Source organism: Flavobacterium rhamnosi (assembly GCF_048286515.1).
Taxonomy (GTDB): Bacteria; Bacteroidota; Bacteroidia; order Flavobacteriales; family Flavobacteriaceae; genus Flavobacterium.
This window is the reverse complement of sequence record NZ_JBLVPS010000003.1, coordinates 1-115,343: the sequence shown is the minus strand read 5'-3', so window position 1 is coordinate 115,343 and position 115,343 is coordinate 1. Positions and strand designations below refer to the sequence as shown.

The following is a 115,343-nucleotide window of genomic DNA, read 5'->3' as shown; positions in this document are numbered from 1 at the left end:
AAAAAATCAATCACTTAATGGAATTTGAAGGGATTGCTTATGTTTCCTGTGATTTTGGAATCGTTCAGTTTAATTTGACTACAATGCAATTTGGCGACACCTATTTTATTGGTGCAAATGGTGCGGAGATAATTGTTAATCAAACGGAAATTTTGGATGGGTTTATTTATGCAGCTACAAATAATGGTGTAAAAAGAGCCGCTATTTCTAATAAAAACTTAGTTGATTTTAGTCAGTGGGAGACAATTGCTAACGGAAACTGGTCTGGCATAGCAGCATTAGGTGTAGATTTGTTTGCGGTTAATGCTGCAGGCTACATTCATAAATATAATGTGGGTGCAAATTCATTTACAGGGTATTTGGCTCTTTCGTCGCCAGCTTTGGATATGAGGGCAACTGCCGATTATATGGTAGTAGCAACTTTAAATAGTATTTATATTTACAACAGTCAGATGGCATTGGTCCGCCAAATAAACACTAATCAAATTACCGAAAGTACTCCTAGTTTTAATTGTGCAACAGTAATAGGGGATACAGTGTTTATTGGAACAAAGGAAGATGGATTGATTACCACTTCCCTTTCTTCAGCTACAGCTTTTGAGAATACGACTCCAATCGGGCCTTCACGGAATAATATTTTTGCACTTCAAGCGGCATCAAATTCACTTTGGACTGTTTACGGCGATTATACAGTAGATTATAATCCGTATGACTTAGATAGTTATGGCGTAAGCAAATTCAGTGAAGCAGGATGGCTGAATATTTCATATGAGAAAGTTTTGGGAGCTAAATCAATGACCAGAATCACTGTTAATCCAAGTAATGAAAATGAAGTGTATGCTAGTTCTTTTTTTTCAGGATTACTAAAAATTGAAAATGACGAACCTACGATTTTGTACAATCAATTGAATAGTGGACTGGAATCATTAACCTTTGCGGGGCCAAATTATATTGATGTTAGAATAAATGGAGCAGCATTTGATAAATCAGGGAATCTTTGGGTTACAAATAGCAGGGTAAAAAATGGATTGAAATTGTTGAAATCTTCTGGACAATGGCAAAGTTATGCTATGGATGCTATTCTAGACTCGCCAATTGATAATAATTTTGGAACAATTGCGATCGATAAATATGGGACTAAATGGCTTTCAACAAGTGGAGATGGCGTGATTGGTTTTAACGAGACCAGCAATAAATTCAAAAAAATAACGACTGGCCCTGATACCGGGAATTTGCCTGTCTCTGATGTGAGGGTAGTTGCAGTCGATAACAGGAGCCAACTTTGGATAGGAACTACAAAGGGATTACGGGTTTTGTCTAGTGTGGGAAGTTTTCAAACGGAAGACCAGTTGAGGGCTAATCCTATAATTATTTTAGAAGATGACTTGGCGCAAGAATTATTATACGAGCAATTCATCACTGATATTGTTGTTGACGGAGCAAATAATAAGTGGATTGGTACTGCAGATTCAGGTGTTTTTTTAGTCTCGCCAAACGGTCAGGAAACCAAGTATCATTTTACGGCCAGCAATTCTCCTTTGCCCAGTAATGTTATAAATGATATTGACATAAACAGTACAACTGGCGAAGTTTTCATAGCTACTGCCAAAGGTTTAGTTTCTTTCAAAGGAGTCTCAACTGCTGCAAATGATGATTTAAGCAATGCGTATGTATATCCAAATCCAGTGCGACCGGAATATCAGGGAACGGTTAAAATTGCCGGATTACTGGATAAAGCCAATATTAAGATCACTGATATCGAAGGGAATCTGGTTCATGAAACCACTTCCGAAGGTGGGACAATAGAATGGGATACGACTGCTTTTGGCAAACACAAAGTCGCTTCGGGAGTGTATATGATTTTTATTTCGGCGCAAGATGGAGTGGAAACTAAAGTTAAAAAAGTAATGATAATCAGATAGATTACGAATTTCAAATCGTAATATCGTAATTAATATGTTAGTAAAAACCAAAGCCATTGTCATTTCGTCGTTAAAATTTCAGGAAAAAAGCCTGATTGTGAAATGCTTTACACTTTCTCATGGTTTGAAATCTTATTTTGTTCGGGATGCTTTTTCGTCCAGAAAGTCAAATCAGAAAATCGCCTATTTTCAGCCGTTGACCATTCTCGAAATTGAGGCTGTTCACAAAAACAAAGGCACCTTAGAAAATTTCAAGGAAATAAAAATTGCTTCACCTTTTCATTCCATTCATTCGGATATTTATAAAAGCACGATCGTAATGTTTGTTTCGGAAATTCTGCATCATTCGATTCACGAAGAAGAAAAAAATGAGCACCTGTTTACTTTTTTAGAAACAGCCCTGCATTGGTTGGATAACCACGATGAAATTGCTAATTTCCATTTGATTTTGCTATTGGAAACTACGAAATATTTGGGCTTTTACCCCGATATTTCTGATATGGATATGCCTTTTTTCGAAATGAACGAAGGTGTTTTTACCCCATTTCATGCCATTAGTTCGCTTACCGAACAGGAAAGTAATTTGTTTAAAAAACTCATTGATTTAAAATTTGATAACAATCAAAAAATATTCCATGTCATTGAAAGACAAATAGTTTTAAGGATTCTAATTGATTACTACAGTTTTCATTTGGAAGGCTTTAAAAAACCAAAATCTTTAGACGTTTTGAAAGAAGTTTTCTCCTAGAAGGCAATAAAAGGATATTTTGATTCAGTTTTCTCGAATTATTACTCCAATTTCGTCTATTTTCCCTCTTCTTTTCTTTGTTTTATTCAAAATTCCTTACTTTCGCACCTCGATTTAGAAAAGGATAAAATGAGCACAAAATTTACTGAATACAAAGGACTTGACTTACCTACTGTAGCGTCAGAAGTACTTGATTTTTGGAAGAAAGAAAATATATTTGAGAAAAGCGTAACCACTCGTGAAGGAAATCCACCATTCGTGTTTTTTGAAGGTCCGCCTTCGGCAAATGGATTGCCTGGAATTCACCACGTAATGGCGCGTGCTATTAAAGATATTTTTTGCAGATATAAAACTCAAAAAGGTTTCCAAGTAAAGCGTAAAGCGGGCTGGGATACTCATGGTTTGCCTGTGGAATTAGGTACCGAAAAAGAATTAGGGATTACCAAAGAGGATATTGGAAAGACGATTTCCATCGAAGAATATAACGAAGCGTGTAAAAAAACCGTCATGCGTTATACCGATGTGTGGAATGATCTGACTGAAAAAATGGGATATTGGGTTGACATGGAAGATCCATATGTGACCTATAAATCTAAATATATGGAAACGGTTTGGTGGATTTTGAAAGAAATCTATAAGAAAGATCTGATGTACAAAGGGTACACGATTCAACCTTATTCTCCAAAAGCAGGAACAGGTCTAAGTTCACATGAAGTAAACCAACCAGGAAGTTATAGAGATGTAACGGATACGACTGTTGTGGCGCAATTCAAAGTGATTGAAGCAGACAGAGAATTGTTGTTCTCTAAGTTTTATGATTATATCACTTCAAAAAATTTACAGCATTACAAGTTAGAGGCTTTGGATTTAGATGAAATCTATTTTCTGGCGTGGACGACAACGCCTTGGACATTGCCGAGTAATACGGCTTTGACTTTAGGTCCAAGAATCGAATATGCTTTGGTAAAGACATTTAATCAATACACTTTCCGTCCGGCAACATTGATTTTGGCTAAGAATTTAGTTGGTAAACAATTCGGAAAAGGTTTCTTCGAAAGTTCTGAACCAGCTGATTTTGAAAATTTCAAAGAAGGCGATAAGAAAATTCCTTATCAAATTCTTGCTGAATGTAAAGGAGCTGATTTGGTTAATATACGTTACGAGCAGTTACTGCCATTTGTTTTACCATACCAAAATGCAGAAAATGCTTTTAGAATAATTTCAGGCGATTTTGTTACGATAGAAGATGGGACAGGAATTGTACATACAGCGCCAACGTTTGGTGCGGATGATGCAAAAGTAGCTAAAGAGGCAAGTCCGGAAGTACCGCCAATGTTGGTTCTTGACGAAAATGGCACTCCGGTTCCATTAGTAGATTTACAAGGAAAATTTACATCGCATGTGGGTGAATATGCCGGTAAGTACGTCAAAAATGAATATTATAATGATGGTGAAGCACCGGAACGTTCTATAGACGTTGAAATCGCTATTCGATTAAAAGAAGAAAATAGAGCCTTCAAGGTTGAGAAATACGTGCACAGTTACCCACATTGTTGGAGAACAGACAAGCCTATTTTATATTATCCTTTAGATTCTTGGTTTATAAAAATCTCTGAAGTTAAAGACAGAATGTTCGACTTGAACGAAACGATCAACTGGAAGCCGAAAGCTACTGGAGAAGGACGTTTTGGGAATTGGTTAAAAAATGCCAATGACTGGAATTTGTCGCGTTCAAGATTCTGGGGAATTCCATTGCCAATTTGGAGAACTGAAGACAAACAAGAAGAAATATTAGTCGGCTCTGTCGAAGAATTATACAACGAAATAGAAAAGTCGATTGCAGCCGGTTTTCAAAAAGAAAATCCTTTCAAAGGTTTTGAAATAGGGAATATGGCGGAGGAAAACTATGACTTAGTTGATTTGCATAAAAATGTAGTCGATGAAATTATTCTGGTTTCTGCTTCAGGAAAAGCAATGACACGTGAAGCGGATTTGATTGACGTTTGGTTTGATTCGGGTTCAATGCCTTACGCACAATGGCATTATCCTTTTGAGAACAAAGATAAGATAGACGAGAATAAAGATTTTCCTGCTGATTTTATTGCGGAAGGGGTGGATCAAACACGAGGCTGGTTTTATACATTACACGCTATTGGAACTTTGGTTTTTGATAAAGTAGCGTATAAAAATGTAGTTTCTAATGGACTGGTTTTAGACAAAAACGGGCAAAAAATGTCTAAACGTTTAGGGAATGCTGCGGATCCTTTTGAAACATTGAAAGAATATGGTCCGGATGCTACCCGTTGGTATATGATTTCGAATGCAAATCCTTGGGACAACCTAAAATTTGACCTGGAAGGAATTGCTGAGGTTCGAAGAAAATTCTTTGGAACATTATACAACACGTATTCCTTCTTCAGTCTCTATGCTAATATTGATGGTTTCAAATTCGAAGAAGCGGAGATTCCATTAAATGAAAGGCCTGAGATTGACCAATGGATCATTTCGGAATTGAACACATTAATAAAAGATGTTGATGGTTTTTATGCCGATTACGAACCAACGAAAGCAGCCCGTGCAATCTCTGAATTTGTACAGGAAAACCTGAGTAACTGGTACGTTCGTTTGTGTAGAAGACGCTTCTGGAAAGGAGATTATGCACAAGATAAAATTGCAGCTTATCAAACACTATATACCTGTTTGTTAACCATAAGTAAACTAGGTGCGCCTATTGCTCCATTCTTTATGGACAAACTTTACAGAGACTTAACTTTAGCAACACAGTCGGAAAAGTACGACAGTGTACATTTGGCGGAGTTTCCAAAACACGTTGAAAACTTTGTTAATAAAATGTTAGAGAGCAAAATGGAGAAGGCGCAGACCATTTCATCATTGGTTTTGTCGCTCCGAAAAAAGGAAATGATAAAGGTGCGTCAACCCTTGCAAAAGGTAATGATACCAGTACTTGACGAGAATCAAAGAGCTGAAATTGAAGCCATTTCTGACCTTATAAAAGCAGAGGTAAACGTAAAAGAAATCGTACTTTTGGATGATGCTTCGGGTGTTTTGGTAAAACAAATTAAACCTAATTTTAAGGCACTTGGACCGCGCTTTGGAAAGGATATGGGTTTGATTTCTAAGGAAATACAAGGGTTTTCTAAAGATCAGATCAGTCAGTTGGACAAGGAAGGGAGTCTGAATATTGTTATTGCAGGAAATAACGTAACTTTAACATTAGAAGATGTAGAAATAACATCACAAGATATTGAAGGTTGGCTGGTAGCCAATTCAAACGGAATAACGGTTGCGCTTGACATTACAATTTCTGAAGAATTAAAACAAGAGGGAATTGCCAGAGAATTGGTAAACAGAATTCAGAATATCCGTAAAGATTCGGGATTTGAAGTTACTGATAAAATTAAAGTTCAATTGAAAAGAAACGGACTTTTAGAAAAGGCAATCCTTACAAATGAAGCGTATATAAAATCAGAAACATTAACCAGTGATTTGGTTTTTGCAGATGAAATAGAAAACGGTACAGAAATAGAGTTTGACGAAATAAAAACAATGATATTAATTACAAAATAATATAAAGATGGTAGACGAAATAGCAAGATACTCTGACGCTGATTTAGCAGAGTTCAAAGAGATAATCCTTAACAAAATTCAAAAAGCACAAGCAGATTTAGATTTGATAAAAAGTGCTTACATGAATGATTTGAACAATGGGACTGACGATACTTCGCCTACATTTAAAGCCTTTGAAGAGGGAAGCGAAACGATGTCAAAAGAGGCAAACTCACAACTGGCGATTCGTCAGGAAAAGTTTATTCGTGATTTGAAAAATGCACTTTTCCGTGTAGAAAATAAAACATACGGAATTTGCAAAGTAACGGGCAAATTAATAGGAAAGGAAAGATTGAAAATCGTTCCTCATGCAACAATGAGTATTGAAGCAAAAAACTTGCAACGATAAACTTCTTGTTAAGCAATATTTAACGCTCCATTGGGAGCGTTTTTTTTGATTAAATTGTTACTTTTGCGCCATTAAAATTTATAAAATGTCATTACGAAAAGCGTATCTCCTTATTTTTATCATATTACTTGTCGATCAAGTTTCAAAAATATACATTAAAACTAATTTTATTTTAGGCGAAGAAGTTGAAGTGTTTAAATGGTTCAAAATTCTTTTTATCGAGAATGAAGGAATGGCATGGGGGACCAAAATCCCGGGTGCGTATGGAAAATTATTCCTGACACTTTTTAGATTGGTTGCCGTTGGAGGAATTGGATATTGGTTGTGGGATTCTGTTGAAAGAAAACACAGTTCTAATTATTTAATAGTTGCAATTGCGTTAATTCTTGCAGGTGCTTTTGGGAACATAATAGATTCTGTTTTCTACGGAGTTATTTTTGATGACAGTCACCAGCAACTGGCTACTTTGTTTGCGGACAAACCCTATGGAACTTGGTTTCATGGTCAAGTGGTAGATATGTTTTATTTTCCTTTTTGGCATGGAATTTTACCAGGTTGGGTGCCAATTTGGGGCGGAAAAGAATTTACCTTTTTCAATGCTATTTTCAATATTGCCGATATGGCTATTTCTACAGGAGTGGGAATCTTGATTTTTTTCAATAAAAAAGCATTTCATCACAAACATGACTGATTTTTAAAGCATTAGTTCACAAAATAAAAAAGACCTATTTTCAATAATTTGAATAGGTCTTTTTTTTGTTTATTTATTGTGTCCTGGGGCATAACGTTTAGCACTTTTTCCTCCATATATTTTTTTGGCTTGTCCTGGTGGTAGCCTTTTGGTCTTGTAAGTGGCTCTATTCGAGTTTGTTCCCACTCTAACAGCACAGTTAGATAGTGAAATAGTGAATACAGCAATTAAAATAATTGTTGCAAATTTTGAGTATTGAAATTTTTTCATAGCTTTAATTAGGCTTTATATATTGCGAAAGTACGGATTAAAAATTAAAAGGAGTGAATTGAGTTTGGAGTCACACAATAATCCAGTTTGACATCGCCTTCGAAAATATCTGAAATCAATTCTTCGGGCTCGAAGAAAGAAAGACCAATTTTGATTACATCAGGTTTGCAATCAGATAAAAATTTATCGTAAAATCCTTTACCATAGCCCACTCGGTTTCCTTTTTTGTCGAAAGACAGAAGCGGCACAAAAACTACATCAATTTTAGTAGAAGGAACTTCAATTCCAGCAACAGGTTCGGGAATATTATATTGATTTTTCTTAATTTTAGTATTGTCAGTCAATAGAAAATGAGTCATGTTTCTCGTTTCAAAATCGGCTTTCGAAACAATGATTTCCTTGTCTTTCCCTGATAGCAAGTGCAGAATAAATTCGGTGTTAACTTCCTTGTGTTCCGTAATTGGAAGAAAAATATGGAAATAGGTTTTCCCCCAAATAGGAAGCGCCAATACTTTATTGGCAATAGCTAAACTCATTTCTTCTAATTCATTTTCCGAAAGTGAATTTCGCAACGCTTTGTGTTTAAGTCTTAATTCTTTTTTATTCTTCATCTTCTTCGATAGTGTTGGACATGTGATAAATGGCATCGCCTTCATAAACTATAGGCGAATGATTGGCATTGATTACGTAACCGTCATTTGGTGCTTTTACTTTTCGTTCAAACTTTCCATAAGGGTCCGTTATCGTAGCAAGGATAGTTCCTTTTTTAATAAATTTCCCAATTGTATTATAGTCGTGCAACAATCCGGAGCATTTAGCTCTTATCCAGCCGGATTTTTCAATATAAATGGTGTGCGATTTTTGTTTGACTACTGTATGCTTTGGGTCCAGCATATCAAGATGAGCTAATAAACGCTTTGCACCATTTACACCCTCATCGGCTATATCATTGTTGATATCTAGTGATTTTCCGCCCTCAAAGAGCAACATTTTGACATTCATTCTTTCGCTAGAACTTCTAAAAGAGCCCATAATGTTTCTGGAGTATAAGGTAAAAGGGGCGTTAAAAACATCGGCTAGTACTTTTAATTCTTCATTATTGTGAGCCACACGAATTTGTGGTGCGTTGAAACGGCTCGCTCCACCAGCATGAAAATCTACAGCATACTCTACAAGTGGCATGATTTCAGCTAAAATATGAAATGCAAAACGGCTTGCTAAAGAACCGGTTTTGCTTCCGGGAAAGACTCGGTTTAAATCACGACCATCAGGGAATTCTCTGGATTTGTTGACAAAGCCATACACGTTAATTATTGGAATACAAATGACTGTACCTCTTTTGGGTTTGTTTATTTTTTTATGGATAAGCTGTCGTACGATTTCCACGCCATTAATTTCATCACCATGAATTCCTGCTGAGAAAAGCACTACGGGTCCATCAAATTTGGATCTTCTTACGATTATAGGAATGTTAAGTTTTGTGGTGGTATGTAATCTGGCAATTTCCACATTGATGGTTTTACTTTCGCCGGGAATAATGCTTTCGCCAAAAAGGACTATAGGTGTGGTATTGATTTTTATCATAAGGTATTGAAAAGATAAAAATAAGGATAATAACGATTTAGAAAGTAAAATTCTGATAAAACTTTTAGAGGAAAGAATTCGAGAGTATTGATTTGTATTTTGTGTTTTTTGAGATTAACTTTGTTAGATGAATCTAACAACTTTAGCCTTACAAATTCAGACCTTGCCTGATAATCCCGGAGTATATCAATATTACGATAAAGAAGGGAAAATATTGTATGTAGGCAAAGCCAAAAATTTAAAAAAGAGGGTTTCTTCTTATTTTAATAAAATTCATGATACGGCCAAAACTAATGTGCTTGTTAAGAAAATTGTGACCATAAAACACATTGTGGTTCCTACGGAAACGGATGCGCTTTTATTGGAAAACAACCTTATAAAAACCTTGCAGCCACGCTATAATGTATTGTTACGGGATGATAAAAGTTACCCCTGGTTATGTATTAAAAAAGAACCTTTTTCACGCATTTTTGCCACTCGAAGAATGGTCAAAGACGGTTCGGAATATTTTGGGCCCTATACGAGTTTCAAAACGGTGAATACCATTTTAGAACTAATTAAAGAATTGTACCCACTGCGAACTTGTAACTATGATTTGAGTAAAAGCAATATTGATAGCGGGAAATTCAAGGTTTGTCTCGAATATCATATTGGAAATTGCATGGGGCCTTGTGAAGGTCACGAAACTTTAGAAAATTACCAAGCTCAGGTTGACGCGATTCGCGAAATCTTAAAAGGGAATTTCAAGGAAAGCATGAAAGATTTCAAACGGGTGATGACGAATCTGGCTGCTGAAATGCATTTTGAAGAGGCGCAAAAAATAAAAGAGAAAATAGAGATTCTTGAAAATTACCAATCTCGTTCTACAATTGTGAATCCAAAAATCACCAATATCGATGTGTTTTCGATAGTTTCGGATGAAAGTGCAGCCTATGTGAATTTCTTGCAAATTTCTCACGGTTCGATTATTCGTTCGCATACGATGGAAATCAAAAAGAAACTAGACGAAACGGATGAAGAATTATTAGAATTAGCGATTGTTGAATTGAGAGAGCGTTTTCAATTATTGTCTCGAGAGGTAATCGTTCCATTTCCTGTTGATCTAGGTGAAAATATAAAAATCACTATTCCACAATTGGGAGATAAAAAGCAAATTCTGGATTTGTCCATTCGTAACGCTAAGTTTTACCGAATCGAACAACTCAAACAATTGCAAATTGTAGATCCGGATCGTCACACGAAAAGAATTATGGCGCAAATGCAAAAAGATTTGCGATTGCCAGTGGAGCCAAGGCACATCGAATGTTTTGATAACTCGAATATTCAAGGAACAAATCCCGTTGCGGCTTGTGTGGTTTTTAAAGATGGAAAACCGAGTAAAAAAGAGTACCGTCATTTTAATATAAAAACAGTAGAAGGGCCGGATGATTTTGCGTCTATGACCGAAGTTGTTTACAGAAGATACAAACGACTATTAGAGGAGGAACAGCCTTTGCCGCAATTAATAATTATTGATGGAGGGAAAGGACAATTGTCAGCAGCACTGAAAAGTATTGATGAACTGGGTTTGCGAGGAAAAATAGCTATAATTGGAATTGCCAAAAGGCTGGAAGAGTTGTTTTATCCGGGAGATTCTATTCCGTTATATTTAGATAAAAAATCAGAAACCCTTAAGATAATCCAGCAGTTGCGAAACGAAGCGCATCGTTTTGGAATTACACATCACAGAGATCAAAGAAGCAAGGCCGCACTAAATTCTTCGATAGAATCTATTCCTGGCATTGGAGAAAAAACGATGTTGACTTTGATTCAGCACTTTAAAAGTGTTAAAAGATTGAAGTTGGCGTCAGAAAAAGAAATTTCTGACGTTATAGGTATATCGAAAGCCAAAAAAATTACCGAATTTTACAAGGCAACAAATCAATAATTAATACCACCGAATTTTACCAAATTGCTGTTTATGAAGAAAATTGCGCTGTTGTTCATTGTTTTTAGTTTTAGTTCGACTTTATTTTCGCAAGAGCAGAACAGACCAAAAGTAGGTTTGGTTTTAAGTGGAGGTGGAGCAAAGGGCTTTGCGCATATTGGTGTTTTAAAAGTACTTGAAGAAGCAGGAATCAAAATTGATTATATTGGTGGGACAAGTATGGGAGCAGTTGTTGGAGGTCTATATGCCTCGGGATATAATGCAAGCCAGATTGATTCCATTTTTCAGGCAACTAATTTTGATGAATTATTAAATGACTTCATTCCCCGATCTTCCAAAAATTTTTATGAAAGAAGAAACGACGAGTTATATGCTTTGGTGTTGCCGTTTAATAAACTAAAAATAGGAATCCCTGAGGCATTATCAAAGGGGATGTATAATTATAATTTATTGAGTAGAATTACTAGAAACGTTAGACATATAAAAGACTTCAACCAGCTTCCAATACCTTTTTTATGTATCGGTACCAATATAGAAACTGGTGAACAGGTTTTATTGAATAAAGGGAATTTAGCTCAGGCTATGATTGCCAGTTCTGCATTTCCATCTTTGTTTTCTCCTGTGGAAATTGATGGGAAGCTACTTGTAGATGGCGGCGTAGCCAATAATTATCCGATTGAAGAGGTTAGGAAACTCGGAGCGGATATTATTATTGGTGTGGATGTTCAGAATGATTTATTGGACAGAACCCAACTTAAAGATGCTACACGGATTTTGGTGCAAATTACCAATCTTCAATCCATAGAGAGAATGAAGAGAAATGTAAAAGACACTGATATCTATATAAAACCGGATATCAAAAATTACGGTGTCATATCATTTGATAAAGGAAAAGAAATTATTAGAAAGGGAGAAGAAGCGACATTTTCTGTTTTTGAAAAATTAAAACTGTTGGTTGATGAGACAAACCCTTACAAGAAGCCGGCCCTGAAAATAGTAACCGATAGTTTACAAATTAAAAATATAAACTGTAATGAATTGGAAAATTATACAGAGGATTATGTTATTGGAAAACTACGATTTAAACCAGGAGTAAAAACTACATACAATGATTTACTCAAGGGGATAAATAATATTAATGCGACTCAAAATTTTAGTGCTATATCGTATTCGTTAGATGCTAATAATCAAGACGAGGATTTGAATATCGTCTTAAAAGAAAATCCCACAAAGACGTATTTGAAATTTGGTTTGCATTATGATAATTTGTTTAAAAGCGCTGTTTTGGTTAATTTGACACGTAAGAGAACACTTTTTAAAAATGATATAGCCTCAGTTGACATTGTTTTAGGGGACAACATCAGATTCAATTTAGATTATTATGTGGAGAATGGATTTAAAATGAGTTATGGTTTTAAATCTCAGTTCAATCAATTTAATAGAAATGTAGCTAAAGGAATAACTAATTTGAATTTAAGTGAAGTAAATTCAATCAATATTGATTTTACAGATCTGACTAATCAAGCTTATTTTCAATCTTTATTTGTGCAAAAGTTTTTGATAGGAGGCGGGGTAGAACTAAAATTTTTAAAAATAAAATCGGAAACACTGGCTAATGTAATTGACAATAGCAATTATTTAAGTGCTTTTGGGTATATGAAATTCGATTCCTTTGACAATAAATATTTTCCTAAAAAAGGGTGGTATTTCTCAGGAGATATTCAATCGTATTTATTCTCGTCAAATTATACTGGAGATTTTAAACCGTTCTCTATTGCAAAAGGCGATTTTGGAATAGCTGCGACACTTTTTAAAAATGCCACAGTAAAATTTCAAACCGATGCGGGATTTTCATTTGGTAATGAAAGTGTAGCTTTTTTTAATTTTATTTTGGGGGGCTATGGCTACAACCCTGTAAATAACTTTAAATATTTATATGGTTATGATTATTTAAGCGTCGCTGCTAATAGCTATATAAAATCAACCGGAACTATTGATTTTGAGTTTTATAAGAACAATCATGTCAACTTCTCAGCAAATTTTGCTAATATTGGAGATAGAATTTTTGAAACAGTTGATTGGATTTCAATGCCAAAATATTCAGGATATGCAGTAGGATATGGTCTTGAAACAGTGATTGGACCTATAGAAATAAAACATTCCTGGTCTCCTGAAACTGCAAAAGGATACACTTGGTTCAGTATTGGGTTTTTGTTTTAATTGTAAAATATATCAATAATAATTCCGACATTTGTTACAATGAAAACAAAATGGCCAGGTTTATTAGATTATCTTCAATTCCTCATCAAGAGAAATCCTGAGTAAGTGACCTTTTTTTGATTTAGCATAGCACATTATAAAGTAATCTCAACTTTAATCTGTTACACTTTTAAACAAAAAAATCATGCCTATATATCATAAATTGGGAAATTTCCCCCAAAAGAGACACACGCAATTCGAAAAGCCAAACGGTGGGTTGTATTATGAACAACTTTTTGGAACAGAAGGATTTCATGGTCATTCGTCATTGTTATACCATGTTCACAGGCCAACACAAGTAAAGGAAATTCTTAATTCCTATTCCGTTGAGCCAAAAATTGCAATTGGAAAAAATATAAAATCTATATTATTAAAAGGTTTTGAGTTAAAGCCCGAAGACGATTTCCTGGACAGCCGCAAAGCCATGCTGGTCAATAAGGATTGTGCCATTGGATTGGCTGCGCCAAAACAATCCTTACGTACGTATTTCTATAAAAATGCCGATGCGGATGAGATGATTTTTATTCATAAAGGGAAAGGGAAATTGCGTACCATGATGGGTAATATTTCATTTAAATACGGTGATTATCTTATCATTCCGCGTGGAATTATTTATCAAATCGATTTCGAAACTTTAGAAAACAGATTGTTTTACGTAGAATCATTTGCACCATTTTATACCCCAAAACGCTATAAAAACGAATCGGGTCAGCATCTTGAACATTCTCCGTTTTGCGAACGTGATTTTATTTTGCCAAATGAGTTAGAAACGCACGATGAAAAAGGTGATTTTCTTATTAAAATAAAAAAAGAAGGTATGATGCATGAGGTTGTTTACGCTTCACATCCTTTTGACGTGGTCGGTTGGGACGGCTATAATTTTCCTTATGGATTTAGCATTCATAATTTCGAACCTATAACAGGTCGCGTACATCAGCCACCACCAGTGCATCAGACATTTGAAACGGCGACTTTTGTAGTTTGCTCTTTTGTTCCAAGACTGTATGATTACCACCCAAAAGCAATTCCGGCACCTTACAATCATAGCAATATCGACAGTGATGAAGTGTTGTATTATGTAGATGGTGACTTCATGAGCCGCAATAACATTGAGCATGGCCATATTACTTTGCATCCAAAAGGAATTCCTCACGGTCCGGCACCTGGGGCAATGGAACGAAGCATTGGTCAAACCATAACTCATGAATTAGCGGTAATGGTGGATACATTTCGTCCTTTAATGGTTACCGAAGAAGCAATGGGAATTGATGATGGGCAATACTATAAATCTTGGGTAGAGTAACAAGGAGTTGTTTTTTGCTGTCAGCTATAACTTGTGTTTTAAAGGAAAAACACAAAGAACGCTGCTTCCATCAGGGGTTAGGTCTTATAACCAGAAATATCTTTTTAAATTAATAAAAACTTTGCAAATCCGTTTATCCGCGCTGCAAAATCGGATTTGCCAAATCAAAAAATAAATATCATGTCAAAAGAAGTAAAATCAGTAGAATACGGACTGGAAAAAATATTTGAAGGAGCACAAGATTTTCTTCCATTATTAGGAACCGATTATGTAGAATTCTACGTAGGAAATGCAAAGCAATCAGCACATTATTATAAAACCGCTTTCGGATACCAGTCTTTGGCGTACGCAGGATTAGAGACTGGAATTAGAGACAGAACATCTTATGTGTTAAAACAAGATAAAATTCGTATTGTCTTAACGACACCATTAACGCAAGATTCTCCTATACATGAGCATTTGCGAAAACACGGTGATGGGGTGAAAGTAGCTGCGCTTTGGGTTGAAGATGCAACCAGCGCTTACCAGGAAACGATGAAGCGTGGTGCGCGCTCTTTTATGGAGCCGACAGTTGAGAAAGACGAATTTGGAGAAGTAGTACGTTCCGGGATTTATACTTACGGAGAAACCGTGCATATTTTTGTAGAGCGCAAAAACTATAATGGAGTTTTTCTTCCTGGATATAAGGAATGGAAATCCGATTACAATCCCGAGCCGACAGGATTGAAATATATTGACCACATGGTGGGTAATGTAGGCTGGAACGAAATGGACACTTGGGTTAAGTTTTACGAAGAAGTTATGGGATTTGTGAATTTCCTTTCTTTTGATGACAAACAGATCAATACCGAATATTCAGCCTTGATGAGCAAGGTAATGTCGAACGGAAACGGAAGAATTAAATTTCCAATTAACGAACCTGCCGAAGGAAAGAAAAAATCACAAATCGAGGAGTATCTGGATTTTTATGGCGGTCCGGGAATTCAGCATATCGCTATAGCAACGGATGATATTATCAAAACGGTAACACAATTGAAAGCAAGAGGGATCGAATTTTTATCAGCACCTCCGCATACTTATTACGAGGCAATTCCGGAACGCTTAGGAGAACATATGAAGATGATGAAAGAGGATTTAAATGAGATTGAGAAATTAGCGATTATGGTAGATGCAGATGAGGAAGGGTATTTATTACAAATTTTCACAAAGCCAGTACAAGACCGACCGACATTATTTTTTGAAATTATACAAAGAATGGGCGCCAAAGGTTTTGGAGCAGGTAATTTTAAGGCGCTTTTTGAATCAATAGAGAGAGAACAGCAATTGCGAGGAACGTTATAAAAGTGTGTTATTTTTATGTTATGTTAAAAAATAATCAGTGAATGGCCTGTTTTTATGCAAATGTTGTGTTAAACTTTATTTAGAAGCTTTTAAAACTAGTTTTATTAATTAGCTTTGCACTCGCAAAACAGGAAGGGGTGGTTTCCTTCCTATATTGATATAAATTTCATAATTTATAGTTTTTTGGTTAGTTAATAGCATAAAAACTCAGTCATTATTTGACTGAGTTTTTTTGTTTTAATATATTTGGAACAAAATTTGCTAATACAGTGACTATACTGATAAAAAAGTAATGATGAAAAAAATAATCCTCCTTTTTATATTTATAGTAACCGTAAGCTTTGATTCTGAAAAAGAAGAAGCGTACGATGTGGGCGAATATTTTAAATTTCGAATCCATTACGGTATAGTGAATGCAGGATATGCAACACTTGAAGTCAAAGACGCTATGATAAACAACAAAAAGACGTTTCATGTCGTTGGGAAAGGATATACAACAGGAATGTCTCGGTTCTTCTTTAAAGTGGATGATTTGTACGAGAGCTACATTGATAAAGAAACCCAAAATCCATATCGATTTGTAAGAAAAATTAATGAAGGAGGCTATACTAAAAATCAGGAAGGTTTCTTCAATCAAGTTACAAATAGAATTCTTGTAAAAGATTATAAACATAAAAAGGAAAAGACAATTGTCATCCCAAAAAATACACAAGACATTTTGTCTACTTTTTATTATTTGAGAAATTTTCCAAATATTGATAAAATCAAAACCGGAGAATCAGTGTCGATTGATATGTTCTTCGATGATGAGACTACAAAGTTTAGGATGAAATTTATAGGACGTGAAGATATTACAACTAAATTTGGTGTTGTTTCAACAATGGTTTTCAGACCTTTGGTGCAATCAGGACGCGTTTTTAAAGAACAGGAAAGTCTAACTGTTTGGATTTCGGACGATGATAATAAAATACCCTTGCGAATTAAAGCAAGTCTAGCAGTAGGATCAATCAAAGCGGATTTAGATCAATACAAAGGATTGAAAAATCAGTTTAAAACAAAATATAATGGACAATAATGAGAATTCTGAAGCAATTTTGAAAGAAATTGATCTTAAATACCAGGAAATAAACCAAAAAACAGAAACACATTTAGAAGGACTGCTTTGGTCTAAGCCGATAACTTATTGGGATTATATTCATACAGATGCATTATTAAGTCTTCAGATTCAAAGGACTACCCTTCCGGATGAAATGGTTTTTATCATGTATCATCAGGTTAATGAATTAATATTCAAGATGATACTTTGGGAAATGAATCAGATTTCTTATTCCGAAAACATTAAGACTGATTTTTTTACTGAAAGGTTAATGAGAATCAGTCGTTATTTTGATATGTTAACAACTTCTTTTGGTATTATGGAAGATGGAATGGAAGTCGACCAATATATGAAATTTAGGAATACCCTTACTCCTGCAAGCGGTTTTCAAAGTGCTCAGTATAGATTAATAGAGTTTTCTTCCACGGACCTAATAAATCTTATAGATTACCGTTATAGAGATTCAATTGACAGGAATACTCCTTTCGAATTTGCTTTTGAGCACTTGTATTGGCAAGCAGCCGGAAAAGATTATCATACCGGTAAAAAATCATTTTTACTGGAGGAATTTGAAAGAAAATACAAAGGAATGTTTTTGAAACATATGGAGGAAAATAACACCATAAACATTTGGCAAAAATTCAAGCAACTTCCTGATTCAGATCAAAAAAATGCAGCATTAATTAAAGCGATGCGTCATTATGATCACACCGTAAATATTACTTGGGTTATGCAACATTTGAATGTAGCCATAAAATATATAGATCAAAGCGGGAAAGGAAATGGAGAAGCTACTGGTGGAAGTGACTGGAAAAAATACATGCATCCAAAATACCAACGCAGAATATTTTTTCCGGAATTATGGTCGGCTGATGAGTTAGCACATTGGGGGGAATAAAATAATTTAGAATAAAAAAAAATATAGTTTGAAACAAGTATTAATAACAATTATAGTGTTGTTTTCGTTAGTTTCTTGTACTAAATCAGAGGATGTATTAGATAAAGAAATTATCAAACCAGCAGTTAAGAAAATTGAGTTTGGGTTTAAATATTCTGATTTTAATGTAGTTCAGGATACGGTTAAAAAAGGGGATACTTTTGGTACTATTGTCGAAAATCAAAATATCGGCGATAAGAAAGTATATGATATTATTAAAAAAGTAAAGGATACATTTGATGTTAGAATAATTAGAATAAATAAACCATATACACTCCTTAGATCAAAAAACAAAACAAATAAGTTACAGGTTTTTATTTATCAACCGGATGCGATGAATTATTATGTTGTCGATTTGCGAGATACAGCAGTAGTTGTTTATAAAAAAACAAAACCGATAACTATTAAGACTCGTACAATTGGGGGTTTATTAAAGGGTTCTTTGTCTGAGACTTTAGAAGGGGCTAATGTAGAAGGTGCGTTGGCTAGCAAAATATCTAAAATTTATGCTTGGTCAATCGATTTTTTTAAACTTAAAAAAGGAGATCGTTTTGCGATTACTTTTACAGAAAGATATATAAATGATACTGTCTATGATGGAGTAGATAGCCTTAAAGCTGCCTTTTTTGAGTACAAAGGAAAAATAATCTATGCATTTCCATATGCTCAAAATCCTTCCTCCAATAGAATAGAATATTATGATGAAGAAGGGAAAACATTGAAAAATTTCTTTCTTAAAACACCAATAAAATTTAGTAGAATATCTTCTAGGTTTTCTACTAATCGATTTCATCCGGTGCAACAAAGATGGAAAGCGCATAAAGGGACCGACTACGCTGCGCCCTACGGAACACCGATTACAACTACTGCGGCAGGAACTATAGAACAAACAGGTTTTACTGCAGGGAATGGAAATTTCGTAAAAGTAAAGCACAATGGGACGTACTCCACTCAATATTTACACATGTCAAGAATTTTGGTACGACGTGGTCAACATGTAAATCAAGGTCAGATTATAGGTCGGGTAGGAAGTACCGGTTTAGCAACAGGCCCTCATGTTTGTTATCGATTTTGGAAAAATGGCGTTCAGGTAGATGCCTTACGGCTTAAATTACCCAACGGAGAACCAATGAGCGGTAGAAATAAAGAGCAATTTTTAAAGGTTATTACTCCTTTAAAATGGCAGTTAGACAGTGTTTCTAATCTGTAAAGGGATTGCTCTGTCAAGTAGTAACTGCGGTTTGAATCCGATAGCATAGGTTCGAATTTTGTAATACCACTTTTACATCCCGCTTTAAGGATTACTATTATGGGAAAATTTCCTTAAATTGTTATATAATTGTAAAGACATTTAGGATTAAAACTAATTTCAGTATTTTTGCCAAAAATTAAACAAAACTACAATCCAAATATAAATGGCCTTAAATACAATAAACCCAACAGGAACAGTAGCTTGGAAGAAACTTCAGTTGCATTACAATGAAATGCAAAAAGCTTCAATGCAAGAAATGTTTCAATCAGATGATTCAAGAACAGAAAAATTCAACTTGAAATGGAATGATTTCTTAATTGATTATTCAAAAAACATCATCAATCAGAAAACACTTGAGTTGTTACTTGAGTTGGCGGAAGAAGCAGGACTTAAAAGTGCTATCTCAGATTATTTTGACGGAGGAATTATCAATCAGACGGAAAACAGAGCAGTGCTTCATACTGCTTTAAGAGCCAAAGAATCAGCTGTTATAAATGTAAAAGGACAAAATGTTGTTCCTGAGATTTATGAGGTAAAAAATAAAATAAAAACATTTACAAACGAACTAACTTCAGGAATAAGAACAGGCTTTACAGGAAAGCCCTTTACTGATATAGTTAATATCGGTATTGGTGGTTCAGATTTGGGGCCAGCAATGGCTGTGGAAGCATTGCAATTTTACAAAAATCATTTAAAAGTTCATTTTGTATCGAATGTTGATGGGGATCATGTAAATGAAATTATAAAAAAACTAAATCCGGAAACTACCCTTTTTGTTATTGTTTCTAAAACATTTACAACGCAGGAGACATTAACTAATTCTGAAACAATCAGAAAATGGTTTTTGCAAGCAGCAAAACAAGAAGATGTTGCTAAACATTTTGTTGCAGTTTCTACCAATATAGCAAAAGTAACAGAGTTTGGAATTAACCCTAACAATGTATTCCCTATGTGGGACTGGGTTGGAGGTCGTTTTTCTTTGTGGAGTGCGGTAGGACTTTCAATAAGTTTAGCGGTAGGTTTTGAGAATTTTGATGAATTATTAAGTGGTGCAAACGAAATGGATGACCATTTCAAAACTGCTGATTTTGACAAGAACGTACCAGTAGTTTTAGCTTTATTAAGTGTTTGGTACAATAATTTCTTTGGAGCCGAAAGTGAAGCTTTAATTCCTTACACTCAATATTTACAAAAATTAGCGCCTTACTTGCAACAAGGAACGATGGAAAGTAATGGGAAAAGTGTTGGTCGTGACGGGAAACCGGTAAACTATCAGACAGGAACTATTATTTGGGGTGAGCCGGGAACTAATTCGCAGCACGCTTTTTTTCAGCTAATTCATCAGGGAACTAAATTGATTCCTACTGATTTTATTGGATTTATAAAGCCGTTATATGGCGATGAAGACCATCATGATAAATTGATGTCTAACTTCTTTGCGCAAACGGAAGCCTTATTGCACGGGAAAACGACGGAACAAGTTCAGGCAGAGTTCGACAAGCAAGGGCTTACTGAGGATAAAGCAGCATTCCTTTTGCCGTTTAAAGTTTTTGCCGGCAATAAACCTACCAATACCATTCTAATACAAAAATTGACGCCAAGGACTTTAGGCTCTTTGATAGCTATGTACGAGCACAAGATTTTTGTTCAGGGAATTATCTGGAATATTTTCAGTTATGATCAATGGGGAGTTGAACTTGGGAAACAATTGGCTAATTCAATTTTAGAGGAGATTAATACTAAAAAAGTGAAAAATCACGATTCTTCAACCGCTTATCTATTGAATCATTTCCTGTCGAATAAATAAAATTTGACTGAAGGAAATCAAGTTGTATGATTTTAGAATAATTTTTTAAATTACAGTTGCCAAAAAGCCCCGATTTTTATAAAAATCGGGGCTTTTTTATGCAAGTACTTCTCTAGCAGTGCTCTTTTATCTGAAAGTTTGTTTTTTGTATGTGTTTGGTTTGTAGTATTTTTATTAAATAAATAATTATAATCACATTTAAGTAATAATCGCGTTAATTTTTAACAAAAAGACCTAAAAGATCATTTTAAATCAAAAAACCATCACTTTAGAGGAGTTTTCTTAACGTTTTCATAACAGTATACGGTTAAAATGTTATAATTTTGCCAAATATTAATAAACTAAACAACAATGAAGACAATGAAAAATTGGTTACTCACTGGATTAATGTTTTTGGTAGTTTCTACAGTATTTTCTCAAGGGAAAATTACAGGAACTATTTCTGATGGTCGAGGTTCTTTACCTGGAGCAAATGTTGCTGTAAAAGGCACGAAAATTGGCGCGTCAACAGATTTTGATGGTAAATTTTCCATTAATACATCAATAAATTCCGGACAGTTGGTTATTTCCTTTGTAGGTTTTGAAGAAAAAACAATTAAATTTTCAGTTTCAAATGGAGGTACTGCCAATTTAGGCACTATTGTTTTGACTGAAAATTCTAATGAATTAAGCGAAATTGTTGTTAAAAGCACTGTTATAGATATTGCAAAAGACAGAAAAACGCCAGTTGCAGTTTCGACTATCAAGGCTGCTGAAATTCAGGAAAAATTAGGTTCTCAGGAATTCCCTGAAATTTTAGCTAATACACCTTCTGTTTATGCGACTAAGAGTGGAGGAGGTTTTGGAGATTCAAGAATCAATATTCGTGGTTTCAATCAAAATAATATTGCGGTAATGATTAATGGGATGCCTGTCAATGATATGGAGAACAGTGCGGTTTACTGGAGTAACTGGGCGGGTTTGTCGGATGTTACTTCTGCAATGCAGGTTCAAAGAGGTTTAGGTTCTTCTAAATTGGCTATTTCTTCTGTAGGAGGAACTATCAATATTGTTACAAAAGCTTCTGATATGAAAGAAGGTGGTACGATAGGTACAACATTTGGAAATGCTAATTATCTAAAAACACAAGCGTCCTATTCTACAGGGAAAATGGAAAATGGATTATCGGCTTCTGTTTTATTGAGTCAGACACGTGGGGATGGTTATATAGATGGAACCAAATTTCAAGGCTATAACTATTTTCTTGCTCTTGGTTATGAAATCAATGAAAAACATGATATTCAATTTACCTTTACGGGTGCTCCTCAATGGCATAATCAAAGATCTGCTGCTCCAACAATTGCAACTTTTCTTCAATACGGGTCAAATGGTGAGCCTAACACTAAATACAACTCTGACTGGGGTTATTTAAATGGACAAGAATATAGTTTCAGGACTAATTATTACCATAAACCAGTAGGTTCATTTAATTGGGATTGGAAAATAAACGAATCAACCAAATTGTCAACAGTAGTTTACGGATCTTGGGGTCGTGGAGGAGGTTCTAATGGAGCTGGTGCGATAAGAGGAAATAGATTTTTTGCAGATGCTTTGAAAACAGCGGATGGGCTAATTAATGTTAACCTGATACAAGCTTATAATTCTGGTCAACCGGTTGTTATAGGTGGTAATACAGTAACAAGAGCTCAAATTGGAGGTGCGTATCAAAATAGCGCTTCTACTTCTAATAACAATACGAATGGTATTTCTCAAATCGCCTCAGTAAATTCTCATAACTGGTATGGTGGGGTTATTAACTTGAATAAAAGATTAAATGAAAAATTAGTTTTAGATTTTGGAGTTGATGCAAGAACCTACAGAGGTATTCATTATCAGGTATTAAATGATTTGTTGGGAGCTGATCGATATTCCGATAATACAAATGTCAATATTGTTAATTCAGCAGGTGTACTTGAACCAAGACTTTTAACTACTACGTATGAAGCAAGACCAAACGCGAATCCTTTCTATAACGGTAATGATCAGGAAAAGATTAATTATAACAATGATGGTCTCGTTAGATGGTATGGTGCTTTTTCTCAATTAGAATACAGCACTGAAAATCTTACTGCATTTATTCAAGGTGCGGTTTCTCAGCAAGGTTTTAGAAGAGATGATTTCTTTAAATATAAAACAACCGATCCTTTGTATTCTACCGATTTTGAAAACATTCTTGGAGGGAACGTAAAAGGAGGAGCAAATTATAATATCAACGAAAATCACAATGTTTTTGTTAATGCAGGATATTACTCGAAACAACCATTCTTTAATGCGGTTTATCCAAACAATGCTTCTGTTTTAGCTGCAAATTTAACGAATGAGAAAATAACAGGATTAGAGGCTGGGTACGGTTTTCGTTCTGCAGTTTTCAATGCTAATTTAAACGTTTACCATACTACTTGGAAAGATAGATACCAAAGATCTAATGACAATTCAACTGATAATCCTGGTGGTTATTATGATTTCTCAGGTATTACCGAAATTCATTCTGGTGTGGAGCTTGAAGCTAATGCAAAGGTTGGTGATAAATTTAAGATAAACGCGATGTTTTCAGCAGGGAAATGGGTTTATGATGGGAATAGTATCAGCAACAGATATGACAATACGAATAACCCAATTGATGGTGGAACTGCAACAACTTTATATTTAGATAAAGTTAAAGTTGGCGATGCTGCACAAGTTACTGCTTCTTTGGGAGCTTCTTATGAAGTTGTTAAAAGAGTTATTGTAGATGCAAATTATAGGCATTCAGATAAATTGTACGCTTCTATCTCTCCAGGAAACTTTACTTCAGAGACTAATAAAGGGTCTTTAGAATTGCCTTCTTATGGGTTAATGGATGCAGGTGTTTCTTATAAAATGCTTGTAGGCAAAAACAAAGATAATTCAGTAAACTTTAGACTGAATGTGAACAATGTTTTAGATGAAGTTTACATTGCAGAATCAAGAACTAATATTTTTGCTGATGACAATGTGAGTTCAAATGCTGCATTAGGAACTTATGCATCAAACAATAGACTTTATAATGGTGTAGCGACAGGTAATCAGGTTTTCTTCGGTTTTGGAAGAACTTGGAACTTTAGCTTACGTTACAACTTCTAGTAAAAATTTAAATAATATGGAAAACGGCATTCACTTTTGGTGTAATGTCGTTTTTTTTATGCCTTTTTTTCATTATATTTGAAATTCAAAAAACTTAATTTATGTACGAATTTATTCAAAAATTTCATTCCGGTTGGGCTTATTTAGCACTTTTAGTATTAGTGGTTGCAGTTATTAATTCCTTTATTGGAATGTTTTCTAAAAAAGAATTTATCTCAAAAGACAGAAAGATTGCATTGTTCGCATTAATAGGAACACACACACAATTATTGATTGGTTTAATTTTATATTTTGTTTCACCATTAGGGTTAGCTTCATTAGGACAAATGTCGGATAAAGCTTTGCGTTTGACATCATTAGAGCATCCGTTAATAAATATTATTGCAATTGCTTTGATTACAATAGGATGGTCAAAACATAAAAAGCTCACTACAAGTGAGTCAAAATTCAAAACATTTTCTATTTTTTATGGTCTGGGACTGTTACTTATTTTAAGTAGAATTCCATGGTCAATGTGGTTTTAAAAACCGTTTAAAGCTCTAGAAATAGAGCTTTTTTTATCTAGGTATGGTTTTTGTAAAATAGATTTAACTAAAAAGATATACATGAAAAAATCAATAACATTATTTTTTTTGTTGGCAATTATTTGCGTTGTTAGCAGTCAAAGTTCCTTAGATAGACAAAAAGCTACAATACAAAAAGACAGTCTAAAAAAGAGCAAAATAGCAATAGAACAACAAGAAAATAAATTAGATTCATTAGTTTCTTTATTAGGGAAATTCAAAATCTATAAAAAAGAGGCACATGCCTCTTATTATGCCGATAAGTTCAATGGAAGAAGAACCACAAGCGGCAGAAAATTTGATAACAATAAATATACTGCAGCACACAAAAAACTCCCGTTTGGAACAAAAGTAAAAGTGACCAATGAAAAGAATGGGAAGTCCGTAATTGTAGAAATTACAGATAGAGGACCGTTTGTTAAGTCTAGAGAGATTGATCTTTCAAAACGCGCCTTTATGGATATTGCTTCCAATAAAAATAGTGGTGGTTTACAAGTTACAATAGCGATATTGAGTAATTAAACGTGCCAGTTTTTATAAGGATTGTTGCTTAAATAAGAATTGTAATAGCGCTCCTCATTAGTTACTTCAACTCCTAGCCAGGCTGGTTTTGCAAAAGGTTCCATTTCAGATTCGAGTTCAATTTCTGCAATAATCAATCCTTCATTTTCGCCATAAAACTCATCAACTTCGAAGACATGATTTCCCTGTTTTATCTCAAAGCGGGTTTTGTCTATAACGCCCTTCTCACATAAAAGTAATAATTCTTTAGCTTCGGCAACGGGGATTTCTTTTTCCCACTCAAATCGAGACATTCCAGTATCATTTGACACTCCTTTTATCGTCAGATACCCTTTGTCGCCTTTTATGCGTACGCGTACGGTGCGTTCTGCAGCGGAGCTTAAATACCCTTGTGCAATGTGGTTTTGTGCGAAAGCCTCTTTCTTAAATGAATCGTCTTTAACTAAAAATTTTCTTTCTATTTCAATCATTTTTATGTTAGGTTTGTCTTTGTACTTGGATTTCCAGCCTGTTCATTTCATTTGTCAGTCCTAAAACTTTTTCTGTTTTAAAAAAGGAGTCTCTGATTACCCTTTTTTATGAGAAAAATGGTTTTTTCAATCGGATATTAGTACTGTATCGGGGCTAATCCTATTAACTCAAAGATATCAAATATTTTTACTTTTGTTGGTTTTTATATCTTTTAGCGTTCATTTATAATCATATGTATCGAATTGTTTTTTGGAGCACAATGCTGTCTTTGAATGTACAGTCTGAATTTTTTCGTGCAACTTCACTTTAAGTAAATACTTTAAAAATAAGTTATTTTATGAATAAGTTAATGGAAGTTCTTGCGTCGATTTGTATTTTTACAAAAATAGAACAAATTAAATTATGCCATTTTTCAAAGTAAAATCTAAGCCAACACTCGCAGGACTATTAACAGAATTTTTTGGAGAAAGTGAATCTTGGCGCGAAACAGATGATAGTTTAGAGCCTTTAATCCAGCTAATTCGGTTGATTCGACCTTTGAAAACTAAAGACGTGGAAATGGTAGATTTACAGGAAATAATTTCTTTTTTAAAAGAAAATTATTCCTGTCGAAAACAGCTTTCGATTTATCTCGAGGAAATTCTAAAAGATAAAAAATTCAATAAAATCCTTTCTGACGCAGCTATCTTGCAGGATGTAGATTTTATTTTTGAAGTCAAAAAAAGAATCTTTGCTAAATTTTTACCATATCAGCCGCAAAAAGACACCTTAGAATACATTCTCAATCAAGTCTTCTATCAGGACGTTGATACGATCTGGATCAACAAAATTCCATCCAGTCAATTGGAAGAACTGGAAGGTCTTTTAAAATTTAAATCCATATATAAAAGTACGGAACCCAATTCAGTTTTGTCGGAAATATTGGTTGCAATGCATTTGATTACGCAACGTATCAGTGGTCGTGCTATGGAAACGGATGTTATCAAAATGGTTCCGGAATTTGATGATTATGAGAGCCCTTTCTCTGCTTTTGAAAAGGAACTGTTTCAAATGGAGGACAAAATTAGAAATTCTGAAAAGCATTTTATAAAGTCGGATGATTTGTCTTATGCGCAACTATTAGTATTGCATAAGCAATGTGAGGAATTTGTTGAAAAAGCATTTCATAACAGTTCTAAGTATGGAATATCACTTCGGGTAAACCAAAATCTATTAAAGATCAGGCAACAATTAGAACGACTGAAATTTTTATTCCCATTATTGATTGTTGATAAAGAGAGTCAGAAAAAGAACAACGGAATTGCCTTGGCTTTGCAATTGATTAAATACAACTGCTATAAGAATAACGTTCGGAAGTTTATAGGTGAAAGTACACAACTCATTTCTTATGAAATAACGCAGCATACGGCTAAAACGGGTGAACATTATATCACGGAAAGCCGAAAGGAGTATTTTAAAATGTTTAGGACTGCTTTGGGTGGAGGATTTATTGTGGGAATATTGTGTGTTATTAAAGTCTTGCTTTCTAAGGCAGACACAAGCTTTTTTGGGCATGCTTTTCTGTATAGCATGAACTACGCTTTTGGTTTTATTGCTATTTATCTTTTAGGTTTTACTTTGGCAACAAAACAACCTGCTATGACGGCTTCTTCCTTGGTAAAAGCACTGGAAGAAGGAGTTGTAAAACAAGGTAAAGATGCCGAAAAATATAAGGCTTTTGCAATTCTTTTTGCACGTGTTTTTCGCTCTCAGTTTATTGCATTTGTAGGGAATGTAGTTATGGCTTTTCCTGTTTCGCTACTAGGAATCTGGTTGATTGATTATTTTTTGCAGTATAATATTGCCGCGACAAAATGGGAATCCTTACTTATTGATTTAAGTCCTATTCATTCCTTAGCTATTGTTCATGCAGCTATTGCAGGAGTGTTTTTATTTTTATCAGGAATCATTACCGGAAGTATTGCTAATAGAGACAAACACAACCAGGTGTTCTTTCGCATTACGGAACATCCGGTATTGAAAAGAAGTTTAGGGAAAGTGAAAACGCTGAAATTAGCGAAACTATATGAAAAAAGATGGGCTGGTATTGTTTCAAATTTTTGGTTTGGTATCTTTATGGGAAGTACGGCATCAATTGGTTTATTTTTAGGGCTGAATCTTGATGTTCGGCATATTACTTTTGGTAGTGGAAATTTGGCTTTAGCTTTATACGGAGCAAATTATCTTGTAAGTGACGCTATGTTATTCTGGGGTATATTTGGAATCGGTGTAATTGGTTTGGTTAACTTTATGGTGAGTTTTAGTCTTTCATTAGGGTTGGCATTCCGTTCCAGGGCTATCTCGTTATTTGAATTGCGATTTGTTACGGTTTCTATTTGGAATCATTTCAAATCAAGACCGGTGAGTTTCTTTTTTCCTACGGAAAATAAATATAAATCTGTAGTTGTCGAAAATTATTTAAGTGTAGAGGAACAAAAATAATTTTCAGGTATAATCACTCGAAAAGTGGATTGGAGATGCAATTAGTTAAATATGCAGGAATTAATTCCAAATAGAAAAATCATACACGTCGACATGGATGCTTTTTATGCTTCTGTGGAGCAGATGGATAATCCATTGTTGCGAGGGAAGCCTATTGCGGTTGGAGGTTCTGAAAATCGTGGTGTCGTCGCAGCTGCAAGCTATGAGGCTAGAAAATTTGGCGTTCGGAGTGCTATAAGTGGTGTTATGGCTAAGAAAAACTGCCCGGAACTCATTTTTGTACGACCGCGATTTGATAGGTATAAAGAGATTTCAGTTAAGATTCACAAAATTTTCCATGACTATACGGATTTGGTAGAGCCTTTATCGCTTGATGAAGCCTATTTAGATGTAACCAATAACAAGAAAGGGAATCCCAGCGCTACTTTATTGGCAGAGGAAATAAGACTGCGTATTTTCAATGAAGTAGGCTTAACGGCTTCGGCTGGAATATCAGTTAATAAATTTGTGGCTAAAATTGCCAGTGATTATAATAAACCCAATGGACAAAAAACGGTCAATCCAGATGAAGTCATTTCTTTTCTTGAAGAATTGCCTATTCGGAAATTTCATGGTGTTGGAAAAGTCACTACTGAAAAGATGTATCAACTGGGCATTTTTACGGGAGTAGAATTAAAAAATAAATCATTGGAGTTTTTGGAGAAGCATTTTGGTAAGTCAGGAGGCTTCTATTATAATGTGGTGAGGGGTATTCACAATAGTGAAGTGAAGTCAAATCGAATTACAAAATCAGTTGCAGCAGAACATACTTTTGATGTCAATCTGTCTTCTGAAATTTACATGTTAGAGCAGCTTGAAACTATTGCAAATGCATTAGAAAGAAGATTAAAAAAATCTAATGTTGCGGGGAAAACTATCACATTAAAAATTAAATACAGTGATTTTAGCCAACAAACCCGAAGCAAGACATTACCCTATTTTATTTCTGATAAAGCTTTGATTTTAGAAGTAGTAAAAGAACTGTTGTATCAGGAGCGCATGAAAGATTCTGTTCGATTGCTGGGAATCTCTCTCGGGAATCTCAATACGGAAGAGAAGAAGTTTGTCGTGGTGCAGTTAAAATTTGATTTTTAATTAATAATGATTGCGTTCAACAATGGTTAAAGTCTAACATTTGTTGTTTTATTTTTATAAATAAAATTACATTTGACTTCTTAAGACAAAATAGCATGAATAATTTTAGACAATATGAAGACGCTATTGCTAAGTATCACAAATGCTTAAGCATAAAAACCCTTCCAGTTTTTTCTTGGGATTTTCATCATGAATTTTTAGAGGAAATAAAAAATTCCTTTTTAGATATAAGTAAACTGAATTCTATTGCTTCCCAAAATAAATGGATTCAGAACAGTTGGGATTTAAAGGCAAGACTCAAAGAGGAAGTAATAGTTGTGACGGATCCTAAATTGAGAATCGTTTTTGCTTCTTATAATATGGTGAAAATGAATGGCTATACAGCATCGGAAGTTATAGGCAAAAGCCCTAAAATGTTTCAGGGTCAAGAGACTGACTTAGTTGTTTCAGATGAAATTCGAAATGCTGTACTGCTTCGAGAACCTTTTGAAAAAACAATACTGAATTACAAAAAAAATGGAGATGTTTATGCTTGTTTGATAAAGGGATTTCCTGTATTTAACTTGAAAGGAGCGCTAAGTCATTACATAGCTTTTGAGAAAGCATCATAAAGAGCAAAACCCTTCCGAAGTGAAAGGGTTTTTAATATTGAATAGTCTTACGATTGACTTAGTTTTTACTGTTTAATTTAGATAGTAATCTTAAAAATTCGATATACAACCAAACTAGTGTAATCATTAGTCCCATTGCACCGTACCATTCCATATATTTTGGCATTTTTTGTTCGGCTCCTTTTTCTATTCGATCAAAATCCAAGAAGAGATTCAAAGCGGCTATAATAATTACAAAAACACTGATGCCTATACTCATCATCGAGTTACCATGATGTACCGGTACAAAGCTGGTGAACATAGAAAAAAGCCACGAAATCAAGTAATAAGTTGCAATAGCAAGTGTTGCTGCTACAACAACGGATTTAAATTGCTCTGTTACTTTTACAATTTTATATTTATACAGTCCTAGGCAAACCAGGAACGTTACAAAAGTTGCTCCAACGGCCTGAATCACAATTCCAGGATACATTGCTTCAAATATTGCTGAAATTCCACCGATGAATAGTCCCTCGAATAAGGCATAGCCAGGAGCTAAATAGGGAGAATACTGTGGTTTGAAAGCAGAGATTATTACCAAAACAAGTCCAACTATTGCGCCGCCAATTGCTGGAACCATTGGGTTGATGCCATTAAAAGTGAGCCACCAAATTACCGTTGCTGAAGCTGTAAGAAGTAAAAATAGAATTAAACTTTTATTGATAGTTCCTGATAGAGTCATTTCTTGATCGTAATCAATAATGGTAGCTTGATGTACTTCCTCTTTTTTTGAAACTGCTGACGAGAAAGTTTTAGTATTTAAAAATGGATTTTTAGAATTGAAATTCATAATTGTCTGATTTTTTTAGTGGTCAAATATAAATTTTATTTTGGAGAAGAATGTTTAATTATTCTTAATTTTTTAACTGATAAAGGAGCTATTTTTTTGCCTTTAGATTAATGCTATAAAAAAATCCGTCTCGTTTGGTAACGGGACGGATTTAAAATAATTAAATAATTTAGCACTATTCGATTTCAGATACTCTCAAGGTGTTTACCATTCCTTTATCTTTAATAGGCATTGCTGCTAAATTGATAAGAAAATCTCCTTTTTGTACAAAACCTTTTTGTTTTACGATCTCGTTAATGTCAGTTACTGTATCATCAGTACTTACCGTTTTTTCATAGAAGAAAGATTTTACACCCCATAATAAATTTAGTTGTGTAAGTATTCTTTTGTTAGAAGTAAAAACTAAAATATGGGAGTTTGGTCTCCAAGCCGAAATTTGGAAAGCAGTATAGCCACTATTTGTTAATGTGCAAATAGCTTTTGCTTTGATAACATTAGCCATTGTTGCAGCATGATGACAAATGGTTTTAGTAATAAAACGTTTTGTTTTTATCTGTGGTGTGTTTTGTGGTACATGGATAAGTGGAGAATCCTCAACTGCTTCGATGATTTGTGTCATTTTTTGAATTACTTGAACTGGATAATTACCAGTAGCAGTTTCTCCAGAAAGCATTACAGCATCTGCCCCATCCATAACTGAATTTGCAACGTCATTCACCTCGGCACGTGTTGGTGTAAGGCTAGTGATCATTGTTTCCATCATTTGCGTAGCAACGATAACTGGGATACGAGCTGTTTTAGCTCTGCGAATTAATTCTTTTTGAACTAAAGGTACTTCATGAGCGGGAAGTTCTACTCCTAAATCTCCACGGGCAACCATTAAAGCATCACAATAAGCAACAATTTTGTCAATATTTTCTAATGCTTCTGGCATTTCTATTTTGGCAACAATTGGAATTTTATATTCTGAATGTTCTGCAATTAATTCCTGTAAGTCTTGTAAATCTCTTGGTGTTTTTACAAATGATAATGCAATCCAATCTACATTTTGTCCAATAGCAAAAATAGCATCTGCAATATCTTTCTCGGTCATTGCCGGAAGAGATATTTTTGTGTTTGGTAGATTTACTCCTTTTTTAGATTTCAATTCACCACCCTGAATTACTCTTGCTATAACTTCTGATTTTTTATCAGTCTCAACGATTTCGAAAATAAGTTTCCCATCATCAAGTAGAATTCTTTCTCCTGGGTTAACATCATTTGGAAAGTTTTGGTATTTCATGAATACTTTCTTTGCAGTTCCAAGGATGTCTTCCGCTGTAGTAAATGTAATTAAGTCTCCGTCATGTACAACAACTCCTTCTTCCATAACTCCTACACGAAGTTTAGGTCCTTGTAAATCTCCTAGGATTGCAGTAGTATAGCCAAATTCTTCGTTCAGGCCGCGTATCAGATTTATTTTTTCTTTTACATCTTCGTAGTCAGCATGTGAAAAATTCACTCTAAAAACATTTACACCTGCGTCAATCATGTCTTTAATGATTTCTCTTGTACTACATGCAGGCCCAAGTGTGGCTACAATTTTGGTTTTTTTGTTTGTAAGCATTGGTATTAAAAAATTAAATTGTTTTTTGATTTGATTTGATTTGTATCTACTGTATAAAGTGTAGATATGTTATCGATTTTGTTTAATATAGTCTGTATTGTTGATACACTCATTGTATCTTCAATATTCTCTATTTTTAAGAAATAATCTACTTTTTTAAACTCAGGAAGTAAAAAGACTTTTGTTGAGACTTCCATTGTAACATTTGAAAATAAATTTTGGCTGATTCCCTTTTTCTGCTGAATAACCTCATTTTTATTTTGAATCAAATTCCAAGTGATTGCTTTTTCATTATCATAATAATAAAATCTAGAAAAATTTGTCTCGCCTTCTTCTATACTAATATGAATTTCATTCGTGCTTTTACTTAAATTTATTGGCAATAATTGATTAATAAAGAAAGCCAATCGATAGTCTTCTAATGAAGTATGAATAGCAATGAGATAGTAATCTATTTCGTCAAATTCTCCAAGATCCAGTTTGTGAATAGCCATTTCATGAAAAAATAAGTTGTAAATATAGCATTTCTATCGAAGTTCTAACCTATCTAAATAGGATGTTTTTGTTAAATTATCAACGAAAACGTTATAGGTTTAAGAAAATGATGTTATTTTCTATCCATTTTTTCTTGAAATGCAAAATAAGCACGTTGGGATGCTTTTTCTTCAGCCTTCTTTTTAGAAGTTGCTCTGGCCTTCGCAATTACTTTGTCATCGATACTGAGTTTAACGCCAAACAAGCGTTGCCCGTCTATTGCATTGTCCTCAAAAATGTCATAATGAAATATTTTCTTCTCTTTTTGACACCATTCTATAATTAAGCTTTTGTAGCTAATTACTTTTCCTTCTAGCCTGGCAATATCTACATATGGAATAATAACTCTTTTTTGAATGAATTTTTCGCAGTAGACATAGCCTCTGTCTAAATAGATTGCTCCAACAAGCGATTCAAAGATATTACCATGTATGTTTTCGCCGAAGTGTTGTAGTGGCACTTTACTCTCTATATACTGAACCAGATTTAAATCTTTTCCTAATTCGTTTAAGTGTTCCCTGCTTACAATTTTCGAACGCATTTTAGTCAAATAGCCTTCGTCTCCAGCGGGTGCTTTGCTAAATAAATGCGCTGCAATTACTGCGCTTAGCATGGCATCACCTAGAAATTCCAAACGCTCATAGTTAATCGGGTTTCCTAAAACATCCAGTCGGTTAGAGGAACGGTGCGTAAAAGCTTTTTTATAGTAATCCAGGTTATTTGGAGCGAAGCCCAAGATTTTCTGAATAGAATCAAAAAAAATCCCGTCTTCTAGAGAACGGGATTTCGAAAATATTTTTCTAATTATACGCATATATAATTAGATATCTAATTTTTTAACCAATACACAAGCATTGTGTCCTCCAAAACCAAAAGTGTTACTCATGACAACATTCATTTCTCTTTTTTGAGGAACGTTGAAAGTAAAGTTTAATTTAGAGTCAATGTTTTCGTCATCGGTAAAATGATTTATTGTAGGAGGAACTATTCCGTGTTTCATCGAAAGGATGGAGGATATAGTTTCAATTGCACCTGCAGCACCAAGTAAATGGCCGGTCATTGATTTTGTTGAATTTAAATTCATAGTATACGCATGTTCACCAAAAACATGTAATATTGCTTTAGATTCTGCAATATCACCTAGTGGGGTTGAAGTTCCATGCATATTTACACCATCAACATCACTGGCTTGTAAACCAGCATCTCTCAAGCAATTCAACATCACGTTTTTGGCACCTAATCCCTCAGGATGTGGCGCGGTAATGTGATAGGCATCTGCTGACATTCCGCCACCGCCAATTTCGCAATAAATTTTTGCGCCACGAGCAATAGCATGTTCGTATTCTTCAAGAATTAGAGCTCCTGCTCCTTCGCCTAAAATAAATCCATCTCTGTCTTTATCCATCGGTCTGGAAGCTGTTTTTGGATCGTCATTTCGAGTTGATAAAGCATGTAAGGCATTGAATCCTCCCATACCTGCTATAGTTACAGCAGCCTCCGAACCTCCAGTTACCATTGCATCTGCATGACCTAATCTGATATAATTGAAAGCATCGATAATTGCATTTGTAGAAGAAGCACAAGCAGAAACGGTTGCGAAGTTTGGACCTCTAAAACCGTATTTTATTGAAATATGACCACAAGCAATATCTGAAATCATTTTTGGAATAAAGAAAGGATTGAATCTAGGTGTTCCATCGCCTTTAGCATATTCCAGCATTTCGATTTGAAACGTTTCCAAGCCACCAATTCCTGAACCCCAAATAACGCCGACTCTGTCTTTGTCCAGTTTTTCAAAATTGAAACCGGCATCAAGTACAGCTTCGTCAGATGAAACCATAGCATACTGTGCGTAGCGGTCCATCTTTCTAGCTTCTTTTCTGTCTATAAAATCCTCGACATTAAAGTTTTTCAATTCGCACGCAAATTTAGTTTTAAATTTTGAAGCATCAAAATAAGTTATTGGTGCAGCTCCACTAACGCCGTTAATGAGTCCGTTCCAATACTCTTCAATATTATTTCCAATAGGAGTAAGAGCACCTAAACCTGTTACAACAACTCGTCTTAATACCATAAATTCTTTATTTTGTTATCTTTAAACAAATAAAACCCATGCTTTCTTTACTGTATTTTTATTACTAAAGAGCCATGGGTATTACAATAAATATTTTTTGATTGAAATTCAATCTCGAATTTAATTTTAAAAAAAATAATAACACCCGTTTACAAGATTGCAAACGGGTGTGTAATTTATTATTTTTTAGCTTCCTCGATGTAAGAGATTGCTTGACCTACAGTAGCGATGTTTTCTGCTTGATCGTCTGGAATTTGAATGTCAAATTCTTTTTCGAATTCCATAATAAGCTCAACAGTGTCTAATGAGTCAGCTCCTAAATCATTAGTGAAGCTTGCTTCTGTTACAACTTCGTTTTCGTCAACACCTAATTTGTCTACGATAATCGCTTTTACTCTTGATGCAATGTCTGACATAATCTTTAATTTTAGAATTTAATTTGTTGGCAAAAATAAAAAACTTTATTTTAAAACAACTATTTAGTTAATAAATGTGACATCTAATTTATAAAATATATTTGACAAAGGCTTCTGAATGTTATTTAATTTCATTTTTTATGCCTTTTTTTGCGTAATTAAAATTTGTCAGGTTATGAAGAAAATTGTGATTTTTGCCTCTGGATCGGGGACTAATGCTGAAAATATCATCAAATATTTTGCTGCAACTGAAATAGGAAGAGTCGAAGTGGTGTTGACAAACAACCCAAATGCTAAAGTGATTGAAAGAGCCAGAAATTATGGGATTCCAACAGAGATTTTTTCAAAAGAGGAATTAAATGAAAGTAAAGTACTACATATTATAAATGCTATTGAGCCTGATTTGATTGTTTTGGCTGGGTTTTTATTAAAATTCCCTGAAAACATTATCGCAGCCTATCCTAATAAGATAATAAATATTCATCCGGCATTGTTGCCAAAATACGGTGGAAAAGGAATGTATGGTATGCATATACATAGAGCAATTGTCGGGAATAAAGAAAAAGAGACGGGCATTACTATTCACTTTGTAAATGAAAATTATGATGAAGGGAATATTCTTTTTCAAAAAAACGTTGTTTTATCACAAGATGAAACTCCAGAACAAGTTGCCGAAATAATACATGAATTGGAGCAAAGATATTTTCCGGAAGTGATTGAAAAAATCTTAACAAATAGTTTGTAATTTTGAATACTCACGACGTACATATTTATACTGACGGCGCAGCCAAAGGAAATCCCGGTCCCGGTGGTTATGGTGTTGTAATGGAATGGGTAGGAAAGCCTTATAAGAAGGAGTTTTACGAGGGTTTTCGTCATACTACTAATAATAGAATGGAATTGCTGGCAGTAATTGTCGGATTGGAAAAGCTTAAAAATCCAAATACGCGGGTTTTAGTAGTTTCCGATTCTAAATATGTTGTGGATTCGGTTGAGAAAAAGTGGGTCTTAGGTTGGGAAAAAAAAGGCTTTATTGATCGGAAAAATTCCGATTTATGGAAACGTTTTCTGGTTGTTTATAGAAAACACAAAGTCAACTTCAAATGGATAAAAGGACACAATAACCATGTTCAAAACGAAAGATGCGACGAGTTAGCAGTTATGGCTTCAACGCAAAAGCAACTTTCAGTGGATGCTTTTTACGAAAAAGAAGACGGAAAGCTGTTGTAAAGCAGTGAATTTCAGTAAAATAAATTGGCAAAATTTTACGATTGCGACCCTTTGCAACTTTACAACTTATAAACTATCTTTGCGCCTTAATTCGAAACAGATAAAATGAATAAATTATTGATTGTTGGAACGGTAGCTTTCGACGCAATTGAAACTCCTTTTGCAAAAACAGATAAAATTTTAGGCGGGGCAGCAACATACATCGGACTCTCAGCTTCTTATTTTCATTTACAATCAGCAATAGTTTCTGTAGTTGGCGATGATTTTCCACAAGAATATTTAGATTTATTAACAGCAAGAAACATTGATATTTCTGGTATTGAAGTTGTAAAAGGCGGAAAAACTTTCTTTTGGAGTGGTCGTTACCATAATGATTTAAATTCAAGAGATACATTAGAAACTCAATTAAACGTTTTGGCAGATTTTCAGCCAAAAGTTCCTCAAAATTTTAAAGATTCTGACGTAGTGATGTTGGGGAACCTACATCCGTTAGTACAAAGCAGTGTTTTGGACCAGATGGAAACACAACCTAAATTAGTAGTTTTGGATACTATGAATTTTTGGATGGATTGTGCTTTACCAGAATTATTGGATGTTATTAAGCGTATAGACGTAATTACTATAAATGATGAAGAAGCAAGACAACTTTCGGGAGAATATTCTTTAGTGAAAGCTGCTGCGAAAATTCATACGATGGGGCCAAAATATGTTGTCATTAAAAAAGGAGAACATGGCGCTTTATTGTTTCATAACAAAGAGGTTTTCTTTGCGCCGGCATTGCCTTTAGAAGAGGTTTTTGATCCAACAGGAGCAGGTGACACTTTTGCAGGAGGATTTGCAGGGTTTATTACGCAGAGTGAAAATATTTCATTCGAAAACATGAAGAATGCAATTATTCAGGGTTCTAATTTAGCTTCATTTTGTGTAGAGAAATTTGGAACAGAAAGAATGATTGAATTAGATAAAGCAGAAGTACTGTCAAGATTGAAACAATTCAAATCATTGACACAATTTGACATAGAATTATAATGCTTAAACCTCGGAAACGAGGTTTTTTTTTAAATAAATTGGCAAGAAATTACAGGATTTAATTTTTGGTCTGATTATAGCTATTCTTTGAGAATAATAATTAGTGTAGACCAACAAACACAACAACAAACAACAACACAATGAGCGACGCTTTACAACACGAATGTGGGATAGCCCTAGTTAGACTACTTAAACCGCTTGAGTTTTACAAAGAGAAATACGGAACTGCTTTTTACGGAATACAGAAAATGTATCTTCTTATGGAAAAGCAACACAATCGCGGGCAAGATGGAGCAGGTTTTGCAAGCATAAAGTTAGATGTTGAGCCGGGAGAACGTTACATAAGTCGTGTGCGATCTAATCACGCACAGCCAATTCAAGATGTTTTTGCGCAGATAAATGACAGAATTAATGAAGAAATGGCAGCTCATCCAGAATATGCTGATGATGTTGCACTTCAAAAAGCCAATATTCCATATATTGGAGAGTTGTTTTTAGGACACGTTCGTTATGGAACTTTTGGAAAAAACAGTATTGAAAGTGTTCATCCATTTTTACGTCAGAACAACTGGATGCACAGAAATCTGATTTTGGCGGGAAATTTTAATATGACTAATGTTAAAGAGCTTTTTCAAAGTCTAATTGAATTAGGTCAGCATCCAAAAGAAATGGCGGATACAGTAACCGTGATGGAAAAAATCGGACATTTTCTGGACAATGCAGTAACTGATTTATACCAAGAATGTAAAAATAATGGCTTAACTAAAAGGGAAGCCTCTCCGGTGATTGCAGAAAAACTGGATGTTGCAAAAATTTTAACCCGAGCGTCTAAAAATTTAGATGGCGGTTATGCCATGGCGGGACTTTTGGGTCATGGAGATTCTTTTGTGTTTAGAGATCCTGCAGGAATACGTCCAGCTTATTTTTATCAAGATGATGAAGTGGTGGTGGTGGCTTCTGAAAGACCGGTAATACAAACGGTTTTCAATGTGCCTTTCGAAAAAGTGCAAGAAATAGAACCTGGAAATGCACTAATAATTAAAAAGAACGGAACGGTTTCTATGAAGGAAATTCTTCCTCCAACAGTTAAAAAAGCGTGTTCTTTTGAACGTATTTATTTTTCAAGAGGAAGCGATGCTGAAATCTATCAAGAAAGAAAAAATTTAGGAAAACTTATTTTGCCTGCTGTTTTGGAAGCGATAGACGAAGATACAGATAACACTGTTTTTTCTTATATTCCAAATACAGCTGAAACTTCTTTCTACGGATTAGTTGAGGCCGCTCAAGATTTTTTAAATCAAAGAAAGAACAATTATATTCTTGAGAATAGAAATACTTTAACCAAGGATTCTTTGCAGGAATTACTTTCGGTAAAAATCCGTACAGAGAAAGTAGCTATTAAAGATGCAAAACTAAGAACGTTTATTACAGAAGACAGTAGTCGTGATGATTTGGTAGCCCATGTTTATGATGTAACTTACGGTGTTATTAAACCAACAGATAATTTGGTGATTATTGATGATAGTATCGTACGTGGAACTACGCTGAAAATGAGTATCATTAAAATGATGGACCGTTTGAATCCAAAACGAATCGTAATCGTTTCGTCAGCACCTCAAATTAGATATCCTGATTGTTATGGAATTGACATGGCTAAACTGGAAGGTTTGGTTGCATTTAAGGCGGCATTAGAGTTGCTAAAAGAAAGAAACCTATATCATATCGTTGATGAAGTGTATTTAAAATGTAAAGCACAGGAAAACTATATTGACAGTGATGTTGTGAATTATGTAACAACAATTTATGAGCCTTTTACACCACAAGAAGTTTCAGACAAAATTGCTGAAATGTTAAGCTCACCTGAAATCAATGCTGAAGTTAAAATAATATTCCAAACTGTGGAAGATTTACATATTGCTTGTCCTAAAAATTTAGGGGATTGGTATTTTACCGGAGATTATCCTACACCAGGTGGAAACCGAGTAGTAAATCGCGCATTTATGAATTTTTATGAAGGAAAAGATGCAAGAGCATACTAATAATTGACTGAATTCAGTTCTTAATCGGTTTTATGTGTTGTTTGTCTAATTTATTTGTTTTGATTAAACAACTGCTATAAATTTGAATCACCATAACATTAGTAGGTTAAGTTTATGGTAGATTTGGGGCAAAAAAGGTGGAAGAAATTCCACCTTTTTTATTGGAATAAAGTCAAGTATTTTTAATTTAATAAAAAAAAATAGACGAACAAACTTTAAAAAAAAGTCTATTCGTCTATGATCTAAAAAGGTTTACTGCCTTTCTGACTATTTCTCTAAAGCATATCTTCTTGCTACTTCTGTCCAGTTAATTACATTGAAAAAAGCTTCGATATAATCTGGTCTTCTGTTTTGATAGTGCAGGTAATAAGCATGTTCCCAAACATCCATTCCTAAGATTGGAGTTCCGCCACAGCCTACACCTGGCATCAAAGGATTGTCTTGGTTTGGAGTTCCGCAAACGTCAACTTTTCCACCTTTGTGAACACAAAGCCAAGCCCATCCTGAACCAAATTGAGTAGCTCCGGCTTTGCTGAAACTTGCTTTGAATTCTTCAAAAGTTCCAAAAGCAGCTTCGATAGCAGTCAATAAATCTCCAGTTGGAAGTCCTCCGCCATTTGGCGTCATAACAGTCCAGTATAAATTATGATTGTAAAAACCACCACCATTGTTACGAACCGGCATGTTTTTCATGTCTAGATTAATCAGAATATTTTCAATCGTCTTACCTTCCATATCCGTCCCTGCAATAGCAGCATTTACGTTGGTAATGTAAGCGTTGTGATGTTTTGTATGATGAATTTCCATCGTGCGTGCATCAATATAAGGTTCTAATGCGTCATACGCATAAGGTAATTGTGGTAATTCAAAAGCCATAATATAGTTATTTAATGATTTATAAATATTTTATCCAAATTTATACATTTAACTTTGGAAACGGAAATTCTATTTTGTTATAATTTCATTAAATTAACCTATAGTGTGTTTTTTTGGGTTTGATTTTCTATTGTAAAGGGCTTATTTTCAGGGTTTAGTTCGTTGTTTGAAATTTTTTCCTTCCTGTTTTTTCCTTTCTGTGGTTTATTTTTCTAACAAAATAGCAAGATTTACACTCATTGTTGGGGTGTAAAAGGCAGTATGTTGCATCCTTTTTTTTATCGTTAATTGTTTTTTGGATCTTTTATTAAATAATGGATGAGCGCAGCTTTTTATGAAAATAAGATAGTGTTGGTGCGTCTGAATTACAAAAAGTCCTTCGTGAAAATTTTGGAAGCATCATTTTGTGGATAAGTGACGATTGATTGATGCAGTAATCATGTCTGCAAACGGTCCAGATCACATTTTTATCTAGTACTAAAAAGGAGTTGCAACCAGAACAGGCTTTTTGAAAAAAGGGATTGACAATGCTTTTAAACATGTAATCAAGGATTTATTTATAAAAATAGACAAGTCGATGCTTCAATCTTTACTAATTTTCTTTTTTTTAAGTTCACTTTTTATATTTTTGCAGTATTATGGCAAAACAAGAAGATTTATTTAAGAATGTAATTTCGCACGCAAAAGAATACGGATTTATTTTTCCGTCAAGCGAAATATACGATGGTTTAAGTGCAGTCTATGATTATGCACAAAACGGAGTGGAATTGAAAAAGAATATTCGCGAATATTGGTGGAAAGCAATGGTTCAAATGAACGATAACATTGTTGGTCTCGACGCGGCAATATTGATGCATCCAACTACTTGGAAAGCATCAGGTCACGTAGATGCCTTCAACGATCCATTAATTGACAACAAAGATTCGAAAAGAAGATATAGAGCAGATGTTTTGATTGAAGATTATGCCGAAAAGCTTAATCAAAAAGCAATCAAGGAAATCGAAAAAGCCCGAACTCGTTTCGGTGACGCCTTCAATGAACAGGAATTTGTAACTACAAATGCCCGAGTTATGGAGTACAAAGCCAAAGAAAGAGAAGTTCTGGAAAGAATGGCTCGTTCGCTTGGTAATGAGGATCTGGAAGATGTTAAAGCACTGATTGAAGAATTGGAAATTGCTTGTCCGGAATCAGGTTCAAGAAATTGGACAGAAGTACGTCAGTTTAACTTGATGTTTGGAACAAAATTAGGAGCGTCAGCTGATACGGCAATGGATTTATACCTACGTCCGGAAACAGCTCAAGGTATTTTCGTTAACTTCTTAAATGTACAAAAATCTGGAAGAATGAAAGTTCCTTTTGGAATTGCACAAACGGGAAAAGCCTTTAGAAACGAGATTGTAGCAAGACAATTTATTTTCCGTATGCGGGAATTTGAACAAATGGAAATGCAATTCTTTGTGCGACCAGGAGATGAAATGAGATGGTACGAACATTGGAAAACGGCAAGGCTAAACTGGCACTTGTCATTAGGGCTTGGAAAAGAAAATTACCGTTTCCACGATCACGAGAAACTGGCTCATTATGCTAATGCAGCAGCCGATATCGAGTTCAATTTTCCTTTCGGGTTCAAAGAATTAGAAGGGATTCACTCTCGAACAGATTTTGATTTGAAAGCACACGAACAGTTTTCTGGGAGGAAATTGCAATACTTTGATGCCGAATTAAATCAGAATTATGTTCCGTATGTAGTGGAAACTTCGGTTGGATTAGATAGAATGTTCTTGGCTGTTTTTGCAACTTCGTTAAAAGAAGAAACATTAGAAGATGGTTCAACAAGAACAGTTTTAAAATTACCAGCAGTTTTGGCACCAACAAAGGCGGCGGTTTTACCATTGGTTAAAAAAGATGGATTGCCTGAAATCGCGCATAAAATCATTGAAGATCTTAAGTGGGAATTCAATGTGGCTTATGATGAAAAAGATGCTGTAGGAAGACGCTATAGAAGGCAAGATGCTTTGGGAACTCCTTTTTGTATTACTGTAGATCATCAAACAATCGAGGATCAGACCGTAACAATTCGTCATAGGGATACAATGAAGCAAGATCGCGTGAAAATTATAGATCTGAAATCAATTATTGACAATGAGGTTTCAATGAAAAACTGGTTGATGAAAATGTAATTACCCTTTTTTTCTTCATAAAAACAAAAAGCTTTCCGAAACGGAAAGCTTTTTGTTTTATAAAGTGTCAAATGAAATTTTTTATCGTACAATTAATAAGAATAAAGCAAATTATAGGTTCTTATAGAATACGAATTTATGTTCTTAGTCGGATTTATTTGCATTTCGTCATAATGTGTCAACATTTGTTAAAAACATATTAACAACTTATAGGTAAAAATGGTTAAATGCTTATTTTTAGAATGTTAAATAAGCTTTTTTTGTTTAATTAGTTTCCCAAAACTACCAATATTACTTAATAAATCGAAGTGTATTTTACTTTGGACATCTGATGTAATGCCTAATAAGACCAGGAAAAGCCATTGAATGAATTACTCGTACATTATTATTGACGACAATCAAGAAAGTGTTTTGAAAACGAAAGCTGTTGCTGATAGTTTTTCGGAGCTTACTTTTGTGGCATCGGCAAATAATTATGCAGATGGTTTAAATCTTATTTTAGAACACACCCCTCAGTTGGTTTTTCTTGAAATTGACCCTGCAAATAAGGAGAGTAACTTATCTTTAACACTTATCAATGAGTTGTACCGATATCTTAAAGTAGTCCCAAAGATTATTGTGACTACCACAAAGAAAGATTTGGCTTTTGATGCTATTCAATATGAAGTGGCGGATTATTTATTAAAGCCTTTGGCACGTATCGATATTGTAAAATCAATTTTAAAATTGAACAAATCGAATAATGCAGAACAAGTCCCTTTGACGCCCAGGTCAATTCCTGACGAAAAAACAATTGTTTCAGCTAGAGAAGAAAAGCCAAATCAAGAGGAGCCTCTCATTCTGTGTATAAAATCATACGGTGATTACAGGTATATTAACGCTAAAGATATTTGCTATTTCCAAGCTGATAATAATTCTACAGACCTACACCTAAATAATGGTGAGATGATAACCGCCTTCAAAACATTGAAGCATTTTGAAGGAATTCTTTCTGCTCCTTTTATTAGAATTCACAACAGTTATATCGTAAACCGAAACTACATTTCTAGAATTCACACAGGAAATACGGTATGTTATATTAAAAACACGGCTACTAAGCTTCCTTTCTCCAAATCGTATAAGGCTAATATTGACCTTATTATTTCTGATTTCTCCAACGGAAATTACTTGGAAATTTAAAAAAACAGTCATTCACCAAGATTTGAGGGTCATCCACTATCAGATGACCATATTCCACCATATACGTCTTTTTTTGTAGGAAATTTTAAGATTACATATGTAGTTTTACTAAACAATTTCCTGCAAAAGGAATGAAAAACAAGTAAAAAAATATAACAATATAAAAACCCCAAATTATGAAAAAAGCAATCTTAACAATCGGTTTATTCTCTTTAGTAATGATTTTAACATCATTCACTACTCCAGAAAATACAAATAGTACTAATGTAGATATCATTGGTGGAAATGCTGTAGGCGGAAATGTAAAATTAGATATCATCGGTGGAAATGCTGTAGGTGGTAATGTAAAATTAGATATCATTGGTGGAAATGCTGTTGGTGGAAATGTGAAACTAGATATCATTGGTGGAAATGCTGTTGGTGGAAATGTAAAATTGGACTAATACAATTAATAAATTTTAAAAATTATTTAGGCTATCAATTATTTGATAGCCTTTTTTTATGTCAATAGCCTTTTTTTACTATTTTTGATAAAATTCATAAGGGACTATTGAAAAATAAATACTACATATATCTATTAATGTTTTTGTTTTCTGTTTTTTTTGCTTGTACCAAAAAAAGCTCAAATACTACTACTGTCGATCTCCCCGAAGACAGTCTCTCCACTTATTTTTTGCTGGCAAATGATTTCAACTTGCCGCAACAAAAAAGACAAGAATACAATCGTAAAGCTTTCGAGGTAGTTATCGATCAGCAGAACGATTCACTAAACAGAGTTAATTTATTTAAAGTTGCCAATAGGTATTATAACATAAACAATTGGAGGGATTTTAATAAAACAGTCCACATTGTTTTGACTAAATCTGAAAATGCTAGGGATACTTTGAATATAATAAAGGCATATACCTATCTGGGCGATTACTATGATTCTCAAGCGGTTTTAGATAGTGCTTTCCTGTTTTATTATAAGGCAGAGAAAATGTATCAGAAACAAGGCGATAATTTTAATCTGGCGAAAATACTAATCAGTAAAGCATCTTTGCAGTTTAAGGCCGGAGATTTTTTTGGGTCTGAAAAAGCAGTTTTTAATGTATTACGAATAGTTAAAGGGGATAAGCAGGCAAATAATATTTTATATGATGCCTATAATTTGTTAGGGATAATATACGGCGAACTTGCGCAATATGATAATGCTATGGCATATCACAACAAAGCATTAGTTATCAGTGATGATGAAATAATACCTGATGAATTTCAGGCTAAAGCCACAACGTATAATAATATTGGGTTTCTTTATCTCAATTCGCAAAAGTACCTGCTTGCGAAAAACTATTTTCAAAAAGGATTACAGCAAAAGAATTTAATTAATCAAAAACCATATGTTTATGCACTTTTGCTGGATAATTTAGCCTATTCTAATTTTAAATTAAATCAGAATGAGGAGCTCCCACAGATGTTCTACGAGTCTTTGAAATTAAGAGATAGTTTGAAATTAACTTCGGGTATATTTATTAATAAAATTCATTTATCAGAGTACTTTGCTTCTATAAAAGATGATCCTAAAGCTCTTCAATATTCGAAAGAGGCACTCTTACTAGCTCGGAGCACAAATAATTCTCGTGATATTTTAGTGGCGTTAAAGCAATTGGCAATTATAGAACCGGAAAAAGCTTCTGCTTATTCAAAAGAATATATTCGAATCAATGAGGAGTTACAAAAGGCAGAACGAAAAATTGGAGATAAATTCTCTCGTATAGAATATGAAACGGATCAAATAAAAGTGGAGAATACAGATCTTGAAACTAAAAACAGGAATTTATTATTTGGTTTTAGCGCTCTTACTATTTTGGGACTGTTTTTATACATTATTAAAGCTCAAAAAACAAAAAACAGAGAGTTGTTGTTCAAACAACAGCAACAGGAAGTCAATGAGGAAATCTATAACTTAATGATTTCTCAGCAAAGCACTATTGAGACTAATAGGATTGTGGAGAAAAAGAGAGTTGCACAAGAGTTGCATGATGGAGTATTGGGAAGAATGTTTGGAGTACGGATGAATTTAGATGGGTTGAATAAATTTAATGATGAAATCGCCATTAATCAGAGAAATAGCTATTTGTCGGAATTGAAAAATATAGAACAAGATATTCGTGAAATTTCACATGATTTGAATAGAGAAAAATCAGAATTAATTAATAACTTCGTTGCCATAGTAAATAATTTATTTGAGGAACAAAAGAAGACATTCAAGTCTAAATTAGTTACAGTCATTGATCCGGCTATAAAATGGGAGTATTTAAGTAATGCCGTTAAAATAAATTTATACCGAATTATTCAAGAATCACTTCAAAATATTAATAAATACGCTAATGCAGATACCATCAAAGTTGAGCTCAAAAAAAAGGAGGGTAATTTGTTTTTAGCAATAATTGATGATGGGGTGGGGTTTAATGTGAACAAAGCTAAAAGAGGTATTGGTATACAAAACATACAGTCTCGAACAAATGAATGTGATGGAATTGTCGATATAAAATCAAATAAAGGAGAAGGAACAACCATTAGAATTACAGTCCCAATAGAACAAAAACAAATACTTACAGAGAAATGACAATTGCCTCAACTGAAAAGACGATGATTAAAAATAATATACTAATCGTTGATGATCATCCTTTTATTATTGAAGGGTATAAGAATGCGATTACAAGATATAATCCTGAGGAGTTTCAGTTTTTTATTAGTCAGGCTAAAGATTGCAGATCAGCATATGATTTGATTACAAACCCTGCCACTTTAGCTTTTGATATCGCTTTTTTAGATATTAGTATGCCTCCTTATGAAGAAAAAGGCATTTATTCTGGAGAAGATTTAGCTAAATTGATTAATGAAACTATGCCTTCCTGCAAAATTATTTTGCTAACTATGTACACTGAATTGTTAAAGATAAAAACAATTATTAATACAATAAATCCAAACGGCTTAGTAATAAAAAATGATCTGACGTTCGATGAATTACTTTTTGCTTTTGGTAAAGTGATAAATAATAAAATTTATTACAGTCAATCTGTTCAAAAAATGTTAGACCTGGCAGAAAAAGACACAATAGAAGTTGATCAATTTGATAAACAAATTTTGTTTCATTTGTCAAAAGGTACCAAGCTGAATGAAATCCCGCAATATATTCCCATTTCACTAGGGGAAATTGAAAGAAGAAAATTAAATCTAAAAGAATTATTGAAAATTGAAGATGGCAGTGATGTTGATTTAATACGTGAGGCAAAAAATCAGGGATTACTTTTTTAGCTTTTAATTATATAAAAAACGACACTTGGTATTAGTGTCGTTTTTTATTTTAAAAAGATTTTATTCACTCAAAGCATCCCAACCACGTGCTTTTAATGCGATTTTGGTATTGGCTCGAGTAACTAAATGAATTCCTTCACTTTCTTGTGTCATGTGACCAATAATGGTGAAATTTGGATTGCCTTTTATTTTTTCAAAATCCTCCATGGCAATGGTGAAAAGCAATTCGTAATCTTCACCACCATTTATCGCTACAGTTGTGCTGTCAATATTAAATTCTTCACAAACATTAATAAATTGAGGGTCGATTGGTAATTTGTCTTCATATAAATTACAACCCACTTTTGATTGTTTGCATAGATGCATAATCTCAGAAGACAATCCATCTGAAATATCAATCATTGCGGTTGGTTTTATCTCTAAAGCATGTAATAATGTTCTAACGTCTTTACGTGCTTCTGGTTTCAGTTGACGTTCTATCAAATAGGTGTAGGCGTCTAAATCCGGTTGGGAGTTTGGGTTTACATTGAAAACTTGTTTCTCGCGTTCCAAAACTTGTAATCCCATATAAGCAGCACCAATATCGCCTGTTACAACTAGTAAATCAGTTTGTTTTGCACCGTTTCTATATACAATTTCATTTTCATCAGCTTCGCCAATGGCTGTTATACTGATGATTAATCCTTTTTGTGACGAAGTTGTGTCGCCACCTATGACATCTACATTGTATTCACGGGCTGCATGTGTGATTCCTGCAAATAGCTCATCTAATGCTTCCAAAGGAAAACGATTAGATACCGCAATTGATACCGTTATTTGTGTTGGCTTTGCATTCATGGCACAAATGTCAGAAACATTGACCACGACTGCTTTGTAACCTAAATGCTTTAAAGGCATATAGGCCAAATCAAAATGTACACCTTCTATCAGTAAATCCGTAGAAACAACTACTTTTTTATCTTTGAAATCCAGAACGGCAGCATCATCGCCAATTCCTTTTAAAGTCGAAGTTTGATTGATTTCAAAATTTTTTGTCAAATGGTCTATCAGTCCAAATTCTCCTAATTGAGCAATACTTGTGCGTTGTGGGCTTTTATCTTCGATCATTTTTTTCATTGTTTTGAGAGTGCAAATATACGAAGAAATATTCGCTGTAAATTGTACCAATTTTGATGAATTTTATCGGACCTTTAGATTAATAAAATTCATAAAGATGAAGTCATTCGATATTGTTACACTTACTGTTAATCCTGCGTTAGATAAAAGTGCTCATTTTACGGGTTTGGTCCCGGAACAAAAAATCCGATGCGGTTTGCCACGCTATGATGCAGGTGGAGGCGGAATCAATGTATCGAAAGCAATTTCCCGTTTGGAGGGGGAATCATACTGCATATTTACCTCGGGTGGAGCTATTGGTACGATGCTTGAAGAACTTGTTCGGAAGGAAAAAATAGAATTTGAAGCGATAGGAATTCAGAGTTGGACAAGAGAAAGCTTTGTTGCGGTTGATGACAATACAAATTTGCAATACCGTTTTAGTTTCCAGGGTGCCGAAATTACAATATTGGAAAAGGACAAGATCATTCAGACGGTTCAAAATTTAAAATCTAAGTATTTAGTTATTAGTGGAGGTTTGAATGAAGGATTATCATCAGATTTCTATCAGATTTTCGCCAATATAGCTAAAGCATCCAATACAAAATTGATTGTTGACACTTCGGGAGAAGCTTTGAAAAAAGTACTGGAAACAGGCGTTTATATGATAAAACCCAATGTGGGTGAATTAGCAAAACTGATTGGTGTGGAAAGCCTTGAGATTGAAGAGGTAAATGAAGCTGCAAAACAAATTATTGCAAAAGGTGGCGCCGAAATCGTAGTGGTTTCGCTTGGTCCGCAAGGTGCAGTATTGGTTACAAAAGATGATTACGAATTTGTACCGGCTCCTAATGTAGTCAAAAAAAGTACTGTAGGTGCTGGAGATAGTATGGTTGGAGGAATGGTTTGGGCACTTTCGCAAAATAAAAGTCTGAAAGAAGTCATTCGTTGGGGTGTAGCTTGTGGATCAGCAGCAACAATGAATGAAGGGACGCAATTGTTCAAATTCGAAGATGCAAAACGATTATTTGAATGGTTAAAAAACAAATAAAAAAAACCTGACAATGTTAATTATCAGGTTTTTATTAAAATTAAAAATATCTTTTAATCGTTCAATTTTAAAACTGCCATGAACGCTTCCTGAGGGATTTCTACATTCCCTACAAGTCTCATGCGTTTTTTACCTTTTTTCTGTTTTTCCAGTAATTTACGTTTACGAGAAATATCCCCACCATAACATTTGGCGGTAACGTCTTTACGCAAGGCTTTTATCGTTTCGCGAGAGATGACTTTTACCCCAATAGCAGCTTGAACAGGAATGTCAAATTGTTGGCGAGGGATTAATTCTTTAAGCTTCTCGCACATTTTTTTACCGATTTGATATGCGTTATCGGCATGCATCAATGAAGACAAAGCGTCAACGATGGTTGCGTTCAGCAAGATATCAACTTTTACTAAATTGGAAGTTCTCATCCCAATTGGTGTATAATCAAAGGAGGCATATCCTTTAGAAACTGTTTTCAAACGGTCGTAAAAATCAAATACAATCTCCGCCAACGGCATATCAAAAGTCAATTCTACACGTTCTGTAGTCAAATACGTCTGATTAGTGATTAACCCGCGTTTTTCGATACACAAACTCATTACATTTCCGACATAATCGGCTTTAGTAATAATAGTTGCTTTTATAAAAGGCTCTTCAACATGGTCTAAACGAGATGGCTCCGGTAAATCCGAAGGATTATTTACGATAAGGGGTGTTTCTGGGTTTTTCTTGGTATAAGCCAAATACGAAACGTTAGGAACGGTAGTGATAACTGTCATGTTAAATTCACGCTCTAGACGCTCTTGGATGATTTCCATGTGCAACATCCCTAAAAATCCACAACGGAAACCAAATCCCAAAGCGGCAGAGCTTTCTGGTAAAAATACCAGTGAAGCATCATTCAGCTGTAATTTTTCCATGGAATTTCTCAACTCTTCATAATCTTCTGTATCGACAGGATAAATACCTGCAAAAACCATTGGTTTCACATCTTCAAAACCATGAATGATATTGGTTGTTGGTGTTTTTGCATCCGTCAGCGTATCTCCTACTTTTACTTCTTTAGCTTCTTTAATTCCAGAAATTAAATACCCGACGTCACCGGCTGAAATTACTTGTTTTGGAACTTGATTTAGTTTCAATGTGCCAATTTCATCTGCAAAATATTCGTTTCCAGTGGCCATGAATTTGATCTTTTGGCCTTTTTTTATTTGGCCGTTTTTTACACGGAAAATAACTTCGATTCCTCGAAACGGGTTATAGTGTGAATCGAAAATTAACGCTTGTAATGGTTCGTCAATATTTCCTGATGGAGGAGGAATTCTTTCGATAATTGCTGCTAAGATATTTTCGACACCTAAGCCGGTTTTACCCGAAGCATGAATAATATCTTCCAATTTGCACCCTAATAAGTCCACGATATCATCGCTCACTTCTTCTGGATTTGCACTTGGTAGGTCTACTTTGTTCAAAACGGGAATGATTTCCAAGTCGTTCTCTAAAGCTAAATATAAATTCGAAATCGTTTGTGCCTGGATACTTTGCGCAGCATCTACAATCAAAAGCGCACCTTCACAAGCCGCAATTGAACGAGAAACCTCATACGAAAAATCCACGTGTCCCGGAGTGTCAATCAAATTCAGGATGTATTCTTGTCCTTTATAAGTGTATTCCATCTGGATCGCATGACTTTTTATCGTAATTCCACGTTCCCTTTCCAGGTCCATGTTATCAAGTAATTGCGCTTTTTCTTCACGAGCGGTAACTGTTTGTGTTGCGCCTAGTAATCGGTCAGCAAGCGTACTTTTTCCGTGATCAATATGTGCAATAATGCAAAAATTCCGTATGTGTTTCATTTTCTGTTTGTATCAAATTTATTTACTTTGCTGCGGGCTTTCCACTTCTATCCCTAACGCAATCGCCGACAGCGACAATTAATCTGCAAATATAAGCTAAATTCAACAGTTTCAAAGTCCCGAATTCGCAAACTAATCGGTTTATAGTAAGTCTTTGCGTATTTAATAAACATGTCTGATGTCTTTTAACATAATTGTATGAAATCATTGGTCTATTCTTGTATTATCTTCAAGGCTATTATGTTTCATCTAAAAAACGTAATTTTGCACCAAATTAAATGAAGATGATTAAGATTGGCAACATAATATTACCCGAATTCCCATTACTTCTCGCACCTATGGAAGATGTGAGCGATCCTCCTTTCCGCAGATTGTGTAAAGCCCATGGTGCCGATTTAATGTATTCGGAATTTATTTCTTCCGAAGGATTGATTCGAGATGCCATAAAAAGCCGAATGAAATTAGATATTTTCGATTACGAAAGACCAGTTGGAATACAGATTTTTGGTGGAGACGAAGAAGCTATGGCATTATCTTCAAAGATTGTTTCTACTGTAAATCCTGACTTGATAGATATTAATTTTGGTTGTCCCGTAAAAAAAGTAGTTTGTAAAGGTGCTGGAGCGGGAGTCTTGAAGGACATAGATTTAATGGTGCGATTAACCAAAGCAGTTATCGACAGTACACATTTACCGGTAACTGTAAAAACCCGTTTGGGTTGGGATGATAGTTCCATTAATATCGATGAGGTTGCAGAGCGTTTGCAGGATATTGGCGTACAAGCTTTATCCATTCACGCGAGGACTCGTGCCCAAATGTATAAAGGCCATTCTGATTGGTCACACATTGCCCGAGTAAAAAATAATCCTAGAATAACGATGCCTATTTTTGGTAATGGTGATATTGATTCTCCTGAGAAAGCATTGCACTATAAAAATGAATACGGTATTGATGGAATTATGATTGGTCGTGCGGCGATTGGTTATCCTTGGATTTTTAACGAAATCAAACATTATTTCAAAACAGGGGAGCATTTGCCTGCGCCAACAATTATGGATAGAGTCGAAGCTGCGAGAAATCACCTTACCTGGTCAATGGAATGGAAAGGAGAGCGATTGGGAATTGTAGAAATGCGACGTCATTATACTAATTACTTCAAAGGTATCCGAGGATTTAAAGAATACAAACAGAAATTAGTAACCCTAGATCACCCTGAGGAATTATTCAGTATTATGAATGAAATTCAAGAAGTATATTCTGGATATGAGTTTGTTTAATATTTAGTTAGCTTTTTTGTTATACTTCTATGCGTTTCCATTTTCCTCTTCGGTAGAGAATAATACTTGTCAAAGTAATTGCGGTTTCAGCTATAGGAATGGCCATAAAAACACCAGTTGGTCCCATTTTATAATATTTGGATAGTAAATAAGCCAAAGGAATCTGTAATAACCAGAATCCGAAAAAATTAATCATTGTTGGGGTCCAGGTGTCACCTGCGCCATTAAACGTATTAATTAATACCATTCCTATTCCGTAAAAAACATATCCCAAACACATCGTTTGCAATGCTTCAACGGCAATTTTTTGCACAATAATATCATTAGTAAAAAATGAAATCAGGGAACTGGAAAAAGCCAACGTAATAACGGTAATAATTGCCATAAAAATCACGTTGTATTTTGCGGTGGTGAAAACCGATTTTTCGGCACGTGCAATTTGTTTTGCACCTAAATTTTGACCTACCAAAGTTGCTGCTGCATTACTTAATCCCCAAGCAGGAAGAATAAAGAACATCATGATTCGCAATGCAGTCTGATAACCCGCTGAACCATGATCTCCACCCGTTGTGGCAACCAATTGAGCCAGAAATATCCAGCTGCACGAAGCAATTACAAATTGTAATACTCCAGGGGCAGCGATTTTCACCAATGCTTTAATCTGTTCTGGATCCGGGATAAAATAAGAAGGTATAATTTTTAAAATTCCTCTGCCATTAAATAAATAATACACTTGGTACAAAACACCAATACTTCTGCCGGTTGTTGTTGCCATCGCGGCACCCATTAATCCAAAAGCTGGAATAGGCCCGAATCCATTAATTAATATGGGACATAAAATGATGTTACAAATATTAGCCAACCAAAGACTTTTCATGGCAATGGCAGCATTTCCTGCACCACGGAATATTCCGTTAATAAGAAACAATAACATGATAGATAAACTTCCGCCCACCATAATTCGAGTAAAGTTAACCCCATATTCAGCTGCTTCAGCTGTTGCTCCCATTAACAAAAGAATATTTTTGGCATAAATAAAACCAAAAATGCTAATCACTGTGTTGCTAATCACTGCAATAATGATGGCTTGCATTCCAGATTTTGCAGCAGCAACAGGGTCTTTTTCACCAATTCTACGAGCAACAACTGCAGTAGCAGCCATGCTAATTCCGATAGCAATAGAATAAACAATTGTGATTACCGATTCTGTCAATCCGACCGCTTGAATAGCATAGCTGCTGTGCTCTAAATGACCGACAAAATATAAATCGACTAAAGCGAAAACCGATTCCATAAGCATTTCCAAAACCATCGGAATTGCTAACAGAATTACCCCTTTTTTGATGCTTCCAGACGTATAGTCAAAAGATTGATCTCCTTTGACAGCTTGCTTTAATATTGTAAAAATTCTGGAAAATAAGTTTTTTTCTATTGTTGTTTCTGCCATGATGAATTAGGATTAATGAAATGGTCAGTCCAGATTCGGCTGAACCTAAACAGTAAATAAAGTGGTCCTAATGATTCGAAAAATAAAGGAGGACTAGGCAGGAACTATCATAGCTTTTGGATTTTAAGGGAGATAAATATAACGATTCTTTTTAAATAAAAAAGTTAATCCAGCAACTTTTTGCTCACACGACTACTGGCGATCAACGAAGCAATAAAACCAAGTGTGACGATCGTTCCCATAACAGTCAATACGTTTTCAAGCGAGAAAACTACTGGATAGGCTAGCGTTGGAGTGATCATAATCAATTGGAATTGTTGTTGTAATAACACAATAATAATTCCTAAAGCCAAACCAATAATTCCGCCAAAAACACTCAATAAAGTTCCTTGAAGTAAGAATATTTTTCGTAAATCTTTGATTTCAGTTCCCAGATTGAACAAGGTTTTTAGGTTTCCTTTTTTATCCAAAATCATCATAATCAATGCACCAATCAAGTTGAAAAGAGCCACTACAATCACCAGAGTAAAGATTAGATACACCGCGATATTCTCTGTATTTAACATTTTGTAGAGCGATTCGTTGAGTTGTGCCCTGTTTTTTACAGTAATGGTATTGTCGAAAATAGTTTGGAGCTGGTCTATAATAGCACTTTCGTCAGCTCCAGTTTTTACTTTGATTTCGATTCCCGAAACCTGATTGGTTTTGTATTCCAATAATTCTTGTGCTAAACCTAAATCGGCAAAAACATATTTCGAATCTAAATCTTCACTGATGGCGTAAATTCCAACCGGGATGATGTCAGTTTTGTTAAAAGCTTGTTCGGGATTTTCTATTGCGCCTTTCCCTGGCTTTGGGACCAAAACTTCCAACTGATTATTAAAATCCAATAATCCCATGGAGAATTTTTGTGCTATTCCATAACCCACAACCACTTGATATGTGTGTGGTTTAAACCATTGCCCATTAAAAAGTTTTGTTTCTATAGCATTTACTTTGCTGAAGTTGGAATCGACTCCTTTAAGATAAGTAACTTCCTGTTTCCCTCCAAAAGTGAATAAAACACGCTCTTCTATTATTTTAGTATACCAAACCAAGCCATTGATTTTCTTGATTTGGCGCTCCTGATTTGGAGAGATCAAAAAAGATTTTCCTAAAGTGCTGCTTATTTTTAAATCGGGATCAATTTCATTTGTAAACGAAAGGCTAAAAACCTTCAATCCGCTAAAAACAGATAAAACTACAAACAAAGCCATTGCGCCAACAATAATTCCCATACTGGCAATACGATTGATGATATTGATAGCGTTATTTTTACTATTGCTAAGAATGTAGCGTTTAGCTATGTAAAGGGGGAAATTCAATTTATGACTGTCTGCGTTTTTCCAGAAGATCTCTATTTTCTATCGGATTTTCTCTGTTAGCTAAGGCATTGTCAATCTTTTCGATATAGTCCAAAGAGTCGTCAATAAAGAAAACCAAATTAGGTACTTTACGTAATTGTAAACGAACACGTTGTGATAAATCATGTTTTATTAAAGTCGAATTAGTCTTTATTGCCGCCAAAGTTTCCTTAGCTTTATCCTGAGGAAAAATGCTTAAATGGACTGTAGCTACCGATAAATCTGAAGTAACAACAACCTTGGATACTGAAATTATTAAATTATTAATTCCATTTTTTCTCACTTCACCTTGCAGAATATCAACCAAATCTTTTTGGATAACCCCACCTATTTTTTTCTGTCTATTTGTTTCCATACTGCAAAAATACTACTTTTAAGTTTTATACAGACAAATTTTCAAACGAACAATCAATTCAAAAGCAGAATTTGTTTGATTATCAGGAGCTATTTCCCGATTTTACCTATCTTTTCTGGTTAGTAAAAGGAGACAAGAATAGAATCTCTTTGCAAGGGGCGAACATTCATGATACAATAAATTTTAATTTTTAAGGACTCTATAGGTTTCAAAAACTCAAGAAATAAAATGCAAAGACCTTCATTCTCTATATACGACGCATCGGCCGGTTCTGGTAAAACGTACGCTCTTGTCAAAGAATACTTGAAAATCATTCTTGTTGCGCAAAAAAATGATGCCTACCGCAATATTCTCGCCATTACATTTACCAACAAAGCGGTACATGAAATGAAAAGCCGAATTGTAGGCAGTCTCTCTGAGTTTGCTAAAGACGAGCCCAGTTATAAAGCAATGGACTTGATGGACGATTTAGCTATAGATACGGAATTATCTATCATTCAAATAAAAACCAAATCGCAGCAAATTATCAAGCATATTATTCATAATTATGCCGCTTTTGATATTTCTACTATTGATAAATTTACACATAAGGTGATTCGCGCTTTTGCCCATGATTTGAATTTACCCATGACCTTCGAGGTTACTTTGGATACTGAAAATTTGTTGATTGAAGCCGTTGATGCCATAATTGCGCAAGCAGGAGAAGATGAAACATTGACCAAGCTGTTAATTGATTTCACGATGGAAAAAACCGATGATGACAAATCATGGGATATTTCAAGAGAAATTCTGGAAACAGGTCGTTTGGTTCTTAATGAAAATAACAGAAATGAAATCACACATTTTCAAGATAAGTCCATTGCTGAGTTTGTCGAAATCAAAACCAAACTAATCGAAGCGTGCAAAGTTTTGGAAAAAGAAAGTGTCGTTTATGCTGAAGAAGCATTGTCTTTAATCGAGAAAAACGGAATTGATATCAAATCCTTTTCGGCGGGACATTTTCCGAAGCATTTATGGAGTATTCAAGAGGGAAAATTTAATCCTAAGAATAAAACCTATCATGAATTTGATGCTATAAAAATCAATAAAACTGCAAAAGACAAAGCGATTATTGAAAATATAATTCCTGATTTATTGCAGTTTTTGGATAAAGTTTATAAAACCTTCGAAAAGATAAATTTCTACAAAGCGTTCTTGAAAAACATTACGCCTTTATCGCTATTAAATACCGTCAGCAATGAATTGGCTAAAATTCAAGAAGAACAAAACGTGCTTTCCATTTCTGAATTCAATGCCATTATACATCGTGAAATCCAAAATCAGCCGGCGCCTTTTATATACGAACGGTTAGGGGAGCGATACCGTCATTTTTTTATCGATGAATTTCAGGATACTTCCGAAATGCAATGGCAGAACTTAATTCCACTTATCGACAATGCGCTTTCAGGTCAGGACGATTATGGTGTAAAAGGGACTTTGATGATTGTGGGTGATCCAAAACAATCCATTTACCGCTGGCGTGGTGGAAAAGCGGAGCAGTTTATCGAGTTAAGTAAAGATGAAAATCCATTTAATAATCCCGATAAAAAATTAGAGCATTTAGATAAAAATTACCGCAGTTATTCGCAAATAATCGAGTTTAACAATGATTTCTTCGAATTGTTATCCAATGAATTTTTGCATTTGGATTATAAGGATTTGTATGAAAATCACAGCCGTCAAAAAATAAATGACAAGACTGGTGGTTACGTAAATATTTCTTTTATTCCACAAACAGATAGGTCTGAAGAGGATGATGAGGCTTTGGATAAAACGGAATTATATGTTTTAGCAACTTTAAATACCATTCATAAAGTAATTCAAAAAGGATTTGAATATAAAGATATTGTAATTCTGACCAGAAAGAGAAGTCAGGGAATTGCTATTGCTAATTATTTGACCAAGCAAGGAATTCCACTTTTGTCATCGGAAACGCTGATGATTCAAAATGCCACTGAGGTTCGATTGATTATTCATTTATTAAAATACCTGAAAAACAATGCCGATCTAGAAGCAAAGGCCTATTTCTTACATTATGTTGGTAAGCATATTCAGGACAAATTAGAAGTTCACGATTTTATAGCTCAAGGAATGGCTTTGTTTCAGGAAACAGATTTCGAAAACTGGTTGATGAGTTTTGATATTTCCCTTTCGTTTCAAAATATAAGAAAAAAATCATTGTATGAGTCGGTAGAGACTATAGTAAGTAAATTCCTAAACCCAAAAGTTAGTAATGCCTATGTTCAATATTTCTTGGATATTGTTTTGGAACGGGATATTCGAAACCAAGCAGGAATTTCTGATTTTCTAAGTTTCTGGGACAAAAATGCTGAGAAATTCAGTATTCCTTCTCCAGAGGGGAATAATGCGGTTAGGATTATGACCATTCATAAATCAAAGGGCTTGGAATTTCCAGTTGTTATTTTTCCTTTTGCTGAGGAAGATTACAATCGAAAGCCCAAGGATAAATTATGGCTTAATGCTGCGGAGCAGGATTTTGGTTTGCCAAAAGTTTTAATAGATAATAGTAGCGCTGTAGAAGGTTTTGGGCAGGAAGCTGCGGAGGTTTATAATCAAAAAAAACAAGAAGAATTATTAGATAATATCAATGTTTTGTACGTGGCTTTAACAAGAGCTGAAGAACAATTGTATGTGATTTCTAACATGAATTTATCTAGTAAGGGCGAAGTTGCTAAAAACAACATGTGTACTTTTTTTATTAATTATTTGGAAAGCCAAGGGGTTTTTGATGAAAATAAATTAGAATATGAATTTGGGAGTTCAACGAAATTATCGGCGCTGAAGAAACATATTGATACTTCGAAAACAATTCCTTTGGTTTCGGAAATACTAAATCCAAAGAATATAAAAATTGCACAGCGAGAAGCATTAATGTGGGGAACGCATCAGCAGGAAGCTATCGAGTACGGAAATGTAATTCACGAAATCCTATCTTTTGTAAAAACTAAAAATGATGTTGATTTGGCAATTACAAAATCTATTGAAAACGGATTGATAACTTTGGTTCAAAGGGAGGCCGTTTTTAATACGATTCTAGAAATTGTCAGCCATTCGCAACTTTTAAATTATTTTGCTGAGGGAAATGAAATTTTGAATGAACAAACAATTATCCAAAAAGAAGGTAAAACAGTAAAACCAGACAGAATGGTCTTGACGAAAAACAAAGAAGTATTGTTGCTGGATTATAAAACTGGAACGCATAATGTTAAATACCAGCAGCAATTGGAAGATTATCAGGATGCCATTGAGAAAATGGGGTATAAAGTAGTTAAAAAGGCATTGATATACATAGGGAAAGAAATCGATGTAGTAAATTTGTGATCTGAAATCGAAATTAGTAAATTAAAGCTTAAAAAATCACATAAGATGTACGGAAAAATTAAAGAATACCTGCAGTCAGAATTGCAAACTATTGAAGAAAATGGAATCTTCAAATCGGAGCGAATCATTACCTCGCCTCAAGGAGCTGAAATTACTATTTCGACAGGGGAGAAAGTTTTAAATTTTTGTGCCAATAATTACTTGGGATTGTCATCGCATCCAGAAGTTATTCAGGCTGCAAAAGACGCTTTGGATACGCATGGTTTCGGAATGTCCTCGGTACGTTTTATTTGTGGGACACAGGATATTCACAAAACGTTAGAAAAAAAGATTTCTGAGTTTTACGGAACAGAAGATACAATTCTTTATGCGGCTGCATTTGATGCTAACGGTGGAGTTTTCGAACCACTATTGGGAGAAAATGACGCGATAATTTCAGACAGTTTGAATCATGCTTCTATTATCGATGGTGTTCGTTTGTGTAAAGCAGCTCGTTATCGCTATGAAAATAGCAATATGGAAGATTTGGAAAAGCAGCTCATTAAGGCCAATGAGGCCGGATCCCGATTCAAATTAATTGTTACAGACGGTGTATTCTCGATGGATGGTGTTGTGGCACCCCTGGATAAAATTTGTGATTTAGCGGATAAATATGATGCAATGGTAATGGTTGATGAGTGTCATGCTGCAGGGTTCATAGGTGCAACGGGAAAGGGTACGCTCGAGGCAAAAGGAGTAATGGGAAGAGTAGATATCGTTACTGGAACATTAGGAAAAGCTCTTGGCGGTGCAATGGGCGGATATACTACGGCTAAAAAAGAAATTATTGAAATATTGCGTCAGCGTTCCAGACCCTATTTATTTTCTAATTCTTTAGCGCCTGCTATTGTTGGTGCTTCAATAAAAGTTTTTGAAATATTGGAGAGAGATACTGTCTTGCGTGATAAATTGGAATGGAATACAAATTATTTCAAAGCAGGAATGAAAAAAGCAGGTTTTGATATCATTGATGGCGATTCTGCGATTGTTCCGGTCATGCTTTATGATGCAAAACTGTCTCAAAATATGGCAAATGAGCTTTTAAAGAGAGGTATTTATGTGATTGGTTTCTTTTTTCCAGTGGTTCCTAAAGATAAAGCGAGAATTCGAGTACAGCTATCTGCTGCTCACACAACTGCTCATTTGGATAAGGCTATTGTTGCTTTTGTTGAAGTTGGACGTCTTTTGGGTGTTATATAATTTATGGTAGATGTTATATAATTTCCACTTTGGCCTCATAATATCGTTTTTTTTTAACATTTCATTTTGTAGTTAAAAATTTACGAGTTACTTTTGTCTGTAATTAACTAAATTGTAATTAAAAAAATTAAGTATGAAACATCTTAACAAACTTCTAGTTGCTGTATTGATGGTGATGGGTTTAAGCTCTCACGCACAAGATAGTAACAATCCATGGGCAATCTCTTTTGGAGTAAATGCCGTTGACACTAAAACTAGTGCTGGTGGTGGGCATAATTGGTTGGATAAACATTTTTCTCAGCCGTTCGCTGTTAAAGATAACTGGAATATCCTTCCTTCTGTGTCATACATTGGTGTAGCAAGATCTTTAGGAGATAATTTCTCTTTTGGACTTACTGGTTCTGTAAATAAGATTGACAAATATGTGAAATTTGCGCCAACTGCAGTTGGTCATGATTCTCGTGGATATGTAGTTTCTAATCCTGGAGACTTAATGTATTATGGTGTTGATGCAACTATCAAATATAGTTTGATGAACTTAATCAATTCTAAAGTAATTGATCCGTCATTATCTGTTGGTGGAGGATATACATTCTTTGGTGAAAGTAGTTATGGAACTGTTAATCCAGGTGCTGGTCTTACTTTATGGTTTACTGAAAACATAGGATTGGAGCTTGCAACAAAATACAAAAAATCTTTTGGTGATAGAGAAGATGCTTCTGGTGCTCCAGATGCTCCATCACATTTTCAACACAGTGCAGGTCTTGTTTTCAAATTTGGAGGTAAAGATACTGACGGTGATGGAATATATGACAAAGATGATGCTTGTCCAGAAGTTGCTGGTTTAAAAGAATTCAACGGATGTCCTGATACTGATGGTGATGGAATTCAAGATAGTGCTGATGCTTGTCCAGATGTTGCTGGTTTAGCTGCATTAAACGGTTGTCCTGATGCTGATGGAGACGGAGTTGCTGATAAAGATGATGCTTGTCCAGATGTTGCTGGTTTAGCTGCATTAAAAGGTTGTCCAGATTCTGACGGAGATGGAGTTGCTGATAAAGATGATAAATGTCCAACTGTTGCAGGTCCTAAAGAAAACGCAGGTTGTCCTTGGCCAGATACTGACGGAGATGGTGTATTAGACAAAGATGATGCATGTCCTGAAGTAAAAGGTACTGTTGCAAACGGCGGTTGTCCTGAAATTACAGAAGAGCAAGTAATGAAATTAAATACTTACGCTAAAACAATTTTGTTCAACAGTGGTAAAGCTACTTTTAAAGAAGAAACTTACCCTGTATTGCAAAACATCGTAGCTATCTTAAAAGAATATCCTACAGCAAAATTCATGATTGAAGGACATACTGATAGCGATGGAAGTAATGCATTAAACCAAACGTTGTCTGAAAACAGAGCTGCTGCGGTTAAAAATTACTTACTTGAAAATGGTATTGCTGCTGGAAGATTGAAATCTTCAGGTTTTGGTGAAACTAAACCAATTGATACTAATAAAACAGCTAAAGGAAAAGCTAAAAACAGAAGAGTTGAAGTGAAATTGATCAAAGAATAATTTCTTTCAAATAGTTATAGAAAACGCCTCGATTTTATCGGGGCGTTTTTTTATGGTGTGCTATGCAAAAGAGCATCAAATAAATGGTAGGCAAGGAGTTCGTGCAGGTCCGGTACTCAATAGTCTTTAGAATAATACGTTTTACAGCCTGATAGAAAACCATAAACAATTTATTTGCAGTTCACCTCAAGGAAATCATAGTACACACAAGTACATACGGTAGTAGGAGAGACGACAAACTTAAATGCTTAACTTTGTTTCCGACATTAATTTTTATAAAATGATAAATACTTCTTTTCTTGATAAGATTGCGACGGTTTTAATCGAAAACTATTCACACAATCTTTCGAATACAATTGTGGTTTTACCAAACAAACGTGCCAAAATATTTCTAATTGAAGCGTTGAAAAATCAAGTAACCACAAATATACTTTCTCCTGAAATTATTAGCATTGAAGATTTTATTCAAAACATAGCGGGTATCCGCACTATTGATCCTATTGAACTGTTATTTGAATTCTACGAAGTGTATTTGTCTATAACCGATAAAGCAAATCAACAGACCTTTGAGTTATTTGCCAATTGGGCTAAAACACTTTTGCAGGATTTTAATGAAATAGATCGTTATTTATTAGAGCCTTCATATGTTCTTTCTTATCTGAAAGATATTGAAGATATTAAAAAATGGGGAATTGAGGTTGAAAATAAAACGGCATTATTAGAGAAATATATTGATTTTTGGAAATTACTGCCCAATTACTATCAATCGTTGTATACTCATTTATTGAATAAAGGAATCGGGTATCAAGGTTTGATTTATCGTGAAGCGGTAAACAACTTGAATTATTTTTCAAAATCTATTAAAGATAAGCAATTTGTCTTTGCTGGTTTTAATGCCTTGAATGCAGCAGAAGAAAAAATAATCCAGCACCTTATTGCTTCTGATCAGGCCAAAATATATTGGGATGTTGACCAAGCCTTTCTTAACGACCCTTATCATGACGCAGGGCTGTTTGTAAGGCGTTTTAAAGAAAACTGGAAGTATTATAGGTCCAATCCGTTTGAATGGATTGTAGATGATTTTTCGCAAACCAAAAACATTCAAGTTATTGGTACGCCAAAAACTATTGGTCAGGCCAAAATTGCCGGAAGTATCATTGAGAATGTCATAAATCAAAATCCAGAAGGCAAGCTTGATAAAGTGGCTGTTGTTCTTGGCGAAGAAAATCTTTTGGTGCCTCTTCTATATTCGTTGCCATCCACTGTTGGTGCCTTGAATATTACTATGGGGTATTCAAGTAAGAACAATCCAGCGCAGATTTTGATTGCCAAATTGTTTAAAATGCACACGAATGCTTTATCAAGAAATGCCAAGAGTTACGTGTTCTATTACAAAGATGTGTTGGATATTTTGACGCATCCTTTGGTTGAACCGTATTCAAAAACCAGGGAGCTTGTCCATACAATAAATCAAAACAATTATACTTTTATTACGCATCATAAATTGATGGAATTGAATTTGATTCCAAACGAGTTGTTTGTTTTGTTATTTCAAAAATGGGAAAAAGGATCAATTCCTGTCTTAGAGACTATTTCTAAATTATTGCAAACCATAAAAGAAAATTTAAGCAACGATAGCGAAGAAGAAAAAATTACTAAAGCTTTTGTTTTTGCCATTTTTAAAGTAATTAATAAACTAATTAATTACTATTCAAAGCACCAGCACATCGATAAGATAGAAACGCTTTATGCGATTTATAAACAAGTAATTGATTTAGCCGAAGTTTCTTTTGAGGGTGAGCCTTTGAATGGTTTACAAATCATGGGGGTTTTAGAAAGTCGTGTTTTGGATTTTGACACTGTTATTGTCACTTCGATGAATGAGGGAAAATTCCCGGCTGGTAAATCACAAAATTCGTTTATTCCGTACGATGTGAAACGTGAATTGGGATTGCCAACTTTCAAGGAAAAAGATGCGATTTATACCTACCATTTCTATCATTTATTACAACGAGCTAAAAATATCTACTTGCTTTATAATACCGAAAGCGAGGGTTTGGATGCAGGTGAAAAAAGCCGATTCATCACACAACTGGAAGTCGAAAAGCAAAGAAATCACACACTGACTCATGAAATTTATAATGCTGTTTTGCCAGAAACTGCATATCAACAGATGGTGATTCCAAAAGTTGAAAGCGTTCTGATTCGTTTGAAAGAAATTGCTGAAAAAGGTTTCTCTCCATCTGCATTGACGAGTTATATCCGAAATCCGATTCAATTTTATTTTCAAAAGATTTTACGTATTAGCGAAGTCGAAGAAGTCGAAGAAAATATAGCATTAAATACCTTAGGGACCATTATTCACGAAACCTTGAAGGTTTTATACGAGCCTTTTATTGGGAAATTTATTTCAGAGACTGCTATTTTAAACTGCTTTAAGCAAATTGACGCTGAGGTTTTGAAACAATTCAAATTGGTGTATAAAGAAGGCGAAATCAAAAAAGGAAGAAACTTGCTGGCATTCGAAGTCGCCAAACGTAATGTTTCGAATTTTCTTAAAGTGGAATTGGGGAGTATTAAGAACGGTGATGCAATAAAGATTATCGCTCTGGAGCAGACTTTCGAACGACTACTAACACATTCTGACTTGCCTTTTCCAGTATTGATAAAAGGAAACGTAGACAGAATTGAAGAGCGCAACGGAATAATTCGAATCATTGATTATAAAACGGGGAAAGTAGAAAAGGCAAGTGTTACATTAAAATCATGGAAAGGATTGACCGAAGATATTAAAAGCGATAAAATTATTCAGGTTCTTGCTTATGCTTATATGTATCAACAGGAAGCAAAAGGAAAGCCAATCGAAGCCGGAATTATTTCTTTTAAAAATTTGAAAGCGGGATTTCTCCCGTTTAATTTTAAAGAAGAAAAAGAACTAAATTCTGTTATTACTGATGAAATTTTGAGCAATTACCTTGAGCAAATGATTCTTTTATTAAGCGAAATTTTGGATGAGAATATTCCTTTTGAAGAGAAGATAATTTAAATATATAAGCGATTAATAAATTAGCTAACATCTTTGCGTTTTACAAAAGCACTTTGGCGATAACTTTGTCGATAAGTGTTTTGGCATGGGTTTTTGGGGGATTTGAAACCTTCAAATATGTACTTGTTGTTTTTGGTTTCTTTATTAGCATTTTGATAAAAGAAGTAAATGCTAAAAATGAATATCTGTTTTATTACAATAATGGAGTTTCGAAAATGAGGTTATTGATATTTAGTTTTCTGATGAATTTTGTTTCTTCAATACTTTTTATTTTAGTCATTAATTTAATACTGAAATTAGTATGATTAAAAGTATTTTAGAAGTTGACAGCGTTCAAAAAAAATACGATGGAAAAATCATAGTTTCAGATGTTTATTTGAAATGTGAAACGGGTGATGTTATTGGCATTTTGGGAAGGAACGGTTCTGGAAAATCGACATTGTTAAAAATTATTTTTGGGATTGTAACAGCTGATTTTAAATTTATTCGTGTAGATGGTGCGGTAAAATTAAAAACGGGTGATTTACTAAACCAAATCAGTTATTTGTCTCAAGACAATTTTATTCCAAATTTATTTTCTGTAAAAAAGACTATTGAATTGTCTATTTCCAAAGATAAGCTGCAGGAATTTTATGCTGATGATATCATTGCTACGATACTAAACAAAAAAATAAGGAATTTGTCTGGTGGGGAATTGCGGTATTTGGAAATTAAATTAGTACTTAATAACGCTTCAAAATTTGTTTTACTTGACGAGCCATATAACGGTTTGTCGCCAATTATGATTGAAAAGATAAATGGATTAATAGCAGAAATGTCAGTAGCAAAAGGGATCGTCATTACGGATCATAATTATGAAAATGTGATTGAAGTCTCCACAAAATTAGCATTGATGAAAGAAGGGAAACTGCACCACATAAATGATAAAAATGAATTGATAGAAAGAGGCTATCTCAAATCAGGTATGATTTAGATGCTTTTAAAAAAAGCAGATAATACTTTTAATAACTGGTCTTGGTTCTCAATATGACTCATATGTCCATCGGGGAAAGACACCAGTTTTGTAGTAGTGTTTTCGATTTGTCCTTTAGTTTCTTCGAAATTTAGAACAGGATCTTTTTCGCCTAGAATCAATAGTTTTGGATAGGGTGTCAGGTGCAATAGAACTTCACGATCCTTTCTTATTTTCATTCCTTCGAGTGAAGCAACGATTCCTTGAAGGGGCGTTTTTAAAGCTTCTTTTTTAACACTTTCAATTTCTGATGAAAGTCTGTCTCTATTGGATTCGCTGAATAGGTTAACGATGGATAGGGAAACAAAATTCATAAAAGATTGTTTTACCGCTTTTATCGCCCGATCCCGATTTATTTTTCGTTCCTCGCTATCCGCTGTGCTGGTCGAGTTTAATAAAACTAATCCTTTTATATTTTCAGGATATAATTCTGCGAAAGCCAAAGCTACGTAACCACCCATGGAATGTCCAACAAAAATGGCTTTTCTAATGCGTAATTCCGATAAAACTGCCTGAACGGCCTCGGCATTATCCTCCATTGTTTGTACATAACTCAAACATTCCGATTCGCCATGTCCTAATAAGTCAATGGTAATGACGCGGTTTTTTTTAGCAAATTCTGGGATGTAAAAATTCCACATGCCTTTGTTTTCCAAGAAACCATGGAGCAAGACAATTGCGGTCCCTTTTCCAGTGTCGGAATAGGATATATTGGTGTTTTTAAAGAGAATTTGTTTCAAAATGTAAATTTAGTATACAAAAATAGTATTTTTATTTTTGAACCATTTAACAAATATATGCTGATAGTATTAATTCTTAAATGAACCGCTGTATTTTCAATAATCTATAAACGACTTTATTTCTAAAGCCGTTTATAGATTATTGAAAAAATTAAAATCGATTATCACCATCGAGAAGATTTCCTAGTCCGCCTAGTAAGCTGCCTTCATCACGGGTGCTGCCTCCTGATTTTGGTGCTGAGGCGATGATTCTGTCCGCTAAACGGCTGAAAGGTAATGACTGAATGTAAATGGTTCCCGGACCACGAAGTGTTGCGTAAAATAGCCCTTCGCCACCAAAAACGGAATTTTTAATACCGCCAATAAATTCAATGTCATAATCGACATCTTTGGTAAAACCTACTATACAGCCGGTATCAACTTTTAGGATTTCGCCAGCTGCTAATTCTTTTTTAGCTAATGTTCCTCCAGTATGTACGAACGCTAAGCCGTCGCCTTCTATTTTCTGCATGATGAAACCTTCACCACCAAAAAGTCCGCGGCCAAGTTTTTTAGAGAATTCAATTCCAACAGAAACACCTTTAGCAGCGCAAAGAAAGGAGTCTTTCTGACAAATGAATTTCCCGTCAAATTGAGTTAAGTCAATCGGGATTATTTTTCCGGGATACGGTGATGCAAAAGAAACCTTGCTCTTAGTATTGTTCTGGTTAATAAAAGCTGTCATGAAGAGACTTTCGCCGGTCAGGACTCTTTTTCCTGCGCTTAAAAGTTTGCCAAATAATCCGGTTTCTTGACCGGAGCCGTCTCCAAAAATAGTTTCCATTTGGATATTATTGTCCATCATCATAAAACTTCCCGCTTCGGCAATTACAATTTCCTGTGGGTCTAATTCTATTTCCACATATTGCATTTCCTCGCCATATATGTGATAATCTATTTCGTGTGCTTGCATGATCTGGTAATTTAAGTTTCTAAATAAGTCGAATGAGAATTCAGAATGTTACAGTTTTTGAGAGCTGATTGTAATATTAAATGATTGCGATAGCGAATTAGCTTAAGCGCGCAAAGGATAGTAGTCAAAGACTAGTAGTACTGCATTTTTTTTGCCGTGCCAGAACTTGTAGCGAATAGCCCATCAAAGACGAGAGTCTGCCAAGGTGAGCTCGGGTCCAAATAAAAAACGGCCTACATTAAGTAAGCCGTTCTAATTGTATGTTTCAAAGGTTTAACGGTTCATTAATTCTTCTATTTCGTCCACTTCAATTGGGATGTTACGCATCATATTGAATGGCTCGCCGCTTTCCTGAACGATTATGTTGTCTTCTAAACGTATTCCGAAACCTTCAGCAGGAATGTAAATTCCCGGTTCTACAGTGAAAACCATATTAGCTTGCATTGGTTCGGTTAAAATTCCATAATCATGCGTATCCAGTCCCATGTGGTGGGAAGTTCCGTGCATGAAATATTTTTTATAGGCGGGCCATTCCGGGTTTTCGTTTTGCACATCGGCTTTGTCAATAAGGCCTAAGCTAAGCAATTCTGAAGACATTAATTTTCCTACCTCAATATGGTATTGTTTCCAGAGCGTTCCTGTTGTCAGCATTTTGGTTGCTTCAGTTTTTACGCGTAAAACAGCGTTGTAGACTTCTTTTTGTCTTTTGGTGAACTTTCCGGAGACCGGAATTGTTCTGGTCATATCGCTGGAATAATTTGCATATTCTGCAGCAACATCCAATAAAATCAAATCACCGGCTTTGCATTGTTGGTTGTTTTCGATGTAGTGCAACACATTCGCATTATTTCCGGAAGCGATAATTGGTGTGTAGGCAAAACCTCTGGAACGATTACGAATAAATTCGTGAATTAACTCGGCTTCAATTTCGTATTCGGTAACGTTTGGTTTTACGAAAGACAATAATCTTCTAAACCCTTTTTCAGTAATGTTGCATGCGTTTTGGATTAAATCCAACTCTTCGGTTTCTTTTACAGAACGAAGGCGCTGTAATATAGGATTGCTTTTTGCGACAGCATGTGCTGGATATTTCTCTTTCCACCATTTTACAAAACGAGCTTCTCGCGTTTCAGTTTCCACGGTTGCGCGGTAATGTTCGTTAGTGTTAATGTAGATCGTGTCACAATGCGTCATCATTTCGAATAAAATTTTTTCGAAATCCTTTAGCCAATGTACCGTTTTGATTCCCGTTACTTCAAAAGCACGCTCTTTAGTGAGTTTTTCACCTTCCCAAATGGCAATGTGCTCGTTGGTTTCTTTCAAGAATACCATTTCTCTTTGATGTTCATACGGTGCGTCCGGAAAAAGCAACAAAATGCTTTCTTCCTGATCTACTCCGCTTAAATAGAAGATATCGCGGTGTTGCGCAAAAGGCATTGTGCTATCAGCACTTATTGGATAAATATCATTAGAGTTGAAAATAGCAAGGCTTTTTGGCTTCATTTGAGCCATGAATTTAGTGCGATTTTTTATAAATAAATCCCGGTCAATTTGATGGTATTTCATAACAATTCGGTTTAAACTTTTAATTACTCAAAAATACTAAGTTTAAATCGTTTTTTGTTAGGAATTCGTCAAAATTTAAATAAATAAAGTTTGCTTAAAACAGTGGTGCTTCAGTAGAATTTGTGATAGTAGTTGAAGAGGGTTTTCCTATTTTGAAAGAAGCACCGAAAGTTTAATTAAGAATTCTCGGTGCTTTCTTATGTAAGAATATACAATTAATCAACCCATTTGTAGTAACGAGCTCCTAACAGGTTGGGGATTTCTTTTTCTATTCGGTCCAAAACCCATTCATTCTTTGGGGTTTGAATACTTTGTTTTTGTTCTTTTCTATGAAGTTTTTCATAAGTTGAAAAATCAATTTCGAAACTTTCTTCTAGAGTTTCAAAAAGATTTACATTGGCAATTGTGGCTTCCCAATTTGGTTGAATAGTTCCTTCAAAGACTTTGGATTTAGAGCCGCTTCCGTACGCTAAAAAACCGAATTTAGAATTTGATATTTCTTTTTTGATGTTATAAAAATGTGCCAAAGTTGAAAGTAATCCCATAAAAATGGAGCCGGTATATAAGTTGCCTATTAAGGAAGAGGCCAATTCGGCAGGCATTAATTTTTCGGTAACAAAATTCTGGTATTCTTCGGATTTACTAATTCCTTTCAGTTTGTTTTGGTATTCCGAAGTGTTTTCGTTTCCAGTGATAATTTTACTTTCGGCATCTAAAGCATAAATTTCTGACAACATTCTGCGCCCTTGAAATGCATAAGGCAAATGCATGATGATGCTTGTCCATGAATTGTAGATTGTTTCGGAAGTGTTTTTTAATTTTTTTAATGAAAAGTAGGCTGCTCTAGTTCGGTCCATATAACATTGATTAGAATATTGTCCGTCAAAAACCGGTTGGTCTTTGTGGATTTCTATTTCAGCTTCAAGATTATCAAACCATGATTCATTAGTGTTGTTTCCTGTAATTTCTTCCTTTGAAAGTGTTCTAAATGGTTTGAAAAAGTCGAAAACGCCTTTTGTACTTGTGGCCCAATTGTTGTCGAACGAAATAATTCTAGGACTTGAACAAATCAACATTGCTAAAGCTCCAGCACCTTGAGTATATTCTCCTGTTGAATTTAAATCGTACTTAGCAAAATCTGTAGTGACAACAATTGCTTTTTTGGTTGGATTCAATTTTACAAAATCAAGACAGTTTTGCAGTGCGTCAACGCCGCCAATGCATGCAAAAGTAAAATCAACCACATCACATTCCGACAAAGTGTTTTTTCCGAATTTTTGTTCCATTAATGCAATTAAAAAAGAGCTTATAGGTTTTGAACTGTCAAGGGAACTTTCAGTTCCAACGTATATTCTTGCAATTTCGTTTAGATTTAGATCGTTTTCTTGAATCAGTTTTGTTACAGCGTTTGCTGCAAAAACAACTGTATCTTGATGCGTATCCGGTAATGTCATTTTAATAAGACCTAAGCCTTTTTCTAATTTTTCAGGTTCAATATTTCTGGCTTTCGCCAAAGTTTTAATAGGTAAGTGTATTTTAGCAACATCAAAAGAGATGGAATCAATTCCTGTTTTCATTTTCAATTTTTTAACATGTAAAGTTAAAATTACACTCTTTATTTGCAATTTTTTTATACACACAAAATGGTCGTTTTTTGTGTTTTTATTGATTTGAAAATAAATAATATTAAAAATTATTGAATTGATATTTTTAAGGCGTTTGAATGTTAATAAGAAACTTTTTTGAGGATGGCTTATTTAGTTTTTATTGCTTTTTTGCGTAACTAAAGTACGGGCAGTTAATTGCTTAGGTGTTGGTATTTGCGGATTTACTAGTGTTTTACTTAAAACACTTTAAAATCATTATAAATAACAACGAAAAGGTTGTAGTTCCTGTCTAATTGCTTTATTTTTGTAGAATTTTTTAAAACAAATTATATAAATCTTATGGCAAAATCTGCATTATTGAAATCGTCAATAGCAAAAAAAGTAGCTATGGCACTTTCAGGACTTTTTTTGATGTTGTTTCTAGCACAGCATTTTTTTATCAATATGACATCGGTATTTAGTTCCGATACTTTTAATTCAATATCCCATTTTATGGGAAATAATCCATTAGTTCAATTTGTAATTCAACCAATCTTAATTGTAGGTGTTATTTTTCACTTTATTATGGGTTTTGTTTTAGAATTGAAGAATAGAAGTGCCAGGCCTATTGCTTACGCAAAGAATAACGGAGCTGCAAATTCTTCTTGGGCTTCAAGAAATATGATAGTTTCGGGTTTAGTAATTTTGGCATTTTTAGGATTACATTTTTATGATTTCTGGTTTCCAGAAATGGTGTATAAATATGTGGAATGTAGTCCGTTAGATGAAACAAGATACTTTCACGAGTTAGTTGCAAAATTTGAAAGCCCAGTTCGTACAGTATTGTATAGTCTGTCTTTTTTATTGTTGGCACTACACTTACAACACGGATTTAGTTCTTCTTTTCAATCTGTAGGATTTAATAATAAATATTCTAAAGGATTGAAAAATTTCGGATTAGGATTTGCTTATGTAGTTCCTGCCGGATTTATTTTTATTGCACTTTTTCATCATTTCAATCATTAATATTCAATTATAATGGCATTAGATTCAAAAATTCCGAATGGTCCAATTGCGGACAAATGGACAAATTATAAAGATCATATTAATTTAGTTAACCCTGCTAATAAACGTAATTTAGATATTATTATAGTTGGAACAGGATTAGCTGGAGGTTCTGCTGCTGCAACTTTAGCAGAATTAGGATATAACGTAAAAGCTTTTTGTTTTCAAGATTCACCACGTCGTGCGCACTCAATTGCTGCACAAGGGGGAATTAATGCTGCAAAAAACTATCAAGGTGATGGAGATTCAACTTTCCGTTTATTTTATGATACTGTAAAAGGAGGAGATTACCGTGCTCGTGAAGCAAACGTTCACCGTTTAGCGGAAGTTTCTACTAATATTATTGACCAATGTGTGGCGCAAGGTGTTCCATTGGCTCGTGAGTATGGTGGATTGCTAGACAACCGTTCTTTTGGTGGGACATTGGTTTCGAGAACTTTTTACGCAAAAGGACAAACAGGACAACAACTATTATTAGGCGCTTATTCGGCAATGAATCGCCAGATAGGTCGTGGAAAGATAAAAATGTATAACCGTCACGAAATGCTAGATTTAGTTGTCGTAAACGGAAAAGCAAGAGGAATTATTGCTCGTAATTTAGTTACTGGTGAAATAGAAAGACATTCAGCACATGCGGTAGTTATCGCTTCTGGAGGTTATGGAAATGTATTTTTCCTTTCTACGAATGCAATGGGAAGTAACGCTACAGCAGCATGGAAAATCCACAAAAAAGGTGCTTTCTTCGCAAATCCTTGTTACACACAAATTCACCCAACCTGTATTCCTGTTTCTGGAGATCACCAATCGAAATTGACATTGATGTCAGAATCATTGCGTAATGATGGACGTATTTGGGTTCCTGCAAAACTAGAAGATGCAAAAGCTATTCGTGAAGGTAAAAAGAAGCCAACAGATTTATCGGAAGCTGAAAGAGATTATTACTTGGAAAGGAGATATCCGGCTTTTGGAAACCTTGTTCCTCGTGATGTCGCTTCACGTGCTGCTAAAGAACGTTGTGATGCTGGTTTTGGTATAAATAGAACAGGAGAGGCTGTGTATCTTGATTTTGCGGCAGCAATACAACGGTACGGGAAAGAACAAGTATATATAAAAGGTTTAGATACAAATGACGCTAAATTAATCATTAAATTAGGGACAGAAGTTGTTGCTAATAAATATGGTAATTTATTCCAGATGTATGAAAAAATTGTGGATGAAAATCCATATTCAACTCCAATGATGATTTATCCTGCGGTGCATTATACTATGGGTGGAACCTGGGTTGATTATAACTTACAAACTACAATTCCCGGATGTTTCTCTATTGGAGAATCTAATTTTTCTGATCACGGAGCAAACAGACTTGGAGCTTCTGCATTGATGCAAGGTTTAGCGGATGGGTATTTTGTATTGCCATATACTATTGGAGATTATTTATCGCCAGATATTAAAATGGGAACAATATCTACAGATTTGCCTGAATTTATTGCTGCTGAAAAAGCAGTTAAGGATCAAATCGAGAAATTTATGAACAATAAAGGAACACATTCTGTTGACTATTTTCATAAGAAATTAGGGAAAATTATGTGGGACAAAGTTGGTATGGCTCGTAACGTAAAAGGATTAAATGAAGCGATTGTTGAGATTGCTGCTTTACGTGAAGAGTTTTACAAAGAAGTGAAAATTCCTGGTGATGCCAATGGGTTGAATCAAGAATTGGAAAAAGCGACTCGTGTTGCCGATTTCCTTGAATTGGGAGAATTATTCGCTAAAGATGCTTTACACCGTAATGAATCTTGTGGAGGACATTTCCGTGAAGAATACCAAACTGAAGAAGGTGAAGCGCAACGTGATGATGAAAATTTCGCTTACGTAGCAGCATGGGAATACACTGGAAAACCAAGTGAAGCTGTTTTGCATAAAGAGCCGTTGGTATTTGATAACGTGAAATTAGTTCAAAGAAGTTATAAATAGTATTTCGAGAAAAATCTTGAAGATCACTCTTAATACTTAATACTTAAAAAAAGATGAAACTTACATTAAAAATATGGCGTCAGAAAAATGCCGCTGCAGAAGGAAAAATAGTTGAATATCCGATAGATCATATCGAACCAGATATGTCATTCCTTGAAATGCTTGACATTTTGAATGATGAATTAATCATGAAAGGAGATGAGCCAGTTGCATTTGATCATGATTGTCGCGAAGGGATTTGCGGAATGTGTTCTTTGCATATCAACGGTGAAGCTCACGGGCCTGATAGAGGCGTTACAACATGTCAGTTGCATATGAGAATGTTCAAAGATGGAGATACAATTTTTATTGAACCATTTAGAGCAAAAGCATTTCCCGTAATTAAAGATTTAGTTGTTGATAGAAGTTCTTTTGACAGAATTCAACATGCTGGAGGATTTATATCTGTAAATACTTCTGGAAATACAATTGATGCAAATACAATTCCAATTAACAAGAAAGATGCTGATGATGCTTTTGATGCAGCTGCTTGTATTGGTTGTGGGGCTTGTGTTGCGAGTTGTAAAAATTCATCTGCGATGTTATTTGTCGCTGCAAAAGTGTCTCAATACGCCTTGTTGCCACAAGGAAGAATTGAAGCTACTGATAGGGTTTTAAATATGGTTAGTCAAATGGATGCAGAGGGTTTTGGTAATTGTACCAATACTGGAGCTTGCGAAGTAGAATGTCCAAAAGGAATTTCTCTTGAAAATATTGCTCGTATGAACAGAGAATATATGTCTGCAAGTTTGAAAGGTTAAAACCTAATAAATGAAAATTATTAAACGTATTCAATGTAAAAGTTGAATGCGTTTTTTTTTTATCTTTATAAAAATGATATCAGATGAAAATTGGACTTATACAATCGTCTTTATATTGGGAGAACCCAAAACAAAACCGAGACTATTTCGAAAAGAAAATCAATGCGATTGATGAAAAGGTTGATTTGATTGTGCTTCCGGAAATGTTTACATCTGGTTTTACCATGAGCCCAGAGAATGTTGCCGAGACAATGCTAGGTGAAACGGTAAAGTGGCTTAAGGTGTTAGCGAAAGCCAAAAACGCAGCCATTACAGGAAGTTTAGTTATATCGGAAAACAGTAATTTCTACAACAGGATGGTGTTCGTTTTTCCTTCAGGAGAAATACAGTTCTATGACAAAAAGCACTTATTTACTTTGGCCGGAGAAGATAAGGTATATGCATATGGGACCCAAAAAAAGATTGTGGATTATTTGGGTTGGAAAATTTGCTTACAAGTATGTTATGATTTAAGATTTCCGGGATTTTCCAGGAATTTGGAAGAGTATGATCTGCTAATTTATGTTGCGAGTTGGCCAGAGATAAGAATAAATGCTTGGGATGTATTACTTAAAGCCCGGGCAATAGAAAATATGTGTTTTGCAATTGGAGTCAATAGAATAGGGGAGGACAATAATGGTTATAGATATACCGGACATTCACAAGTGGTGGATTTTTTAGGCAATTATATGGTCATGCCAATAGAATCTGAAAGTATTCTATTTGCGGAGTTAAATAAAGAAAAGATGTTGCAACTCAGACAAAAGTTAGGTTTTCTGAATGACAGAGATACTTTTGAAATAAAAAATATATAATTTATCTATTCTTTTTTATCTGTTTTCTTTTTGGGTTCAGCAATATAAGGGATGCTTAAATCAAATATTTGGTTTACATCCCAGTTCGCACGAACATCGATTTCCTTGGAAAAATAAATTACTTCCTCCGCTTTGCGTTTTTCTAAATAATTTCCTGAATCCCATTCTTTACTTTTGTTTTCATCGTAAATGGCTCTTAGGGTGTAAAGTGCAGGCTCAATTAGGTTGAAGTCAATTGTTGTGTTTTTTTCGGAGTATTCTGTGGCTAAAACTTCTCCTTTTAGATTGGTCAGTTCCACAATAACCGGGAATTGTTTTACATTTTGTAAAGACACACTTAGATTTCCGTAATCAGCGGTGTTTTTTGTCGATACTTTATAAGTTAATGAATCATTTGATTTTTCAAATAAATCAGTAAGTGCGCCAGGTAGAATAGAGATGCTGTATTGCTCTGAAGGCTCTTTTTTAAAATCGAGATACAGTTTCTGATTAAATTCATCGTATTCAGTTGTAAAAGGAAGAGAAACGTCTCCTTTGTTGACTAATTTTATTTTTGAATTGTCAAAATTCACTAATGGAGTAGTAGTTTCTAACGTGAATCGGTCTCTTAGTTTTAATACGCCGGTTTGCAGGGCACTTATGTTTAAAGTGTCCTTTTTCTGGTCTTTAATTTTAAAGCTGAAATTTGCGTTGTATTTTTCTTGGGATACAGTCAAAGCTAACGAATCTGCCTTTATGGGTTTGTACCATATCTGTAGGGAGTCCTTTTTAGGTAATTGCGTTACAATTGTATTCAGGGTTTCAGTGTTGTTTTTCAATGTTATTTTTGGTCTGGAATTGGCTTGATTTACTTTTCCATCATAGCCCATCAATAATCGATTTCCAGATGCTTGACTTGGTTTGTATGCCTTGAATGGAAGGACCTCCCTAAATAATGCTAATTCATAAACTGTGTCGTTTGGAATGGTGATAATTTGTTTGTTAAATCCAATTTTGTCTTTTTTTGGATTAAACTTATTATTGGTATTGTAGTCTTTCATTGCTACAAGAAGATATTTTCCACCTTTTAAATTCTCTAATCGAAATGTTTTTAGACTGTCAAGGGTATTGGTTACGTACCTGGGATTTTCGTTATACACTACTGAATCGTTAAAGGTGTCGTTTACCTCATACAACATTACTGAAACGAATGATTCTACTTCTTTGTCATAAGCATCTTTTACAGTTCCGCTGAGTGACAAAGAATCGATATAGGCGCCAGTTGAAAATACATATTTGAATTGATTAAATGGATTTCCTTCGTTATTGTCAGCTATACTCTGGCCAAAGTTGAAGCTGTAAGTTGTGTTGGGTTGCAGCGTGTCTTTTATTTTGATTGTAATAAATTTACTTGCGGTAGTAGGTAAAATCAAAGGTTCATTTTTCATTGGAGGTGAAATAATCAACTGTTTTTTTAGGTCCTTTAATTTGATGTTTTCATCAAACGTTAATTTAATTTCATCACCTTTAAAATTGGTGCTGAAATTTTTTGGGGAACTCATTTTTAAAACGGGTGCTAGCGTGTCTTTTAGGCCGCCTGTAATAGTTCCTCTTTTTGCGCAACCAAACATTACTAAAAGCAAGAGTAAAGAAATATATCTTAAATTGTTTTTCAACATATCAAATCAAAATTAGAGTTTACAAAATAACAATTATAATTAATGTAATCGAAACTTTTTATCGAATTATTATGAGCTATTTAACTGAGTCTGCTTTTGTGATTACTGCTGTTTTTTTATAATTTTTAATGTGTAATTTTACATGACATTAAGAGGTCAAAAAAGCAAATTTTTGGTCTTTTTAAATTTGTAGTTAATTTTCAATTGAACATTTGTATAAAATGAGAAAAATAGAACATATTGGGATTGCAGTTAATGATTTAGAAACTTCGAATATAGTTTTCGAAAAGTTATTCGGTGTTCCGGCTTATAAATCTGAAGAAGTGGAAAGTGAAGGGGTTGCTACTTCTTTCTTTAATGTTGGGCCTAATAAAATTGAATTACTAGCCGCCACTAATCCGGATAGTCCTATTGCAAAATTTATTGCTAAAAAAGGAGAAGGAATTCATCATATTGCATTTGATGTAGAAGATATTGTACTGGAAATAGAACGTTTGAAAAAAGAAGGTTTTGTTGTATTGAATGAGATTCCAAAGAAAGGTGCTGATAATAAGCTTGTTGCTTTTTTGCATCCCAAAAGTACTAATGGTGTATTAATCGAACTTTGTCAGGAAATCAAATAATTTTATTTTAGGCAAAAAGGTAGAATTCTAGTATTCAGTTGGTTTGTGTTTTAAAGCTGAGAATAATGAAACTATCTTAAAATCTAAGTCAAAAATATTTGGAGCGAATGAAAAATAGTGGTAATATTGCAGTCTCTTAACCGGTCCTATAGCTCAGTTGGTTAGAGCACCTGACTCATAATCAGGTGGTCCCTGGTTCGAGCCCAGGTGGGACCACTTACAAAAAGCCTTTCATTTACTTGAAAGGCTTTTTTTTATAACAATATAAAAGGCATATTTCAGCTAAAAAAATCATACTTTTGTAACGATTACAGTTGTTTTTGTTAAGCCGATGTATTTATTTTGCAAAAAAGATAAATATCAAATAAAAATATTTTTTTAAGACTAATTGATCTTTTATTTGTTTCTATTTTATGAAAATTTTTAAGAGTATTTTCATTGTTGTAGTCATATTTATGCTTGGCATTTTCAATGCTATAGCGGCAGGTCCTCCTATGCCGTCACCGATGGGAAGAAGAAGACCGCCTCCGCCTCCTGGCTTGCCAATAGATGAACATATTTTTATAGTAATAATACTTGCCGTGCTATTTGGGATTTTTATTATTAATAACTTTAGATTAAAAACAAAAACTCCAATTTAGAATTGGAGTTTTTGTTTTTAATTAGCTTTTTTTTCGTTTTTTATTTGTTTGCGTATAGTCTGGAAACGTATTTACCAATTACATCAAACTCAAGATTGATTTTTGTGCCAATTTTAAAAGAGTTGAAGTTAGTGTGCTGATGTGTGTAAGGAATAATTGCCACGCTAAACTGATTTTTCTTTGAGTTTACTACTGTTAAACTTACTCCGTTTACTGTGATTGAACCTTTTTCAATAGTGATGTTGTTGAGTTTTTCATCGTATTCAAAAGTATAATACCAGCTTCCGTTGGTTTCTTCTGCGACGATACAGACTCCTACTTGGTCAACATGTCCCTGTACGATATGTCCGTCGAGTCTGTCGCCTAATTTCATTGCTCGTTCTAAATTTACGCTATCGCCGACTTTCCAACTGGATAGATTGGTTTTTTTTATAGTTTCGTCGATTGCGGTTACAGTGTAAGAGGTGTCTTTTAAGGCAACAACTGTCAAGCAGATTCCATTGTGGGCTACACTTTGATCTATTTTTAGTTCAGCGGTTATTGAAGAATCTATCGTAATGTGAATATTGTCTTTTTCTTTTTTTATTTCTTGGATTGTGCCAAGGGTTTCTATGATTCCTGTAAACATTTCTTATTTTATTTTACTAAATTTGCACTTCAAAATTAGCAATAAATAACGTGAGGTCATGATGAAAAATGCAGAAAATATAATCGTCGGAATTTCTATAGGGGATTTGAACGGTATTGGAAGCGAAGTGGTGCTGAAAACATTCGAGGATTCACGCATGCTGGAACTCTGTACGCCAGTCATTTTTGCTAATGTTAAAATAATGTCTTTTGTGAAAAAGAGTTTTGATTCTACTTCAACGCTTCATGGAATTGATCGATTAGATCAAATTGTTTTAGGGAAGATTAATGTGTTGAATCTTTGGAAGGAGGGCGTTGATTTAAATCCAGGTACAAATGATGAGAAAGTAGGTCAATATGCTATAAAATCTTTTGTTGCTGCGACTAAAGCTTTGAAAGAAGGGGTGATTGATGTATTAGTTACGGCGCCAATTAATAAATATAATATACAGTCAGAAACGTTTAAGTTTCCAGGACATACTGATTATTTAAATCAAGAGTTGGAAGGTAATGCTTTAATGCTGATGGTTCAGGATAATTTGAGGGTTGGATTGTTGACAGATCATATTCCTTTAAATGAAGTTGCGTCGCATTTGACAGAAGAGTTGATTAAGCAGAAAATTGAAACTGTAAAACAATCGTTGATTCAGGATTTCAGTATTAATAAGCCAAAAATCGCTGTATTAGGATTGAATCCGCATTGTGGTGATGGCGGAGTAATAGGTACTGAGGATGATTTGATCATAAAGCCGGCGTTGAAAAAGCTTTTTGATAAAGGAACACTAGTGTTTGGTCCTTTTGCTGCGGATGGTTTTTTTGGTAGTAGTCAATATGAGAAATATGATGCTATTATTGCAACGTATCACGATCAGGGTTTAATTCCTTTCAAAACATTATCTTTTGGAAAAGGAGTGAATTATACTGCAGGTTTAAATAAAATTAGAACCTCTCCGGATCATGGAACAGCCTATGATATCGCTGGAAAAGGGGTGGCGGATTATAATTCATTTAAGGAGGCGGTTTATCTTGCTATAGATATCTTTCATTCAAGAAATCAATACAAAGAAATCAGTCAAAAACCCTTAAAAACAAAAGAAAAACAGTTGTGAACAAAAAAAGGTGAATAACATTATTAGATTTGTAATAATTTTATATCTTTGCACTCCCGAAGTTTAGGGTAAATTGTTGTTGAAATGAACAAGACAAAAGAATATTTAATTCCTTTCGTAGGATTAAAGCTAGGGAAACATCAATTTGAATATCAAATAAGTAATGCGTTCTTTGAAATCTTTGATTATAATGAATTTCAAAATTCAGACATCAAAGTAAATGTAGTTTTAGAGAAAAAAAGTACAATGCTGGAATTAAATTTAAAGCATAAAGGGTCAGTAAACGTTCCTTGTGATTTAACCAGTGAAGATTTTGATTTGCCTGTTAAAGGAAAAATGAAATTGATTGTTCGTTTTGGAGAAATGTATAATAATGACAATGAAGAATTGTTAATTTTGCCACACGGAGAGTTTGAAATAGATATTGCACAATATATCTATGAAATGATAGTGTTGTCCGTACCTCTAAGACGAGTTCATCCGGGGATAAAAGATGGAAGTTTAAATACTGAAGCCTTGACAAAACTGAAAGAACTGACGATAAAAGAACAAAAGAAAGAACAAAAGAAAGAGAATAAACAAGAACAAAAAGAAGATATTGACCCGCGTTGGGACAAATTAAAGCAACTATTAACGGATAAATAATATAGTAAAATGGCGCATCCTAAGAGAAAAATCTCCAAAACAAGAAGAGATAAAAGAAGAACACATTACAAAGCTACTGTAGCACAAATCGCTACTTGCCCAATCACAGGTGAGGCACATTTATACCACAGAGCCTACTGGCATGAAGGAAAAATGTATTACAGAGGGCAAGTTGTTATAGATAAATCTGTAGCTGTTGCTTAATACATTTTTGTAAATGATATTCGAACTCTCACATCGTGAGAGTTTTTTTTGTTGTTTATAATTTCCATTAAATAAGAGGTTCTAAATCAATACGCTTTGGGATTTTTTTTGTAATTTTCAAGTCTTTTAAAAAATTTTCAAATGGCAGCATTTGATAAGAAATAATCGAATACAATGAATACAATTACAGCCGCAATTACCGCAGTTGGAGCCTATGTGCCAGACTTTGTACTTTCAAACAAAGTGCTGGAAACAATGGTTGACACAAATGACGAGTGGATTACCTCTCGTACAGGAATAAAAGAAAGAAGAATCCTTAAAGATGAGGATAAAGGAACTTCCTATTTAGCCATTATGGCAGCAAAGGATTTATTGGCTAAAGCAAACATCGACCCTTTAGAAATAGATTTATTAATAATGGCAACCGCCACGCCTGATATGCCCGTAGCAGCAACAGGAGTGTATGTGGCTACTGAGATCGGGGCTACAAATGCTTTTGCTTACGATTTACAAGCGGCATGTTCCAGTTTTTTGTATGGAATGTCAGCAGCAGCAGCTTACATACAATCTGGACGTTATAAAAAAGTACTTTTGATTGGGGCAGATAAAATGTCATCTATAGTTGATTATACGGATAGATCAACCTGTATTATTTTTGGTGATGGTGCCGGAGCAGTTTTATTCGAACCTAATTACGAAGGTCTTGGATTGCAAGACGAATATTTACGCAGTGATGGTGTTGGTCGTGACTTTTTAAAAATTCCTGCTGGAGGCTCTTTAGTTCCTACAAGTTTCCAAACTGTACAAGACAATAGACACAATATTATTCAAGATGGTAAAACTGTTTTCAAATATGCAGTTACAAATATGGCTGATGCCAGCGAACTAATTTTGAAAAGAAATAATTTGACCAATGACGATGTGGATTGGTTGGTTCCTCACCAAGCAAACAAACGAATCATTGACGCTACAGCGAGTCGAATGAATCTAGAAGATTCAAAAGTCTTAATGAACATAGAAAAATACGGAAATACCACTTCTGCAACTTTGCCTTTAGTACTTAGCGATTTTGAATCTTTATTTAAAAAAGGAGACACAATTATTTTTGCCGCTTTCGGTGGAGGATTTACTTGGGGTTCTATTTACTTAAAATGGGCATACGATAAAAAATAAATTTAAACTAAAATAAATAATTATGGATTTAAAAGAAATTCAAAATCTAATCAAGTTTGTTGCAAATTCAGGTGTAGCAGAAGTTAAATTAGAGATGGATGATGTTAAAATCACCATTAGAACAACTTTAGAAGGCAATGTAACAGAAACCACGTATGTTCAACAAATGCCACCTCAAAGTACGCTTCAGCAAGCAGCAGCTCCGCAACAAATTGCTCCAGTTGCATCTGTTCCTGAAGTTCAAGCGGTAGAGAATTCACATTATATCACTATAAAATCTCCAATTATTGGAACTTTCTATAGAAAACCATCACCAGATAAACCAATGTTTGTTGAAGTAGGTAAAACAATTTCTAAAGGAGATGTACTTTGTGTTATTGAAGCAATGAAATTATTTAATGAAATTGAATCGGAAGTTTCTGGTAAAATTGTAAAAATATTGGTTGACGATATGTCTCCAGTAGAATTTGATCAGCCATTATTCTTAGTAGATCCATCATAAGAAATTTTGAATGATGAATTTTGAATGAGAAATTATTTTTTCATCATTCAAATGATTTAAAATTTATGATTTTTAATTTATAATTTCAAAAAGATGTTTAAAAAAATATTAATTGCAAATAGGGGAGAGATTGCGCTTCGCGTAATTAGAACATGCAAGGAAATGGGTATAAAAACGGTAGCTGTTTATTCTACTGCTGATGCTGAAAGTCTCCATGTAAAGTTTGCTGATGAAGCGGTTTGTATAGGACCACCTCCAAGTAACTTGTCCTATTTGAAAATGTCAAATATTATTGCCGCTGCTGAAATTACTAATGCAGATGCAATACATCCAGGTTATGGATTCCTTTCTGAAAATTCAAAATTTTCTAAAATTTGTCAAGAGCATGGTATCAAATTCATTGGAGCATCTCCTGAAATGATTGATAGAATGGGTGATAAAGCTTCTGCAAAAGCAACTATGATTGAAGCTGGTGTTCCATGTGTTCCCGGTTCCGTAGGTATTTTAGAATCGTATGAGCAAGCCTTACAATTATCGAGAGATTTTGGTTTTCCAGTGATGCTTAAAGCAACTGCCGGTGGTGGTGGAAAAGGTATGAGAGCGGTTTGGAAAGAAGATGAATTGCTTAAAGCTTGGGAAGGTGCCCGTCAGGAATCTGCCGCTGCTTTTGGAAATGATGGGATGTATTTGGAGAAATTAATCGAAGAACCTCGTCATATTGAAATTCAGGTAGTAGGTGATGCTTATGGAAAAGCATGTCACCTTTCAGAAAGAGATTGTTCAGTACAAAGACGTCATCAAAAATTGACCGAAGAGACTCCATCTCCTTTTATGACAGATGAATTACGTGCTAAAATGGGTGAGGCAGCTGTTAAAGCGGCTGAGTACATCAAGTACGAAGGTGCTGGTACAGTAGAATTTTTGGTTGATAAACACCGTAATTTCTACTTTATGGAAATGAATACTCGTATTCAAGTAGAGCATCCCATTACGGAGCAAGTTATTGATTATGACCTAATCCGTGAGCAAATTATGGTAGCTGCAGGAATACCTATTTCCGGTAAAAATTATTTACCACAATTACATGCTATTGAGTGTAGAATTAATGCAGAAGACCCTTATAATGACTTCCGCCCATCTCCAGGAAAAATTACAACGCTTCATATGCCAGGAGGACACGGTGTTCGTTTAGACACTCATGTTTATTCAGGTTATACTATACCACCAAATTACGATTCAATGATTGCAAAGTTGATTACAACTGCACAATCACGTGAAGAGGCCATAAGTAAAATGAGAAGAGCCTTGGATGAATTTGTAATTGAAGGAATAAAAACAACCATTCCTTTTCACAGACAATTAATGGATGATCCTCGCTATATAGCGGGTGAATATACAACTGCATTTATGGATTCGTTTAAAATGAATGATCCAGAATAATTTAGAATATTATTTATTTAAAAGAGGCAATCTATATAATTGGATTGCCTCTTTTTTTTGTTCAATTTTGGACTGAAAACCACGTGAAGTCAATTTTCTTCTTTACCGCTTTAATTTATTTTCTGAAAGAGTAGGTATTATTTTTCGGATAGTCTTTTTTTAATAAGTGGTAATTTTTATTTTCTTCTTATTCACTAAGCGAACCTCTGTTCCATTATCATCTCTGTAAGCCTGTCATTATCTTGCTCGTGGTTCCAATCTGTAGCGGTAATTTCTTTTATATTTCTTCTTTTTAAACATTATAATCGTCGCGAATCACTCTCTTCTTGTACTGTAGCGTCTGTTGTGTTTAATCACTAGTCTTTTCCATTAACATGAATCCAATGTGATGGAAGCGATAGGTTTACTCATTGTGTAAATAGTATACAGATTGAAATAGAGAATACACACTTTTGTAGATTTTAAATTGTTGGACTAAATTATTAAATGGCTGTAATATAGGTATTTATGTCCATGCTAGTTTACATGTGTAACTATGGTATGATAATTTCATTAGTTTAAACAACAATAAAATATTAAATCTTTAAAATCTATTATTATGAAAAAGTTAATCTTATCAGCAGCAATTTTTTTAGGAAGTTTATCAACATTTGCACAAGCATCAACTGCTACAAAAACAGAAGAGACTACTACCCCAGCTACTCAAGCTGCTGAGGAAAAATACACAGAAATTAAAGCGGAAGAAGTGCCAGACGCTATAAAAGCAGCGTTGAAAAAGGCTTTTCCGACAGCTATACTTGATAAAGCATATGTTAACGAAAAGAAAGAATATAAATTAGAAGTGAAGGTAGGAGACAAATTAGGAGCTCTTTATGCTGATGCAGCTGGAAAATGGATTACTAAACAATCTTAAAACTTCCACAGTTTAAAATCAATAGAAAGTAAATTATTATGAAAAAATTAATTTTATCAGTCGCAATTGTTTTAGGGAGTTTGTCAACTTTTGCGCAGTCCTCAAAAGTCAATAAAGAAGAAAAAATAGAAACTACAACAAAAGTTGTTGAAGAAAAGTTTACAGAAATTAAAGCAGAAGAGGTTCCAGAGGCATTACAAATAGCTTTGAAAACAGCTTATCCAGAAGCAGTTATTGAAAAGGCCTTTATAAATGAAAAGAAAGAATTTAAACTAGAAATCAAAAATGGAGACCAAAAAGCTACTGTTTATGCAGATGCAAATGGGAATTTGATTAAAAAATAAGTCTAGGGGACTTGGGGTTTTGTTTTTAATAAGAGAGATTGTTTTTGGCAGTCTCTTTTTTTTTACAAATTTTTTATGAAAATTCGAGTTTAATAACTTTACATTAGCATTCAAAGTTAAAAAAACCATGTCAAAGATTTTATTGATAGAAGATGATGTTTCTTTTTGTAAGTTATTAGAAAAATTTCTAATAAAAAAATCATTTCAAGTAACACTGCTTTTACAGCGGAAGATGCAAAAATTAAAATTTATAATGAAGAATTTGACCTTGTAATTACGGATTTGAGACTCCCTAATTATGATGGAATCGAATTAATGACAGAGTTCAAAAAATCACATCCGACAATTCCAGTCGTTCTTATGACCGGTTATTCTGATGTGAATACGGCGGTAAAAGCTATAAAAAAAGGTGCTTCAGATTATATTTCTAAACCATTTAATCCTGAAGAAGTTTTATTGGTTATTTCCAATGCATTGAAAACACCGATTGAGAATACTCCAAAAAGTCCAAGTGCAAAGAGTAAAAAAAGCAATACAATTTCTGAGAGCAAATTTGTTTCTGGTATTTCTGCAGCTTCAAAAAAGCTTGCTGAATATATTCAATTAGTGAGTCCAACGAATATGTCTGTTTTGATTATTGGTGAAAGCGGGACAGGCAAAGAAGTTATTGCAAAAAGTATTCACCAAAAAAGTTCCAGAAAAGATAATGATTTTATTGCGGTTGATTGTGGCGCAATACCAAAGGAATTGGCTGCAAGTGAATTTTTTGGACATGTTAAAGGTTCTTTTACAGGAGCTATTGGTGATAAAATAGGTTATTTTCAGGCAGCAAACGGAGGTACAATTTTTCTTGACGAAATTGGGAATCTATCATATGAGAATCAAATCCAGTTGTTAAGAGCTTTACAGGAAAGAAAAATAAAACCCGTTGGGAGCAATAAAGAAATTGACGTTGATATCAGAATAATTACTGCAACAAATGAGGATTTACGCGAAGCGGTTAAAAATGGAGATTTCAGAGAGGATTTGTATCATCGAATCAATGAGTTTTCTATTCAATCTCCCTCATTGGTCGATAGAGAAGAAGATTTGATGATTTTTTCTGATTTTTTTCTTGAAAAAGCAAATCAAGAATTGAATAAGGAAGTTATAGGATTTTCAAGCGAAGTCGTGACCATTTTCCAAAACTACAGATGGCCCGGAAATTTAAGAGAACTTCAGAATAGCATAAAAAGAGCCACCCTTTTATCGCAAGGAGATTTTATCGAAAAAACTGCGCTTCCTGCAGAATTTTTTCAAAATTCAGAGAAAGAAGTTAATGATTTTTCGTTGTCTGAAAATGAGAAAGAAGCTATTCTTGATGCTTTAAAGCAAACTAAAAACAATAAATCTGAAGCAGCAAGATTACTTAAAATTAATAGAAAAACACTGTATAATAAATTAAAACTATACGATATTGATTAATCTAAGTCTTTTTCTAAGAGTATAAAAAGCGCTACTATTTTATTTTTTAATTCTTTAAAATCAGAAACTATTACTCCTAAAGGAAGATCATTCAATTCAAAATCATCTAATATTCCGGCGATAGTATGGGCTTGAATTTGTTTAAACATTGGACACATTCGATGTGAAATTTCTTTGATTTCTTGAATGTTATTTTCTATGATTGCATTTTCTAATTGGATTAAATTTTCCTTTGTGCTTATTATAAATGGTGTTACGAATTCCTTTAAAGCTGCATTGTCGTCTGTCAAAAATGATTGTAATAGTTTTAAAGAATAAGGCCTGCTTGAGTTAATCCCTTCAAATAGCTCCTCTGAATTTACTTGATTTTCAAAGCCACTAAAAATAAAATTTATTACATTGAGCAGTGTTTTTGGAGCATAAGGTTTCTTAACAACTTTAGTAAATCCAGCTTTTTTATAAACTTCTAGATCTAAATCGGTTCTTCCGGTAACAGCTATTATTGGTTGGTTTTTATATATTGACTCTTTTGAATTTTTTAGTTTTTCTAAAAATAAGAAACCATCAATTTCGGGCATTTGAATGTCTGTAATTATAAAGTCAAATGACCTTGTTCTTGTTGCTTCAAGTGCATCGGAAGCATTGTTAAACGGAAAGACTTTGTAATTATTTTGTTTTAGAATTTCAGTTGTAAGTTTTAATAAATTAGGGTCGTCATCAATGATAATAACTGTTAATTCATTAATTGGGAAATTGGTAATTAATGCTTTTTTGGTTAATTCAGGGTCAAATTCTAATGGGAGTTCAATTCCAAATATACTGCCTTTCCCTAAAGTGCTTTTTAAACTTAATTTACCACCTAGAATTTCCACTATACTTTTTGAAATGGTAAGCCCTAATCCTGTTCCTCCATATTTTTTTTCGATGTTTTTATCCGCTTGTGTGAACTCTTCGAAGATTAGTTGTTGTTTTTTTTCTGCTATTCCAATTCCGGAATCTTCAACTCGTATTTTAATTTTTTTATTTTTAATATCGATCTCAGTTTCAATTTTCACGAATCCTTTTTCCGTGAACTTATAGGCATTCCCTATTAGATTAGTTAAAATCTGTCTCAATCTAAAAGGATCTCCTATGACAGGATTATTTAATCTATCGTCAGTTTCAATCAAAAGTGCTATTGATTTTTGTTCATAGATCGATTGAATGCTTTTTGCAACATCTGAGATGACATCATTTAAGGAAAATGAATTTTTTTCAATGGTTATTTTACCTGCTTCGATTTGTGTGAAATCAAGTAAATCCTGAACTAGTTTTGAAATATACTCTGAAGAGGTTTTGATGTTTTTTGCAAAATAAAGCTGTTTTTTATTTAGGTCAGAATTGTCTAAAAGTTCGGTGTAACCTAAGATTGTACTTAACGGTGTTTTTAAATCATGACTCACGGTCGTGATGAGCTGCTCCCTGTTTTTTAATAGCGATTTAGTTCTTGTATTAGCAATTTCAAGTTGCTTTTTATAGGATTGTGTTTTTGAAAAATCGTTTAAAATCAAAATCAGAAAAAACAAGGCAGATAAAGATCCGACTGCGGCTGCTATCGTTACTATTTGGTTCGTTTTTTTTAATGAATTTTCTCTTTCAAAATAGTTTTTTGTCGTGTTTTTAATAATTTCACTTTCGACAATGTTTAAGACTTTTCTTAATTGTTCTGATATTGAAAGTTCGTTTTGAAGCAATTTATTTTCTTCATAATTTAGTGATTCTTTCTTTTTTTTCGTCTCGTTTTTAACTTGATTCAATAAAGTTTTAGAAGCCAGCAAAATGGAATCAGATACTTTTTTTGTTAACGTATTTGTACTGTCGTCAGGGATATTTTGATTTAAATAGGCAACATATTTTTTAAGTACATTTCGTTGATAGTCCCCCATTGCTGAAGGGTACTTTACGAAATCTTCTAATTGGAGCTTTCTTAATGAGGCTTCCATTTTAGTTAAATCCTCAATAGCATTTTTTACTGAAGCTTCGTCGTCAGCTTTGTTTTTTATAGCTTTTAGCTGCTTTATGTTTAGAGTTTTTTTAGACAATAAAAACTTTACACTATCCAATAATGTAATTTGATACGTGGTGGTGACTAGTAATTTTAAAGAATCGATATCTGATTTTAAAGAGTCCGTTTTAGAAACATAATTCTTGAAGTCCTTTTCAGAATCAGACTGAATTGTTATTCTCGCTAAACTTTCCGCTTTATAAACATTGGACAGCAAATTACTTACTTTTAAAATTTTGTCGTTTTCTTTAGCAATCTTACTTTCCGTTTTCGAAAAAACGGTGCTTTCTGAATACAAAAACCAGCCTACGCCAACAAATAGTGCAGCCAAAATTAAGTAACTGATGAAAATTTTAATAGGAATGTAACTTTTTTTGCTATTCATCTTTCAAAGATAAAAATTACAAAATCGTTTAAAGTTAAGTTATTCAAAATGTTTTGGTGGAATAGAAAAAACTCAATTGTAGGGAGGTTTGTAGTGGTGTCCAATTATATCACAACGTTTCTTTCAACCATTTGAAAAATTCACCTTGCCAAATCTGAGCATTTTGTGGTTTTAGCACCCAATGGTTTTCTTCAGGGAAATATAGGAATCTACTTTTTATTCCTCGCAATTGTGCCGCCTGAAAAGCTTCTTGTCCTTGTCCTACAGGCACACGGAAATCTTTGCCGCCTTGTATAATTAAAATAGGTCTGTTCCACTTCTCTACCATGCTCATTGGGTTAAATGTAGTGTAGGCCTTTTGAGCAATTGCATTGTCTTTTTCCCAATATGGGCCAGCAAAGTCCCAGTTGCAAAAGAAAACCTCCTCCGTACTTCCAAACATGCTAAGGGTATTAAAAACGCCGTCATGAGCAATGAACGTTTTGAATCTGTCCTCGTGAATTCCCGCTAAATAAAATACAGAGTAGCCACCATAACTTGCTCCTATACATCCTAAACGTTCCGAATCAACATATTTTTCTTTTGTTATATTGTCAATAGCTGAAAGGTAATCATCCATTACTTGTCCTCCCCAGTCTTTACTGATTTGCTCATTCCATTCCACACCGTGACCTTGCATGCCGCGACGGTTTGGCGCCACAATAATGTAGTCATTAGCAGCCATTAATTGGAAATTCCATCTATAAGAATAAAATTGTGTTAATGGAGCCTGTGGCCCGCCTTGACAATATAATAGTGTTGGATATTTTTTCGATGGATCAAAATTAGGAGGAAGTATAACCCAAACCAACATTTTTTTTCCATCAGTAGTGCTGACATACCTTCTTTCAGTTTTGCTTAAAGCCAATGTACTGTAGACTGCTGTGTTTACATTTGAGAGTTGCCTCCAGTTGTTTTTATGTAAATCAAAGGAAAATATTTCCGCCGCATGATTAATGTCAGTCCTGGTGACGATGATTTCATCGCCTGAAAAGCCAATTAAATCATTAATATCAAAATCTCCATTCGTGATTTGGTGAACGTTGCTTGTGATTTTAGTTAGTCCTGGACAATTAACCTCAAATAATTGTTTTGTCCCGTCTATTGGCGCAATAAAAAATATTTTTTTTCCATCAGTACTCCAAATAAAATGATTCACCGTCCCATCCCAATTAGCTGTCAGGTTCGTGTTAATTCCGTCTATATTAACGATTAAATCGTTTTTATCCGCTTCGTAACCATCATGTTCCATTCGTAGCCAAGCTAGGTTTCCAGTTGAAGAAAATTGCGGTTCGGTGTCGTAACCTAAATTTTCTTCGGTTCTGTTAATGGTTTTTCCTGTTTCCAGATTGTATTCGAAAATATTGGTATTTGTGGAAATAGCGTAAGCTGTTCCCGCTTTTTTCTTGCAAACGTATAAAATACTTTTACTGTCTGGTGACCAAATATAATCTTCGTCGTCACCAAAAGGTTTTTGTGGACAGTCGAAATTTTCTCCTTTCATAATGTCAATACCGACAGCACCTTCTTTATTTTCTTTGTGAAAAACATGATTGAATTTGCCTTCATTCCAAGTATCCCAATGGCGATAATTTAGTTCATCGTAGATTTGAACTTCCGATTTTTCCAATTCTGGATACAAATCTTTTCCAAGAACTTTGTCGACCTTTACCTCTTCTTTATAAACAATATATTTTCCATCTGGAGAAGTGTTCTTGTCTTTTAATATGGCAATGGTGTCTTTTATTTCGGTTGGATTTCCGCCATTTATTGGTAAGGTGTATAGTGTTGTTTCCGATTTATTGTCTACAATTGAAGGCGTTTCTACTTTATAAACTACATTTTTTGTGTCTTTGGAAATGCCTAAAGGAGTTATTCTTCCTAATTTCCAAAGCAATCCGGGTGTCATTACATTTTGTGCCATAGCATTTAAGCAATTTGTCATTAGGGTTGTGAGCAGTATTTTTTTAATAAAACTGTTTTTGGACCATAAAAATAGCCAATTTAATTGGATGTTTGTCGTTTTAATAATGGCTTTTAGGGCCCGATGGTAATGAAGATCCTTTTGCGTTTTTTTCTCTGAATAAATAAAAGATTGCTTCACGCTACTTTTATTTTAATTGGAACTCAGAGAACTTATTTGTACCGCACAGGGGGATTTGCTTTTAAAAATTATTATTTTTATAGAAAAATATTTGGATATGGACTTGAGTTATTGGGAATTAAAAAACTGGTTTACTGAGGTAGATTATACGATTGTCGGGAGCGGTATTGTGGGCTTACATGCTGCACTACGCTTACGTGAAAAATTCCCAGACAGTAAAATTCTAGTTCTCGAAAAAGGGATGTTACCACAAGGAGCCAGTACTAAAAATGCAGGTTTCGCTTGTTTTGGAAGCCTTTCAGAAATTATTGACGATTTGAAATCCCATTCGGAAGAAGAAGTGGTTAATCTGGTTCAGAAAAGGTGGAAAGGTCTGCAATTGTTGCGAAAAAGACTTGGTGACAACACTATTGATTTCAAGCCGTTCGGCGGGTATGAATTGTTTTTAAATACCGATGAAAACAGTTATAGCGAATGCGTTGGGAAATTATCTTTCATCAACGAGATCTTAAGGCCACTTTTTAAAGCAGATGTTTTTGCCAAAGAAGTAGATCGTTTTGGATTCAAAGAAATACGGGAATATTTGGTTTTTAATCCTTTTGAAGCACAGATTGATACTGGAAATATGATGCAGGCCTTGTTGAAAGAAGCAATTTCTGAAAATATCTTAATATTGAATCAACAAACGGTAACTTCATATTTTGATAAGGGGGATACTGTTGAAGTAGTCCTTGGCGACTTTAGTTTTACTACAAAAAAAATATTGTTCGCGACCAACGGTTTTGCAAATGCGTTGACTGTTGGTGCTGTTAAGCCTGCCAGGGCACAAGTTTTAATTACGGAACCAATTAAGAATTTAGATATAAAAGGCACTTTTCACCTCGATAGAGGTTATTATTATTTTAGGAATGTTGGAGATAGGATACTGTTAGGTGGTGGAAGAAACCTTGATTTTGAAACTGAAACAACAACTGAATTTGGACAGACAGAAATTGTCCAAAAAAAATTGGAACAATTATTAAAAGAAGTAATTTTGCCGAATCAGGATTTCGAAATTGCACACCGTTGGAGCGGAATTATGGGTATTGGCAATAGCAAGAATCCTATTGTTTCACAAGTCTCGGATAACGTGTATTGTGGTGTGCGATTGGGAGGAATGGGAGTGGCAATAGGTAGTTTAATAGGAACAGAATTAGCAGATTTAGTATAATGGCAACAAGAATAGCACCAAAAAGGTCAAAACAACCCGCAAAAAATGAAACAACCTCTTTTATGAACAAACTAACCCGTTTTTTATTTAAAGTTTTCTTGTGGTTTATCGGATTGTCTTTATTTTTTGTGGTTCTTTTTAAATTTGTACCAGTAGCGTTTACCCCTTTGATGGTAATTCGTGCCATCGAAAATAAAATGGCAGGAAAAGAAATTTTTTTCAGTCATGATTGGGAATCACTTGATAATATTTCAGTCAATCTGCAAAAAGCCGTTATTGCAAGTGAAGACGGAACCTTTCTGAAACACAATGGTTTTGATTTTGTTGCGATGCAAAAAGCATATAAAAGCAATGAAAGAGGACGTAGAATTAAAGGAGGAAGCACAATATCGCAACAAACAGCAAAAAATGTATTTCTTTGGCAAGGTCGAAGTTATTTAAGAAAGGGCTTAGAAGCCTATTTTACCGTTTTGATAGAAACTATCTGGGGAAAAAAACGCATCATGGAAGTTTATTTGAATAGTATCGAAATGGGCGATGGTGTGTATGGTGCTCAAGCGGCAGCAGAGCATTGGTACAGAAAAGACGCTTCAAATTTAACGCCAATGCAGGCCGCAGGAATAGCTGCGATATTACCGAACCCAAGAAAATATTCAGCTACAAGTTCTTCTTCATATATTAATAGAAGAAAAGCTAAAATTGTGCGAGTGATGCGACATGTGGGGAGAATCGAATATTAAGCCAGTTTTTATAGCTGTCTTTCTTTTTTATAAAAAATAAAAAAACCGTAAATCCTTATTTTAAAGGTTTACGGTTTTTTTGTGGAGAAGATGGGGCTCGAACCCACGACCTCTTGACTGCCAGTCAAGCACTCTAGCCAACTGAGCTACATCCCCAGGAATGTTTCGCAAATATAACATATAATTGGAGTAAAAAGCAAATTTCAAAAATACAAATGCATTCTATTTGAAAAAAAAGAAAAAGCATCCTTTACTTTTTTTAACTTTACATCAAAATAGGTACTATGGTAGTAGAAAATCCAACAGGTTCGCTCATCACAACAATCGAAAATAAAATCGCCACTATTGAATTTGGTCATCCGGCGAGCAATTCCTTTCCAGGAGAATTGTTAGCACGTTTAACAAATGAATTCAAAATTTTAAGCGGTAATCCAGCTGTGTTGGTGATTATTATTAAAAGTGAAGGCGAGGGTGCTTTTTGTGCAGGGGCCTCTTTTGACGAGCTTTTAGCTGTTTCAAATCAGGAAGAAGGTACAGTATTTTTTTCTGGTTTTGCAAATTTGATTAATGCTATGCGGTTGTGTTCTAAACTTATTGTTGGCCGAATTCACGGAAAAACAGTAGGTGGAGGCGTCGGAATTGCTTCCGCTTGTGATTATACATTGGCGACAAAAAATGCCTCAGTAAAGTTATCTGAGCTGGCCATAGGAATTGGTCCGTTTGTAATAGAACCTGCTGTTTCCAGAAAAATTGGAAAAACAGCAATGGGCGAAATGACATTAGCAGCACATGAATGGAAAAGTGCTGATTGGGCCAAAGAAAAAGGATTGTATGTGAATATTTTTGAGACCGTTGAAGAGCTTGATACAGCTTTAGTTAGTTTCAGCGCTAAATTGGCTGGTTATAATCCGGAAGCCTTGTCTGAAATGAAAAAAGTATTGTGGGAAGGAACCCAAGGCTGGGAAACACTATTGTTAGAACGCGCTGCTATTTCAGGAAGATTGGTGTTGTCTGATTTTACCAAAAAGGCTTTGTCACAATTCACAAAGTAATTTTTTAGTATCTTTTTCCTGATGAAAAGTATGTCTTTTAATAGAATGAAAGAAAATCATCTTAAAAAATGATGCGTAATCCATTAAGGCTAGACTTTAGTGTAATCCGAATACCAAGATTTTACATGTCATTTCTCATATCAATTTGCTAAATTTGCATCAAAATTAAACTCCGATGAGCAATATCAGAATTACAAAACAATTTAGTTTCGAAACCGGTCACGCCTTATATGGTTACGACGGGAAATGTAAAAATGTTCATGGGCATAGTTATAAATTGTCAGTAACAGTGATAGGAAAACCAATTGAAAACCGCAATGATGTAAAATTTGGAATGGTTATCGATTTTTCTGATTTGAAGAAAATTGTAAAAGAGGAAATTGTGGATCAATTTGACCACGCAACAGTTTTTAACGAAACAACTCCTCACATTGAATTGGCAAACGAATTAAAAAATCGTGGTCATCACGTTATTTTAGTAGATTATCAGCCAACAAGTGAGAATATGGTAGTCGATTTTTCACAAAGAATAATGAGAAGATTGCCAGAAGGAATTAAACTTTTCTCCTTAAAACTTCAAGAGACAGAATCTTCTTTTGCAGAATGGTTTGCAAGTGATAATATGAAATCCATTCTTTAACTAGATGCAATTACCAAACAATAAAAAGGTATATTTTGCCTCCGATCAACATTTTGGTGCGCCAACGCCTGAATTGAGTTTTCCAAGAGAACAAAAATTCGTAGCTTGGTTAGACGAAGTGAAAAAAGATGCGGAAGCTATTTTTTTAGTAGGTGATTTATTTGATTTTTGGTTTGAATACAAAACTGTTGTCCCAAAAGGATTTGTTCGTGTTTTAGGCAAACTTGCCGAAATTCGCGATAGTGGGATTCCTGTTTATTTTTTCGTAGGAAATCACGATTTATGGATGGAAGATTATTTCCAGAAAGAATTGAATATCCCTGTTTTCTACGATAATCAAGAATATACTTTTGGAGATAAAACTTTTCTTGTGGGACATGGTGATGGAAAAGGTCCGGGTGATATAGGTTACAAACGAATGAAAAAAGTATTTACAAATCCGTTATCAAAATGGCTTTTTAGATGGCTTCATCCGGATATTGGAGTAGGATTGGCGCAATACCTTTCTGTAAAAAACAAATTGATTTCCGGTGATGAAGATGTTACCTTTCTTGGTGAAGACAAGGAGTGGCTTATTCTTTATTCTAAAAGAAAACTAGAAACTAAACATTATAATTACCTTGTTTTTGGACACCGTCATTTACCTATGAAAGTTACGGTTGGCGAAAATTCTGAGTATGTTAATCTTGGTGATTGGATCACTTATTTTACATATGGTGTTTTTGATGGAGAGAATTTTGAAATCAAAAAATATCAATAAATTTTAAAGCCTTTCTTCTCTGTTTTTATTTTTTTTAAACTATGTGAAAAAGGTAGTAGGGCGCAACGGATCTCATTACAAACTGGAAAACTAATCAGATCCCCAGCTGATGTGAGCGTTGTCCGTCTGTCTGTGGAAAATTGAAATCTAAATCCTAATTCATTCCTACGCCATTCAAATAATCATCCAGTTTGATTTTGAACAAAGTTCCTTCCACCAAGTCTTTCATGGCTTTTAATTCTTCCATGGAAACGGCCAAATCAATTTGTGAGCAAGGTGTTTTAAGTAAAAATTTATGGCATTGATTTTTTAGCTCGCAATCCTCACAACAAGTGTTTAGTATAAAACTATCTTCGATGCAATCCTTAAATAAAAGGAGTTCATTCTTTGTAAAATAAAATCCTGTTTCTCTAAAAATCAATTGGACTTTATCCATGACAACATCGTTCTCTTTTTTCCAGTAGAATGAAGTTCCTAAATCATTGTAGTATATCTGTTTTATTTCTTTCATATGAATTCTGTTTGGAACAAATATAATAATTATTTAGATTTATTCTAAATAAAAAGCTCTAAAAAAAAGTCGGTAAGTAATCCTAAGATTATTTTACCGACTTTATATGTATGAAGTTGCTTTTTAAGAGATGAATATTGAAAAGTGTTGAATTTTATTCCTGATTTTCGTGGTCCTCTAAATCTTTTGTCAAATCCAGTTTTCGGAAAGAAGGAGATGTTATTCCCGTAAGCAGTACTATAAATAGTGTCATGCTTCCCCCAAAAACCACAGCAGTTACTGTTCCCATCAATTTTGCCGTAACGCCACTTTCAAAAGCCCCCAATTCATTAGAAGAACCCACAAACATCGAATTTACTGCCGATACTCTGCCTCGCATGTGATCGGGTGTTTTTAGTTGCAAAATAGTCTGACGGATAACCACCGAAATACCATCGAAAACACCGCTTAAGAATAGGGCTAAAAGAGATACCCAAAAGATAGTGGAAATGCCAAAAATAATGATGCAGACTCCAAAGGCGAAAATGGCGGATAAGAGTTTTATACCCGCATTTTTACTCAGTGGAACATAGGCTGTGATAAGCATTGTAATAAAGGCGCCCACGGCTGGGGCAGCTCGTAAAAAGCCAAAACCTTCCGGCCCTACTTTTAATATATCTTGTGCAAATATAGGTAAAAGTGCAATGGCTCCCCCAAAAAGGACAGCTACCATATCAAGTGTTATAGCTCCTAAAACTGTTTTGTTATTGAAAACAAATTTTATTCCTTCGGTCAAACTTTGCATAACAGGTTCTCCTATTTTTGGATTCAAAATAGGTTTCTTTTCTATTTGAGATAAAGCAAGCAAAGCAAAAATAGAGCAGGCAAAAACAGAACACATTGACCAATGGACTCCAATTAAAGTAATAGAAAAACCTGCAAAAGCTGGCCCTAAAACAGAAGCGATTTGCCAAACGGAACTACTCCAGGTAGCCGCATTTGGATAGGCTTTCTTAGGAACAAGCAGTGATAATAGGGAAAAGATGGTAGGCCCCAGAAAAGCCCTGACTAATCCACCTAGAAAAACTAGAAAGTAAATAGAATACAAAATGGTTTGGGTGCCGAAATCACTTACAACTGTAGGCCAAGTCAATAAAAATAGACCAAAACTAATGACCGAAAAAGCCAAAATACATTTTAACAATAGGCCTTTTTTTTCCTTTTGATCTACAATATGACCTGCAAATAAGGCCATGGAAATTGCGGGAATAACTTCCATTAAGCCTATTATTCCTAGTGAAAGTGGATCTTTGGTGATGCTGTATACTTGCCATTCGATAACGATAAATTGCATCGACCAGGCAAAAACCATGGCGAAACGCAACAACAAAAAAGTATTAAATTCTTTATAACGGAGGGCTGCATATGGATCTTTGTTTCTCATTCTTATAAGTGTTATTTAATATCTCTTAATCTTAATTGTAAACTTACATTCCCTTTCCATTCATTTTCATCAATGGAATAAACCATGTCAAAAGGTTGTTCGTTTTTAACAGTTTGTAATTTGTTGCCTAAGCCAAAACCAATCGCAGCAATCCCTTCTGAGTTGTTTTGCTTTACAAATAGCTTCAAATGTTCGTCTTCTTGTCCCAAAGGCTTGCCATAACCAGTGTCTTTTACATTTTTAGTCAGGAAGACGGGTGTCATATTTTGAGGTCCAAAGGGTTCAAACTGTTTGAGAATTCGAGTCAGTTTTGGGGTAATGTCAGCAAAATTAATTTCAGCATCAACCGAAATTTCGGGAGTTAGCATGTCAGGATGAATGGTTTTTTCAACCTCTTTTTCGAAAGCATCTTTAAATAGTTGGTAGTTTTCCTCTTTCAAAGTCATTCCGGCAGCATACATGTGACCACCAAATTGTTCCAAATGTTCGGCGCAGGCTTCCAATGCATTATATACATCAAATCCTTTTACCGAGCGAGCCGAAGCAGCATACTTATCACCACTTTTTGTAAAAACAAGGGTTGGACGGTAATAGGTTTCAATCAATCGTGAAGCCACAATTCCAATAACTCCCTTGTGCCAATCTTCTTGAAAAACTACAGAGGTAAAGCGGTCTTTTTCCTTGTTGTCTTCAATTTGCGAAAGCGCTTCTTTGGTGATTTGTTTGTCTAATTCTTTACGATCCGAATTGTATTTTTCGATTTCAGAGGCAAATTGTTGTGCTTGCTCAAAATCAAATTCAGTAAGTAATTCTACTGCGTGATTGCCATGTTTGATGCGTCCCGCAGCATTAATTCGCGGTGCAATGATGAAAATGACATCAGTAATATCTAAGGTTTGTTTTTTTATCTGGTGAATCAGAGCCTTGATTCCTGGTCTCGGTTCGGAGTTTATGACTTGCAATCCAAAATAAGCCAATACTCTGTTTTCGCCTGTCATCGGGACAATATCAGCCGCAATTGCAGCCGCAACTAAATCCAGATATGGGAATAAGTCTTCGATGGTTTCATTCCGATTTTGACCTAAAGCCTGAATTAATTTGAAGCCAATTCCACAACCGCACAATTCATCATAAGGATAATTGCAATCATCTCGTTTTGGGTCGAGGACGGCAACTGCTTCAGGTAGGTGTTTATCAGGTCTGTGGTGATCACAAATGATAAAATCAATGTTTCGTTCTTTGGCGTAGGCTACATGATCAATGGATTTTATACCGCAATCTAAAGCTATAATAAGCGAAAAGTCGTTGTCATCAGCAAAGTCGATTCCTATGTAGGAAATTCCGTATCCTTCGTTATAACGATCCGGAATGTAAGTGGCAACGTTAGGATAATAGGTTTTTAAATAGGAAGAAACGAGCGAAACAGCTGTGGTGCCATCAACATCATAATCGCCGAAAACGAGAATATTTTCGTGATTTTCAATCGCTCTTTCGATACGCTCTGTAGCCTTATCCATATCTTTCATCAGGTATGGATCGTGCAAATCAGCTAAACTGGGGCGAAAAAAACGTTTGGCATCTTCAAAATTTTCAATGCCACGTTGCACTAATAATGTTGCCACAAAATCTTCCACATTCAAAGCTTGGGCGAGATGCTTCACCTTGTCTTCGGAAGGTTTTGATTTGATAGTCCAACGCATATGGTTTGGGATTATAAGATTTTGATTTGGGATTTTATTTAGCTGGGCGCAGTCGAGACACATCAATTGGTCATGACTACGCTCGACCTGACTCCTGCAATAATTTTATTTTCTATTTTGAAACTAAAGCTGTCCCTTCAAATTGAATTCCGCTCCATCCTGTTTTCATAAAGTTACGAATGTTTTGATGGTCGGTTTTTTCTGGATTTTTCAATACATCTTCATAGTAATATGCTCCAAAACACGCTAATGTTTCTGCTTCGGTTAAGTTTTGTAATTGGGCAAAAGCAAATAATTTACAAGAACCGGAATTTTCTCCTGCGGTATTGATTTGCAAACCGTTTTGAAATGTGGTTGGAGTAAAAGTGTAGTTTTCTTCAATGGTTGCAATAGTATCGGTAAATGTGATTGCTTCCGGACTTTGTTTTAACTTTTCTAAGAAAGATGCTGGACTCATATTTATATTATTCTTCAGATGAAAATTTTGATTTTTTAGGGTCTTTAGTAATTGTTTTTCCGCTTATCACCACAACAATTTCTCCTCTTGGAGCTGTTTTTTCAAAATGGGCTACGACTTCTTTGACTGTTCCACGAATGTTTTCTTCGTGCATTTTAGATAATTCCCTGGAAACCGAAATTTGTCTGTCTTCACCAAAATAGATAGTGAATTCTGCTAAAGTCTTTACTAATTTATGGGGAGAAACATACAAAATCATTGTCCTGGTTTCTTCCGCCAAAGCTAAATACCGAGTTTGACGTCCTTTTTTGTCAGGCAAGAATCCTTCGAAAACAAACTTGTCATTGGGTAAGCCACTATTGACTAATGCAGGAACGAAAGCCGTTGCGCCGGGTAAGCATTCGACATCAATTCCGTTTTCGACGCAAGCACGAGTTAATAAAAATCCAGGATCGGATATGGCGGGTGTTCCCGCATCTGAGATCAAGGCAATATTCTCTCCGGCTTTCAATCTTGAAATTAAATTTTCTATGGTTTTGTGTTCGTTGTGCATATGATGGCTATACATGTGCGTGCCAATTTCAAAATGCTTTAACAATTTTCCACTAGTTCGTGTGTCTTCGGCAAGAATCAAATCGACTTCTTTAAGAATCCGAATCGCTCGAAAAGTCATGTCTTCGAGATTGCCAATGGGCGTAGGAACGATATATAATTTTGACATAAATTAAAAAATTAAACACATCCCGAATTTTCGAGATAAGAAGTAAAACGGGATGAATTTTAGAACGTAAAAATTCAGTCCGTTTTTTATTATTTTGTTTTTGTTCAAAAGAACTCAGAACAATTAAAACGGAATTACAGGAATTTTTTCTCTATAATATCCATAAAACGCTCCTCGTAATCTTGTTTTCCTTCCCAGTTATTGTAATCTGGCTTTACCATTTCCTGAATGAAATCTCTGGTTTCGTAGAACGTATCAAACGTGATTAATTGATTTAAAACACGGTTGTAATCCTCACTGCTATTGCCAAAGAGGTGTTTTGTAAACGCAATTCGATCATTCAAATCGATATTGATGTTTTTTGCTAATTTTTCGTTTAATGAAGCTATTTTTGGTTCCGCCAGCTCTTGTTTTGCTTCTTCAATAGTATCCAATTGTTTTTCTTCGAAATCAATTGCAATGGTCGTAGGGATATTTTCAAGTGGATGTACTTTTACAAATTGGGCATCACTATAATTACCCCCTAATAGATCTTCGAAGGAAATTTGGACCGCCTCCATTTTTTTTGGCACTTCGATTTCAACTACTTTTTCTTCCTCAACTTCTTCGACTTCTTCCTCATTTGATAATTCAAAAGCAGGGGTGAAAGGGGCAGTTTCGCGAGACACAATTTCTTCTTCAACAGCTGTTTCCTCCTGAGCTGGTGCTGCTTCCTCAATTATTGTTTCTTCTTGGGCTACTATCTCCTTTTCAACAGCTATTTTTTCTTCTTTTTCCGTTATGGGAGTTTCGATACTCTCCTCTGAAGTTATTTCTTCAGCAAGAATAGTTGGAGTTGCCGGAAAAATTCCAGTTGTTCCTACGGTTTGTTCTACAGGAGTTTCAACTGCATGTTCTTCAACTGCGGTGTTTTTATCAGACTGTGCAGCTTCTTTTTGGTCAAAAACTTCTTCTATCTTCTTTTCTATTTCAGTAAGTCCAATGGTTGGTTTTACCTCGCTAAAATGCTCGTCTACAAATCGCAAGACAGAAAGTTTTTCATATAATTTCTGCGTTTCCAGATATAATTGATTGATATCAGATTTATTTTTTAGTTGTAATATTCTGTGTGCAATGCTGATTAAATCGGCTTCCAATTTTTTTTTCATAACTTTGAAATTATAGTGTGTTAGGCGGGTCTTTATCAATAAATTTATTCCTTAGTTTTATTTAGCCTAAGGAAGAAGTAACCTTTAATAAAAATGTTATACTTTTGAAACGATGTAAAAGTATAAAATTTTCAAGTCGGTTTTATCCGTTACAAAGTAATAAAAACTATTCATTTTTTAAGTCAGAAAAATACAAAATGTTTCTCGAAAATACAGTAAATCATAAAGAACAATTTGGTTGGATTGAAGTCATTTGTGGCTCCATGTTTTCGGGTAAAACCGAGGAATTGATCCGGCGTTTGAAAAGAGCGCAATTTGCCAAACAAAAAGTAGAAATTTTCAAACCGGAAATTGATACGCGTTATCATGACGATATGGTGGTGTCGCATGACGCTAATGAAATCCGTTCCACACCTGTCCCTGCTGCTGCAAATATTGCTATTTTGGCGCAAGGTTGTGATGTGGTTGGAATTGACGAAGCGCAGTTCTTTGACGACGAAATTGTCAAAATCTGTAATGATTTGGCAAACCAGGGAATTCGTGTAATTGTTGCCGGATTGGATATGGATTTTAAGGGAAATCCTTTTGGCCCGATGCCTGCGCTCATGGCAACTGCCGAATATGTCACTAAAGTGCACGCGGTATGTACCCGCACCGGAAATCTGGCGAATTACAGTTTCCGAAAAACAGACAATGACAAACTTGTTATGCTAGGTGAAACCGAAGAATACGAGCCATTGAGTCGTGCCGCTTATTATCACGCGATGAGAAAAGATCACGAGAAATAAAAAAAAATCATTTTTTTTACAAATCAAAAACCCTTTCAGAATTCAAAATCTGAAAGGGTGGTTTTGGATAGTATCACATACTAGATCGTAATTCAAATTGTCAAAATCATGATTGCTTACATCTTCTTCCTCATTCTGGCCACAGGAATGTCCAGTTGTTCTCTGTACTTTGCAATCGTTCTTCTGGCGATGGGATAGCCTTTTTCTTTTAGTATTTCGGCTAATTGATCGTCAGGAAGTGGTTTTTTCTTGTCCTCTTCCTCTATGGTGTTCTTGAGAATTTTCTTTATTTCAAGCGTAGAAACATCTTCTCCCTGATCATTTTTCATTGATTCTGAAAAGAATTCTTTGATCAGTTTCGTTCCATAAGGCGTTTCCACGTATTTGCTGTTGGCCACACGAGAAATCGTCGAAATGTCCAGACCTACCATGTCGGCAATGTCTTTCAAAATCATCGGTTTTAACTTGGTTTCATCACCATCTAAGAAGTACTCCTCCTGATAATGCATAATCGCATTCATAGTTACAAAAAGCGTTTCCTGGCGTTGTCGTATTGCATCGATAAACCATTTAGCCGAATCCAGTTTTTGTTTGATAAACTGTACTGCATCTTTTTGCTGTGCTGATTTATCACGGGAATCCTTATACGTTTGCATCATTTCCTGATAATCTTTGGAAACGTGAAGGGAAGGAGCGTTTCGTCCGTTTAAGGTCAATTCCAGTTCACCGTCTACAATTCTGATGGCAAAATCAGGAACCACGTTTTCAGTGACTTTATTGTTTCCGGTAAATGATCCGCCTGGTTTTGGATTTAGTTTTTCTATTTCGTGAATTGCTTTTTTAAGTTGCTCATTCGAAACATTGTGCTTTTGTAAAAGCTTGTCGTAGTGTTTTTTAGTAAATGCATCAAACTGGTTTTCGATAATATCCGTGGCCAATTCCACATATTCCGTTGGAGTCTTGTGTTTCAATTGCAACAATAAGCATTCCTGTAAATCACGTGCGCCCACACCTGAAGGTTCCAGTTCATGAATAACGTGTAACAGTCTTTCAACAGTTTTTTCGTCGGTATAAATTCCTTGAGTAAAAGCTAAATCATCAACAATATCAGAAATGCTTCTTCGGATATAGCCCATATCGTCGATGCTTCCCACTAAAAATTCTGCAATTTCTCGGTCGTCGTCATTCAGAATGAATGTATTCAACTGATTGATTAAATCCTGATGAAAACTCACCGGAGCAGCAAAAGGAGTTTCGCGATCCTCATCGTCGTCACTATAATTATTTGCTTGTGTTTTATAGTCCGGTGTTTCGTCGTTGCTTAAATATTCGTCAATGTTAATGTCTTCGGCGTCAATACGCTCGGATTCCGCATCGTCATAATCATCATAATCTTCGTTTTCGAACTCGTCTTTTTCGTAATCCTCTTCTTCTTTTCCAGTTTCCAGCGCTGGATTCTCGTTCATTTCTTCCAATAAACGTTGTTCAAAAGCTTGCGTAGGCAATTGAATTAACTTCATCAACTGAATTTGTTGAGGAGATAATTTCTGTGATAATTTTAAATTTAGAAATTGCTTTAGCATGTTAGTTTATTTGGTTATTCGTTTATTTGGTTATTTGGAACCAAATTCACAAATCAACTTTTATTAAAATTCGGCATTCATTGGTGTTCTTGGAAAAGGAATTACGTCACGAATATTTGTCATTCCCGTTACAAACAATACCAAACGTTCAAATCCAAGCCCAAATCCAGAGTGAACTGCTGAACCGAATCTTCGTGTATCAAGATACCACCATAATTCTTCTTCGTCAATTCCTAAGGCTTTCATTTTTTCAACCAAAACATCAAAACGCTCTTCTCTTTGAGAACCACCTACGATTTCTCCAATTCCAGGGAAAAGGATGTCCATAGCGCGAACTGTTTTTCCGTCTTCATTCAAACGCATATAAAATGCTTTGATATTCGCAGGATAATCAAACAAGATTACCGGACATTTAAAATGTTTCTCCACTAAATAACGTTCGTGTTCTGATTGTAAATCAGCTCCCCATTCATTAATGATATAATTGAATTTTTTCTTTTTATTTGGGGTAGAATCTCTTAAAATGTCAATTGCTTCAGTATAGGAAACACGTTTAAAATTGTTTTCCAAAACAAAATTTAATTTTTCCAAAAGCGGCATTTCACTTCGGTCCGCGACTGGTTTTGATTTCTCCTCGTCCAATAATCTCGTTTCCAAAAATTTCAAATCTTCGGGACATTTGTCCATCGTGTATTTGATTACGTATTGGATAAAATCTTCGGCCAAATCCATATTGTCATTCAAATCATTGAAGGCTACTTCTGGCTCAATCATCCAAAATTCTGCAAGGTGACGGGAAGTATTGGAGTTTTCGGCTCTAAACGTTGGCCCAAAAGTATAAATCTGTCCCAAAGCCATCGCGAAAGTCTCTCCTTCCAGTTGTCCCGAAACCGTAAGGTTCGTTTCTTTTCCGAAGAAATCTTCCTTGTAGTTCACTTTTCCTTCTTCGGTTCTCGGTGTATTGTCAAATGGTAAAGCGGTCACTTTAAACATTTCACCGGCACCTTCAGCATCTGATCCCGTAATGATTGGTGTATTTACATATACAAAACCTTTTTCTTGAAAATAACTATGAACCGCATACGATAATACCGAACGCACTCTCATAATCGCGCCAAACATATTAGTACGGACTCTTAAATGTGCATTTTCACGCAAGAAATCCAAGCTTGGTTTGTTTTTAGGTTGTATTGGGAATTTCTCCGCATCGGAATCTCCAAGTATTTCGAGTTTGGCTACCTGAATTTCATATTGCTGACCGGCACCTTTGCTTTCTACCAGGTTTCCAGTAACAGAAATTGCTGCGCCAGTGGTAATTCTCTTTAATGTTTCATCTGGAGTGTTCTCAAAATCGACAACACATTGTATATTATTGATGGTCGAGCCATCGTTTAAGGCAATAAATTGATTGTTTCTAAAAGTTCTCACCCATCCTTTTGCATTTACTTCATGAAGCGTCGTAGTACTGTTTAGTAAGTCTTTAACTTTTGTATGTCTCATTTTAATGATTTAATTGATATTGAAAATTGTCTTGTAATCGAAATGCAAATATAAATGATTTGTTTCAAATGACATTGCCACAAAGGAGTAATCAGGGTTTATTCAGGACCTATTTCTTCCTTTTTACTGTATCAACGCAAAAAAGCATTGGATGTCGTTGCAATCTGGGCCTGGGAATCGATAATCGAACCATTATACTTTTAAACAATTTCATTTTTCCGTTCAGGACTTTGCTCTTTTGGGGGCTGAAAATCAAAAAATGCTAATCCGGGAAATTATTTTTTATGTAACACTACTATAATCTAGATTTTTATTTTTAAGAACAATGCGATTGTTTCTTGATCGGGATTATAATTTATTATTTATTAAGTCATCATAACTGCAAACTGAACTTCCTTAAATCCCTATTCTATTTCTTTTTTTTCACAATGTTTTATTAATGAGTTCGTTTTTTCATATGGCAATGGGTAAATTTGAAAGACAACAATAAATTAATAAAAACATGATAGTACAAATCAACACAGACAATAATGTAGAAGGTCATGCGCGTTTGAAAGCGTATATTTCGGAGGAATTGGGAACAGCTTTAGCACGTTTCGAAGATAAAGTGACGCGATTAGAGGTGCATCTTGGAGACGAAAATAGTGATAAGTCCGGAATCAACGACAAGCGATGTCTTATTGAAGCCCGACCGGTAAATATGCAGCCTGTAGCGGTTACGAATTATGCGGATACAACTGAGAAAGCATTTCACGGGGCGTTGGACAAGATCAAAAAAGTGTTGGATACGACTTTCGAAAAACAGAAAACGTATTAAATAGTTACCTTTTGGTAAACACGAATTAAAAATAAAAAATGACATTACCTTTTAAATAAGATAATGTCATTTTTTTTGCTTGTTGTTTTTTAAACGGACAAAAATTTATTTGTTGAAAAGTAGCGCTGCTAACGCTTCGTCCCTTTTATATACATCTTCATAGAAATGAATAACTCCTTCGTCGTCTACCCAGGAGGTAAAATAACCAATATAAACTGGGATTTTGTTTTTGAGCGTGTACCAGTATTCTTCTCCTTCGTTCATCGCAGCTTCAATTTTTTGAGCATTCCATTTTTTGTCATTTTTCATAATGATTGCAGCTAACTCTTTTGGCTTAGCCACACGAATACATCCGTGACTGAAAGCTCGGTCTTCTTTACCGAATAAGCTTTTTGATGGCGTGTCATGTAAATAAATAGCATTCGAATTAGGGAATAAAAACTTTACTAATCCCAATGAATTCTCAGGTCCTGGTTTTTGTCTGACGTAATCGTCTTTCCATTCCATGTCATGTTCTTCTAAGTAATTTGGGTTCTCTTCAATCGCTGGAAGAATCTCTTTTTTCAAAATGCTTGTTGGAACGTTCCAATAGGGTCTAAATACGATATATTTCATCGGAGCACTGAAAATTACCGTTTTGTGCAAGGCTTTGCCGACCACTACTTTAGATCTTAATTCTGGTTTCCCATCTCTGAAAAACGTTAGCTCATAAGCAGGAATGTTAACCACAATTAATTCTTTTGCTTTGGTAATGTCGTTTGAAATCCATCGGCAGCGCTCCATATTTACCATAATGGTTTTAATGCGTTGTGCTACGGGCACATTCATGTATTTAATATGTTCTGGCAAAATAGTTTTATTGAGGGTGTTGCCACTTCTCTTTTTGAATTTCAAAATTCCGACAGCCAGTGCGTCATCATAAACCGCACTTTTTGAATCGGAAGCAATGTCTCCGGTAATCAGTAAACGTTGTCTTATTTGTGCAATCACCGTAGCGCTGTCTCCTGGTTTGTATGACTTAACATTTGGATCAAGAGCTATAGCTTTCCATCCACCCTTTTTTTCTATTTGACGGTATTCTTTTAAGACATCTTTGAGAAGATAATATTGTTTAAGTACGCCTTTTTCGTCTTTGTTGATTAGCGAAGGGTCGATTAAAAGCGAATCTAAATAGTTAACATATGATTTCTTTTTTCGAGGCAGAAACCATCCAAGATCTCTGCTTTTTTGAGTGTCTATGCCGTCATATACCTTATCGGCATAAAAAAAGTACAGCGCAGAACTTAATAGTTCGGTATCAAGATTTGCCTTTTGATTGTCTTCCGGGTTGTCATAAATATCGTCCAATTTTTCTTTATAAGGAATAGCGGCCTGAATTCCTTCTACTTCCAAATTATTGACTTTGTTGTACAATAAACCTGCAAACTCGTTGAGTCCATCATTATCGTACCAGATATAATGAAATTGTTCTTTACGATACAACTTCATTACGTCAGCTTGATAGATTTTTAATTTAGGATACTTTTCGAAAAAAGTTTTAACCTGTGTGCTGTCAAAAGTAACCGCTGCATTCCCGTCCGAAGGGTTTTCTGTAGAGTCTTTTTTGTTCTTATTGCAGGCAATGGTGGTCAACAAAATTGTAAAAACAATTAGTATAATAGGGGAAAATAACTTTTTCATAGGTTAAGCTTTAATTAGTGCGTCGTGATTTCATTTGAGGCGGTACAAAAATACGTCAAATCTAGCCCTATAGTACCAGTTTTGAACAAGTTGCATTTCTTGTCGTTAAAACAGTATCTTTACCTGAAGTCTATATTTTAAATAAAATAATCCCATAACTATTTGTAAAACAGTAAGTTGTTTGTTTTTATTTATTTTAAATTTTAAATTTTTTGTCAAATAAATTCAAGAAAATCCAAAAATTATGAAAAAAATAGTTCTGTTATCTTTAACTATTTTGCTGTTTTCAGCATTTATCCCAATGGATCAAGACACTTCTAAAGAGAAGGATAAGATTAATGCTATGCTTGACCTTTGGCACAAAGCGGCTGCAGAAGCAAACTACAACGCCTATTTTAATTTGATGGTTGAAGATGCTATTTTCATTGGTACAGATGCTACCGAAAATTGGAATAAAACAGCTTTTCAAGCTTATTCAAAACCTTATTTTGACAAAGGCAAGGCTTGGAATTTTATTGCATTGGAGCGTCATGTTTATTTTGATGAAACCAAAAAAATAGCTTGGTTTGATGAATTGCTGAGTACCCAAATGAAAATCTGCCGGGGTTCAGGAGTACTAGTGAAAATAGGTAGGGATTGGAAAATAAAGCATTACGTTTTGTCGATGACCGTTCCTAATGACAGTGCGGATGCCGTCATCAGGATAAAAGCGCCTATAGAAGACGGGCTCCTGAAGAATTTTCAAGAATAAGTAGTAATTTGATTTCTTTTTTAATTCCTGTGCGGAATTCATTATAATTTATTCCTCAATAAACAGCTAATATTGAGACGTTAAATTGCATAAAATTAAAAAATCGTCTTTAAAATTATTAATTTGACGATAATTGTTGGCTTAGTCCCTATTTTAAATTGTTTTGTGACTCGAAATTAATTTTTTTTTAACTTTGACCCCTAATATAATAGGGTTAAGTAAATAAAATGAAAATAGAGAAGCGCTGGATCATATCCTTTATAATTATAAGTATTGTTTGTATCACTGGCGTATTTTGGCCGGCAGTCACAGAAACTGATGCCGTTCTTTCACAATTTGGAACTACTGACCAAATCGTCCCTGCAGATGTTGCATGGATGCTGACCTCCTGTTGTTTGGTTTTAATAATGACACCGGGATTGTCTTTTTTTTATGGTGGAATGGTAGGGAAGAAAAATGTAATTTCCACCATGTTGCAAAGTTTCGTTTGTTTGGGAGTTGTCACTTTAATATGGGTGGTCGTAGGCTTTAGTTTGGCTTTTGGAGAGCCATTAGGAATTAACATAGGTTCTGGTTTTTATAGTTTTGTGGGTGACCCAACTTCGTTCACATTTATGGACTATGTCGGGGTATTGCCGCATGAAAAAATAGCGAGCACGGTTCCCTTTATGTTGTTTGCTTTATTTCAAATGAAATTCGCGGTTATTGCACCTGCAATAATAACTGGGTCTTTTGCAGAACGCGTTCGTTTTATTTCGTATTTACTTTTTATTTGTTTGTTTACGCTGTTCATTTATGCGCCTTTGTGTCATGCGGTATGGTATCCTACGGGAATTTTGGGGTCTTATTTTGGTGTTAAAGATTTCGCAGGAGGAACTGTAGTACACATGAGTGCTGGCTTTGCAGCCTTGGCAGGTGTTATTGTTTTAGGAAAACGGAAAAACAGTCGACATGTACCTACTAATATTCCTTTTGTTTTATTAGGAACCGGAATGCTTTGGTTTGGTTGGATTGGGTTTAATGCCGGTTCTTCTTTGGAAGCCAATGGCGTTGCAGCGATGGCATTTGCTACCACAACAACTGCATCAGCTGCAGCTATGCTTGCCTGGATTTTCTTTGATCGAATAAACGGCCGAAAAGTTTCGGCACTAGGAGCCTGTATAGGCGCTGTAGTCGGATTAGTGTCTATAACACCAGCGGCGGGCTACGTGTCGGTTCCTGAAAGTATGTTTTTTGGATTTATCGCAGCTCTTGTTTCAAATTGGGTTGTTAATGCTAAATTTTTAGAAGGAATTGATGATACTCTGGATGTTTTTGCATGTCATGGTGTGGGTGGAATTATGGGTATGATTCTAACAGCAATTTTTGCTCATGGTGAAAACGCCAGCTTGCTTCATGGAGGCTGGGAAGTATTTGGACATCACATGATGGCGTTAGTTCTAGTTTCAATCTATACTTTTTTTGGGGCTTATCTTTTATTTAAGATCACCAATAGAATTATCCCAATGCGTGTCTCAGAAGAATCTGAGATTATAGGGTTGGATTTATCACAACATGATGAAACACTCTTTCCTATTGAGTGTGCTGATTTAGTTCTTGAGGAATAGGAATCTGGGGCGTATTAAATTTGCTTACTAAGAGCTAGGCTAAAGGGGATGATTGGGTAAACGAAATTTAGTTTGTGTACAATAGTTTCATAGCGGCGTATTTTTACGTTATCTTTATTTTAAACGATAACGAAAATACAGATGATTCAGTTTTGGGAAACCACAAAAACATATTTTAAAACAGGAAGCTTTAGAGGAATAATCAAGAAGATTAGTTTTTTCTTTGTGGGTATTGTTTTCTTTGTTTTGCTGTGTTCCGGATTTTTAGCGATTTATTTTGACAATAATAAAACAGAAATCGTAGCTCAAATTAATGCCAAAATCAACGATAATATAAAAGGAACAATCCGTATTGGGGATATCAAATACAAGTTCTTGAAGGGTTTTCCCAATATGACTTTGGCCTTAAATCAAGTGGAGTTAAAAGACAGTTTGTGGGCACTACATAAACGAACTTTATTTAACGCAGAACAAATCGAGATTCGTATCGGTCTTTGGAGCTTGCTTGTAAATGAAGTAAATATAGATAAAATAGAAATCCAGAAAGCAACCTTATATTTGTTTAAGGGAAAAAATGGAGTTGTAAATACCGATGTTTTCAGGCCCAAACCCACAGCTAAGAAATCAGAAAGTTCAACAACTTCTTCGATTGATGAGGTTAGTTTAAGCAAAGTCCATTTTGTCTCTGAAAATCAATTAGGAAATAAGCTATTTGATTTTCATATTATTGATTTAAAAAGCAAAATAAAACACAACCAAGATAATTGGAACACGAATCTCCATCTTAAAACGCTTGCCAAAAATATGGCTTTCAATACAAAAAGAGGGAGTTTTATTAAAGATAAAATACTGGACGGGACTTTAGTAGTTGATTTTTCCAATGAAAAAAACCAGATCAGTGTAAGGTCTGAGAATCTCGAAATTGGAAAAGATCTTTTTGATATCAAAGCGCACTTTAGTCTGGATAAAAAAAAATCACCTTTTGATATTGCAATTACAACTACCATTTCATGGCTGGATGCTTCCGCTTTAATGAGTCAAAATATCAGCTCCAGAATAAGTCGATTTGATTTGAAAAAGCCAATAGAAGTGGGTTGCACAATTGCTGGAGATTGGAATGCAAGTGGCGATCCTGAAATTGTTGTAAAAGCAAAAATCACCGATAATGAACTCCGGATACCGGACGGAGTTATCACCGATTGTACTTTTGATGCCAGTTTCACAAATAATTATAAAAAAGGGAACGGTTGCAATGATGTCAACTCCACCGTTACACTGGCTAATTTCTCAGGTGCCTATAAAACCATTCCTTTTACGATCCCGTTGGGAATGATTTCTAATTTTGAAAAAACGATTGCTACCGGAAGTTTTAAATCTGATTTTAATGTTGCCCTCTTGAATGAAATGATTAATAAAGATTTCGTGCGTTTTTCCGATGGACAGGTTAAAGTCAATTTGGATTTTAAATTTGACATTGTAAATTTAGAAATACAAAAGCCACTTTTTACCGGTGATGTAACAGTCACAAATGCAACGGTAAATTATGGGCCTCGGAATTTAACTTTTCTAAAAACTGACATTGAGCTTGATTTTACGGAAGAAGCGCTTCTGATCAAAAAAATTAATTTTAAAGACCGTCGAAACGCAGTTTTTATGGAAGGTAAAATAGATAATTTCCTCACCTTATTTTACGAGAATCCGGAAAAAATGATAGTTAATTGGGATATTTATGTTCCTTATCTGAATGTCAAGCAGTTTTTGGGAGTTATTACAAAATCCCATCAAAAATCCCGCAGAGAAAAAAATAAAACGGATGCTTTTTCTGATAGACTTTATTCCGTTATTGATAAATGCCAGGTAGTGTTGAATTTAAAAGCCGATAAAATGGTGTATAATAAATTAGAGGCGACCAATACTAAAGCTACCGTTTTATTGGCTAACAATAGATTAATTGTAAAAAATGGATGGGTACAAAGTTCAGGAGGGACTATTTCTTTTGACGGACAGTTGGTACCACAAGATGATGCTTTTCTTTTTGAATCCAATGCAAAAATTAATCGTGTGGATATAGAGCGTTTTTTGACGTCGTTAAACAATTTTGGGATTCAATCCTTTAAGCCAAAAAACATTAAAGGGTTTCTGTCTGCTACAGCCTCGCTTACAGGAGGACTACTTACAGGAGGTCAATTAAAAACAAATTCTCTTGCAGGTACTGCCAAATTTGATGTAATAAAAGGGGCTTTAATCGATTTTGAACCGATACAGAAAGTGGGCAGATTTGCTTTCCCTTTTAGAGATGTTGACAATATTGTGTTTAAGGATTTGTCAGGAAACTTTAAAATAAATGGAGATTTAGTAAATGTCAGCAATTTAAGAGTCAGTTCCAGCGTTCTGAACTTAGATATAAACGGAGTATACTCATTTAGCAGAGGTACTAATCTGGCATTGACCATTCCGTTGAGAAATCCGAAAAGGGATGATAAAATAACTAATAAAATGGAAAGAGCCGAGCGAAGAAATAATGGAATCGTCTTGTATTTATTAGCTGTTGACGAAGCGGGGAAAATAAAAATTAAATGGAATAAAAACCATGAAAACGCAGATATCCAATAGAAGATGCAGTGGTGAAAATGATGCGTTTGAAAAAATTAATTTATTTTTTGGAATCCTCAGAAAGTAATAATTCGGTTAAGCTTTCATCTCTTAAGTATAGATCATTATAAAAGCTAATTTCGCCAGAATCGTCTACCCATGTGGTGAGATACCCAATGTGGATAGGGATTTTCTTTTTTAGGACACAAGTGGTTTCCTTACCGCCTTCCATAGCGTCATTGATCCGTTCGAGTGGCCAGTCGGGGTCATCTTTCAAAATCAAAATAGCCAATTCTTTAGCCTTTTTTACATTTATACAGCCATGACTAAATGCCTTATACTCGTATTCAAACAAATTTTTGGATGGCGTATCGTGTAAATAGATACTATTGGAATTCGGAAAGATAAACTTAACCTGTCCCATCGGGTTTTTTGGTCCGGGTTTTTGCATGACTTTCCCATTGTTCCATTCCATATTATTGGAAGCTAAATAATTTTTGTCTCTCCTCATCTCTTCCTTTAATTCATTTTCAATGATGCTTTGGGGTACAATCCAGTAAGGACTAAAGACGAGGTGACTTATGTTACTGCTAAACACTACTGTTTCAGTCATGTTGTTGCCGACAAGGACGCTCGACTCCAATTCAATTTTGCCTTTCCTTTTAAAAATCAGTTTGAAAGCCGGAATATTTATAATGATGTATTCTTCTGCTTTTGTCAACTTTGGAGCAATCCATCGGCAGCGTTCCATATTTACCATAATGGTTTTGATGTATTTGGCAATAGGTATGTTCATTCGTCGAATATGAATCGATGTAATTATATAATCTTTTTTATAGCCATTTCTTTTTTTGTAATTCAATATGCCAGCCATTAATTCATCATCATAAATATTACTTTTGGAATCTTGTTGCAAATCTCCGATGACGGCTAGGCGTTGCCTTATTTGACCAATGGTCTTCGAGCTGTCGTTTGGTTTATATTCTTTTACCAAAGAATCTGGAATTATGGTATTCCAATCACCATTTTTTTCTATTTGACGGTATCTTTTTAGAACATCCCGCAGTTTGTAATATTGTCCAAATAGCTGATTTTCATTTTTGTTTAATAGTTTAGGGTCAACTAATAAAGAATCCAAAAGGTTCTCGTAAGACAGGTTTTTCCTTGGTAAAAACCATCCGACTTCCCTGATTTTAGCCGTTTCAATTCCATGAAATACTTTTTTCGCATAAAATACATACATAGATGTTAATAGGAGTTCCGTGTCAGTTTGTGATAAATTATTTGTGGATTGGTCATTAAAAATACCATCAATTTTATCTTTATAAGCTAAGCTGGTCTTAAGGCCTTCTTCTTCTAATTGGTTTGCTTTAGAGTATAATAAATCGGCAAACTCTATAAGCCCTATACTGTTATACCAAATAGAATTATAGTTTCGTTTTTTGTATAAAGCACTAACATCCGATTGATACTTTCTTAAATTGGGATACCTCTTGAAAAAATTCGCAATGATAACACTATTAATATCGATTATCGATTTTGTGGATGTTATTTGAGCTTCGGCAAGAGAAGCTTTACTAGCCGTTATATTTTTATTTCTATTACGGTCAACAGCGCTAAGTAAAAAGCTAAATAATATAATTGCAATGGCTAAAACAAAGTTTTTCATGGCATAATTATTTATATAAAGGTAGAAAAAAAACGGTTATTGTATGTGAAATCGAATGTCAAAGCCGTTTACAGTAAGAGATTTCTTGTTGAAAAGCATATCAATTACGATAATTTTTCAAGAAAGCCCCCATAGACTTGGGTCTTTAGACGGGGGATGAATTGAAAATGCAAATACTTCTAATCATTTTAGATATACAAGTGACAATTAAATACTTTTTTTTATATATTTGTTTAATGGAAAAGCGATGGAGGAAAAGCAGAAGTGCTACATACAATATAGCCTATCATTTGATATGGTGTCCAAAATACCGTAGAAAGGTATTGATTAACGGTATTGATATTAGATTAAAAGAGTTGTTGAATGAAAAAGCGATTGAATTAGGTGTCGTGATTGAGAATATGGAGGTAATGCCTGACCATGTACATCTTTTTGTAAAATGCGAACCAAGTGATGCACCTCAATTTTTGGTGGGTCAATTTAAAGGATAT

93 protein-coding genes, 2 tRNA genes and 1 pseudogene (1 of these 96 running past the window's edge) are annotated in these 115,343 nt (G+C 34.7%); 61 read left to right on the top strand and 35 right to left on the bottom strand.

Annotated elements, in window-relative coordinates; translation table 11 throughout:
* From porZ to ACNQGN_RS03355, 5 genes are all read left to right on the top strand, one after another.
* On the top strand, nucleotides 1-1,922 hold the 3' portion of the coding sequence (gene porZ, locus ACNQGN_RS03375; protein ID WP_417986444.1) for a type IX secretion system anionic LPS delivery protein PorZ. The gene continues 367 nt to the left of window position 1, outside the view; the window shows 1,922 of its 2,289 coding nt (coding positions 368-2,289); its start codon lies off the left edge, out of view; the stop codon is at nucleotides 1,920-1,922.
* A 34-nt stretch (nucleotides 1,923-1,956) separates the two neighbouring features.
* Nucleotides 1,957-2,670 (top strand): DNA repair protein RecO, encoded by a 714-nt coding sequence (gene recO / locus ACNQGN_RS03370; protein WP_417986443.1) that lies wholly within the window; start codon nucleotides 1,957-1,959, stop codon nucleotides 2,668-2,670.
* A gap of 129 nt (nucleotides 2,671-2,799) precedes the next feature.
* Entirely contained in the window at nucleotides 2,800-6,258 is a 3,459-nt protein-coding gene (gene ileS, locus ACNQGN_RS03365; protein ID WP_417986442.1) for an isoleucine--tRNA ligase, read from the top strand.
* Between the two features lie 7 nt (nucleotides 6,259-6,265).
* Nucleotides 6,266-6,646: a TraR/DksA family transcriptional regulator gene (locus ACNQGN_RS03360; RefSeq protein ID WP_082014118.1), complete on the top strand. Its 381-nt coding sequence runs from the start codon at nucleotides 6,266-6,268 to the stop codon at nucleotides 6,644-6,646.
* A gap of 85 nt (nucleotides 6,647-6,731) precedes the next feature.
* Entirely contained in the window at nucleotides 6,732-7,337 is a 606-nt protein-coding gene (locus ACNQGN_RS03355; RefSeq protein WP_417986441.1) for a lipoprotein signal peptidase, read from the top strand.
* Nucleotides 7,338-7,406: 69 nt separating this feature from the next.
* Here ACNQGN_RS03355 and ACNQGN_RS03350 read toward each other — a convergent pair whose 3' ends face one another.
* Genes ACNQGN_RS03350 through ACNQGN_RS03340 form a run of 3 tightly spaced genes read right to left on the bottom strand, consistent with a single transcriptional unit; the run spans nucleotide 7,407 to nucleotide 9,191 of the window.
* Complete coding sequence (locus ACNQGN_RS03350; protein WP_417986440.1) at nucleotides 7,407-7,607, bottom strand: hypothetical protein; 201 nt, start codon at nucleotides 7,605-7,607, stop codon at nucleotides 7,407-7,409.
* Nucleotides 7,608-7,651: 44 nt separating this feature from the next.
* Nucleotides 7,652-8,218, bottom strand: coding sequence for a 5-formyltetrahydrofolate cyclo-ligase (locus ACNQGN_RS03345; protein WP_417986439.1), 567 nt, complete (start codon nucleotides 8,216-8,218; stop codon nucleotides 7,652-7,654).
* Entirely contained in the window at nucleotides 8,208-9,191 is a 984-nt protein-coding gene (locus ACNQGN_RS03340; protein WP_417986438.1) for a succinylglutamate desuccinylase/aspartoacylase family protein, read from the bottom strand. Before ACNQGN_RS03340 ends, ACNQGN_RS03345 begins: the two co-directional genes overlap by 11 nt.
* Before the next feature lie 127 nt (nucleotides 9,192-9,318).
* On the opposite strand from ACNQGN_RS03340, the gene uvrC reads away from it, so the two are divergent.
* The 11 genes from uvrC to ACNQGN_RS03285 all read left to right on the top strand — a co-directional run bounded on the left by uvrC (nucleotide 9,319) and on the right by ACNQGN_RS03285 (nucleotide 25,339).
* Nucleotides 9,319-11,118 (top strand): excinuclease ABC subunit UvrC, encoded by a 1,800-nt coding sequence (uvrC, locus tag ACNQGN_RS03335; RefSeq protein ID WP_417986437.1) that lies wholly within the window; start codon nucleotides 9,319-9,321, stop codon nucleotides 11,116-11,118.
* Nucleotides 11,119-11,151: 33 nt separating this feature from the next.
* Nucleotides 11,152-13,338 (top strand): patatin-like phospholipase family protein, encoded by a 2,187-nt coding sequence (locus ACNQGN_RS03330; RefSeq protein ID WP_417986436.1) that lies wholly within the window; start codon nucleotides 11,152-11,154, stop codon nucleotides 13,336-13,338.
* Between the two features lie 184 nt (nucleotides 13,339-13,522).
* Entirely contained in the window at nucleotides 13,523-14,680 is a 1,158-nt protein-coding gene (locus ACNQGN_RS03325; protein ID WP_417986435.1) for a homogentisate 1,2-dioxygenase, read from the top strand.
* A 180-nt stretch (nucleotides 14,681-14,860) separates the two neighbouring features.
* A complete protein-coding gene (hppD, locus tag ACNQGN_RS03320) occupies nucleotides 14,861-16,021 on the top strand; it encodes a 4-hydroxyphenylpyruvate dioxygenase (protein ID WP_417986434.1) in 1,161 nt (386 codons plus the stop codon).
* A 295-nt stretch (nucleotides 16,022-16,316) separates the two neighbouring features.
* Nucleotides 16,317-17,096: a DUF3108 domain-containing protein gene (locus ACNQGN_RS03315; RefSeq protein WP_417986433.1), complete on the top strand. Its 780-nt coding sequence runs from the start codon at nucleotides 16,317-16,319 to the stop codon at nucleotides 17,094-17,096.
* Nucleotides 17,086-18,015, top strand: a complete 930-nt coding sequence (locus tag ACNQGN_RS03310) for a tryptophan 2,3-dioxygenase family protein (RefSeq protein ID WP_417986432.1) — start codon at nucleotides 17,086-17,088, stop codon at nucleotides 18,013-18,015. The genes ACNQGN_RS03315 and ACNQGN_RS03310 overlap by 11 nt, the downstream gene beginning before the upstream one ends.
* A gap of 28 nt (nucleotides 18,016-18,043) precedes the next feature.
* Nucleotides 18,044-19,264 carry a M23 family metallopeptidase gene (locus ACNQGN_RS03305; protein WP_417986431.1) on the top strand — a complete coding sequence of 407 codons (1,221 nt, stop codon included), beginning with the start codon at nucleotides 18,044-18,046 and terminating at the stop codon, nucleotides 19,262-19,264.
* A 205-nt stretch (nucleotides 19,265-19,469) separates the two neighbouring features.
* Nucleotides 19,470-21,113, top strand: coding sequence for a glucose-6-phosphate isomerase (gene pgi, locus ACNQGN_RS03300; RefSeq protein WP_417986430.1), 1,644 nt, complete (start codon nucleotides 19,470-19,472; stop codon nucleotides 21,111-21,113).
* Nucleotides 21,114-21,464: 351 nt separating this feature from the next.
* Nucleotides 21,465-24,254: a TonB-dependent receptor gene (locus ACNQGN_RS03295; RefSeq protein WP_417986429.1), complete on the top strand. Its 2,790-nt coding sequence runs from the start codon at nucleotides 21,465-21,467 to the stop codon at nucleotides 24,252-24,254.
* Between the two features lie 101 nt (nucleotides 24,255-24,355).
* Nucleotides 24,356-24,778, top strand: a complete 423-nt coding sequence (locus tag ACNQGN_RS03290) for a hypothetical protein (protein ID WP_417986428.1) — start codon at nucleotides 24,356-24,358, stop codon at nucleotides 24,776-24,778.
* Between the two features lie 81 nt (nucleotides 24,779-24,859).
* Nucleotides 24,860-25,339, top strand: a complete 480-nt coding sequence (locus tag ACNQGN_RS03285) for a septal ring lytic transglycosylase RlpA family protein (RefSeq protein WP_417986427.1) — start codon at nucleotides 24,860-24,862, stop codon at nucleotides 25,337-25,339.
* On the opposite strand, the gene ACNQGN_RS03280 is transcribed toward ACNQGN_RS03285, so the two are convergent.
* On the bottom strand, nucleotides 25,336-25,809 hold the full coding sequence (locus ACNQGN_RS03280) for a CYTH domain-containing protein (protein ID WP_417986426.1): 474 nt from the start codon (nucleotides 25,807-25,809) through the stop codon (nucleotides 25,336-25,338). The two genes, ACNQGN_RS03285 and ACNQGN_RS03280, sit on opposite strands and share 4 nt — an antisense overlap.
* A gap of 403 nt (nucleotides 25,810-26,212) precedes the next feature.
* Between ACNQGN_RS03280 and ACNQGN_RS03275 the strand changes: the two genes are divergently transcribed.
* The 3 genes from ACNQGN_RS03275 to ACNQGN_RS03265 all read left to right on the top strand — a co-directional run bounded on the left by ACNQGN_RS03275 (nucleotide 26,213) and on the right by ACNQGN_RS03265 (nucleotide 30,036).
* Nucleotides 26,213-28,291, top strand: coding sequence for a recombinase (locus ACNQGN_RS03275; protein WP_417986425.1), 2,079 nt, complete (start codon nucleotides 26,213-26,215; stop codon nucleotides 28,289-28,291).
* 51 nt (nucleotides 28,292-28,342) lie between these two features.
* Nucleotides 28,343-29,425 carry a DNA polymerase IV gene (gene dinB, locus ACNQGN_RS03270; RefSeq protein WP_417986424.1) on the top strand — a complete coding sequence of 361 codons (1,083 nt, stop codon included), beginning with the start codon at nucleotides 28,343-28,345 and terminating at the stop codon, nucleotides 29,423-29,425.
* A 95-nt stretch (nucleotides 29,426-29,520) separates the two neighbouring features.
* On the top strand, nucleotides 29,521-30,036 hold the full coding sequence (locus ACNQGN_RS03265; RefSeq protein ID WP_417986423.1) for a PAS domain-containing protein: 516 nt from the start codon (nucleotides 29,521-29,523) through the stop codon (nucleotides 30,034-30,036).
* Between the two features lie 58 nt (nucleotides 30,037-30,094).
* On the opposite strand, the gene ACNQGN_RS03260 is transcribed toward ACNQGN_RS03265, so the two are convergent.
* The 6 genes from ACNQGN_RS03260 to ACNQGN_RS03235 form a co-directional block, all read right to left on the bottom strand.
* Nucleotides 30,095-30,865 (bottom strand): Bax inhibitor-1/YccA family protein, encoded by a 771-nt coding sequence (locus tag ACNQGN_RS03260; RefSeq protein ID WP_417986422.1) that lies wholly within the window; start codon nucleotides 30,863-30,865, stop codon nucleotides 30,095-30,097.
* Nucleotides 30,866-31,040: 175 nt separating this feature from the next.
* Nucleotides 31,041-32,471 (bottom strand): pyruvate kinase, encoded by a 1,431-nt coding sequence (gene pyk, locus ACNQGN_RS03255; RefSeq protein WP_417986421.1) that lies wholly within the window; start codon nucleotides 32,469-32,471, stop codon nucleotides 31,041-31,043.
* Nucleotides 32,472-32,476: 5 nt separating this feature from the next.
* Nucleotides 32,477-32,965, bottom strand: a complete 489-nt coding sequence (locus ACNQGN_RS03250) for an IPExxxVDY family protein (protein ID WP_417986420.1) — start codon at nucleotides 32,963-32,965, stop codon at nucleotides 32,477-32,479.
* A 113-nt stretch (nucleotides 32,966-33,078) separates the two neighbouring features.
* Nucleotides 33,079-33,819 carry a ribonuclease III gene (rnc, locus tag ACNQGN_RS03245; RefSeq protein ID WP_416853085.1) on the bottom strand — a complete coding sequence of 247 codons (741 nt, stop codon included), beginning with the start codon at nucleotides 33,817-33,819 and terminating at the stop codon, nucleotides 33,079-33,081.
* Nucleotides 33,820-33,825: 6 nt separating this feature from the next.
* Entirely contained in the window at nucleotides 33,826-35,079 is a 1,254-nt protein-coding gene (fabF, locus tag ACNQGN_RS03240; protein ID WP_417986419.1) for a beta-ketoacyl-ACP synthase II, read from the bottom strand.
* Nucleotides 35,080-35,258: 179 nt separating this feature from the next.
* Nucleotides 35,259-35,495 carry an acyl carrier protein gene (locus ACNQGN_RS03235; protein WP_007137004.1) on the bottom strand — a complete coding sequence of 79 codons (237 nt, stop codon included), beginning with the start codon at nucleotides 35,493-35,495 and terminating at the stop codon, nucleotides 35,259-35,261.
* Between the two features lie 175 nt (nucleotides 35,496-35,670).
* Between ACNQGN_RS03235 and purN the strand changes: the two genes are divergently transcribed.
* The 4 genes from purN (at nucleotide 35,671) to ACNQGN_RS03215 (ending at nucleotide 39,793) form a co-directional block, all read left to right on the top strand.
* The gene (purN, locus tag ACNQGN_RS03230) at nucleotides 35,671-36,240 is read left to right on the top strand and encodes a phosphoribosylglycinamide formyltransferase (protein ID WP_417986418.1); all 570 of its coding nucleotides are present in this window, start codon (nucleotides 35,671-35,673) and stop codon (nucleotides 36,238-36,240) included.
* Nucleotides 36,241-36,242: 2 nt separating this feature from the next.
* Nucleotides 36,243-36,725, top strand: a complete 483-nt coding sequence (gene rnhA, locus ACNQGN_RS03225) for a ribonuclease HI (protein WP_417986417.1) — start codon at nucleotides 36,243-36,245, stop codon at nucleotides 36,723-36,725.
* Nucleotides 36,726-36,830: 105 nt separating this feature from the next.
* A complete protein-coding gene (locus ACNQGN_RS03220) occupies nucleotides 36,831-37,754 on the top strand; it encodes a PfkB family carbohydrate kinase (RefSeq protein ID WP_417986416.1) in 924 nt (307 codons plus the stop codon).
* Between the two features lie 140 nt (nucleotides 37,755-37,894).
* The gene (locus tag ACNQGN_RS03215) at nucleotides 37,895-39,793 is read left to right on the top strand and encodes an amidophosphoribosyltransferase (RefSeq protein ID WP_417986415.1); all 1,899 of its coding nucleotides are present in this window, start codon (nucleotides 37,895-37,897) and stop codon (nucleotides 39,791-39,793) included.
* 267 nt (nucleotides 39,794-40,060) lie between these two features.
* On the opposite strand, the gene ACNQGN_RS03210 is transcribed toward ACNQGN_RS03215, so the two are convergent.
* On the bottom strand, nucleotides 40,061-40,669 hold the full coding sequence (locus tag ACNQGN_RS03210; protein ID WP_417986414.1) for a superoxide dismutase: 609 nt from the start codon (nucleotides 40,667-40,669) through the stop codon (nucleotides 40,061-40,063).
* A 638-nt stretch (nucleotides 40,670-41,307) separates the two neighbouring features.
* Between ACNQGN_RS03210 and ACNQGN_RS03205 the strand changes: the two genes are divergently transcribed.
* The 5 genes from ACNQGN_RS03205 to ACNQGN_RS03185 all read left to right on the top strand — a co-directional run bounded on the left by ACNQGN_RS03205 (nucleotide 41,308) and on the right by ACNQGN_RS03185 (nucleotide 47,328).
* Nucleotides 41,308-42,849, top strand: coding sequence for a glycine--tRNA ligase (locus ACNQGN_RS03205; protein WP_417986413.1), 1,542 nt, complete (start codon nucleotides 41,308-41,310; stop codon nucleotides 42,847-42,849).
* Between the two features lie 366 nt (nucleotides 42,850-43,215).
* Nucleotides 43,216-44,028: a LytR/AlgR family response regulator transcription factor gene (locus ACNQGN_RS03200; RefSeq protein WP_417986412.1), complete on the top strand. Its 813-nt coding sequence runs from the start codon at nucleotides 43,216-43,218 to the stop codon at nucleotides 44,026-44,028.
* A gap of 176 nt (nucleotides 44,029-44,204) precedes the next feature.
* On the top strand, nucleotides 44,205-44,471 hold the full coding sequence (locus ACNQGN_RS03195; RefSeq protein WP_417986411.1) for a 3-oxoacyl-ACP reductase: 267 nt from the start codon (nucleotides 44,205-44,207) through the stop codon (nucleotides 44,469-44,471).
* A 137-nt stretch (nucleotides 44,472-44,608) separates the two neighbouring features.
* Nucleotides 44,609-46,636 carry a tetratricopeptide repeat-containing sensor histidine kinase gene (locus tag ACNQGN_RS03190; RefSeq protein WP_417986410.1) on the top strand — a complete coding sequence of 676 codons (2,028 nt, stop codon included), beginning with the start codon at nucleotides 44,609-44,611 and terminating at the stop codon, nucleotides 46,634-46,636.
* Nucleotides 46,637-46,659: 23 nt separating this feature from the next.
* Nucleotides 46,660-47,328: a response regulator gene (locus tag ACNQGN_RS03185; protein ID WP_417986409.1), complete on the top strand. Its 669-nt coding sequence runs from the start codon at nucleotides 46,660-46,662 to the stop codon at nucleotides 47,326-47,328.
* A 60-nt stretch (nucleotides 47,329-47,388) separates the two neighbouring features.
* Here ACNQGN_RS03185 and thiL read toward each other — a convergent pair whose 3' ends face one another.
* The gene (thiL, locus tag ACNQGN_RS03180; RefSeq protein WP_417986624.1) at nucleotides 47,389-48,435 is read right to left on the bottom strand and encodes a thiamine-phosphate kinase; all 1,047 of its coding nucleotides are present in this window, start codon (nucleotides 48,433-48,435) and stop codon (nucleotides 47,389-47,391) included.
* A gap of 106 nt (nucleotides 48,436-48,541) precedes the next feature.
* On the opposite strand from thiL, the gene ACNQGN_RS03175 reads away from it, so the two are divergent.
* Entirely contained in the window at nucleotides 48,542-49,474 is a 933-nt protein-coding gene (locus ACNQGN_RS03175) for a 1-phosphofructokinase family hexose kinase (protein ID WP_417986408.1), read from the top strand.
* Nucleotides 49,475-49,527: 53 nt separating this feature from the next.
* Here the strand turns inward: ACNQGN_RS03175 and lepA are convergent, their stop codons facing one another.
* Entirely contained in the window at nucleotides 49,528-51,324 is a 1,797-nt protein-coding gene (lepA, locus tag ACNQGN_RS03170) for a translation elongation factor 4 (RefSeq protein WP_417986407.1), read from the bottom strand.
* Between the two features lie 284 nt (nucleotides 51,325-51,608).
* Here lepA and dusB point away from each other — a divergent pair, with 284 nt between their 5' ends.
* Complete coding sequence (dusB, locus tag ACNQGN_RS03165) at nucleotides 51,609-52,601, top strand: tRNA dihydrouridine synthase DusB (RefSeq protein ID WP_417986406.1); 993 nt, start codon at nucleotides 51,609-51,611, stop codon at nucleotides 52,599-52,601.
* Nucleotides 52,602-52,620: 19 nt separating this feature from the next.
* On the opposite strand, the gene ACNQGN_RS03160 is transcribed toward dusB, so the two are convergent.
* The 3 genes from ACNQGN_RS03160 to rbfA all read right to left on the bottom strand — a co-directional run bounded on the left by ACNQGN_RS03160 (nucleotide 52,621) and on the right by rbfA (nucleotide 55,806).
* On the bottom strand, nucleotides 52,621-54,048 hold the full coding sequence (locus ACNQGN_RS03160) for an MATE family efflux transporter (RefSeq protein ID WP_417986405.1): 1,428 nt from the start codon (nucleotides 54,046-54,048) through the stop codon (nucleotides 52,621-52,623).
* A gap of 164 nt (nucleotides 54,049-54,212) precedes the next feature.
* Nucleotides 54,213-55,412 (bottom strand): ABC transporter permease, encoded by a 1,200-nt coding sequence (locus tag ACNQGN_RS03155; protein WP_417986404.1) that lies wholly within the window; start codon nucleotides 55,410-55,412, stop codon nucleotides 54,213-54,215.
* A gap of 1 nt (nucleotide 55,413) precedes the next feature.
* Nucleotides 55,414-55,806: a 30S ribosome-binding factor RbfA gene (gene rbfA, locus ACNQGN_RS03150; RefSeq protein WP_417986403.1), complete on the bottom strand. Its 393-nt coding sequence runs from the start codon at nucleotides 55,804-55,806 to the stop codon at nucleotides 55,414-55,416.
* A 228-nt stretch (nucleotides 55,807-56,034) separates the two neighbouring features.
* Between rbfA and ACNQGN_RS03145 the strand changes: the two genes are divergently transcribed.
* The 5 genes from ACNQGN_RS03145 to ACNQGN_RS03125 all read left to right on the top strand — a co-directional run bounded on the left by ACNQGN_RS03145 (nucleotide 56,035) and on the right by ACNQGN_RS03125 (nucleotide 66,012).
* Nucleotides 56,035-59,187, top strand: a complete 3,153-nt coding sequence (locus ACNQGN_RS03145) for a UvrD-helicase domain-containing protein (RefSeq protein ID WP_417986402.1) — start codon at nucleotides 56,035-56,037, stop codon at nucleotides 59,185-59,187.
* A gap of 45 nt (nucleotides 59,188-59,232) precedes the next feature.
* Complete coding sequence (kbl, locus tag ACNQGN_RS03140; RefSeq protein WP_417986401.1) at nucleotides 59,233-60,426, top strand: glycine C-acetyltransferase; 1,194 nt, start codon at nucleotides 59,233-59,235, stop codon at nucleotides 60,424-60,426.
* A 133-nt stretch (nucleotides 60,427-60,559) separates the two neighbouring features.
* Nucleotides 60,560-61,993 (top strand): OmpA family protein, encoded by a 1,434-nt coding sequence (locus ACNQGN_RS03135; protein ID WP_417986400.1) that lies wholly within the window; start codon nucleotides 60,560-60,562, stop codon nucleotides 61,991-61,993.
* 280 nt (nucleotides 61,994-62,273) lie between these two features.
* On the top strand, nucleotides 62,274-65,039 hold the full coding sequence (locus tag ACNQGN_RS03130) for a PD-(D/E)XK nuclease family protein (RefSeq protein WP_417986399.1): 2,766 nt from the start codon (nucleotides 62,274-62,276) through the stop codon (nucleotides 65,037-65,039).
* 301 nt (nucleotides 65,040-65,340) lie between these two features.
* Nucleotides 65,341-66,012 (top strand): ATP-binding cassette domain-containing protein, encoded by a 672-nt coding sequence (locus ACNQGN_RS03125; RefSeq protein WP_417986398.1) that lies wholly within the window; start codon nucleotides 65,341-65,343, stop codon nucleotides 66,010-66,012.
* Here ACNQGN_RS03125 and ACNQGN_RS03120 read toward each other — a convergent pair.
* The 4 genes from ACNQGN_RS03120 to ACNQGN_RS03105 form a co-directional block, all read right to left on the bottom strand.
* Nucleotides 66,009-66,791 carry an alpha/beta fold hydrolase gene (locus tag ACNQGN_RS03120; protein WP_417986397.1) on the bottom strand — a complete coding sequence of 261 codons (783 nt, stop codon included), beginning with the start codon at nucleotides 66,789-66,791 and terminating at the stop codon, nucleotides 66,009-66,011. The genes ACNQGN_RS03125 and ACNQGN_RS03120 overlap by 4 nt on opposite strands.
* Nucleotides 66,792-66,942: 151 nt before the next feature.
* Complete coding sequence (locus ACNQGN_RS03115) at nucleotides 66,943-67,743, bottom strand: TIGR00266 family protein (protein ID WP_417986396.1); 801 nt, start codon at nucleotides 67,741-67,743, stop codon at nucleotides 66,943-66,945.
* A gap of 273 nt (nucleotides 67,744-68,016) precedes the next feature.
* Nucleotides 68,017-69,309 carry an aminopeptidase P family protein gene (locus tag ACNQGN_RS03110; protein WP_417986395.1) on the bottom strand — a complete coding sequence of 431 codons (1,293 nt, stop codon included), beginning with the start codon at nucleotides 69,307-69,309 and terminating at the stop codon, nucleotides 68,017-68,019.
* 215 nt (nucleotides 69,310-69,524) lie between these two features.
* Nucleotides 69,525-70,886, bottom strand: coding sequence for a hydroxymethylglutaryl-CoA synthase family protein (locus ACNQGN_RS03105; protein ID WP_417986394.1), 1,362 nt, complete (start codon nucleotides 70,884-70,886; stop codon nucleotides 69,525-69,527).
* A gap of 369 nt (nucleotides 70,887-71,255) precedes the next feature.
* Here ACNQGN_RS03105 and ACNQGN_RS03100 point away from each other — a divergent pair, with 369 nt between their 5' ends.
* From ACNQGN_RS03100 to ACNQGN_RS03085, 4 genes are all read left to right on the top strand, one after another.
* Nucleotides 71,256-71,921 carry a succinate dehydrogenase cytochrome b subunit gene (locus ACNQGN_RS03100; protein ID WP_417986393.1) on the top strand — a complete coding sequence of 222 codons (666 nt, stop codon included), beginning with the start codon at nucleotides 71,256-71,258 and terminating at the stop codon, nucleotides 71,919-71,921.
* Between the two features lie 12 nt (nucleotides 71,922-71,933).
* Nucleotides 71,934-73,934: a fumarate reductase/succinate dehydrogenase flavoprotein subunit gene (locus tag ACNQGN_RS03095; protein ID WP_417986392.1), complete on the top strand. Its 2,001-nt coding sequence runs from the start codon at nucleotides 71,934-71,936 to the stop codon at nucleotides 73,932-73,934.
* A 53-nt stretch (nucleotides 73,935-73,987) separates the two neighbouring features.
* A complete protein-coding gene (locus ACNQGN_RS03090; RefSeq protein ID WP_417986391.1) occupies nucleotides 73,988-74,734 on the top strand; it encodes a succinate dehydrogenase/fumarate reductase iron-sulfur subunit in 747 nt (248 codons plus the stop codon).
* 83 nt (nucleotides 74,735-74,817) lie between these two features.
* Complete coding sequence (locus ACNQGN_RS03085; protein WP_417986390.1) at nucleotides 74,818-75,588, top strand: nitrilase family protein; 771 nt, start codon at nucleotides 74,818-74,820, stop codon at nucleotides 75,586-75,588.
* 5 nt (nucleotides 75,589-75,593) lie between these two features.
* Here the strand turns inward: ACNQGN_RS03085 and ACNQGN_RS03080 are convergent, their stop codons facing one another.
* On the bottom strand, nucleotides 75,594-77,246 hold the full coding sequence (locus tag ACNQGN_RS03080; RefSeq protein ID WP_417986389.1) for an Ig-like domain-containing domain: 1,653 nt from the start codon (nucleotides 77,244-77,246) through the stop codon (nucleotides 75,594-75,596).
* 221 nt (nucleotides 77,247-77,467) lie between these two features.
* On the opposite strand from ACNQGN_RS03080, the gene mce reads away from it, so the two are divergent.
* Both mce and ACNQGN_RS03070 read left to right on the top strand, forming a co-directional pair.
* Nucleotides 77,468-77,869 (top strand): methylmalonyl-CoA epimerase, encoded by a 402-nt coding sequence (gene mce / locus ACNQGN_RS03075; RefSeq protein ID WP_417986388.1) that lies wholly within the window; start codon nucleotides 77,468-77,470, stop codon nucleotides 77,867-77,869.
* 142 nt (nucleotides 77,870-78,011) lie between these two features.
* A tRNA-Ile gene (locus tag ACNQGN_RS03070) sits at nucleotides 78,012-78,085 on the top strand.
* Between the two features lie 465 nt (nucleotides 78,086-78,550).
* Here the strand turns inward: ACNQGN_RS03070 and ACNQGN_RS03065 are convergent.
* On the bottom strand, nucleotides 78,551-79,138 hold the full coding sequence (locus ACNQGN_RS03065) for a riboflavin synthase (protein WP_417986387.1): 588 nt from the start codon (nucleotides 79,136-79,138) through the stop codon (nucleotides 78,551-78,553).
* Nucleotides 79,139-79,196: 58 nt separating this feature from the next.
* Here ACNQGN_RS03065 and pdxA point away from each other — a divergent pair, with 58 nt between their 5' ends.
* From pdxA to ACNQGN_RS03020, 9 genes and pseudogenes are all read left to right on the top strand, one after another.
* A complete protein-coding gene (pdxA, locus tag ACNQGN_RS03060; RefSeq protein WP_417986386.1) occupies nucleotides 79,197-80,246 on the top strand; it encodes a 4-hydroxythreonine-4-phosphate dehydrogenase PdxA in 1,050 nt (349 codons plus the stop codon).
* A gap of 84 nt (nucleotides 80,247-80,330) precedes the next feature.
* Entirely contained in the window at nucleotides 80,331-80,891 is a 561-nt protein-coding gene (locus ACNQGN_RS03055) for a YceD family protein (RefSeq protein WP_417986385.1), read from the top strand.
* Between the two features lie 9 nt (nucleotides 80,892-80,900).
* On the top strand, nucleotides 80,901-81,095 hold the full coding sequence (gene rpmF, locus ACNQGN_RS03050; RefSeq protein WP_007137315.1) for a 50S ribosomal protein L32: 195 nt from the start codon (nucleotides 80,901-80,903) through the stop codon (nucleotides 81,093-81,095).
* 174 nt (nucleotides 81,096-81,269) lie between these two features.
* Nucleotides 81,270-82,268, top strand: a complete 999-nt coding sequence (locus tag ACNQGN_RS03045) for a beta-ketoacyl-ACP synthase III (RefSeq protein WP_417986384.1) — start codon at nucleotides 81,270-81,272, stop codon at nucleotides 82,266-82,268.
* A 22-nt stretch (nucleotides 82,269-82,290) separates the two neighbouring features.
* Nucleotides 82,291-82,770 (top strand): acetyl-CoA carboxylase biotin carboxyl carrier protein, encoded by a 480-nt coding sequence (gene accB / locus ACNQGN_RS03040; protein WP_417986383.1) that lies wholly within the window; start codon nucleotides 82,291-82,293, stop codon nucleotides 82,768-82,770.
* 93 nt (nucleotides 82,771-82,863) lie between these two features.
* The gene (gene accC / locus ACNQGN_RS03035) at nucleotides 82,864-84,210 is read left to right on the top strand and encodes an acetyl-CoA carboxylase biotin carboxylase subunit (protein ID WP_417986382.1); all 1,347 of its coding nucleotides are present in this window, start codon (nucleotides 82,864-82,866) and stop codon (nucleotides 84,208-84,210) included.
* 598 nt (nucleotides 84,211-84,808) lie between these two features.
* On the top strand, nucleotides 84,809-85,123 hold the full coding sequence (locus ACNQGN_RS03030; RefSeq protein ID WP_417986381.1) for a hypothetical protein: 315 nt from the start codon (nucleotides 84,809-84,811) through the stop codon (nucleotides 85,121-85,123).
* A gap of 38 nt (nucleotides 85,124-85,161) precedes the next feature.
* Nucleotides 85,162-85,467: a hypothetical protein gene (locus ACNQGN_RS03025; RefSeq protein WP_417986380.1), complete on the top strand. Its 306-nt coding sequence runs from the start codon at nucleotides 85,162-85,164 to the stop codon at nucleotides 85,465-85,467.
* Nucleotides 85,468-85,594: 127 nt separating this feature from the next.
* A pseudogene (locus ACNQGN_RS03020) lies at nucleotides 85,595-86,931 on the top strand (sigma-54-dependent transcriptional regulator).
* On the opposite strand, the gene ACNQGN_RS03015 reads toward ACNQGN_RS03020, so the two are convergent.
* The gene (locus ACNQGN_RS03015; RefSeq protein ID WP_417986379.1) at nucleotides 86,928-89,360 is read right to left on the bottom strand and encodes an ATP-binding response regulator; all 2,433 of its coding nucleotides are present in this window, start codon (nucleotides 89,358-89,360) and stop codon (nucleotides 86,928-86,930) included. The pseudogene ACNQGN_RS03020 and the gene ACNQGN_RS03015 sit on opposite strands and share 4 nt — an antisense overlap.
* A gap of 109 nt (nucleotides 89,361-89,469) precedes the next feature.
* The gene (locus tag ACNQGN_RS03010) at nucleotides 89,470-91,371 is read right to left on the bottom strand and encodes a S9 family peptidase (RefSeq protein WP_417986623.1); all 1,902 of its coding nucleotides are present in this window, start codon (nucleotides 91,369-91,371) and stop codon (nucleotides 89,470-89,472) included.
* A 229-nt stretch (nucleotides 91,372-91,600) separates the two neighbouring features.
* On the opposite strand from ACNQGN_RS03010, the gene ACNQGN_RS03005 reads away from it, so the two are divergent.
* Both ACNQGN_RS03005 and mtgA read left to right on the top strand, forming a co-directional pair.
* The gene (locus ACNQGN_RS03005; protein ID WP_417986378.1) at nucleotides 91,601-92,713 is read left to right on the top strand and encodes an NAD(P)/FAD-dependent oxidoreductase; all 1,113 of its coding nucleotides are present in this window, start codon (nucleotides 91,601-91,603) and stop codon (nucleotides 92,711-92,713) included.
* Entirely contained in the window at nucleotides 92,713-93,453 is a 741-nt protein-coding gene (gene mtgA / locus ACNQGN_RS03000; protein ID WP_417986377.1) for a monofunctional biosynthetic peptidoglycan transglycosylase, read from the top strand. Before ACNQGN_RS03005 ends, mtgA begins: the two co-directional genes overlap by 1 nt.
* 82 nt (nucleotides 93,454-93,535) lie before the next feature.
* Here the strand turns inward: mtgA and ACNQGN_RS02995 are convergent.
* Nucleotides 93,536-93,609, bottom strand: a tRNA-Ala gene (locus tag ACNQGN_RS02995).
* Between the two features lie 128 nt (nucleotides 93,610-93,737).
* On the opposite strand from ACNQGN_RS02995, the gene ACNQGN_RS02990 reads away from it, so the two are divergent.
* The 3 genes from ACNQGN_RS02990 (at nucleotide 93,738) to ACNQGN_RS02980 (ending at nucleotide 95,905) form a co-directional block, all read left to right on the top strand.
* A complete protein-coding gene (locus ACNQGN_RS02990; protein WP_417986376.1) occupies nucleotides 93,738-94,505 on the top strand; it encodes an enoyl-CoA hydratase/isomerase family protein in 768 nt (255 codons plus the stop codon).
* A 175-nt stretch (nucleotides 94,506-94,680) separates the two neighbouring features.
* Entirely contained in the window at nucleotides 94,681-95,145 is a 465-nt protein-coding gene (locus ACNQGN_RS02985) for a 6-pyruvoyl trahydropterin synthase family protein (protein WP_417986375.1), read from the top strand.
* 4 nt (nucleotides 95,146-95,149) lie between these two features.
* A complete protein-coding gene (locus ACNQGN_RS02980; protein ID WP_417986374.1) occupies nucleotides 95,150-95,905 on the top strand; it encodes a UDP-2,3-diacylglucosamine diphosphatase in 756 nt (251 codons plus the stop codon).
* Nucleotides 95,906-96,059: 154 nt separating this feature from the next.
* Here the strand turns inward: ACNQGN_RS02980 and ACNQGN_RS02975 are convergent, their stop codons facing one another.
* From ACNQGN_RS02975 to ACNQGN_RS02950, 6 genes are all read right to left on the bottom strand, one after another.
* The gene (locus tag ACNQGN_RS02975) at nucleotides 96,060-96,416 is read right to left on the bottom strand and encodes a hypothetical protein (RefSeq protein WP_417986373.1); all 357 of its coding nucleotides are present in this window, start codon (nucleotides 96,414-96,416) and stop codon (nucleotides 96,060-96,062) included.
* Between the two features lie 154 nt (nucleotides 96,417-96,570).
* Nucleotides 96,571-97,839 carry an MFS transporter gene (locus tag ACNQGN_RS02970; RefSeq protein ID WP_417986372.1) on the bottom strand — a complete coding sequence of 423 codons (1,269 nt, stop codon included), beginning with the start codon at nucleotides 97,837-97,839 and terminating at the stop codon, nucleotides 96,571-96,573.
* Between the two features lie 11 nt (nucleotides 97,840-97,850).
* Nucleotides 97,851-99,539 carry a single-stranded-DNA-specific exonuclease RecJ gene (gene recJ / locus ACNQGN_RS02965; RefSeq protein ID WP_417986371.1) on the bottom strand — a complete coding sequence of 563 codons (1,689 nt, stop codon included), beginning with the start codon at nucleotides 99,537-99,539 and terminating at the stop codon, nucleotides 97,851-97,853.
* A 112-nt stretch (nucleotides 99,540-99,651) separates the two neighbouring features.
* On the bottom strand, nucleotides 99,652-99,996 hold the full coding sequence (locus tag ACNQGN_RS02960) for a HopJ type III effector protein (RefSeq protein WP_417986370.1): 345 nt from the start codon (nucleotides 99,994-99,996) through the stop codon (nucleotides 99,652-99,654).
* A 7-nt stretch (nucleotides 99,997-100,003) separates the two neighbouring features.
* Entirely contained in the window at nucleotides 100,004-100,717 is a 714-nt protein-coding gene (rsmI, locus tag ACNQGN_RS02955) for a 16S rRNA (cytidine(1402)-2'-O)-methyltransferase (protein ID WP_417986369.1), read from the bottom strand.
* A gap of 134 nt (nucleotides 100,718-100,851) precedes the next feature.
* Nucleotides 100,852-101,865 (bottom strand): hypothetical protein, encoded by a 1,014-nt coding sequence (locus ACNQGN_RS02950; protein ID WP_417986368.1) that lies wholly within the window; start codon nucleotides 101,863-101,865, stop codon nucleotides 100,852-100,854.
* A gap of 197 nt (nucleotides 101,866-102,062) precedes the next feature.
* Between ACNQGN_RS02950 and ACNQGN_RS02945 the strand changes: the two genes are divergently transcribed.
* On the top strand, nucleotides 102,063-102,653 hold the full coding sequence (locus ACNQGN_RS02945; RefSeq protein WP_417986367.1) for a thymidine kinase: 591 nt from the start codon (nucleotides 102,063-102,065) through the stop codon (nucleotides 102,651-102,653).
* Nucleotides 102,654-102,769: 116 nt separating this feature from the next.
* On the opposite strand, the gene rpoN is transcribed toward ACNQGN_RS02945, so the two are convergent.
* Together rpoN and asnS are read right to left on the bottom strand one after the other, a co-directional pair.
* Nucleotides 102,770-104,236: an RNA polymerase factor sigma-54 gene (gene rpoN / locus ACNQGN_RS02940; protein ID WP_417986366.1), complete on the bottom strand. Its 1,467-nt coding sequence runs from the start codon at nucleotides 104,234-104,236 to the stop codon at nucleotides 102,770-102,772.
* Between the two features lie 63 nt (nucleotides 104,237-104,299).
* Nucleotides 104,300-105,736 carry an asparagine--tRNA ligase gene (gene asnS / locus ACNQGN_RS02935; protein WP_417986365.1) on the bottom strand — a complete coding sequence of 479 codons (1,437 nt, stop codon included), beginning with the start codon at nucleotides 105,734-105,736 and terminating at the stop codon, nucleotides 104,300-104,302.
* Between the two features lie 502 nt (nucleotides 105,737-106,238).
* Here asnS and ACNQGN_RS02930 point away from each other — a divergent pair.
* A complete protein-coding gene (locus tag ACNQGN_RS02930; RefSeq protein ID WP_417986364.1) occupies nucleotides 106,239-106,553 on the top strand; it encodes an HPF/RaiA family ribosome-associated protein in 315 nt (104 codons plus the stop codon).
* A 105-nt stretch (nucleotides 106,554-106,658) separates the two neighbouring features.
* Here the strand turns inward: ACNQGN_RS02930 and ACNQGN_RS02925 are convergent, their stop codons facing one another.
* Nucleotides 106,659-108,233: a L,D-transpeptidase family protein gene (locus tag ACNQGN_RS02925; RefSeq protein WP_417986363.1), complete on the bottom strand. Its 1,575-nt coding sequence runs from the start codon at nucleotides 108,231-108,233 to the stop codon at nucleotides 106,659-106,661.
* 244 nt (nucleotides 108,234-108,477) lie between these two features.
* Between ACNQGN_RS02925 and ACNQGN_RS02920 the strand changes: the two genes are divergently transcribed.
* The 3 genes from ACNQGN_RS02920 to ACNQGN_RS02910 all read left to right on the top strand — a co-directional run bounded on the left by ACNQGN_RS02920 (nucleotide 108,478) and on the right by ACNQGN_RS02910 (nucleotide 113,204).
* Nucleotides 108,478-108,984: a nuclear transport factor 2 family protein gene (locus ACNQGN_RS02920; protein WP_417986362.1), complete on the top strand. Its 507-nt coding sequence runs from the start codon at nucleotides 108,478-108,480 to the stop codon at nucleotides 108,982-108,984.
* A 227-nt stretch (nucleotides 108,985-109,211) separates the two neighbouring features.
* Complete coding sequence (locus tag ACNQGN_RS02915; protein WP_417986361.1) at nucleotides 109,212-110,591, top strand: ammonium transporter; 1,380 nt, start codon at nucleotides 109,212-109,214, stop codon at nucleotides 110,589-110,591.
* A 141-nt stretch (nucleotides 110,592-110,732) separates the two neighbouring features.
* Nucleotides 110,733-113,204 carry an AsmA family protein gene (locus tag ACNQGN_RS02910; protein ID WP_417986360.1) on the top strand — a complete coding sequence of 824 codons (2,472 nt, stop codon included), beginning with the start codon at nucleotides 110,733-110,735 and terminating at the stop codon, nucleotides 113,202-113,204.
* A 40-nt stretch (nucleotides 113,205-113,244) separates the two neighbouring features.
* On the opposite strand, the gene ACNQGN_RS02905 is transcribed toward ACNQGN_RS02910, so the two are convergent.
* Nucleotides 113,245-114,852 (bottom strand): L,D-transpeptidase family protein, encoded by a 1,608-nt coding sequence (locus ACNQGN_RS02905; protein WP_417986359.1) that lies wholly within the window; start codon nucleotides 114,850-114,852, stop codon nucleotides 113,245-113,247.
* 236 nt (nucleotides 114,853-115,088) lie between these two features.
* Here ACNQGN_RS02905 and tnpA point away from each other — a divergent pair.
* Nucleotides 115,089-115,343: IS200/IS605 family transposase (gene tnpA, locus ACNQGN_RS02900; RefSeq protein WP_417986358.1), on the top strand; the 255-nt coding region annotated here is incomplete at its 3' end.

Bases quoted from the DNA above. Each gene is read 5' to 3' on its own strand.
- recO (WP_417986443.1), top strand. From the start codon at position 1,957: ATGTTAGTAAAAACCAAAGCCATTGTCATTTCGTCGTTAAAATTTCAG.
- ileS (WP_417986442.1), top strand. From the start codon at position 2,800: ATGAGCACAAAATTTACTGAATACAAAGGACTTGACTTACCTACTGTA.
- ACNQGN_RS03360 (WP_082014118.1), top strand. From the start codon at position 6,266: ATGGTAGACGAAATAGCAAGATACTCTGACGCTGATTTAGCAGAGTTC.
- ACNQGN_RS03355 (WP_417986441.1), top strand. From the start codon at position 6,732: ATGTCATTACGAAAAGCGTATCTCCTTATTTTTATCATATTACTTGTC.
- ACNQGN_RS03350 (WP_417986440.1), bottom strand. From the start codon at position 7,607: ATGAAAAAATTTCAATACTCAAAATTTGCAACAATTATTTTAATTGCT.
- ACNQGN_RS03345 (WP_417986439.1), bottom strand. From the start codon at position 8,218: ATGAAGAATAAAAAAGAATTAAGACTTAAACACAAAGCGTTGCGAAAT.
- ACNQGN_RS03340 (WP_417986438.1), bottom strand. From the start codon at position 9,191: ATGATAAAAATCAATACCACACCTATAGTCCTTTTTGGCGAAAGCATT.
- uvrC (WP_417986437.1), top strand. From the start codon at position 9,319: ATGAATCTAACAACTTTAGCCTTACAAATTCAGACCTTGCCTGATAAT.
- ACNQGN_RS03330 (WP_417986436.1), top strand. From the start codon at position 11,152: ATGAAGAAAATTGCGCTGTTGTTCATTGTTTTTAGTTTTAGTTCGACT.
- ACNQGN_RS03325 (WP_417986435.1), top strand. From the start codon at position 13,523: ATGCCTATATATCATAAATTGGGAAATTTCCCCCAAAAGAGACACACG.
- hppD (WP_417986434.1), top strand. From the start codon at position 14,861: ATGTCAAAAGAAGTAAAATCAGTAGAATACGGACTGGAAAAAATATTT.
- ACNQGN_RS03315 (WP_417986433.1), top strand. From the start codon at position 16,317: ATGAAAAAAATAATCCTCCTTTTTATATTTATAGTAACCGTAAGCTTT.
- ACNQGN_RS03310 (WP_417986432.1), top strand. From the start codon at position 17,086: ATGGACAATAATGAGAATTCTGAAGCAATTTTGAAAGAAATTGATCTT.
- pgi (WP_417986430.1), top strand. From the start codon at position 19,470: ATGGCCTTAAATACAATAAACCCAACAGGAACAGTAGCTTGGAAGAAA.
- ACNQGN_RS03295 (WP_417986429.1), top strand. From the start codon at position 21,465: ATGAAGACAATGAAAAATTGGTTACTCACTGGATTAATGTTTTTGGTA.
- ACNQGN_RS03290 (WP_417986428.1), top strand. From the start codon at position 24,356: ATGTACGAATTTATTCAAAAATTTCATTCCGGTTGGGCTTATTTAGCA.
- ACNQGN_RS03285 (WP_417986427.1), top strand. From the start codon at position 24,860: ATGAAAAAATCAATAACATTATTTTTTTTGTTGGCAATTATTTGCGTT.
- ACNQGN_RS03280 (WP_417986426.1), bottom strand. From the start codon at position 25,809: ATGATTGAAATAGAAAGAAAATTTTTAGTTAAAGACGATTCATTTAAG.
- ACNQGN_RS03275 (WP_417986425.1), top strand. From the start codon at position 26,213: ATGCCATTTTTCAAAGTAAAATCTAAGCCAACACTCGCAGGACTATTA.
- dinB (WP_417986424.1), top strand. From the start codon at position 28,343: ATGCAGGAATTAATTCCAAATAGAAAAATCATACACGTCGACATGGAT.
- ACNQGN_RS03265 (WP_417986423.1), top strand. From the start codon at position 29,521: ATGAATAATTTTAGACAATATGAAGACGCTATTGCTAAGTATCACAAA.
- ACNQGN_RS03260 (WP_417986422.1), bottom strand. From the start codon at position 30,865: ATGAATTTCAATTCTAAAAATCCATTTTTAAATACTAAAACTTTCTCG.
- pyk (WP_417986421.1), bottom strand. From the start codon at position 32,471: ATGCTTACAAACAAAAAAACCAAAATTGTAGCCACACTTGGGCCTGCA.
- ACNQGN_RS03250 (WP_417986420.1), bottom strand. From the start codon at position 32,965: ATGGCTATTCACAAACTGGATCTTGGAGAATTTGACGAAATAGATTAC.
- rnc (WP_416853085.1), bottom strand. From the start codon at position 33,819: ATGCGTATAATTAGAAAAATATTTTCGAAATCCCGTTCTCTAGAAGAC.
- fabF (WP_417986419.1), bottom strand. From the start codon at position 35,079: ATGGTATTAAGACGAGTTGTTGTAACAGGTTTAGGTGCTCTTACTCCT.
- ACNQGN_RS03235 (WP_007137004.1), bottom strand. From the start codon at position 35,495: ATGTCAGACATTGCATCAAGAGTAAAAGCGATTATCGTAGACAAATTA.
- purN (WP_417986418.1), top strand. From the start codon at position 35,671: ATGAAGAAAATTGTGATTTTTGCCTCTGGATCGGGGACTAATGCTGAA.
- ACNQGN_RS03220 (WP_417986416.1), top strand. From the start codon at position 36,831: ATGAATAAATTATTGATTGTTGGAACGGTAGCTTTCGACGCAATTGAA.
- ACNQGN_RS03215 (WP_417986415.1), top strand. From the start codon at position 37,895: ATGAGCGACGCTTTACAACACGAATGTGGGATAGCCCTAGTTAGACTA.
- ACNQGN_RS03210 (WP_417986414.1), bottom strand. From the start codon at position 40,669: ATGGCTTTTGAATTACCACAATTACCTTATGCGTATGACGCATTAGAA.
- ACNQGN_RS03205 (WP_417986413.1), top strand. From the start codon at position 41,308: ATGGCAAAACAAGAAGATTTATTTAAGAATGTAATTTCGCACGCAAAA.
- ACNQGN_RS03200 (WP_417986412.1), top strand. From the start codon at position 43,216: ATGAATTACTCGTACATTATTATTGACGACAATCAAGAAAGTGTTTTG.
- ACNQGN_RS03195 (WP_417986411.1), top strand. From the start codon at position 44,205: ATGAAAAAAGCAATCTTAACAATCGGTTTATTCTCTTTAGTAATGATT.
- ACNQGN_RS03190 (WP_417986410.1), top strand. From the start codon at position 44,609: ATGTTTTTGTTTTCTGTTTTTTTTGCTTGTACCAAAAAAAGCTCAAAT.
- ACNQGN_RS03185 (WP_417986409.1), top strand. From the start codon at position 46,660: ATGATTAAAAATAATATACTAATCGTTGATGATCATCCTTTTATTATT.
- thiL (WP_417986624.1), bottom strand. From the start codon at position 48,435: ATGATCGAAGATAAAAGCCCACAACGCACAAGTATTGCTCAATTAGGA.
- ACNQGN_RS03175 (WP_417986408.1), top strand. From the start codon at position 48,542: ATGAAGTCATTCGATATTGTTACACTTACTGTTAATCCTGCGTTAGAT.
- lepA (WP_417986407.1), bottom strand. From the start codon at position 51,324: ATGAAACACATACGGAATTTTTGCATTATTGCACATATTGATCACGGA.
- dusB (WP_417986406.1), top strand. From the start codon at position 51,609: ATGATTAAGATTGGCAACATAATATTACCCGAATTCCCATTACTTCTC.
- ACNQGN_RS03160 (WP_417986405.1), bottom strand. From the start codon at position 54,048: ATGGCAGAAACAACAATAGAAAAAAACTTATTTTCCAGAATTTTTACA.
- rbfA (WP_417986403.1), bottom strand. From the start codon at position 55,806: ATGGAAACAAATAGACAGAAAAAAATAGGTGGGGTTATCCAAAAAGAT.
- ACNQGN_RS03145 (WP_417986402.1), top strand. From the start codon at position 56,035: ATGCAAAGACCTTCATTCTCTATATACGACGCATCGGCCGGTTCTGGT.
- kbl (WP_417986401.1), top strand. From the start codon at position 59,233: ATGTACGGAAAAATTAAAGAATACCTGCAGTCAGAATTGCAAACTATT.
- ACNQGN_RS03135 (WP_417986400.1), top strand. From the start codon at position 60,560: ATGAAACATCTTAACAAACTTCTAGTTGCTGTATTGATGGTGATGGGT.
- ACNQGN_RS03130 (WP_417986399.1), top strand. From the start codon at position 62,274: ATGATAAATACTTCTTTTCTTGATAAGATTGCGACGGTTTTAATCGAA.
- ACNQGN_RS03125 (WP_417986398.1), top strand. From the start codon at position 65,341: ATGATTAAAAGTATTTTAGAAGTTGACAGCGTTCAAAAAAAATACGAT.
- ACNQGN_RS03115 (WP_417986396.1), bottom strand. From the start codon at position 67,743: ATGCAAGCACACGAAATAGATTATCACATATATGGCGAGGAAATGCAA.
- ACNQGN_RS03110 (WP_417986395.1), bottom strand. From the start codon at position 69,309: ATGAAATACCATCAAATTGACCGGGATTTATTTATAAAAAATCGCACT.
- ACNQGN_RS03105 (WP_417986394.1), bottom strand. From the start codon at position 70,886: ATGAAAACAGGAATTGATTCCATCTCTTTTGATGTTGCTAAAATACAC.
- ACNQGN_RS03100 (WP_417986393.1), top strand. From the start codon at position 71,256: ATGGCAAAATCTGCATTATTGAAATCGTCAATAGCAAAAAAAGTAGCT.
- ACNQGN_RS03095 (WP_417986392.1), top strand. From the start codon at position 71,934: ATGGCATTAGATTCAAAAATTCCGAATGGTCCAATTGCGGACAAATGG.
- ACNQGN_RS03090 (WP_417986391.1), top strand. From the start codon at position 73,988: ATGAAACTTACATTAAAAATATGGCGTCAGAAAAATGCCGCTGCAGAA.
- ACNQGN_RS03085 (WP_417986390.1), top strand. From the start codon at position 74,818: ATGAAAATTGGACTTATACAATCGTCTTTATATTGGGAGAACCCAAAA.
- ACNQGN_RS03080 (WP_417986389.1), bottom strand. From the start codon at position 77,246: ATGTTGAAAAACAATTTAAGATATATTTCTTTACTCTTGCTTTTAGTA.
- mce (WP_417986388.1), top strand. From the start codon at position 77,468: ATGAGAAAAATAGAACATATTGGGATTGCAGTTAATGATTTAGAAACT.
- ACNQGN_RS03065 (WP_417986387.1), bottom strand. From the start codon at position 79,138: ATGTTTACAGGAATCATAGAAACCCTTGGCACAATCCAAGAAATAAAA.
- pdxA (WP_417986386.1), top strand. From the start codon at position 79,197: ATGATGAAAAATGCAGAAAATATAATCGTCGGAATTTCTATAGGGGAT.
- ACNQGN_RS03055 (WP_417986385.1), top strand. From the start codon at position 80,331: ATGAACAAGACAAAAGAATATTTAATTCCTTTCGTAGGATTAAAGCTA.
- rpmF (WP_007137315.1), top strand. From the start codon at position 80,901: ATGGCGCATCCTAAGAGAAAAATCTCCAAAACAAGAAGAGATAAAAGA.
- ACNQGN_RS03045 (WP_417986384.1), top strand. From the start codon at position 81,270: ATGAATACAATTACAGCCGCAATTACCGCAGTTGGAGCCTATGTGCCA.
- accB (WP_417986383.1), top strand. From the start codon at position 82,291: ATGGATTTAAAAGAAATTCAAAATCTAATCAAGTTTGTTGCAAATTCA.
- accC (WP_417986382.1), top strand. From the start codon at position 82,864: ATGTTTAAAAAAATATTAATTGCAAATAGGGGAGAGATTGCGCTTCGC.
- ACNQGN_RS03030 (WP_417986381.1), top strand. From the start codon at position 84,809: ATGAAAAAGTTAATCTTATCAGCAGCAATTTTTTTAGGAAGTTTATCA.
- ACNQGN_RS03025 (WP_417986380.1), top strand. From the start codon at position 85,162: ATGAAAAAATTAATTTTATCAGTCGCAATTGTTTTAGGGAGTTTGTCA.
- ACNQGN_RS03015 (WP_417986379.1), bottom strand. From the start codon at position 89,360: ATGAATAGCAAAAAAAGTTACATTCCTATTAAAATTTTCATCAGTTAC.
- ACNQGN_RS03005 (WP_417986378.1), top strand. From the start codon at position 91,601: ATGGACTTGAGTTATTGGGAATTAAAAAACTGGTTTACTGAGGTAGAT.
- mtgA (WP_417986377.1), top strand. From the start codon at position 92,713: ATGGCAACAAGAATAGCACCAAAAAGGTCAAAACAACCCGCAAAAAAT.
- ACNQGN_RS02990 (WP_417986376.1), top strand. From the start codon at position 93,738: ATGGTAGTAGAAAATCCAACAGGTTCGCTCATCACAACAATCGAAAAT.
- ACNQGN_RS02985 (WP_417986375.1), top strand. From the start codon at position 94,681: ATGAGCAATATCAGAATTACAAAACAATTTAGTTTCGAAACCGGTCAC.
- ACNQGN_RS02980 (WP_417986374.1), top strand. From the start codon at position 95,150: ATGCAATTACCAAACAATAAAAAGGTATATTTTGCCTCCGATCAACAT.
- ACNQGN_RS02975 (WP_417986373.1), bottom strand. From the start codon at position 96,416: ATGAAAGAAATAAAACAGATATACTACAATGATTTAGGAACTTCATTC.
- ACNQGN_RS02970 (WP_417986372.1), bottom strand. From the start codon at position 97,839: ATGAGAAACAAAGATCCATATGCAGCCCTCCGTTATAAAGAATTTAAT.
- recJ (WP_417986371.1), bottom strand. From the start codon at position 99,539: ATGCGTTGGACTATCAAATCAAAACCTTCCGAAGACAAGGTGAAGCAT.
- ACNQGN_RS02960 (WP_417986370.1), bottom strand. From the start codon at position 99,996: ATGAGTCCAGCATCTTTCTTAGAAAAGTTAAAACAAAGTCCGGAAGCA.
- rsmI (WP_417986369.1), bottom strand. From the start codon at position 100,717: ATGTCAAAATTATATATCGTTCCTACGCCCATTGGCAATCTCGAAGAC.
- ACNQGN_RS02950 (WP_417986368.1), bottom strand. From the start codon at position 101,865: ATGAAAAAAAAATTGGAAGCCGATTTAATCAGCATTGCACACAGAATA.
- ACNQGN_RS02945 (WP_417986367.1), top strand. From the start codon at position 102,063: ATGTTTCTCGAAAATACAGTAAATCATAAAGAACAATTTGGTTGGATT.
- rpoN (WP_417986366.1), bottom strand. From the start codon at position 104,236: ATGCTAAAGCAATTTCTAAATTTAAAATTATCACAGAAATTATCTCCT.
- asnS (WP_417986365.1), bottom strand. From the start codon at position 105,736: ATGAGACATACAAAAGTTAAAGACTTACTAAACAGTACTACGACGCTT.
- ACNQGN_RS02930 (WP_417986364.1), top strand. From the start codon at position 106,239: ATGATAGTACAAATCAACACAGACAATAATGTAGAAGGTCATGCGCGT.
- ACNQGN_RS02925 (WP_417986363.1), bottom strand. From the start codon at position 108,233: ATGAAAAAGTTATTTTCCCCTATTATACTAATTGTTTTTACAATTTTG.
- ACNQGN_RS02920 (WP_417986362.1), top strand. From the start codon at position 108,478: ATGAAAAAAATAGTTCTGTTATCTTTAACTATTTTGCTGTTTTCAGCA.
- ACNQGN_RS02915 (WP_417986361.1), top strand. From the start codon at position 109,212: ATGAAAATAGAGAAGCGCTGGATCATATCCTTTATAATTATAAGTATT.
- ACNQGN_RS02910 (WP_417986360.1), top strand. From the start codon at position 110,733: ATGATTCAGTTTTGGGAAACCACAAAAACATATTTTAAAACAGGAAGC.
- ACNQGN_RS02905 (WP_417986359.1), bottom strand. From the start codon at position 114,852: ATGAAAAACTTTGTTTTAGCCATTGCAATTATATTATTTAGCTTTTTA.